The organism is Acidipropionibacterium jensenii (assembly GCF_005890135.1).
GTDB classification, from domain to species: Bacteria; Actinomycetota; Actinomycetes; order Propionibacteriales; family Propionibacteriaceae; genus Acidipropionibacterium; species Acidipropionibacterium jensenii.
Genome location: NZ_CP040635.1, coordinates 1552629 through 1667637 on the forward strand (window position 1 = coordinate 1552629; position 115009 = coordinate 1667637).

Sequence of the window (115009 nt, forward strand, 5' to 3'; positions counted from 1 at the left end):
CTGTCCATCAACAACGCTCCTACCCGTCAGCACCACGGTCGAGGCGACGTCCCGCCCCCGGACTCCCGGCCCGGACCAGGCGACCGGTTACAGCGAGTGGACGAACTCGACCAACCTGGTCAGGGTAGCGGGGTCGGTATTGGCCGGAACACCGTGCCCCAGGTTGACGATGTGACCGGGGGCCCGCCGGCCGGCCTCCACCACCGCCCTCGTCTCGGCCTCCAGGGCCTCGGTGCCGGCGAACAGCAGAGCCGGGTTGATGTTGCCCTGCAGGGGCATCGTCAACCCGCCGACCATCAGCGACGCCAGTACGTGGTCCAGGGTGGTGCGGTGGTCGACGCCGAGCACCGGGTGGTCGGAGGCGGCCGCCGCGACCCTGGCGAAGGGAACCGCCAGATGGGTGGCATTGACCCCGAAGTGGACCACCGGCAGGTCTCGGTCCAGACCCGACAGGGCCCGGGTCGAGTGGGGCGCGACATGGCGGACGTAGTCGGCCTCCGACAGCGACCCCGCCCAGGAGTCGAAGAGCTGAACCGCCCGGGCGCCTCCCGCGGTCTGGGCGGACAGGAAGTCAGCGTCCAGATCGGCCACCCAGTCCATCAGCCGGCCCCAGGCCACCGGGTCGGAGTGCATCATCGAGCGCGCCGCCAGATGGTCGCGGGAGGGGCCTCCCTCCACCAGGTAGGCCGCGATCGTGAAGGGAGCCCCGGCGAAACCGATAAGGGGGGTCCGCTCGCCGAGCTCCTGGACCACCATCTGCGCCTCACGGGCCACCGGCGAGGCGTCACCGGGGGATCGGGAGACCAGGGCGTCGACGTCGGCGGCGGTGCGGACCGGCTCGTCGAGAACCGGTCCGACCCCGGGTTCGATGCGCACCCCCACCCCGGCCAGCACCAGCGGCACCATGATGTCGGAGTACAGCACGGCGGCGTCGACCCCGTGGCGGCGCACCGGCTGGCAGGTGATCTCGGCGGCCAGCGCCGGGTCGAGGCAGGACTCCAGCATCGTGGTGCCCTCCCGGGCCTGCCGGTACTCCGGCAGCGAGCGGCCGGCCTGCCTCATGAACCAGATCGGCGGGTGCTCGGTGCGGTGCCCGGTCATCGCCGCCAGGATCGCCGGCTGCGCCACAGGGGATTCCCCGGCGGGCGCGGCGGGGCGGCCGGTGTCGGCGCCCCCCGACACGGCGCCGGGGGAATCGGCGCTGGCGGTATCGGCGCCACCCGACACGGCGCCGGGGGAATCGGCGCTGGCGGTATCGGCGCTGGGGGAATCAGGGCCCGCGGCGCTCGGTGGCGGGAACTCGGTGTCGGAAGTCTGCTCAGTCATCGCCACGATTCTGCCCCATGACCGGAAGTCAGCCCGGAGTCAGCCCGGTGTCGGCCTTCGCCACGGGCGGAGTCGGTCTCGGTGCACAGCTGTTCATCGGTGGGCGCCGAACAGGTTGCCATGCTTCAATGTGGAGTTGTGGGTTTGTGCATAGTCTGCGTTGATCATGCCGAGCAGGGGCTCGGTGCCGTCTCGACCGCCGCCGCACAGGTGGACGGTCTCGGACTGGCACTCACCGACTCCCCTCAGATTCGTGGCGCGGTGGTGCTGTCCACCTGCAACCGCGTGATGGTGCTCGCCGAGACCGCCACCGAGGTCTGTCGACCCGGCCCGACGCTGTGCGGTCTGCTGGCCGACCACGGCGCCACCGTGCTGGCCCAGGAGTCCTCGGTGCTGGAGGGCGGCGACGCCGTCTGGCGGCTGTTCCGGATCGCCTCCGGGCTGGAGTCGATGGTCACCGGTGAGCGTGAGATCGCCGGCCAGCTCAAGCGGGCGCTGCGCTTCGCCCGCACCCAGAGCACCGTCACCCCGCTCATCGGACACCTCGTCGAGGAGGCCCTGAGGACCTCCCGGAAGGTGGCCACCCAGACCCGTCTGTCGGCCCAGGGCCGCACCGTGGTCGCCGTCGGCTTCGACCTGGTGAGCCAGACCCTTGACTTCTCCGGGGCACGGGTGCTGGTGATGGGCACCGGCTCCTACGCCGGGGCCACCTGCGCCCAGCTGCGCGACCGCGGCGTCGCCGAGATCCTTGTCCACTCCACCTCCGGACGGGCGCAGGGATTCGCCCGCCGTCACGAGGTCACCGCCGTCGACGACGACCGGTTGGCCCCGGTGCTGGCCGGGGTCGACTTGGTCGTAACCTGCCGAGGTTCCGGCGTCCCGGCACTGACCCGGCAGGTCGCCGCCCGGGCCGTCGAGGACAGGGCTGCGGTGGCCGGGGTCGACCGCGATCTGGTGGTCCTCGACCTGGCCGTCTCCGGCGACGTCGAGCAGCCCGTCCCCGCCGGTCTGCGGGTCATCGACCTGGCGGCCATCCGCGACGCCGTGCCCGCCAGTGCCGCCGCCGAGCGCGGCGAGGCCGAGCGGATCGTCGCCGAGGGGGTCCACGACCTGGCGATGGATCTGGAGAGACGCCGTCTGGCCCCCGCCGTGGTGGCCCTGCGCGACACCCTCTCCGACCTCGTCCAGGCCGAACTCGACCGCCTTCCCGAGGACGGCTCGATCCCGGTGGACGCTGCCGCCCAGGCGCTGCGGCGACTGGCGGCGTCGATGGCCCACATCCCCTCGGTGCGCGCCCGGATCGCCTCGGAGCACGGCCTGGGGGACCGCTGGCTCAACTCGCTGAGCGATGTCCTGGGCATCGACGTGGAGGTCGACGAACACATCCTGGATCTCGGCGGCCTGGGTCTGGGCGCAATGGCATCCGGCGACACACTGACCTGCCCGGTGACCGGCCTGAGCGTCTCGGATCTGGCCCCCGCCGAGGACCGCGGACAGCACGGCGTCCACCCGATGGCGCACGACGATCCGCACCAGCTGCGAGCCGTCCAGGGACACCGACCCGAGGACGTCGCCCACCTGGTGACGATCGAGGAGACACGATGAGCGAGTACACCCCGGCCCGGGGACAGCGCGACCCGATGGATCCCTACGACGCCGTGCTGGTGGCCTCCTTCGGCGGCCCACGCAGCCGCGAGGAGGTGATGCCCTTCCTCCGGCGGGTCTCCAACGGGCGGGTTCCCGACTCCCGGCTCGCCGATGTGGCCGAGCACTACTACCGGTTCGACGGCGTCAGCCCCATCAACGAGGCCAATGAGGCACTCCTCGAGGCGCTGCGCCAGGAACTGCGCTCCCGCGGCTCCGACATCCCGGTCGAACTCGGCAACCGCAACAGCGCCCCCTGGTTCAACGAGGTGGTCTCCTCCCTCTACGACCAGGGAGCCCGACGGATCCTCATGCTGCCCACCGCGGCCTTCGACTCCTACTCCGGATGCCGCCAGTACCGGGAGGACGCCGACAAGGCCGTCGCGGCGCTGGGGCACCCCGATCTGGTGATCGACAAGATCGCCCCCTTCCACGGCATCGAGGGATACGCGGTGGCCAACGCCCAGGCGGTGATGGCCTCCTTCTCCCAGATCCCGCCGACACCGCTGGAGGCGACCCGGGTGGCCTTCGTCACCCACTCGATCCCACTGCCGATGGTCGAGGCGTCCGGGTCGGGGGAGCCCGGAACCGACTACGTGTCACAGCACCTGGCCGCCTGCACCCGGATCGCGGAGCTGGTGCGCCAGCACTTCGGCGCGATGCCGCAGTGGGATCTGGTCTACTGCTCGCGCTCGGGCCGGCCGACCGACCCGTGGCTGGAACCCGACGTCAACGACTACCTGGAGACCCTTCCGGGCCAGGGGGTGAGCTCGGTCGTGCTGGCGCCGATCGGATTCGTCTCCGACCACATGGAGGTCGTCAACGACCTGGACCACGAGGCCGCCGAGATGGCCCAGAAACTCGGTCTGGCCGTTGCCCGGGCCGCCACCCCCGACAGTCATCCGGCGCTGGTCGCCGGTCTGGTCGCACTGCTCACCGACCAGGCCGATGCGGTGCGCGAGGCCGACGGCGCTGTGCCGAAGGACCTGCTGTGCCCCTGCGAACAGGACGGATCGGCCCGTGGCGGCCGGTCGCTGAGTCCCGACACCCATCCCGGTGCCGGACACCCGGCGGGTCCGGCGCATCCGATCGCCGGTTCTGCCGGGACCCCGGCGAGCCCCGTCACCGGTCACGGTGCAACCGCGGCCTCTTCCTCCTCGCCGCAGCCTCCGGCCGAAGCGGCTGAACCGGTCGTACCGGCAGCACCGATCGTTCCCGCATCCCAGCCGACACCGGCACCGGCCGAGCCGGCAGCACCGGCAGCACCGGTCATTTCCGTATCCCAGCCGACACCGGCACCCCATCAGACAGGAGACTTCGCAGTGGCCCAGCAGGACACCGAGGACCAGACCCGGACAGCCCCCATCGCGGGGTCCCACCGGCCCGACGGCACGTACACCGTGCCCACCGATGCCCGGGACCAGCCGGTCGATCCCGACCAGGTGAACAAGGCGAGCCTGTGGGGGATGTACTCGGTCTTCAAGGTCACCACCGGACTGCCGGCCGATCCCGGGGCCCGTGCGGAGCTGGTCGACGGGTCGGTCGAGTGGGTCGCCCGGGCCGGCGCCGAGACCCGCGGCTGGTACGACCTGTCGGGGCTGCGAGCCGACGCGGACCTGCTGGTCTGGTGGACCTCCGATGACGCCGCGGTGCTTCAGGACAGCTACCACCGGTTCGTCGGGACAGGGCTGGGTCGACACCTCACCCCGGTGTGGTCGAACCTGGCGGTGCACCGTCCCGCCGAGTTCAACAAGAGCCACCTGCCGTCCTGCTTCGCCGGGGTGGCGCCGCGTCGCTGGGCCTGCTTCTACCCCTTCGTGCGCACCAAGGACTGGTACCTGCTGGACGCCAAGGACAGGTCCGCGATGCTGCGCGAGCACGGCATGGCCGGGGCCGCCAGCCCCGACGTCAAGGCCTCCACCCTGGCCGCCTTCGCGCTGGGCGACTACGAGTGGATCCTCACCCTCGAGGGTGACGATCTGGCCCGACTGGTCGACGTCATGAAGGACATGCGCTACGTGGAGGCCCGCCGCCACGTCGACATCGACACCCCCTTCTACACCGGTGAGAGGGTCGACCCCGACACCTGGGCCGGACGCCAGCTGACCGACTGACCAGGACCGGTCCCGCGGTTCCGGCCCCGTTCGGGACAGTCTGGGACGGCTCGGGACCGTCCAGGGACGGTGCCGAGACGGTCCGCGAACCGCTGAACGGGGCCGGTCGCGGCCAGCCCCGTTGGTGGATCACGGTCGAGACGGCAGGATGAACACCATGCGTGGAGTTCAGCACCCGGTGGGTCCCCAGTCAGAAGCCGTCTACTGGCGGCGACGTGCGGCCCTGGTGGCCGCCGTCGTGGTGGTCCTGGTGCTGCTGATCTGGGTGGTTGCACGCGCACTGGGCGGCGGGTCGGGAACCCCCGCGGCCCAGACCGCTGCCTCCCAGCCGTCCATCTCGATCAACCCGTCGTGGACCGACACCGTCTGGGACGAGCCCACCCCGACTCCCACGCCCACCCCGTCGAGCACCACGCCGGTGACCGCGACCCCGACAGCCGCCTCCGGTTCGCCCAGCGGATCCGCCTCGGCCGGTCCCTCGGCGTCCGCCTCCGCCACGCCCACCCCGACTCCCAGTGCGGCGGCCTGCCAGCTGGCCCGGCTCCGCTCGACTGTTCAGGCGCCCTCGCGGGTGGCCACCCGCGGATCGACGGTGACGTTCACCGTGACCGTGACGAATCAGGGCGCCGCCTGCGTCTGGAACCTCAAGACCCTGCCGGTCGAGGTCACCGTCGACTCGGGTTCCGACCGGATCTGGTCGACCGGTGACTGCGCCGCCTGGGCGCCCAAGGGCTCCCACGAGGTCGCCCCGGGCAAGAGCGCCTCGGTCACCGTGAAGTGGCCCACCAAGAGGTCGGCGAGTGGCTCGTGCAGCCTGTCGAAGGAGCAGCTGGGCACCGGCACCTACGTCGCCAGCGCCCAGGTCAAGGGCGGGGCCACCCGGCAGTACGTGATGCAGCTCACCGACTGAGTCTGCCAAGACTTCCCAGCGCAGGCCGGGGACTGACGCGCTCAGTCGTCCCGCACCTCGAGGAGGTCTCCCACCTCGCAGTCGAGGGCGGCGCAGATCGACGCCAGGGTACTGAACCTGATGGCGCGTCCGTGATCATTCTTGAGCACCGAGAGATTGGCGTAGCTGAGGCCGACGCGCTTCGACAGATCGGTGAGGGTCATGCCGCGCTCGGCCAGGAGTTCGTCCAGGCGACAGTGGACCGTGCCGGGCCGGATCCGTCCCGACATCTCAGATGGTCCCTTCCAGGTCCAGTCGCAGCTGTCGTGCCCGCAGCACCAACCAACCGCCCAGCGCGATGAGCAGTCCGAGCACGATCAGTGGCCAGTCCCAGTAGCCCCACCCCAGGGGATGGCGAGAGTTGAGGACGAGCCACATCTGGTGGCCCTGCCAGCTGGTGGGCAGTCCAAGGCCGGTGACGTAGAGCTGCTCGGCGCGGGCCTCCAGGGCTGGACGTGCGATGCCGGAGGCGACGCAGAGAGCAGCGATCGTCAGCATCGCGACCGCCACCCCCAGACCGAGTTCCCTGCGCCGCAGCATCTGGACCGCGAGGACGAGGACGACCAGGCAGGTGAGGCCGCCCACCAGGTAGGGAATGGCCGTGGCCACCGCCACCAGTGGGTCGGCCCGGGTGAGCCCCGGGAGCGAGTAGATCATCACCGATGAGTACTGCACGTCTGCCCTGGAACTCCCAAGACCCGGTCGGGGCAGTCCACCGGTGATGGCCACCTCCATGCTCATGGTGCGCCGGTTCGCATCCTGAGCCATGGCTCCGTACAGCAAGGACGCCAGCAACCCGAGGCCCGAGACGAGGGTGACGACTATCAGCACACTGCGCGGCACGATCCTGCTGGCGCGAAAGGTGGGTTGGGCCATGATGCCTCCCGAGGGCTCTCATATTGATCATCGATATATCGATGATCAATATAGTCCTGCTCATCAGTACAGCCATTGGGAGCCGTCTCGCCGCAGGCTCCCACCGAGCCCCCTCAGTGCAGTCCGGGGGTCTTGTCGTCCCCCTCGAAGATCCTCTCCAGAGCGGCCCGGATGCTGCGGGCGCGCTGCAGGCCGACCCCCGACAGCTCACTGAGCTCCGAGGTGCTGCTGGCGTAGAGGGCCTGCAGGGATCCGAAGTGGTCGACGATCGTCTGGGCGGCCCTGGGCGGCAGTTCGCCGATGGTCGACAACTGCCGGTGCCCCCTGGCGTGCAGGACCATCGTCGCGGGGTAGGTCCTCGGATCCAGCCCCATCGTCTGGGCGACCAGGGTGAGATTGCCCAGATCCTCCCAGCTGAGCCGGTGGAGGCCCGCCAGGCTGAACTTCCACGGGTCGATCCCCTCGGGGCGGTAGTCCTCGACGAGGAGCCGGCTCTGCTCGTCGACCCCGGCGAACAGTTCATCGCGCTGCAGGCCGACCAGTCTGCCCTCCACTCCCAGGGCCGATACATAGCCGCGCACCTCGGCATCGATCCGCCGGGTCATCTCGATCCGCTGGGCCAACGCGGCGACGTCGTCGACGGTCGCCACGTCGTGCACCTCGACAACCGTCAGCTGGGCGGCCCTGTCCACCAGGCGGGCCCGGTAGCTGTTGAGCGTGTTGAGAGCCTGATTGGCGCGGCTGAGAAGAGTCTCCGGCTCCTCGATGCGGTGCCGGTCGCCGTCCAGGAAGACCGCCAGGGTGCTCATCGACGCCGAGGCCACCACCACCGGAACCCCGGTCTGCTGGGAGACCCGGTCGGCGGTGCGGTGCCGGGTGCCGGTCTCCATGGTGGGCAGCGACCCGTCGGGGACGAAGTGCACCGCCGCCGCAAGGATCCGCTCGTGGTCGCTGGACAGGATGAGTCCGCCGTCCATCTTCGACAGCTCGCGCAGCGCCTGCGGGGTGAGCTGGACGTCGATGTCGAACCCGCCACTGGACACCTGGCGCACCGCGGGGGAGTCCCCCAGCACGATGAGGGCACCGTTGTGACCGTGCAGAATTCGTTCCAGGCCGTCCCGGATCGGTGTGCCGGGAGCCAGTAGGGCCATCAGATGTCGCACACGCTCCGGTGCGCCGTCCGCCTTGTCAGCTGCGTCCTCGGTCATGGTTCGACTCTAGAACCTCGTGGAATCATGCCCGCTGCCTGTCCTCCTCCGATGCCGTCGGACGCCGCCGTCTGGCCAGGTTGAGCACCCCCAGGGCCTCGGCCACCGTGGACACCTCCACCACGTGCAGGCCGTGCATGGTCGGGGCCTTGGAGTGGGCCTCCCGGGAGTTGCGCGGCACGACCGCCAGGTCGAAGCCCAGCCGGGCCGCCTCCCCGACCCGCCGCTCCAGACCGGGAACCCGGCGCAGGTCGCCGGCCAGACCCACCTCGCCCAGGGCGACCACCCGGGTCGGGAAGTTCCGGTCGATCGAGCCGGAGGCCACCGCCACCGCGATCGCCAGATCGGCCGACGGATCGGTCACCTTGGCGCCGCCGACCGTCGAGACGTAGACATCCCGGGAACTCAGCGGCAGCCCCGCCTTGCGCTCCAGGACCGCCAGAATCATCGCCACCCGGCCGTTCTCCACCCCGTGGGTGGTCCGGCGCGGATACTTCTCGGTGGCCGAGGGTGCGACCAGGGCCTGCACCTCCGAGAGAAGCGGTCGCCTGCCCTCCATGGTGACCGTCACACAGGTGCCCGGCTGCGGATCGGCATTGTCGGAGGTGAACAGACCCGACGGATCGGGAACCTCGATGATCCCGGCGTCGGTCATCTCGAAGCACCCCACCTCGTCGGCCGGGCCGTAACGGTTCTTGGTGGCCCGCACCATCCGGAATCCCGAGTGCCGGTCCCCCTCGAAGGCCAGCACGACGTCGACCAGATGCTCCATGGTGCGCGGACCGGCGATCGACCCGTCCTTGGTGACATGGCCCACGATGACCACCGCCATCCCGCGCTGCTTGGCGACCCTCACCAGAGCGCCGGTGACCTCGCGCACCTGGGAGACCCCGCCCGGCGATCCGTCGGTGGCCGTCGTCCCGATCGTCTGCACCGAGTCGAGCACCATCAGGGACGGATTGGTCTGCTCGATGTGACCCAGCACGGTGCCCAGATCGGTCTCGGCGGCCAGATAGAGCTCGTCGGCCAGGGCGCCGGTGCGCCCGGCCCGCAGCCGCACCTGGGCGGCCGACTCCTCGCCGGTCACGTAGAGCGTGCGCCGACCTGCCTGCGCCCACTTCGCGGCGACATCGAGAAGCAGGGTCGACTTGCCGACCCCCGGCTCTCCGGCCAGCAGGACGACGACGCCGGGTACCAGGCCGCCACCCAGAACCCTGTCCAGCTCGCCGATCCCGGTCAGGTGCCGGTCGGCGGCCTGCTCGGAGACATCCCCGATCCGCACCGCGCGGGCCGTCGGAACATGGGAGGGCACGTCGGTGAGCTTCGGGGCGCCCTTCTCCACCACCGAACCCCAGGTCTGGCACTCGCCGCACCGGCCCACCCACTTCGCGGTGGTCCAGCCGCACTCGGTGCACACCCAGCCGTCAGACGTCTTCTTCGCCATGGACCCAGCATGACAGGCGGGACTGACAACTTCTGTTGAGGCCGGGGGACGACCCCTGGCGACCCCCGAGCGGGGTGGGTCGGCGCAGGGGTCGCGGTCCGCCGGGGTCGGGTTCCGTGGTCGGGTCAGCGGTCGGCGCCGTGCGCGCCCGGGCGACCCCTGGCGGCCTCGCCTCAGATTCGGATGAGGCCCTTGTCCGGGGTGTCGAGGACCACAGCGTTGATCCCGGGGTGTCCGTTGGGGCTGGTGAAGTCGAAGTTGATCCCCTCCACCTGATCGGGAATCGACTCGCCGAGCCAGTCCTCGACGCGCTCGCGGGAACCCGAGAGCTCCACCGAGTCCAGTCGCACCACACCCTCGAGGGACGTGGGTCGCAGATCGGTGGGGGACTCCCAGTGGATGAAGTAGGGCAGCTGCGGGTCGGCGATCAGTCCCTTGATCCCGATCTGGTGCCACTGGAGTCGGCGTCCGTCGGGGAACTGGCGGGAACCGGGCACCGACTCGCGGTGCAGCCGCTCCTCATAGGGGGCCAGGTCGTCGACGGCGACCGACCAGCCCATCCAGCCCCCTCCCATTTCGGAACGGGCGCGTACGGCCTGGCCGTAGACGGCCTTGTCGGCGGCGGGATGGTCGAGGACCTCCACCACCTCGATGTAGCGCGGACCGGCCAGCGGAAGGATGTGGTTGCGCGTGCCGAAACGCGGGTGGAAGCCGCCGTCCTTGAGAGAGACACCGAGTTTCGCACCAAGGCGGGCGGCCTCGACCTTGAGTCCTTCTGGGCCTGCGACGAAAGTGAGATGGTCGACATGCATGCGGCCATTCTCCCCGGCCGCACCGCTATCTGGAAACCGGGGGCACGGGGGTTGATCGCCACGCGCTTGATCATGGCGGGAATGGTTGGTCCATGAACTAGATTTGTGGAGTGCCCAACCAGGATCAGGAACCGACCCGTACGGCGGCCGGAACACCCCGAGTGACCCTGTCCACGAGCTCGATGTATCCCGAGTCGACGGCCAGTACCTTCGAGTGCGCCTCCCAGCTCGGCTACGACGGCGTCGAGGTGATGGTGGGGATGGACGCGGTCTCCGCCGAGATCGACGACGTCGAGGCGCTGGCCGAGTACCACCAGATGCCCGTCACCTCGGTACACGCCCCCTGCCTCATCGTCACCCCCAACGTCTGGGGGACCGACCCCTGGGGCAAGCTCGTCACCAGCGGCGAGGCGGCACGCCGGCTCGGGGCCCATGTCATCGTCGTCCACCCTCCCTTCCGCTGGCAGCGCGACTACGCCGCCCGCTTCGAGGCCGGCATCGCCGAGCTCAACGCCGAACCGCAGAACCGCGCCGCCGGTCTCGTCTACGCCGTGGAGAACATGTACCCGTGGCGCACCCCGGCCGGACGCTTCCTGGCCTACGCCCCGGACTGGGATCCCACCCTGCGCTCCTACGACCACCTCACCCTCGACCTCTCGCACGCCTCCACCGCCCAGATGGACGCCCTGGAGTACGTCCGAAGCTGGGGCCCCCGGCTGGCCCACATCCACCTCACCGACGGGTCGGGAACCTTCAAGGACGAGCACCTGATGCCGGGGGAGGGCAGCCAGCGGTCCTGGGAGGTGGTCCGCGACGCCGTCGGACGCGGATTCGACGGGGACGTCGTCATCGAGGTCAACACTCATCGCTTCACCAGCCGGGCGCTGCGCCAGGACGCCCTCGGGAGAGTCCTGGAACAGACCCGGGCCGCCGTCGCCGAGGGCCTCCAGTCCAGGGTGCAGGCGTACTCCGAGCCCCGCGGGGACGCGGGGCGCAGCTGACATGTGGCTCCGAGCACGCGAGATCGCCATGCACGCCGCGACGAACGAGAGGATCGCGGCGGCCGTCACCCGACTGGGACCGGCCCGCGAGATCGCCGCCTCCTATGTCGCCGGCGAGACCCTCCCCGAGGCGGTGAGGGCCGCCCGGGACGCCGTCGACAAGGGTCTTGAGGTCTCCCTGCACCCCCTGGTGCCCACCGCCACCACCCCGGCGGAGGCCGACCGGGCCACCGACGGACTGCTGGCGGCCATCTCCGCGCTGGGATCCTCCGCCGAGATGACCGGCCACTCCGAGGTCTCGATCGCCCTGTCGACGCTGGGGGTCTGCCTGCCCGAGGCCGGACCCTCCACCGCCCTCGACCGCGCCCAGAAGATCTGCCGCGCCGCCGGCAACGCCGGCGTCCTGGTCACCGTCGACGACGAGGGGCCCGAGATCCATGAGGCCGTCCTGGACATCGTCCGATCCCTGCTCGCCGACTTCCCCGAGACCGGGGTGGTGGTGCAGGCCGCCCGCCACGACTCGCTGGACCAGATCCGCGAGCTGGCGACCACCGGGCGACGGATCCGGCTGTGCAAGGGCGACTACACCGGACCTCGCAGCGAGATGGTGGTCGCCCCCCACGACGTCGACCTGCGCATGTCGGCCTGCCTGCGGACCCTCCTCCAGGGTCCGGCGACCGCACTGATCGCCACCCACGACCCGGTGTTCATCGCGATCGCCGAGCGACTGATCGCCGATCTCAACCGCGGACCCCAGACCGTTGAGTTCCAGATGCTCCAGGGCATCCGCCCCCTGGAACAGCGCCGACTGGCCGATATCGGCCGCCGGGTGCGGGTCTACCTGCCATGGGGTCGCGACTGGTACTCCTACTGCACCCGCCGAATCATCGAGAGGCCCGCCAATCTCATGTTGTTCTCCCGGTCACTGGTCGCCCGCCGGTGAGTGCGCGACGCGGAATCCCCGACGAGCCCTACGGCACCGACTGGCGCGGCGGCTCCGTCGTCGTCCCCCGGCGCCATCCCGTGCCCGGCCCGCAGGACCCGACGGAGACACCGGGACCCGGTGATGCCAGCCCGATGGACGAGGCCACAGAGCTGAGATCATCCGACACCCCGTCGAGCACCGCTGCCCCTGCCCCGAGGGCTGCCAGCGCTGCACCGGGGTCCAGCGACCCTGCGCAGAGGGACAGCGACCACGCACCGAGGGACAGCGACTCTGCGCCGAGGGGCACCGGGGCGACCCCGCTGTCGGGTGGCGGCGTCCCGCTGGTGCCCGTCGACCCCGAGCGGGACCGCAGGATCGCCCGTCGGCGCCGGCTGCTGATCATCGAGACCGTCCTGGTGCTGGCGATCAGCCTGGGCCAGTCCGCCTGGTACTCGATCCTGCGGATCATCGAGCGGATGACCCGCGGCGTCCCGCTGGCCAAGCAGACCTCGACCCTCAACGCCTCGGTGACCCCGGGCCGGCCCTGGCTCGATCTGGGCTACCAGCTCTCCGACATCGCCTTCGGGGTGGTCCCGGCCCTGCTGGCGATCTATCTGCTGGCCACCGTCAACCCGCCCCGTGGAGGGGTGCGCCATCGGCTGGGTCTGGTCGGCCCCCGATGGGGCCACGACCTGGGCGCCGGGGTGGTCATCGCGGCCGCCATCGGGATCCCGGGGCTCGGTCTCTACGCGACCTCCAGGGCTCTGGGGATCAACACCACCGTCCAGGCCTCGGCCCTCCAGGGAGCCTGGTGGGTGATCCCGGTGCTGATCCTGGCGGCGGTGATGAACGCGGTTCTGGAGGAGACCGTGATGATCGGCTACCTCATCACCCGATGGCTGCAGGTCGGCTGGAGCACCCTCACCGTGGTGCTCGCCAGCGCCCTGATCCGCGGCACCTACCACCTCTACCAGGGGTGGGGAGGATTCCTCGGCAATGTCGTGATGGGGGCGGTCCTCGGGCTGATCTTCACCCGCACAAGACGGCTGCTGCCCCTGGTGGTGGCCCACACCGTCCTCGACGTCGTCTCCTTCGTGGGCTACGCCCTGCTGGCCCCCCATCTGTCCTGGCTGTGAGCCGGCGTCCAGGGACCCGGGCTCCCGGAGGGTCGGACCCTCCAAGCGTCGGTGCCTGAGCGGACCCGGCGCCCGAGGGGCTGTCCGAGGGCCGGTCCGCCCGCCCCGGGGCCGACAGTCCGGGACATAGAATCGCCCCCATGCGAGTTGGAGTCTTCGGAGCAACAGGCCAGGTCGGCGGGGTCATGCGCACCCTGCTGGCGCAGCGACACTTCCCCCTCGACGACGTGAGGTTCTTCTCCTCGTCCCGGTCGGCGGGAAAGAAGCTGACCTTCAAGGGCACCGAGATCACCGTCGAGGACACCGCCACCGCCGACTTCTCCGGGATCGACATCGCACTGTTCTCCGCCGGTGGCGGCACCTCCCGCCAGTACTCCCCGCAGGTCGCCGCGGCCGGCGCCGTGGTGGTCGACAACTCCTCGGCCTGGCGCAAGGACCCCGAGGTCCCGCTGGTGGTCTCCGAGGTGAACCCCGGGGACGTCGCGAACCGGCCGAAGGGGATCATCGCCAACCCGAACTGCACCACGATGGCGGCGATGCCCGTCCTCAAGCCGCTGCACGACGCCGCCGGACTCACCCGGCTGGTCGTGGCCACCTACCAGGCCGTCTCCGGCTCGGGACTGGCCGGGGTGCGCACCCTGGCCGAACAGAGCCTGGCCATCACCGACCCGGCGGCCTTGGCCCTGGACGGCCAGGTCGGTCCCGGCATCGACCTCGGCCCCTACGTGGCCCCGATCGCCTACAACGCCGTCCCGCTGGCGGGCAACCTCGTCGACGACGGCAGCGGGGAGACCGACGAGGAGCAGAAGCTGCGCCACGAGTCGCGCAAGATCCTCCACATCCCCGACCTGCTGGTCGCCGGCACCTGCGTGCGGATCCCGGTCTTCACCGGCCACGGCCTGGTGGTCCACGCCGAGTTCGCGCACCCGATCACCCCGCAGGACGCCACCCGGCTGCTCTCCGGGGCCCCCGGCGTGGCCCTCGCCGAGGTCCCCACCCCGCGCGACGCCGCCGGCACCGACCCCTCCCTGGTCGGACGGATCCGGGTCGACCAGTCGGCCCCCGAGGGTCACGGCCTGGTGCTCTTCTGCACCGCCGACAACCTGCGCAAGGGGGCCGCCCTCAACGCCATCCAGATCGCCGAGCTGGTCGCCGCCGAGGGGGCCACCCGATGAACCCGCAGATCGCGGTGCTGGGCTGCGGAACGATGGCCGGTGCGATCGTCTCCGGGCTGCTGGCCGCCGGTACCGATCCGTCGCGGATCGTCGCCACCGCCCGGTCCTCCGCGACCCGTCAGCGGGTCGCGGAGACCCTCGGGGTGGCCGCCCTCACCGACAACCGGAAGGCCGTCCGAGGGGCCGATATCGTGCTCATCGGCGTCAAGCCCGCGATGGCCGCCGCGGTGGCCTCCGAGATCGCCGAGGATCTCGACCCCCAGGTCGTCGTCATCTCGATCGCGGCGGGAGTGACCACCCAGACCCTCCAGGCGGCACTGGCCCCCTCGGGAGGCCGCCCGGTGGTCCGGGTGATGCCGAACACCCCGGTGAAGGTCGGCCGGGGCACCTTCATCGTCTCCCCGGCGGCGGGGGCCGAACAGGCCGGCGAACAGGTCATCGCGCTGCTCGACCCGCTAGGGACCGTCGTCGAGGTGCCCGAGAAGCTGCACGACGCCGCCACCGCCATCTCCGGATCGGGCCCGGCCTACGTCTTCCTGGTCGCCGAGGCGATGATCGACGCGGGCGTGGCGATGGGCGTCCCGCGCGCCCAGGCCACCGAGCTGACGGTCGCCACCCTCGCCGGGTCGGCCGAGCTGATGGCCTCCAGCGGGGAGCACCCCGCGGTGCTGCGCGGCGCCGTGACCTCCCCCGGGGGGACCACCGCCGCCGCCCTCGACCAGCTGGAGAGCCACGGGCTGCGCACCGCCTTCGCACGGGCCCTGGAGGCCTGTCGGGACAAGGCCGCCCGGCTGAGCTGAGGGCCGCCGCAGGTCCGGTGACCTGCGGGTCGGGCTCTTTGCCCCCCAGAAGCGCACCGACTAGAATGGCCATTTGTCTGCGCCACCGGGCGCGTCGACGAGTCCTGGCGGTCCAGTGGCTCGGAGATCTCCGGTGCGCATCGGGCAATCACCCTGCCGGGCCCCCGCGGCCCAGTGCAAGCCGGTCCGGGGTCGAACGACCAAGGCCGAAACGAGAAGAGGTCCACAGTGGGTTCCGTTATCAAGAAGCGTCGCAAGCGGATGGCGAAGAAGAAGCACCGCAAGCTGCTGAAGAAGACGCGCATTCAGCGTCGTCGCGCCGGCAAGTGACGCCTCGACGGCCGTGATCGGCAGACCCCGGCGGCACCGTCGGGAGCCTGCGGACCGGCCGTCCCCGGTTGAGGGCATCCCACATCCCCCCGACCCTCGGGTCGAGGGGCATGTTGTCGTTCTCCGAAGGGCCGGATGCCATCTGTGCGACGACGCCGAGGCGGTGATCGCACAGCTGCTCGCCGATCACCCCGCACTGATTCCCGGGGGACCGGTACGGGTCGACGTCGACGCCGACCCGCAGCTGAGGTCCAGATGGGGCGACCATGTCCCGGTGACCTTCGTCGACGGGGTCCTGATCGCCTACTGGCACCTGGACCGCGACACCCTCCTGAGGGCTCTCACCGAGGGTCCCCGACAGGTGGCCGTCGTACCCTGATGTCGGCCCGGCAGGGGTCCTGTCGGCCCTCTGCCCGCCCGGTTCCGACACCGATCGGGATCTGTCGCCTATCACGGACCGTTCACGCCGACCACACCGGGGTCGGGAGAATGCTCTCCCGACTTGACGCCGAGGGGTCCGGACTGAGAGAAAAGTGGGGCAGAAGTGCGGGAGCCAAGGGTATCGGCACCGGGTTGGGGTCTGGACGCCGACCCCACCGACAACGCTTCTCCCCGGCGTCCGGCACAGAACGGGCGACGGGCTCCCACGAAGGGATACAGAGGATGACTCAGACGCCATCGAGCCCTGCGGAGGTGCAGGACAGTGGCCTCCAGACGAGGGCCGTCGCACAGGCCAGGGTGCAGTTCGTCGGCACCGGCCCCGGCGACCCCGGCCTGCTGACCCTGTCCGCGGTGACGGCGATCAACCGTGCCTCCCGCATCATCATCGACTCCGAGCGACTGCGCGCCCTGCTCCAGACCCCCGAGATCCAGCTCAACGCCGAGGCCGAGATCATCGAGCCCGACACCCCCCAGGACATCATCGCCGCCCTGCTGGACGCCGCCGGGCACGGTCTGGACGTCGTCCGGCTGGTCGAGGGAGACCCCTTCCTGGACGGCGACATCGGCGCCGAGTGCAGTGCCCTGGCGATCGCCGACCATGACGTCGACGTCGTCCCGGGAGTGTCCCCGCTCACCGCGGTCCCCGAGTACGCCGGGGTCTCCCTGCACGGACACGACGTCCAGCTGATCGGCGTCGAGTCGGCCCGCCGGGACCTCAGCTCCGAGGGCTACCCGTGGGCCGCCGAGGGCCTCATCGTGGTCTCCACCATCGTCGATCTGGTGCGCGAGGTCGTCGCCCACGCGCTGGAGTCGGGCCGCGGGGAGTCCGAGCCCGCAGTGATCACCCTGCACGGCGGCACCACCGAGCAGGTCTCCACGACCACCACCCTCGGCGGACTGGCGGCCGCGGTCGCCAAGACCGATCCGGCCGAGCCCGCCTACATCGTCATCGGTCACGTGGTCGCCGAGTCCAGCCGGGCCCGGCTGGACTGGTACGAGTCCAAGCCGCTGTTCGGCTGGTCGATCCTCATCCCGCGCACCCGCGACCACTCGGCGACCCTGCCCTCCCGCCTCCAGGACTACGGCGCACGATGTCTGGACGTGCCCACCATCAGCATGGAGCTGCCGCGCACCCCCCAGCAGATGGACAAGGCGATCCGGGGAATGGTGGAGGGCCGCTACGAGTGGGTGGTCTTCACCTCGGCCAACGCCGTGCGGGCGGTCCGCGAGAAGCTGGAGAGCATCGGCCTGGACTCCCGGGCCTACTCCGGGCTGCGGATCGCGGCGATCTTCGACTCCACCGTCAAGGCCCTGGCCGAGTGGGGGGTGCGCCCCGACCTGGTGCCCGAGGGAACCCAGTCGACCGCCGCCCTGGCGGCCACCTTCCCGGCCTTCGACGACGCCCTGGACCCGATCAACCGGGTCTTCGTGCCGCGCGCCGACATCGCCACCGAGTCCCTGTCGGCCGAGCTGTCGGCCCTCGGCTGGGAGGTCGAGGACATCATCGGCTACCGCACCGTGCGGGCCGCCCCGCCGCCCGCCGAGACCCGCGAGGCGATCAAGGCCGGCCGCTTCGACGCCGTCGTCTTCACCTCCTCGACCACCGTGCGCAATCTGGTCGGGATCGCCGGCAAACCGCACCGTCACACCGTGGTCGCCGCCATCGGGCAGCGCACCGCGGAGACCTGCGAGGAGCACGGCCTGGCGGTCGACGTGGTCGCCCCCGAGCCCACCCCGACGGCGCTGGCCGACTCCCTGGCCGCCTTCGCCGCCGCCCGCCGCGATGATCTGATCGCCAAGGGCCGTCCGGTGATCCGTCCCTCCCAGCGCAAGCGCCGGGGTCGTCAGCCCGGGCACTGAGCCGTCAGTCGCCACTGGGCCGTCAGATCAGCACGGATTCCCCAGATCACCACTGAGCCGTCAATCACCACCGGTCCACGGCCGGTAGCCGTAGATTTGGTGGGGACCGCAACCAGATTGGAGCCGGAGATGAGTCGCACGACGACCGTGCACCTGCTGCGCCACGGCGAGGTGGACAACCCGACCGGCGTGCTCTACGGGCAGCTGCCGGGCTTCCACCTGTCCCCGAACGGACGCCGGATGGCCGCCCGGGCGGCCGAGTTCTTCGCCGGCGTCCCGCTGGCGGCCCTCATCAGCTCGCCGTTGGAGCGCGCCCAGGAGACGATCGCCCCGGTCGCCGCCCTGAACCCGGGTCTCGAGGTGCAGTTGGAGCCCGACGTCATCGAGGCCACCAGCGTCTTCGAGGGACAGGTCTTCGGGCCGGGCCACCACGCCCTGCGCGATCCGCACAACTGGAAGTACCTGCGCGATCCGCTGCGGCCCAGCTGGGGGGAGCCCTACACCCACATCGCCGCGCGGATGCAGCGCGCCATCCTGGCCGCCGCCCGGCAGGTCGGGGAGGGCGGACAGGCCCTCATCGTCTCCCACCAGTTGCCGATCTGGATCGCCCACCTGTCGGCCGAGGGACGCCGACTGGCCCACGACCCGCGCAACCGGGTCTGCACCCTCGGGTCGGTGACCAGTTTCGGGGTCCTGGACGGACGCATCGTCCGCGTCGACTACGCCGAGCCCTCCCTGGACCTCATCCCGAAGGGGGCCCGCCGGGCGAACATCTCCGCCGGGTCGGCCAACCCGGCAGGGTCCGACCCCGCGGCATCGGATCCGGGTTCCGGCGGGCCCGCCGGACGATGAACCGGCGCACCCTGCTGGCCGCCGCCGGCCTGCTGGTGTCGGTTCCGTTGGCGGGCTGCAGCTCGTCGTCGGCGGCCAGCGATGACAAGGGGTTCGCCGCCGGTGACGGCTCCTACACCACGATCGAGGCCGACGAGCGCCAGCCGGCACCGGTGCTCACCGGCACCTCCCTGGACGGCACCCGACTGAGCACCGCCGACTCCGCGGGCAAGGTGATCGTCATCAACGTGTGGGGATCCTGGTGCGCCCCGTGCCGTCACGAGGCCCCCGGGCTGTCGAAGGCGGCCTCCCAGACCTCCTCGATCGCCGCCTTCTACGGCATCAACACCCGCGACCTGGACCGGGCCCCGGCCCAGGCCTTCGTGCGCGCCTTCTCGGTCAGCTGGCCCAGTTTCTTCGACCCCGACGGGGACCTCCTGCTGAAGTTCAGCTCCCTTCCCCCCAAGGCCATCCCCTCCACCCTGGTCATCGACCGGAAGGGCAGGATCGCGGCCCGCTTCCTCGGTGAGGTCAGCACCATCAGCCTGGTCCAGATCATTCGACAGATCGCCGCGGAGAAGCCGTGACCGAACTGCTGACGACCCCCACCCCGGTGCCCCTGGAGATCGGGGCCTGGGCTGCCTCGGCGCTGCGCGGATCGATGCTGGGAGCGGTGCCGGTGGCCCTGCTGGCCGGCCTGGTCTCGTTCTTCTCGCCGTGCGTGCTGCCCCTGGTGCCCGGCTACCTGTCCTATGCGGCGGGTCAGAGCGCCGTCGAGCTCTCCGAGTCCTCGGGCTCCGGCGGGCAGCCCGCACGGCGGCTGCGCACCCTCGCCGGATCGGTGCTCTTCGTGCTCGGCTTCACGATCGTCTTCGTGGCCACCGGCAGCGTGATCGGCGGTCTGGGACGCTCCCTGATCGCCCATCAGCGCACCCTGGAGATCGTCATCGGGGCGCTCACCATCCTGCTCGGGGCGATGTTCGCCGGGCTGCTGCCGCTGGGACGCCGGGAACTGCGCCTCCACCGGCTGCCGCGGGCCGGGCTGGCCGCCGCCCCTGCTCTGGGGGTGGCCTTCGGACTGGGCTGGACGCCGTGCATCGGCCCGGCCCTCACCGTCGTCTACGGGCTGTCCCTCCAGGAGGGGTCGGCGCTGCGCGGCGCCGCACTGGCCTCCTGCTACGCCCTGGGGCTGGGGATCCCGTTCATCGCCGCCGGCGCCGCCCTGGGCTGGCTGGGACGCACCGTCGGATGGGTCAGACGTCACCAGCTCGGCGTCCAGCGGGCCGGCGGGGTGCTCATGATGGCCGTCGGGGTCGCCCTGGTGACCGGCTGGTGGGCCGCCCTGATGGCCATCCTGCGGAACTGGGCGGCCCGGTTCGGAGCAGTGATCTGAATGGGCCGGGATCGAATGGGCCGGGATCGAGTGGGCTGGGATCGAGCGCACGGTGTCGGGTGGCCGACACCCGACGGGACGACCGCCACAGCGATGGAGGGGTGAGATGACCGACAGCACGAAGGCCCTCGGGCTGCGCGCCACCGCGCGCTGGATCTGGGGTCAGCTCACCAGCATGCGCACCGCCCTGGTGCTGCTGTTCCTGCTGGCCGCCGCCGCGATTCCCGGATCACTGATCCCCCAGACCGCCTCCAGCGCCATCAAGGTCGCCGACTTCGCCGCCGCCCACCCCACCCTGGACGCCGTCTACCGGCGCCTGGGGCTGTACCACGTCTACACCTCCACGGTGTTCTCGGCGATCTACCTGCTGCTGTTCATCAGCCTCATCGGCTGCATCATCCCGCGCATCACCGCCCACCTGAGGGCGCTGCGGCGTCAACCCCCCAGGACCCCGGCCCGTCTCGACCGGCTGCCCGAACACGCCGAGCGGACCATCGACGCGACCCCCGCCGACGCCGAGCGGATCACCGCGGCCGCGCGCAGCTGGCTGCGCTCCCGGCACTACCGGGTGGCCCTCGACGAGGACGGCTCGGTGCGCGCCGAGCGGGGCATCCACCGCGAGACCGGCAACCTCGTCTTCCACGTCTTCCTGGTGGTGCTGCTGGTCGCGATCGGCTGGAACACCCTGTGGGGGTACAAGGGCAGCGCGGTGGTCGTCGAGGGCCAGGGGTTCTCCAACAACCTCACCCAGTTCGACGACTTCCACGCCGGGGCGATGGTCAACACCGACACCCTCACCCCCTTCTCGCTGGTCCTCAAGAAGTTCAACGTCAGATTCGAGACCGGTCCGGTCCAGCGGGGAGCCGCCCGCCAGTTCGCCGCCGACGTCTCCCTGACCCGAGACGGCCGCACCTCCGAGCACACCCTGGAGGTGAACCATCCGCTGACCCTCGGGTCGACCAATGTGCACCTGCTCGGGCACGGCTACGCGCCGGTGGTCAAGGTCACTGACGGCAACGGCCACGTCGCCTTCCAGGGGGCGGTGGCCTTCGTCCCCCAGGACGGCAACTTCAGCTCCACCGGGGTGATCAAGGTGCCCGACGCCCGGCCCGACAGGCTGGCCTTCCAGGGATTCTTCCTGCCCACCGCCTCGGTGGGGGCCACCGGGCCGGTCTCGATCTTCCCCGACACCTACAACCCGCAGCTCTTCCTCAACGCCTGGTACGGGAAGCCGATCCCCGAGACCGGCACCCCGCAGAACCTCTACGTGCTCAACACCACCGGCATGACCCAGGTCTCCGAGAAGGGTCAGAAGGTCAGCTTCGCGCTGAGACCGGGCCAGGGGTACCGGCTGCCGGGCGGCCAGGGCAGGATCGAGTTCACCGGCTATCAGCGCTGGACGAAGATCCAGGTGTCCCACTCCCCGGGTCTCCCGCTGCTGTTCGCCTCGGTGCTGATCTCGGTGGCAGGGCTGTGCGTCAGCCTGTTCACCCGGCCGCGGCGGCTGTGGCTGAGGGTCCGCCCCGACGGCGATCGGCTCACCATCCAGGTGGGCGGACTGGACCGGGCCGACGCCCGCGCCGGCCTCGACGAGGACGTGACGGACCTGCTGGGAGTCGCCGGGGGAGCTACAGTGTCCCCGATCGCAGCCGAGGAGGCCTCATGACACTGGCGAGCCTGTCCGCGCTGGGCATCGTCACCGCCGCCGTCGTCTACATCCTCGCCTTCCTGGCCCACGTGGCCGAGTGGGCCGGGTTGCGCGGCATCGGGGACGACCCCGCGGATGACGTGCCGGATGACGTGCCGAACAAGGTCCGCGAGGCCGAGGTGCGCGCCGAGACCTGGGGCCGGATGGGCCTGTACCTCACGGTGATCGGGGCGGCCAGCCAGGGCGTCGGGGTGGTCTGCCGCGGGCTGGCGGCCCACCGGCTGCCGTGGGGCAACATGTACGAGTTCGTCACCGCCGCGCTGTTCTTCGTGGTGGTCGCCTACCTGCTGCTCATGACCCGACGCAACGTCCGCTGGCTCGGGATCGGCGTCACCCTGCTGCTGGCGATCGGCAACGGACTGGCCGCCACCGTCCTCTACGTCGGGATCGCGCCCCTGGTCCCGGCCCTCCACTCGGTGTGGTTCGTGGTCCACATCGTCGCCGCCTGCCTGGCCGCCGCCGCCCTCAACGTCGGCGCCATCGCATCGGTGCTCTTCCTGGTCAAGCAGCGGGCCGAGCGCCGGGCCGCGCGCACCGGCACTCCGCTGCGCGGATTCCTGGCCCGGGTTCCCGACTCCCGGTCGATCGACAATCTGGCCTACCGGGCGCACGCCTTCGGATTCCCGATCTGGACCTTTACCATCGCCGCCGGATCGATCTGGGCCGAGTACGCCTGGGGACGGTTCTGGGGGTGGGACCCCAAGGAGACCTGGTCCCTGGTGACCTGGGTGGTCTACGCCGGCTACCTGCACGCCCGGGCCACCGCCGGCTGGCGGGGCACCCGCGCTGCCGTCATCGCGATCATCGGGATCGCCGCATTCTGGTTCAACTTCGTCGGGGTGAATCTGTTCATCTCCGGTCTGCACTCCTACGCGGGGATCTGAGACGGGACCCCTGAGTGACTGACGAACGCTATGACGACCGACAGGTGTGGCTGCCGGCTCTCTACCAGGAGCAGTGGGAGCCGCTGGTGCGGCTCGTCGCCCTGCTGGTGTCCCCGTCCCACCCCGACGGCGCCGTCGCCGAGACCCTGGTCCGCGACGCCATGCTGGGGATGTACCGGGACGATCCGACCTTCCACTCCTGGTCTCATGTGGTGGGCTCGCTGCGCGCCCGGGTCGCCACGGCGGCCCGGGTCGCCCAGCGCGGGGCCGGCGGCTCCGATCCGTCATCGCTGTCGCGCCGGGAGACCGGCGAGGAGGCGGACGGTCCCGAGGACGCCTCAGGCGACCCGGGCGCAGGAGACTCGGTCCCAGAGGAGGCCGGTGGCGGGGACGCCGACCTGCTCACCGGGTTGACCGGCCTGCCCCGCCGGCTGCGCGAGGTGATCGTCGTCAAGCTGTACGCCGGGGTCTCGATCGCCGAGACCGCCGACATCCTGGAGGTCACCCGCCGGGTGGCCCGCCGTCGTGTGGTGCGAGCCCTGGCCGAACTGGTCCGGATCTGCGACATCCCGCCCGACACCGACGTCCAGGAGCTGGTCGCCGACCGTCTGCGAGCGGCCGGCGAGAGGGTTGTGCCCTCCGACCGACGGGACGAGATCCTGCGACGGGCCCGCGAGATGCGCGAACCCCGGGGATCCTGGCGCAACCACGCGCTGGTCGCCGCGATCATGGTCGCCGCACTGGCTGCGGGCTACGGGCTGTCGACCCTGTGGGGAGGGTCCGGGGACCAGACCGATCCGACCGCCAGCGGTGTGGTGAGCGCCTCCGACCTGGGAACCTCCTCGGCCGACACCTCGGTGACCACCATGCAGGCCGGCGTCCAGGTGTTCTACCTGGGCCGCGACGACGGGCTGATCTACCGGGAGTTGCGCACCCTTCCGACCGTCGGCGACCGGCTCGGCACCGCGGTCGCCGCGGTGCTCAACGTGGCGCCGTTGGACCCGGAGTACATCTCCAGCTGGTCCGGCGGGCAGGTCAAGGAGGCCCGCGTCCGGGGCGATCGGATCACCCTGGACCTGTCCCAGTCGGCCTTCGCCCAGTTCCGCACCCGCGGCCAGGAGGAGGACGCCATCCAGCAGTTGGTGTTCGCCGCGACCGCCGCGGTCGACAACGGATCGCAGAAGTCGGTGCGGATCCTGGTGGACGGATCCCCCAACCTTCCTCTCATCGGCAAACCCCAGGCCGACTTCCAGCGCGCCCGGCTCAATGCGGTGGCGCCGCTGTGGATCGACACCCCGGAGGCCGGCACCACGGTCTCCTCGGGGCCGCTGATCATCTCCGGGGTGGTGAAGTCCGGGGTCGCCTCGCCGACCTGGCAGCTCTCCAGCACCGCCTCGAAGACGGTGGTGGCCCGGGGCGGCGTGGAGACTCTTCCCCCGTACGGCTCGTGGATGCGGTGGCACCAGGAGATCGTGGTGCCCGACGTCCCGGGGGAGTACCTGGTGAGGTTCACGGTCGGGCGCACGACCGTCCAGAGAACCATCTCGGTGAGCTGATCGTCCCGCCCGCTCAGTCGAAGAGGCGGCCCGCTCAGTCGAAGAGGCGGCCCGCCGCCGCGGTGGCCAGCCGGGCGGGCACCAGACCCACCGCCGTCGTCTGCACCTTGTTGGCCAGCCCGTCGACCGCGGCGGGCTCGTGGCGCGACAGCGCGCGGAAGGCGGTCTCCACCACCTGGTCGGGGTGACGTCGTCTGCCAGGGAATCCGTCGTCGCCGGCCGCGTCGAAGAAGCCGGTGTCGGTGGGACCGGGACAGATCGCGGTGACCCGGACGCCGGTGCCCCTCGTCTCGGACCACAGCGCCCGGCTGAAGGACAGCACGAAGGCCTTGGCCGCCGCGTAGGTGGCGAAACCGGGGATGGGCTGGAAGGCCGCGGTGGAGGAGACGTTGATGATCGTTCCGCGCCCCCGGGCGATCATCGCGGGAAGAAGGGTCGACGACAGCTGGACGACCGCCTGGCAGTCGACCGCCACCTCGGCCGCCAGCCTGGCCGGGTCGGCCTCGGCCACGGTGGTGAGGGTGCCGAACCCGGCGTTGTTGACCAGGGTGTCGACGCAGATCCCGCGATCTGCGAGGTCGGTGGTGAGTGCGGTGGTCCGGGCGGGGTCGGACAGGTCCACCGACTCGGTGATCACCTGGACCCCGTGGTCGACCCGGATCCGGTCGGCCAGTCGGTCCAGCACCTCGGTGCGCCGGCCGACCAGCACCAGATTGTGGTCGCGGCGGGCCAGATAGCCGGCGAAGGCCTGTCCCAGGCCTCCGGTGGCGCCGGTCACCAGCGCCCACGGCCGCTCGTCGGGGGTTGAGGGGCGGGGTGCGCGGTGATCGGCGGGGGTCTGGTCAGGATGGGTCATGACGAGATCTTAGGGCGGCCGCCGGAGACGCCGCCGGGACACGATCAGTCCAGCGAGGCCCCCCGGGTCTCCAGGGACAACTGGTCGGCGTCCAGGGTGTCCAGTGCGGCGCTGACCGCCTCGGGGCTGAACTGTCCCGAGTCGCTGGCGTCCAGCAGCGCCCGGCGCTGGGCGACGATCAGTCTGAGGGCGTAGTTGCGCGAGATCTCGGCGGCCCGACGCCGGTGCTCGGGGGAGGCGATGGAGTCTCCTGCCGGGGAGGTCGTCGGCTTCTCGCGGATCTCGGCGAACTGGCGCCAGGCCAGTGCCACCGCGGCCGCCTGGAGCCTGTTGTCCTCGGCCTGGCCGCCCTCCTGCCGGTTCATCCGGGCCAGCAGGGTGCGCATACCCGGGGACACCGGCACATCGCGGACCGCGCGGTGCAGCAGGGTGCGGATCTCGGCCTGCTCCTGGGGATCGATCCCCTCGGCGACCGCCGGGCGGGCCAGCTTCACCACCAGCCCCAGGGTGCTGCCCTGCAGCAGCAGGGAGGCGGCCGCCACCAGGAAGGCGACCACCACGAGGAAGGACCGGTGCGGAGTGTCCAGCGGCAGGGTCTGGGCGGCCGCCAGGGTGATCGCCCCGCGCATTCCCGCCCAGATCATCACGACACCCTCGCGGGGCCCCAGCGGGTGCTCGATGTAGTAGTCCAGATCGGAGATCATCCGGCGCAGCCGAGCGCCGAACCGCTCCACCCGGCCCGGGGACAGGGTGGTTCCGCGGAACTCCATCGTGCCGTCCTCGGAGGCCCGGGCCTGCCCGACCCTCTCGGTCGCGGCGACCAGCCGGGTGCGGTGCCGGGAGCGGCGTCTGGACCGTCGCGCCACCCACATCAGCAGGGGGGCGACGACGGCGGTCCGCACCACCAGGGTGAGCACCAGGGCAACGGCGGCGACCGAGACGGCCAGCCGCCAGCCGAAGGACTCGGCCTCCATGTCCTTGACGATCGCGGTGAGCTCCAGGCCCATCAGCAGGAAGACCGCCGACTCGAGGATGAGCATGACCGCCCCCCAGGTGTTGCGGCTGGACATCCGCTGGGTGGGGGTGAGGACCCGCGGCCCGTGGTGGCTGGCGACCAGTCCCGCCACCACCGCGGCCACCAGGCCCGACCCGTGGAGATGCTCGGCGGGCAGGTAGGCCAGGAAGGGGGTCGCCAGCGACAGCACGGTGTCGGCGGTGGGCTCGTGGACCCGCGATCGCAGCCAGATCATCAGCCGGCCGATCAACCAGCCGACCACCAGCGCCACCAGGACGGCCAGCAGGAAGTCGCCGATCACCTTGCCGGCGCTCACCTGACTGGCGATCGCCCCGACCGCCGAGGCGAGGATGACCAGGGCGGAGGCGTCATTGATGAGGCCCTCCCCGTCCAGCACGGTCACCACCCGGCGCGAGACACCGGCCCTGCGCACGATCGAGGTGGCCACCGCGTCCGAGGGGCTGACGATCGCTCCCAGCGCCAGGCAGGCGGCGATCCCGATGCCGGGGGCCATCCGATTGACGACGAAGCCGATCACCCCGGCGGAGATCGCCACCAGCAGAACGGCCAGCACCCCGATGGGTGCGATGTTGCGCCGGAAGTCGGAGACCGGCATGTTGACCGCCGCCGAGTAGAGCAGCGGCGGAAGGATGATCATCAGCACCAGTTCGGGCTCGACCTCGACCTCCGGCATCCCGGGGATCAGCGCCACCGCGGCGCCCAGCAGCAGGAGCAGGATGGGCGCCGCGATCCCGGTCCGGTCGGCGAGCAGCTCGGCGGCCGCGATGACGAACAGGGTGGCGATGATGATGACGAGGACGACAGTCACGGGGTCATTCTCACACCACCCCGCCGTCAGCGCGGGTCCGCCTGGAAGAACCGGTAGGCCGGCGAGTCGGAGGCGTCGCTCCACGGATAGCCGACGGCGTCCAGATGCCCGGTGAACCCCGGATCGGCACTGGCACCGGCGAATCCGGCGAGCACCCGGCCGGTGTCCATCCCGAAGCTTCGGTAGTGGAACAGGGAGATGTTCCACCGGCTGCCCAGCACCGACAGGAAGTGCACCAGGGCCCCGGGCGACTCCGGGAACTCGAAGCTGGCCAGCCTCTCGCCCAGATCCACCGGGGGACGTCCCCCGATCATGTAGCGCAGGTGGGTCTTGGCGTTCTCGTCGTCGGACAGATCGGCCACCCGGTAGCCGCCCCGCCTCAGGGCCGAGGCGATGTCGGCGCGCTCCTCGCGGCTGTGCAGCTCGACGCCGACGAAGACGGTGGCCCGGTCGGGGTCGCAGTAGCGGTAGTTGAACTCGGTGACCATCCGCCGGCCGAGCACCCGGCAGAAGTGCAGGAAGGAGCCGGCCCGCTCAGGAATCTCCACGGCGAAGAGCCCCTCCCGCTGCTCGCCGAGCTCGGCCCGTTCGGCGATGTAGCGCAGCGAGCCGAAGTTGAGATTGGCCCCCGACAGGATGTGGGCCAGCCTCTCCCCGGTGATGTCGTGGCCGCGGACGTACTTCTTGAGCCCGGCCAGGGAGACCGCCCCGGCGGGTTCGGCGACCGCCCGGGTGTCGTCGAAGAGGTCCTTCACCGCGGCGCTGATCTCATCGGAGCTGACGGTGACCACGTCGTCGATCGACGACTTGAGCAGCCGGAAGGTCTCCTCGCCGATCCGGGCCACCGCGACCCCCTCGGCGAACAGCGAGACGTGGTCGAGGGTCACCGGGTGGCCGGCGGCCAGCGCGGCCGCCAGGCAGGCGGACTCCTCGGGCTCGACGCCGATCACCTGGATCTCGGGCATCAGCTGTTTGATGAGGACGGCGATGCCGGCCGCCAGGCCTCCGCCGCCGACCGGCACGAAGACCCGGTCGAGGCGGGCGTCGTCCTGCAGCAGCTCCAGGCCGATGGTGCCCTGGCCCGCGATCACCAGCGGGTCGTCGAAGGGGGCCACATAGGTGAGCCCGTGGTCGGCGGCCAGCGCGACGGCGTGCTCCTTGGCCTCGTCGAAGGCGTTTCCGGCGAGCACCACCTCGCCGCCCAGCTGGCGGACCGCCTCGACCTTGATCGAGGGGGTGGTGACGGGCATCACGATCACCGCGCGCACTCCCAGCCGGGCCCCCGACAGGGCGACCCCCTGGGCGTGGTTGCCCGCCGAGGCGGTGACCACCCCGGCCGCCCTCTCCTGCTGGGAGAGGGCGCGCATCCGGGTGTAGGCGCCGCGCAGCTTGAAGGAGTGCACCGGCTGGCGGTCCTCCCGCTTGGCCAGCACGGTGTTGCCGATCCGGCGGGAGAGTCGCTCCATCGGCTCCAGAGGAGTCTTCATCGCGACCTCGTAGACCGGTGCGCGCAGCACGGCGCGCAGGTAGTCCTGGGCGCTCATCGGGGCGGATGGGACCGGCTGGCCGGCGGGGACGTCGGCCGGCCCGAGGGCGGATGCCTCCAGGCCGCTCTGGGTGACCATCCTCACACCCGGTGGGACAGGACGGGCCGGGAGGCCGAGCCGGCCTCCGCAGAGGCGGACGCCGAGGCCGTGGCGCTCGAGCCGGCGGCCGCCGCGGTGGCCGGAGCCGCCGTGCGGGAGACCGGGACCACCTGGGAGAGGTCGCGCACCCCGCCGCGGTCGGCGGAGGAGGCGAGCAGCCCGTAGGCCTTCAGAGCGGTGGAGACGGCGCGGGTCCGGGTCACGTGCGGGGTCCACGCGTCGGCCCCACGGGCCTCCTCCTCGGCCCGCCGACGGTCCAGCTCGGCGTCGGGGACGTCGAGGCTGATGGTGCGGTTCGGGATGTCGATGGAGATCGTGTCGCCGGTGCGGACCAGGCCGATGAGCCCGCCGGAGGCCGCCTCGGGGGAGACGTGGCCGATCGACAGTCCGGAGGTGCCACCGGAGAAGCGGCCGTCGGTGAGCAGGGCGCACTCCTTGCCCAGGTGCATCGACTTGAGATAGCTGGTCGGGTAGAGCATCTCCTGCATGCCCGGTCCGCCCTTGGGGCCCTCGTGACGGATCACCACGACGTCGCCGGCCTTGATCTTCTTGCCGAGGATGCCGGTGACGGCGTCCTCCTGGGCCTCGTAGACCACCGCCGGACCGGTGAAGGTGAGGATCGAGGCGTCCACCCCGGCGGTCTTGACGATCGACCCGTTCTCGGCGATGTTGCCGTAGAGCACGGCCAGCCCGCCGTCGGCGGAGTAGGCGTGCGCGATGTCGCGGATGCACCCCTGAGAGCGGTCGGTGTCCAGGCTCTCCCAGCGGCTCGCCTGGGAGAACATCCGGGTGGTGCGGACCCCGCCGGGGGCGGCCGCGTAGAGGGTGCGGACCTCCTCGTCGGGATCTCCCATCAGGTCGAAGTGGGCCAGCTCCTGGGCCATCGTGGCGGGCCTGCCGTCGGGGGACCAGACGGTCGAGGTGGAGGTGTCGATGAGGCCGCCGCGGTTCAGCTCCGAGACGATGCCCAGCACCCCGCCGGCGCGGTGGACGTCCTCCACGTGGAAGACGCTGGTGGAGGGGGCCACCTTGCACAGGTGCGGGACCCGGCGCGACAGGGCGTCGATGTCGGACATCGTGAAGTCGACCTCGCCCTCCTGGGCGGCGGCCAGCAGGTGCAGCACGGTGTTGGTGGATCCGCCCATCGCGATGTCCAGGCTCATGGCATTGGAGAAGGCGGCCCTGGTGGCGATCGAACGGGGCAGCACGGTCGCGTCGTCCTGGTCGTACCAGCGCTTGGCGATCGCGACGATCTGGCGGCCGGCCTGCTCGAACAGCGCCTTGCGGTCGGCGTGGGTGGCCAGCAGGGAGCCGTTTCCGGGCAGCGACAGGCCGAGCGCCTCGGTGAGGCAGTTCATCGAGTTGGCGGTGAACATCCCCGAGCAGGAGCCGCAGGTCGGACAGGCGTTCTCCTCCATCAGGGCCAGGTCGTCGTCGCTGGTGGACTCGTCGCCGGCGGCGACCATCGCGTCGATGAGGTCGAGCTTGCGGATGCCGTCGGAGAGAGTCACCTTGCCGGCCTCCATCGGGCCGCCGGAGACGAAGATGGTGGGGATGTTGAGCCGCATGCTGGCCATCAGCATGCCGGGGGTGATCTTGTCGCAGTTGGAGATGCACACCAGGGCGTCGGCGCAGTGGGCGTTGCACATGTACTCCACCGAGTCGGCGATCAGCTCGCGGCTGGGCAGCGAGTAGAGCATCCCGTCGTGTCCCATCGCGATGCCGTCGTCGACGGCGATGGTGTTGAACTCCTTGGCGACGCCGCCGGCCGCCTGGATCTGCTCGGCGACGATCTTGCCGACGTCGCGCAGGCCGACGTGGCCGGGGACGAACTGGGTGAATGAGTTCGCGATGGCGATGATCGGCTTGCCGAAGTCTCCGGCTCCCATGCCGGTGGCGCGCCAGAGGGCGCGGGCACCGGCCATTGCGCGGCCAGAGGTGCTGGTGGCGGATCGCAGGGTGGGCATGTCGTCTCCTAGGTGGCCGTGGTGCGGGTGGCGTCGGCCGGGTGAAACAGGGTGTCGGCGGATACAGGAACGCCCTCCGTCCGTGAGGAGGGAGGGCGCGCGGTCTCGTGTGCGAGGGCGGGGGTCTTCAGACCGCGCGCCGACGAATAAGAACTCGACCGGTATTCATGGCCTGCAGGCTACCAGCAGGGACAACCCGTCCCGAAGGCGATGTCCAGATCCTGGACGCCGGGTCACGGAGTGAGACTGCCCATGAAGGGCAGCAGGGGTGTCATCAGGCCGGCGCTCATCCACGCCATGCCCAGACCCATCGCGGCGTCCGCCAGGCCGCTGAGCCGGGCCGAGGCCGGGGTGGTGGGGGAGGTGTGGCAGCAGGCCGGCAGGCCGGGATGGGGCGGCCGGCCGGTGACTGCGCGCACCAGTCCGGACAGGCCCAGAACCACCAGGCAGACCATCAGGGGCAGCCCGATCCCGGTGATCAGGGTCAGCCCCGAGACGGTGGTGGCCCCCTCCGCCATTCCGGAGTGGGCCATGTCCCCCATCCCCGTCATGGTGGCGGAGTGCCCCATCCGGGAGTGGCTCGCCATCGAGGCCAGGTGCCAGACCATCGCGGCGAACATCGCGGTGTGGCCGGCCGCCAGCCAGGAGGTCTTCCAGGCGGCCATCGCGGCCATCCACAGGGTGCCCAGGGACATCACGGTGATGAACACCGGGCCGGTGAGCACCCCGGGAAGAGCGCCCCACCAGCTGTGCGGCACCATCAGCAGCATCACCACCGACATCGCCAGGTGGAAGCACTCCGAGACCGCGATCGGTGCGCCGTGCTCCAGCGGTTCGGCCGGGGCCCAGGAGGGCGGGATGTCGACGCCGAGGCTGGCGAGCAGGTCGCGGACCGACCAGAGGGTGCACCAGATGAACAGGATGAGCAGGCCGATGAAGGTGACCGGGGTGCTGGTGAGGGTGAACATGTGTCTCCTTTGAGCCTCGCAGGGGACGCTATCGGGGGCCGCGTCGCGGATCAACACGGACCGCCGGGAGCGGGCCCGACGGCGTGCGCCGGTGCGCGATTGCGGCGGGTCCCGGATGGAAGTCGGCTCCGGATGGAAGACTGTGCCCATGACCACCGGGGACTCTTTCGACATCGCCATCATCGGGTCGGGATCGGGCAACACCATCCTGGGCAAGGAGTACGCCGACAAGAAGGTCGCCATCATCGACTCGGGCACCTTCGGCGGCACCTGCCTCAACTACGGCTGCATTCCCTCCAAGATGTACGTCATCCCCGCCGACTTCGCCTCCTCGGTGGGAGACGCCGCCCGGGTCGATGTCGACCTGGAGCTGGCCGGCGCCGACTTCCGGGCCATCCGGGACCGGATCTTCAGCCGGATCGACCCCATCTCGCGGTCCGGCCTGGCCTTCCGCCAGGGGTTGGACAACACCACGGTGTTCACCGAGGAGGCCCACTTCGTCGACCCCCACACCCTCCAGGTCGGGTCCCGGCAGATCACCGCCGAGCAGATCGTGCTGGCCGCCGGGTCGCGGCCCCGGGTCCCCCACCTGTTCGGCATCGACGACCCGCGCTGGTCCGACCGGATCCACACCTCCGACACCATCATGCGGATCGACGAGCTGCCCGAACGGCTCGTGATCCTGGGCGGCGGGTTCATCGCCGCCGAGTTCGCCCACATCTTCTCGGCGCTGGGCTCGAAGGTCACCATCATCAACCGGTCCGGCAGGATGCTCCGCCGGGAGGATCTGGACATCTCCCGGCAGTTCACCGAGGAGCTCGCCTGGCGGGCCTCACTGCGGATGTCGGAGGAGACGGTGGCCATCGAGGAGGACGCCGGCGGCCACCTCACCGTCGTCACCGTCGACTCCTACGGGGTCGACTACATGTACCCCGGCGACATCGTCCTCAACGCCACCGGACGGATCCCCAACTCCGACCGGCTCAACCTGCCCGCCGCCGGGGTGGCGGTCGACGACGACGGTTTCGTCACGGTCGACCAGTACCAGCGCAGCTCCGTCGGGCACATCTGGGCGCTGGGCGACATCTGCTACCCCGGATTCCTCAAGCACGTCGCCAATGCCGAGGCGCGGGTGGTGCGCCACAACCTGCTCCACCCGGACTCCCTGGTCGCCGCCGACCACCGGTTCGTGCCCCATGCGGTGTTCTCCTCCCCGCAGGTCGCGGCGGTGGGGGCCACCGAGCAGGAGCTGCGACAGTCCGAGACCCACTACGTCTCCTTCACTCAGAAGTACTCCGACGTCGCCTACGGCTGGGCGATGGAGGACGACTCCCACTTCGTCAAACTGCTCGGCGATCCGGTCACCCGCACCCTGTTGGGAGCCCACATCATCGGGCCGCAGGCCTCCACCCTCATCCAGACCGCGATCCAGACGATGACCTTCGGCCAGCGGGTCGACGACGTCGCCCGTGGTCAGTACTGGATCCACCCGGCGCTGCCGGAGGTGATGGAGAACGCCCTGCTCGGCCTGGCGGGGGAGATGGACACAGCTGGGAAGGAGGCGTGACCCACCCCTCGCTCACCCTCCTGGTCTGCTGCCCGGGGGCCTAACCCTCCTGGCGGCCGGCCCGCCAGTAGCCCATGAAGGCGACCTGGCCGCGGTCGACACCGTGATCGGTGACCAGCAGCCGGCGCAGCGCCTTGACGGTGCCGGCCTCACCGGCCACCCAGGCGTAGAAGCGGCCCCCAGATGAGGCCTGGGGCGCCTCCCACAGGAGCTCCCGGTCGACGTCGACGTCCTCCAGGGCCGTGGCCGCCGGGTGGTCGGTGCCGATCACCTCGGGACGGTCCCGGCAGAACTGTTCCACCGCCGCGATGAGGGCGCGGCCGGGCTCGGCCTCCCGGGCCAGCCAGTGCAGCCGTGACCCGGACGGCACCTCCACCGGCAGGGCGTCGTCGGCCTGGGGGATCTCCAGGAAGGCGTGCACCCGGCGTCCCCGGGACGGGTCGGGTCCGGCCGTCGCGGCCATTCCCTCGAGGATGGCGCAGACCGCCGGGGCCGCCGTCTCGTCGCCGGCCAGCAGGATCTCCGGAGCAGCACCCGGATGGAAGTCGATGCCCAGCCCCGAGTGGGGTGAACGGGAGTCCGGGCCGACCACCACGAGCTCATCGCCGAGGGTGGCGTCCAGCGCGAACCGTGAGCCCGGACCGGCCGGTCCGTGAATCGCCACGTCGACGGTCAGCATCCGGCGTCCCGGGTCGATGGCGCGCACCGTGTAGGTGCGCATCGGATTGCGCGCGGAGTCCGGGGCGGCCAGCCACCGCTGGTACCAGTCGCCGGCCTCCAGCGCCCCGGCGTCGTCGAGTCCCAGGTCGCACCAGGACCCGTCCGGGTTGGGCAGCAGCAGCTTGATCCGCTGGTCGAGCCGGTCGGTGCCGAAGACGTCGAGATCCTCGCCGACCAGTTCGAGGCGGATGAAGTGGGGGCTCAGGCGCTGCCGGGCGGCGACCCTGACCCGGTAGGGCCGGAAGCCGCCGGTGGGCACCGGGCGCGGGTCGGGAGTGCTCATGCCGCGCCCCGGTTCCCGGTCTGCTGCGAGGGCCCGTCCTCCGGGGCCGGCTGTCCCGGCTGTCCCGGCTTCTCTGGTTGTTCCGGCTTCTCTGGTTGTTCCGGCTTCTCTGGCTGTTCCGGCTGTTCGGGTTGCTGCGGGGCCGGACGCGCCCTGCCGAGCGGGATCACGATCGGCGAGCCGTTGACCGGGTCGGCGATCACCCGGGTGTCCAGGTCGAAGACCCGGGTCATGGTGTCCTGGGTGACCACATCGGCGGGACGTCCCCGGGCCATCACCGTCCCCTCCCGCATCGCCACCAGCCAGTCGCAGTAGCGGGCGGCGAGGTTGATGTCGTGGAGCACCATGACCACCGTCGTGCCGGTGCTGCGGTTGAGCTCGGCGAGCAGTTCCAGCACGTCGATCTGGTAGGCCAGATCCAGATAGGTGGTCGGCTCGTCCAGCAGCAGCAGGTCGGTCTGCTGGGCCAGCGCCATCGCGATCCAGACCCGCTGGCGCTGGCCCCCCGACAGCTCGTCGACCGGACGGGTGGCCAGCTCGGCGGTGCCGGTAAGCGCCATCGCCGAGGCGATCGCCTCGTCATCGGCGGCCGTCCAGCGCGCGAAGGTGCCGCGGTGCGGGGCCCGGCCGCGGGAGACCAGGTCCTCGACCACGATCCCGTCGGGGCAGGTGGGCGACTGGGGCAGCAGACCGAGCACCGTGGCGACGGCCCGGGTCGGCATCTGGTGGATCATCCGACCGTCCAGCAGGACGGCCCCGGAGGAGGGCCTCAGCAGCCGGGCCATGGTGCGCAGCAGGGTGGACTTGCCGCATCCGTTGGGTCCGATGATGGCGCCCATCCGGTGGTCGGGGACGGTCAGGTCGAGGGCCTCGATGACGGTGCGCTCGCCGTACCCGACGGTGACCGCCTCGGCGGAGAAGTCGTGATCGGTCATGCCGTCTCCCTGCGTGTGAGTCTGATGATGAGAACGATGAGATAGCTGCCGCCGACGATCCCGGTGACCACTCCCACCGGGTAGCTGTGGACCAGCAGATGGGCCGCGATGAGGTCCGAACCCAGCACCATCGCCGACCCGACGAGGGCCGCCGGCAGCAGGCAGGACCGGCCGTGGCCGACCAGATGGGCGGCGATCGGCCCGCACAGCAGGGAGACGAAGGCGATCGGCCCGGTGGTCGCGGTGGCGGTGGCCAGGATGACGACGCCGACCAGCATGATCGCCTGCCGGGTGGCCCGGACCCGGACCCCCAGGCCGGCGGCGGCGTCCTCCCCGAGTCTCATGGTGTCCAGCGGACGGGCCAGCACCGCGATCCCCGGCAGGCCGACCACCAGCACCGCGACCAGCGGCGTCAGATCCGACAGCCGGATCCCGTTGAGGCTGCCGGTGAGCCAGCGGCTGGCCGCCTGGATGTCGTACTGGTTGCCGCCGATCATCACCCACATGGTGGCGGCGTCGAACATCGCACCGGCCGCGATACCGATGAGGATGAGCCGGGAGGTGGCCCCGCGGCCCTGCCAGGCCAGGGCGGCGATGGCCAGCGCGGTGAGCAGTCCGCCGGCCACCGCCATCCCGGTCAGAGACAGCCCCGAGGCGCCGACCAGGATGATCCCGGCCACCGCGGCGGTGTTGGCCCCGGCGGTGATGCCGATGATGTCGGGGCTGGCCAGGGTGTTGCGCAGCAGCACCTGGAAGCAGGCTCCGACCACTCCGAAGGCGGCTCCGGCCAGCAACCCGGCGAGGGCCCGGGGCAGCCGCAGGCGACCGACGGTGAAGGAGGCTCCCGGCACCTTCTGTCCGAGGACCACCCGGATCGCCTCGCTCGGCGAGTAGATGCGCTCCCCGACGCACAGGCAGGTCAGGAACAGGCCCGCCACCATCACGATCAGGACGACGACCACCAGAATCTGGCGCTGCTGCTGGCGGCGGCGTCGGGACCGCACCAGATCGGCCTGGGCCGCGGTGCTGCTCACAGCTCCCCCATCCGGCGGCTGCGCACCAGCGCGATGAACACCGGGGCGCCGATGATCGCCATCACGATGCCCACCTGGACATCGGTGGGCCGGGTGATGATCCGTCCCAGGACGTCGGCGAGAAGCAGCAGCAGGGGTCCCACCACGACGCTCCAGGCGAGCACCCAGCGATTGTCGGCGCCGACGATCGCGCGCACGGCGTGCGGGACGATGAGCCCCACGAAGCCGATCGGCCCGGCCAGGGCGGTGGAGGCGGCGGCCAGCAGCACCGATGCGGCGGCGACCAGGAGCCTGACCCGGCCGACCCGCACGCCCAGGCCGGCGGCCATCTCGTCCCCCAGGGCCAGTGAGTTCAGGGCCCGACCGGAGAAGGCGGCCAGCCCGGCTCCGACGACGAAGAAGGGCAGCACCTCGACGATCTGGTCGAACCGGGCACTGTCGATCCCGCCGGCCTGCCAGGACCGGAAGGTCTGCAGCAGCTCCGCGCGGGGAAGCAGCACAGCCTGGGTGACGCTGGTGAGCACGGCAGCCATCACGGCCCCCGCCAGGGCCAGCCGCAGCGGGCTGGGGCGGCCGCGTCCCCCCGAGCCGATCCCCCAGACCGCGGCGGCGGCGCCCGAGGCGCCCAGGATCGACGCCCAGATGTACTGGCCCGGGGTGTCCAGGCCGATGTAGGCCATCCCGATGACGATGAGTGCGGCGGCACCAGCGTTGACCCCGAGAATCCCGGGATCGGCCAGCGGATTGCGGGTGATGGCTTGCATGAGGGCCCCCGAGACCGCCAGCGCGGCGCCCACCAGCAGACCCAGGACGGTGCGCGGGACCCGGGTGCGGACCGCCTCGGCGGCGAAGGTGTGCACCGACGGGTCGGTCAGTGCCGACCAGACCTGGCCCAGTGGGACGGACCGGGAGCCCACCGCCACCGAGGCCGCGCAGGCCAGCACCAGGGCGACCAGCGCCACTGCCAGCCCCCACAGCCGGGCCCGCCGGCGTCCCACCGGGACGGTCGACCGGCGGTTCGCCCGGCTGGTCCGGACCGGGGCGGGTGGCGCTGTGGGGGCCACCGGGGTCAGCTCAGCTTCTCCGCGGCCCGTGCCAGGGCGGCGGCGTAGGGGCCGACCTGGCTGGGGATCGACAGCACCGAGGGGGAGACCGCCGAGGCGAGCTCGGAGTTGTCCTCGATGACGGCCACCGAGCCGCGCTTGACCGCCGGGATCCGCGAGATCAGCGGATCCTTCTGGAGGAGCGGGAGCAGGGTCTTCGGGTCGCCGTAGGAGACGATGATGTCGACGTCGGAGTAGACGTCGGCGTTCTCGGCCGAGATCTCCTTGTAGAAGGCCGCACCCTGGGACTGCTTGGCGACCGAGGCGGGGGTGGTGAACCCGAGATCGGTGAGGTAGGCCGGTCGGGCGTCACCGGTGGTGTAAATGGTGAGGGTGGACAGCTTCTTGGGGTCGAACCACATCACCGCCGCCGAGCGGCCTTTCAGCCCCTTGTACTTGGCGATCGCCGAGACCATCGTCCGCTCGCAGTCGGCGATCACCTTCTCGCCGGCGGAGGTGCGTCCCATCGCCTTCGCGGTGACGCGCATCACGTCGCGCCAGGTGGCTCCCCAGGGGATCTTCGAGGTGTAGGGGATGGTCGGGGCGATCTCGGAGAGGGTGGCGTACTGCTCCTTGGTGACCCCCGACGAGATGCCGAGGATGAGGTCGGGCTCGGTGTCGGAGATCGCCTCGGTGTTGATCGAGTCGGTCTCGTCGTAGACCTTCGGGAGCTTGTCTCCGGTGCCGCCGAGCTTCGTCACCGCGCGGGCGGTCCAGGCGAGCATGCCGTTCTTGTCGACCTGCCCGTAGTTGGCGCGGGGCATTCCGACCGGCAGGACGCCGAGGGCCAGCACGGCGTCCTCGCCGCTCCAGCCGGTGGTGGCGATCCGGGTCGGGGCCTTGGGGATGGTGGTGCTGCCCCAGGCGTGCGTGATGCTGACCGGGAAGGAGTCGGTGGGGGCCGTGCCGGATCCTGCAGGGTTCGATGCCGCGGAGCCCGAGGAGGCGGGAGAGCCCGACGAGGAGCCGGTGGCGCCGCAGGCCGACAGGGCCAGCAGGGCGGTGCCGCCCAGAGCGGTGGAGAGAACATGGCGCCGGCTGAGCGGCGTGGTGAGAGGGGAACGGTGGGACACGGGGTTCACGGGCTCCTTGAGAAGATGTCGACGGGTCGCTGTGCTGTCTGGCGGCGCGTGCCTCCGCAGGAACGGGCAGGACGTGCTGTCGGGCAGAGCTGAGTGCCAGGCTGGGCCGGGTGTCGGGCGGGGGAGAGACTCCTCATCACCTGACAATTAGGTGAGCCTAACCTCATCTAATTGGTTGAGCAACCGCTGACAAGCGCAGATGCACCCGCCGGGACCTGCTCCGATGCCGGCCGGAGGTGCCCCGAGTGGCACCAGGGGTGAGAATGGGGTCATGTCCACCGCCCGCAGCATCGCATGAGCACACCGATGAGACCCGGGGTCGCTGTCCCCGGAGACGGGCATGGATCCGGGCATCCGCAGGCTTCCGGATACCTGCAGGCTTCCGGACATCCGCACGGGGGTGGTGCTCATGTCGCCGGGGGCTCTCACCCTGCTGGGCATCCCGGCAGTGCGCCCTCTGCTGGGCATCCCGGCGGTCCGCCCGGTCCCCGGGGGCCGGGGAGGATCATCCGGGCCGCCACCCCCCGATGGGTGATCGCCTGCTCGATCGCACTGAGCTGGATCGCCGCTGCCGCGACCGCGATGCTGCTGGTGCTGCTGGGCGAGGGCGTCGACCGGATCGCGGCCGGCGGTCGGATGTCACAGCGCGGCGTGCTGGAGTGCGCCGTGCTGGCGGTGATCGCCGGTGCCGGGGTCGGCGTCGGCCAATGGCTGTCCCAGTGGGCGGCCTCCTCGACCGAGCGACGACTGCGCCAGGCCGTGATGTCGAGGGTCCTGCAGATGGGGCCGACCGGCACCCGCCGGCGCACCGGAGCACTGCTGTCCATGGCCACCACCTCCGTGGAGCGCACCGCCCACTACCGGGCCGGCTTCCTGGGGCCGATCGTCGGGTCGATCACCACCCCGCTGCTGGTCCTGACCGTGATGGCGGTCACCATCTCTCCCGGGATCGCGCTACGGCTTGCCGCGCTCATCGTGCTGGTGCCCCTGGCGATCGGCAGCTTCCGACGTCTGGTCCGTCCCGTCGGGGCCGCCTACCGGCGCTCCCAGGCCCGGCTCACCGCGGCCTTCCTGGAGGCCCTCCAGGGGCTGGACACCCTGGTCTACGCGCGGGCCGCCGGCCGGACCGCCGCCCAGCTCGCGCACCGGGGCGAGCAGCACCGCCGGTCCCTGATGCGACTGCTGGCCGGCAACCAGCTGCTGATCCTGGTGGTCGACGCCGCCTTCTCGCTCACCGTGGTGGTGGCCGGAGGAGTGCTCGCGGTGGCCCGGGTGTCCTCGGGGCGGCTGTCGGTCGGGCAGGGGATCGCCGTGGTCCTCATGACGATCCTGGTGATCGGGCCGGTCGACGTGGTCGGCCAGTTCTTCTACATCGGGGTCGTCGGACGCGCCCATCAGGCCATCCTGCGTCGTCACCTGGAGACCGGGCGTCCGGCCTCCCGAGCGGGGACGGCGACGGGTGCCTCGCCCCGGGTGCCCACCTCAGCCGGCACGTCACCCCGGGACTCCACCGCGGCCGGCAGGTCACCCCGGGACTCCACCGCGGCCGGCAGGTCACCCCGGGACTCCACCGCGGCCGGCGATCGGTCGCGCGAGGCTCCCGCAACGGGCGGTTCACTGCGGGCCCCCACCGCACAGGGCACGTCGCCGGACCCCCGGCGTCCGGCCCTCGAGCTCGACGATGTCAGCGCATCCTGGACCCCCGGTCGCCCGGTCCTGACCGGGGTGAGCATCCGGGTCGACCCCGGCGAGACCGTCGCTCTGGTGGGCCCCAGCGGGATCGGCAAGTCGACCCTCAGCGCCCTTGTCCAGGGCCATCTCACACCGACGGCGGGGACGGTCTGGGTCGACGGGATGGACACCCGCACAACCGACCCCCGGGAGCTGCGGTCCAGACTGGCCGTCGTGGAGCAGCGCCCCTTCCTGTTCCTCGGCACCATCGCCGACAACCTCCGGATGGCCGCCCCGAAGGCCTCCGAGGCCGACCTGTGGGCAGCCCTGGGGGTGGCCGGGCTCGCCGAGGAGGTGGGCGCCATGCCTCTTGGCCTCCAGACCCCGGTGGGAGAGCGCGGCCGCACCCTGTCGGGCGGTCAGGCCCAGCGGTTGGCGATCGCCCGGGTCGCGCTGCGCGACGCCCCGATCCTCATCCTCGACGAACCGACCTCCGAGGTCGACCTGGCCGCCGAGGCCCAGATCCTGGCGGCCCTGCGGCGACTGGCCGAGGGCCGCACGGTGCTGCTCATCGCCCACCGGCCGCAGGCGATCCTGTCCGCCGACCGGGTCATCAACCTCGCAGAGCTCCAGGAGGGCCGATGAGCACGTCCTCGAGAAGGTCACTGGTCGGCTGGCTGGTGGGACACACCCGACGACTGGTGCCCGTCCTGGGGATCGCCGCCGTGGCGAGGATCGCCTCCCAGCTGGCCGGCGTCGCGCTGCTGGTGATCGCCGCCCGGGCCGTCGTGTCGGTCGCACGCATCGGCGATGCGTCAACCGGGAGCCCGAGCCACCCGCAGCTGCTCGCCCTCGGCCTGACGATGGCCGGGGTGGCGCTGGCGAAGGCGGTGCTGCGCTACCTCGAGCAGTACTGCGGACACTGGGTGGCCTTCGGCTGCCTCCAGCGGCTGCGTGAGCTGTTCTTCTCGCGTCTGGTCCCCCAGGCCCCCGCGGCGACCACCGGGCGCGCCGGGGCCGAACTCACCGAGCGCGCCACCCGCGACATCGATCGGATCGAGGTGTTCTTCGCCCACACCCTGCCCCCGGCGGTATCCGCCGTCCTCGTGCCGGTTCTCGCGCTGGCCTGGCTGGCGGGGACCTCGGGGGTGCTCGCGTTGACGCTGGCGGCCTCGGTCCTGGTGGTGCTGGTGGTGCCGGTCATCGGCGCATCCCTCAGTTGGCGGGCCGCCCGACGGGTGGCTGCCGGACGCGGGGAGGTCGCCGCCCAGCTCGGTGACGACCTGCAGGGGGTCCGCGAGGTGCTGGCCCTCAACGCCGGACCGGCCCGGATGGGCTCCCTGGAGGCCGCCGACCGCCGGCTGGGTTCGCTGCGCGGCCGCTCGGGCGCCCTCGCCGGGGTGCGCGCCGGGATCATCGCCGCCGTCCAACCCGCGGGACTCGTGGCGGTCGTCGTGGTGACGCCACTCTGCGGGGCCGGCTGGGAGTCGATGCTGACGGCTCTGGCGGTCGGCATCGGCCTGTGGACCCCCGCCCGCGGGATCGACGACTTCGTCCAGGGTCTCGACGACTCTTTGGCCGCCGCCGAGAGGGTGCGCGAGGTGATCGACGCGACACCCCTCGTCGTCGATCCGGACTCCCTGGTGGGCGGCGGCCAGGACCCGCGGATCGTTCTCGATCGGGTGTCCTTCGGCTACCCCGGCGGGGGTCGCACGGCTCTGGACGACGTCTGCCTGACGGCGGAGCCGGGCTCCTGGACCCGGGTGGTCGGGGTGTCGGGATCGGGGAAGTCCACCCTCGCCGGACTCCTGCTGCGCGGCTGGGACGTCGACTCCGGGAGTGTGCGGCTGGGCGGCGTCGACGTCTCGGCGATGAGCCTGGACGAGCTGCGCTCCCGGGTGGCGATGGTGCCCCAGCATCCGGTGCTGTTCTCGGGGAGCCTGGCCGACAACCTGCGGCTGGCGCGTCCGGAGGCCGATGCGCGGCTGCTGGAGCGCGCCCTGGCCGCCGTCTGCCTGGAGGACTGGGCGGCCGGACTGCCCCAGGGGCTCGACACGCCGATGACCGGTCGGGGATCCGGGGTCTCCGGGGGCCAGTTGCAGCGGATCGCGATCGCCCGCGGACTGGTGGCCGGTCCCGAGGTGCTGGTGCTTGATGAGGCCCTCAGCCAGCTGGACGCCCCCACCGCCGAACGGGTCCGCGCCGGCGTCGCCCGATGGCGTCGGGGAATGACCGTGCTGGAGATCACCCACCGGGTCGATCTCGTCCCTGACGACTCCCCGGTGATCGTGCTGGACGCCGGCAGGATGGTGGAGCAGGGGATGGCCGGTCGGCTCCGCGCCGGGGACGGACCGCTGTCGCGGCTGGTGGCCAGGGGCTGAAGGTGCTCCTACCGGGTGGACGCGACTCGGCCCTGCGCAGTGGTCTGCGCAGGGCCGAGGGGAGTCCGGTTGATCAGTCGTCGGGGCTGATGAGGCCCCTCTGGTAGGCCCTCACCAGGTGGCGGGGGACCCGCAGCTGACGGCCCTCGACCACGATTGGGACCAGCTGGGGAGCCTCCGCCTTCCACTGGGAGCGGCGGTGGCGGGTGTTGGAACGCGACATCTTGCGCTTGGGAACGGCCATGGTGTCACCAGCTCGACTTCGTGATGCCGGGCAGTTCGCCGTTGTGGGCCATCTCGCGGAATCTCACGCGGCTGATCCCGGCCTTGCCGACGAATCCGCGCGGCCGGCCGTCAATGGCGTCGCGGTTGCGCAGTCGCACCGGGCTGGAGTCGCGGGGGAGCTTGGCCAGCTCTCGGGATGCGGCCAGCCGCTCCTCCATGGACAGGCTCTCGTCCTTGCGGGCCGCGCGCAGCTGGGCCCGGCGCTCCGCATGGCGGGCGACCAGCACCTCCCGCTTGTGCTGCTTGACGATCTTGGACTTCTTGGCCATCAGCGGGCCTCCTTGAACTCGACGTGGCGACCGACCATCGGGTCGAACTTGCGCAGCACGAGCCGGTCGGGGCAGTTCCGCCGGTTCTTGCGGGTGACGTAGGTGTACCCGGTGCCCGCGGTCGACCGCATCTTGATGATCGGCCTCAGATCCTTGCTCTTCTTGGCCATCGGGCCGTCTCCTCTCGCGGTGCCGGCGAGGCACCTCCCATAGACTCTGTTGAGAACTATTCTCATATACTGCCTCAGGGTCGGCCCTGGGGCAAGCCGGACCCTGGAAAACGGGGCAGGTTCCGGGGGCGCCGGCTGCGGCGGAACGGCATGTGGGGGTAGTCTCACCGGGTCCGCGCCGGGGCTTGCCCTGAACCGCAGTCGGCAGTTTTCGACAAGATCAGTACAATACGGCTGGAACCCACAGAACACAGTGCCCCACGGGGCCAGGAAGCAGAGCGTCATGAAGAACGGCATTCACCCCGACTACCGACCGGTGGTCTTCCGCGACATCTCTGCCGGGATGAGCTTCCTCACCCGGTCCACTGCGAACTCGCAGAAGTCGATCGAGTGGGAGGACGGCAACACCTACCCGGTCATCGACGTCGACATCTCCTCGGCCAGCCACCCCTTCTACACCGGCAAGGCCAAGGTCATCGACACCGCCGGCCGCGTGGAGAAGTTCAACCGCCGTTACGGGCGCCACTGACCTATTCGGTCGGCGGGCAGCGATGTCCGCCTATCCACGAGTTCTGCGATCTACAGGGTGAGCATCGGATTATCCATCCGGTGCCCCGTAGGTGGCAGAACTCGTCTCTGTGCCCGCGCTGCAGGGTTGGCTGTGGCTCGGGAGTGGGCGGTCGCGGGATGAGATCTGCCACTGTGCCTGCGGCGCGTGCACTATCCAGCGCCCCGCACTGCAGGTGGCAGAACTCACCGGCGCAGCTCCCTGGGGCGCCCCCGAAGGCATCCCGAAGTGGCTCAAAGCGGCCCTGAGCACGCTTGTTCATTGGGCCGGAGCGCCTCGGAGTGGCTCAAGTGGCCCTGAAGAGGATCGTTCGGCGGGTCGGGGTGCCCCTGAGTGGATCAAGCGGCCCTGGCCATGTTGTCCGGTGGGTCGGGGTGCCCCGAAGGGGCCTCGAGGGCTGCACTGCTGTGTGATCCGGGGCGAGACTGGACGGCCTTCCTGTCAGATCTTCTCGCCTCGGGCGAGCATCTCGGTGATCACGGCGTCGATCCCGCGGCAGTCGATGATCTTCATCCCCTTGGGGGTGAGCCGCAGCTTCACCCGGCGGCCCAGGGAGGGCACCCAGTAGCGCGTGGTCTGGAGGTTGGGCTCCCAGCGGCGACGGGTGTGGCGCTGGGAGTGGGACACCGAGTTTCCGTAGCCGGGGCGCGTGGCCCGGACCTGGCAGCGACGAGACGTGAGATCTCCAATCGAAACAGTAATGAGAATCGTTCGCATATAATGCGCGGTATCGATCCCCGGTCAACTCGAGTCGTTTGGGAGCCGGGCGTTGCGGTGGGCTTCGGGGGTCGGTCCCACGAGAGACTCGAACAGGCGATGGAGCTCGGGGCTTCACCGTCGCAGGTGCTTTCGGCCATGGGCACAGCGGGCTGGATCCCACGGATCCCAGTGAGATCTGCCACCGGAGAGTGCGGGCTCTGGACTATCCATCCGGTGCTCCGTATGTGGCAGATCTCAACTCTGCGATTGCCTGGCGGAGCTGGCTGTGGACCGCGTTCAGCAGGTCCGAGGTTGAGTTCTGCCATCTTGGTGGGTGGCGAGTGGATTATCCGACTGCCGGTGCCGTACATGGCAGATCTCATCCGTGTGCCGGGTCGGATCACCCGATCCGGTCCGGCTGCCGCCCCCCAGCGGGTCGGATCACCCGAAGCGGCCCGAGATGTAGTCCTCGGTGGACTTCTGGGTGGGGTTGGAGAAGATCCTCTCTGTGGAGTCGATCTCGACCAGCCGACCCGGTTCGCCCTGAGCCTTGAGGTTGAAGAACGCGGTCCGGTCGGAGACCCGCGCCGCCTGCTGCATGTTGTGGGTGACGATCACAACGGTGAAGCGTTCCTTCAGCTCATTGATGAGGTCCTCGATCGCCAGGGTCGAGATCGGGTCCAGGGCCGAGCAGGGCTCATCCATCAGCAGCACCTCGGGTTCCACAGCGGTCGCCCGGGCGATGCACAGCCTCTGCTGCTGGCCACCCGACAGGGAGGCTCCCGAGCGGTCCAGCCGGTCCTTCACCTCGTCCCACAGGTTCGCCCCGCGCAGCGCCCGCTCGGTCACCTCGTCGAGGGCCTTCTTGTTCTTCGCCCCGGTCAGGCGCAGCCCGGCCACCACGTTGTCGCGGATCGACATCGCGGGGAAGGGGTTCGCCCGCTGGAAGACCATCCCCACGGTCCGGCGCACCGCCACCGGGTCGACCCCCTTGCCGTACAGGTTCGCCCCGTCGAGCAGCACCTGTCCGGTGCAGTAGGCCCCCGGGATCACCTCGTGCATCCGGTTGAGGGTGCGCAGCACCGTCGACTTGCCGCAGCCCGAGGGCCCGATGAAGGCGGTCACCGTGCGCGGTTCGACGGTGAGCTCCACCGACTCCACGGCGTGGAAGTCTCCGTAGTAGATGTTGAGGTCCTTGACCTCGATCCTCTTGGCCATGTCAGTCCTTTTCTTCTGGTCGTCGCCGCATCCGCGAGGGAGGCGGTCACCGGCCCATTCGGCGCAGGTAGCGGCGGGAGATCGCCTTGGCGATGATGTTGAGCCCCATCACCAGGACGATGAGGGTCAGCGCGGCGCCCCACACGGTGGGGGTGTCGGCCGATCCCTGGGTGTACGCGTTGGAGATGATGGTGGGCAGGGTGGCGAAGGTCTGGGTGTTCGGATTCACCGTGAGGTACTGGTTGAACTGCAGCAGCACGATCAGCGGTGCGGTCTCTCCCATCACCCGGGCCAGCCCGAGCATGATGCCGGTCGCGATTCCCGAGATCGAGGTGGGCAGCACCACCGAGACGATGGTCCGCCACTTCGAGACGCCCAGTGCCAGGGAGGCCTCGCGCAGCGAGTCGGGCACCAGCTTGAGCATCTCCTCGGTGGACCGCAGCACGGTCGGCACCATGAGGATCACCAGGGCCAGGGACGCCGCCCAGGCCGACTGGTGGCTGCCGAAGGTGGTGACCACCAGGGCGAAGATGAACAGTGCCGCGACGATCGAGGGGACTCCGGTGAGCACGTCGACCGCGAAGCTGATCACCCTGGCGATCTTCGTGCCGCGGGCGTACTCGACCAGGTAGATGGCGGTCAGCAGGGCGATCGGAACCGAGATGACGGCGGTGATGAGGCCGATCTCCACGGTGCCGAGGATGGCGTGCAGGGCGCCCCACTTGGCCTGGTCCGCGGCGTCCATCGCATTGGTCCACCAGGACGCGCGCAGCAGGGATCCGATCCCCTTGCTGATCGCAGACCACAGCACCCACACCAGCGGTGCGACGGCCAGCAGGGTGGACAGGACCATGAAGGCCGAGGCGAATCCGTTGCGGGCGGTCCGCCATGCGGAGGGCCGGGAGAGGTCCAGACGCGGTGCGGGCGCTCCGGCGGTCGCGCCTGAACCGGCACCTGCGGTGGCGCTCACACCTGCGCTCACCCCTGCGTTCGCACCGGCACCGGCGGCGACGCCGTTCGGCGTCCCGGGGGCGGTCTTCGAGTCGTGGGGGGATGAGGAGCTCATCGCTTGACCCCTCTCTCGGCGATCATTCGGGCCGCGCCGTTGACGAAGAAGGTGATGACGAACAGGGCCAGGCCCGAGGCCACCAGGGCGCCCAGGGACTTGGGATCGTTGAGGGCCTCGGGGAAGTCGCGGGCGATCTTGGAGGCGAAGGTGTCGCCGCCGGTGAAGATCGACGGGTCGAAGGCCCGACGCAGCTGCATCTGGCTGACCTGCTGGAGGATCAGGGTGACGGCCAGGGTCTCGCCCAGGGCCCGTCCCAGACCGAGCATCGATCCGGAGATGATCCCGGACCGGGCGTGGGGCAGGACGGCCATCTTGATGACCTCCCAGCGGGTGGCCCCCAGGGCGAGGCTGGCCTCGATCTGGTCGGTGGGGGTCTGGGCCATCACGTCACGGCTGGTGGCGGTGATGATCGGCAGGATCATGATCGCCAGCACGGTGGAGGCCAGGAAGACGGTTCCGCTCACATCGGTCCAGCTGGGTGTCTCGCGGAAGATCGGGATCCAGCCCAGAAGGGTGGCCAGCACCGAACGGATCCACTCCAGGAAACCGGCCTGACTGAGCACGATGCTGCCCCACAGGCCGAAGATGATGGAGGGCACCGCGGCCAGCAGGTCGACCACGAAGGCCACCGGACCGGCCAGCCGAGGAGGCGCCATCTGGGTGATGAACAGGGCGATGCCGATGGCCAGTGGCACCGCCACCGCCAGCGCGATGATCGACGAGATGGCGGTGGTCCAGGCCATCGCTGCGATCCCGAAGTTGAGCGGGGAACTGTCGGTGGACCAGGTGCGGGTGGTGAAGAAGTTCGACTCGTTGTCCTGCAGCGCCGGGATCGCGGACCTCACGAGGAAGGCGAAGATCAGCACCACCAGGACGGCCAGCAGGATCGCCACGGTGGCCGAGGTGCCGGAGAAGATCCGGTCGCCGACCCTGGACGGCGGCTTGGTCTGCACCCTGGTCGGGTGCGGGTCGGGCTGGCCCGCGGCGTGCGGGGACGCCGGGCCGTGGGACTGCGCGACGGCGTTCGGTTCGGCCATGGATTTCCTTCCTCAAGCGGGATCCGACACGACGGGACCGTGCCCGGTGAGACCCGTCCGACGTCAACAGTGGCACATCGGCGGGTGGTTGAGACCGGGCACGGTCCTCATCGTGATGAATCGGGACGGACAGGTCAGGAGATGGCCGCCACCGAGGCGAGCACCTTGCCGGAGACCTCGGCCGGCAGCGGGGCGTAACCGGCCTTCTGGATGGCGGTCTGCTCGGTGGAGGAGGCGTAGAAGGACATGAAGTCCTTGAGGAGGGCGGTCTTCTGGGGGTCCAGGCCCTTCGAGCAGACGATCTGGTAGGTCACCAGAACGGCCGGGTAGACGCCCTGGGGGGTGTCCTTGTACTGCATCTCCAGGCGCAGGTCGTTGCCGTTGCCGGCGGCCTTGGCGGCCGAGACCGCCTTGCCGGCGGACTCGCCGGTCAGCTCGACAGGTCCGGCGCCGTTGTCGATCTTGGCCATCGACAGGCTGTTCTTGGTGGCGTAGCTCCACTCGGCGTAGGAGATCGAGTCCTTGGTCGACTTGACCGCCTGGGAGACGCCGGCAGACTTGTCGGCGCCCTTTCCGGTGCCCTTCCACTGCTTGGAGTGGGGCTCGGACCAGATGTCGCCGGCTGCCGTGTTGAGGTAGTTGGTGAAGTTGTCGGTGGTGCCCGACTCGTCGGAGCGGTAGAACACCGAGATGTTGGTGGAGGGGAGCTTGGCGCCAGGGTTCTCCTTCTTGATCGCCTCGTCGTCCCACTTGGTGATGTCGCCGGCGAAGATCTTGGCCATCGTCTGCGTGCTGAGGGTGAGATCGGAGACGCCGTCCACGTTGTAGACCACGGCGATCGGGCCGGCGACCATCGGCAGGTGCCAGGCGTCATTGGCCGAGCAGCGCTCCTTGGCCTTGGCGACCTCGCCCTTGTCGGCCGACAGGGCCGAGTCGGATCCGGCCCAGTCGATCTGCTTGCCGGTGAAGGCCGAGACGCCGGCGCCGGAGCCGGTGATCGAGTAGTTGACCTGGCCCTTGCCCTTGCAGGCGGTCTTGTAGTCGTTGATCACCTGGGTGATGGCATTGGCCTGGGCCGAGGAGCCGGCGCCGTTGATCGCGCCGCCGGGGCAGGTCGGGGTGTACTTGGTGTTGCCGACCGGTGCCGCGGGGGTGCTGGACGAGTCGGTGCCGGCCTGGCTGCTGGCCGCCGAGGAGGTCTCGGTGGCCGAGGGGGAGGAGCTGCTGCTCGAGCTGTTGGAGCCGCACGCGGCGAGCGAGACGCTGCCCAGGAGTGCCATGGTCGCGATCATGGCGAGGCGCTTGGTCTTCACAAGAACTTCCTTGAGTGCTGGGGACTGTGGTCCACGGGTCCGGGAGTCTTCCGGTGGTCCGCGAGGACGTCTCCCGGAGCACTTCTGGTGGCCCGTACAGCGCACACGCTAAGCGGCCGACATGACCTGAGGGCCGCCCCCCGGTGAACGCCGGGTGAACAGCTGCCGGCCGGCGGACAGGTCCGCGCAACCGGATCCCCCGAGCACCTCAGATGCTGGGCCTGTGCCATTCCTGGCGGATCGCCTTGCCCTTGGCGTTGAGGTGGACGACCAGGCACTCGGCGGTCGCCATCGGGTGGTTGCCGGAGTGCAGGACGTCGCCCATCGCCGGCAGCACCGGCCGGTGTCCGCAGATCGCCAGCGGCTGGTCCGGGTCGGCCAGCTGCTCGGCGACCAGCTCCTTCATGGCCTTGCGGGTGGGCTTGTGGTGGGCCTCGAAGGCCTCCTCGGTGAACTCCTCGCGCTGCTGGATCTCGACCCCCGCGGCCTGCGCGTAGGGGGTGAGGGTCTGCATGCATCGGGTCGCCGGGGAGCTCACCAGCCGCGAGACGCCGTAGGCCTCCAGCAGGGCGGCGAGGGCCTTGGCCTGGCGCTTGCCCCGCCGGTCCAGCGGGCGTTTCGGATCGGTCTTGTTCCGGTGCTTGCCCGAGGCCCACTCCTTGCGGCTGATCGCCTTGGCGTGGCGCACCAGGGCGATGGTGGTGGTGGCCGGGAGTTTCACGGCCTCCTCAAGAACCTGGACGTCGGTGGCGTAGCTGAGCCGGGTGCGGGCCTCGGCCAGGTCCAGCCACATCGCCTGGTCGACCTCCTCGTCGGGCTCGTGGGGGTGCTCGGAGCACACCGTGCCGACCCACCACTGGACGAGCTTGGCCATCTTGTTGGGCATCTCGTACTCGATGGGCTGCAGGTTCGCCGACAGCCGGATCCGCACCCCGGTCTCCTCGAGCACCTCGCGCACCGCGGTCACCGGGGAGTCCTCGCCGGGCTCCTGGTGTCCCTTGGGCAGGCTGATGTCGTCATAGCGGGGTCGGTGCACCGCCAGCACCTGCACCGTCCCCTCGGCGGTGCGGCGCAGGACCACTGCACCGGCCGCCAGGACCGGTCCCTTGCGGCGGCTCATCGGTGACGCCCCCTGGTCCGGGTCTCGGCGATGAGTCGTTCCTGCAGATCGGTGAGGATCTGGCCGTCGGCGTCGCGGGAGACCTGGGTCCACTCGCGGTCGCGCAGCTGCCAGGAGATGGTGTGCTCGTTGAAGGCCAGCGCGAAGAGGTTCTCGATCTCGGCGATGTGGTCCTTGTTCGACAGGCTTACCAGCACCTCGACGCGGCGGTCCAGGTTGCGGTGCATGAGGTCGGCCGAGCCGATCGCCACCGTCGGACGCCCGCCGTTGGCGAACCAGAAGACCCTCGAGTGCTCCAGGAACCGGCCCAGGATCGAGCGGACCCGGATGTTCTCGCTCAGCCCGGGGATGCCCGGCCGGATGCTGCACATCCCGCGCACCCACAGGTCCACCGGGACCCCGGCGCGCGAGGCGCGGTAGAGGGCGTCGATGATCGCCTCGTCGACGATCGCGTTGACCTTGATCTTGACCCCGGCCGTCCGGCCCTCCTTCTTGGCGGTGATCTCCCGGTCGATCGCCTCCAGGATGCCGCTGCGGATCCCCTCGGGGGCCACCAGCAGTCGGCGGTAGCGTTTCTCGGCGGTCATCCCGGACAGGTGGTTGAACAGCCGGGCGACGTCGTCGGTGATGATCGGGTTGCAGGTGAGCAGCCCCAGGTCCTCGTACTGTCGGGCGGTCTTCGGGTTGTAGTTGCCGGTGCCGATGTGGGCGTAGCGGCGCAGGCTGTCGCCCTCGTCGCGGATCGCCAGGGAGAGTTTGCAGTGGGTCTTGAGACCCACCATCCCGTAGACCACGTGCACCCCGGCCTTCTCCAGCACCCGGGCCCAGCCGATATTGGCCTGCTCGTCGAAGCGCGCCTTGATCTCCACCACGGCGAGCACCTGCTTGCCGGCCTGGGCGGCCTCCACCAGGGCGTCGACGATCGGGGAGTCGCCGGAGGTGCGGTAGAGGGTCTGCTTGATGGCCAGCACCTTGGGATCGGCGGCCGCCTGCTCGATGAACCGCTGGACGCTGGTGGCGAAGGAGTCATAGGGGTGGTGGACCAGGACGTCACGACGCCGGATGGCGGCCAGGATGTTGGCCGGCCGGGCGGTCTCGACCTCCGCCAGGTGGGGGTGGGTGATGGGCAGGAAGTTGGGGTACTTGAGGTCGTCGCGGTCGACGTCGCCCAGGGAGAACAGCCCGGTGAGGTCCAGCGGGGCGGGCAGCCGGAAGACCTCCCGCTCGGAGACGCCGAGCTCGCGGGTGAGCAGTTCGAGCATGTCGTCCTGGATGTCGTCCTGAACCTCCAGGCGGACCGGTGGCCGGCCCACCTCGCGGCGCAGCAGCTCCTTCTCGAGGGCGAAGAGGAGGTTCTCGGCGTCGTCCTCCTCGACCTCGACGTCCTCGTTGCGGGTCACCCGGAAAGTGGTGTGCTGAATGACGTGCATCCCGGTGAACAGCTGGTCGAGGTGGCGGCTGATGACCTCCTCCAGGGGGAGGAACCGGCCGTGTCCCAGGTCGATGAACCGGGGAAGCACCGAGGGCACCTTGACCCGGGCGAACTGATTGGTGCCGGTGACCAGGTTGCGCAGCATCACGCCGAGGTTGATGGACAGCCCGCGGATGTAGGGGAAGGGGTGGGAGGGGTCGACCGCCAGCGGGGTGAGGACCGGGAAGACCCGTTCGGAGAAGAGGGTGCGCATCCGGTCCTTCTCCTCGTCGTCCAGCTCCGACCAGGTGAGGATGTGGATGCCCTCCTGGGCCAGCGCCGGGCGGACGTCCTTGGAGAAGACTCTCGACTGGGCGCTCACCAGCTCGTGGGTGCGGTCCAGGATCGCCTCGTGGAGGTCGCGCGGCATCTGGCCGGTGAGGGTGGGCACCGCGACGCCGGCGTCGATGCGGCGCTTCAGCCCGGCCACCCGGACCATGTAGAACTCGTCGAGGTTGCTGGAGAAGATGGCCAGGAACTTCGCGCGCTCCAGCAGCGGGATGCGCTCGGCGTCACGGGCCAGGTCGAGGACCCGGTTGTTGAAGGCCAACCAGGACAGCTCGCGGTCGGAGTAGCGGTCGACCGGAAGGTCCTGGTCGGACGCGGGGGCCTTGCGCTTGGCCTTCTGGGCCGCCTGTCTGGCCGCTGAAGGGGTGACTGACTGCTTGGCCATCTGGCTGCTCCTTGTGGGAACCGGGACGGTGTCGTCGGTTGTGGCCGTCCGGTCTGTCGGCCACAAATCTATCGGACGGGACGTGGGTGAAGGGCCGGTCGGAATCCCGCCGCCGTGGCGGCCGGCCCTGCCGGCGGGTCAGCGCTGGGCCTGGAAGCGGTATCCCACCGACCGGACGGTCTGGATGTGACCCTCGTACTCCGGGCCGATCTTGGCGCGCAGCCGCCGGATGTGGACGTCGACGGTGCGGGTGCCGCCGTAGTAGTCGTAGCCCCAGACCTCTGAGAGCAGCACATCGCGGGTGAGCACCCGGCCGGGATGGCCGACGAGGAACTTCAGCAGTTCGAACTCGGTGTAGGTGAGGTCCAGGCTGGTGCCCCCGACCGAGGCCGTGTAGGCGTCCTCGTCGACGGTGAAGGGGCCGGCGACCAGCTCCTTGGTCTCGTGTCCCGAGGCGACGAACCGCAGTCGGGCGTCGGCCTCCAGGGAGGTAGCGGTGTCGGTGAGGAAGTCGTCGGCCCCCCAGTCCCGGGTCACCACCGAGAGGGTCTTGGCCGAGGCGAGAAGCATCACCGGGACCGTCGACTCCCGGGAGGACAGCTGCAGGCAGGTCTCGCGCGCTCTGGCCGGTTCGGTGCGGCAGTCCACCAGGACGACGTCGGTGGTGTCCAGATGATCCAGACAGTCCTCGATGTCGTCGTAGCGGATGGTGGTGTGAGGGAGCAGCTCGAGTGCCTCCGGCAGCGGCTCGTCTGCGGGCCCCACAAGAGCCAGTCTCGACACGATGCGCCTTATCCTTCCCACGGCCTGCCACAGGATTGTGAGCACGGTCACCATCCGGATGACGACGCCATCGTAGCGGGGTGGGAGTTCGGCACCCGACGGTGCCCGCCCCGATGACCCCTCATCGATGGAACTGCTTGTGGACCAGTGATCGACTCTGATGTGCATTCTGCCCCAGATGGGCCCGGAATGGCGCATTTTTCGTGCTGGTGTGCATCGGGCACATAAGATCGTTGGGTGGTCTCGGACCTTCCTGACAACTGGTTCAGACCCGCGCGCTCCCAGGAGGACGGCGACGCGGGGGAGTCTGACCCACGCGATCCCGGTGAGCGCAGCGGCGATGAGGACGCTGTCGAGACCACCGGATCCGGTGCCGGCGAGCCCGGCGAGAAGGCTCGTTCCGAGAAGGGCCGGTCAGAGAAGACTCGTTCCGAGGAGAGTCGCGGAGACGACACCCTCGACCCGACCACCGGTGGGCTGCTCAGCCTGGGCGATCCCGACGGGGAGGGGCCCAGCGTCGTGGTGGGTCATACCGCCGGCTACCACCGGGCCTCCGGGCACGGCTTCGACGGCCCGCACGGCATCCGGTGGTCCTGGGTGCTGCTGGCCGCGGTCCTGTGCATGGTGATCGGCCTGGTGGTGGGGATTCTCATCCCCGGACTTGACTCCCAGGACCAGCCGTTGCCGCGCATCTGCGCGGCAACGGGGTTCCAGTCGGTCGGCTAGCCGAGGTCGCGGCCGGTCGGGCGGAGCGCCCAACCGGCCCGACAGGGGAGTCCGGCCGGCTCGGCAGCGGCACTCAGTCGATCGGGTAGCCGGTGGTCGGCCCCTCGGTGTTGGGCTGCCAGCCCAGGGCCGGGGCGATGTGGGTGGCGAAGTTCTCCAGCAGTCTCAGGTTGACCTCGGGTCCCAGCTGCGAGGGGATGGTGAGCATCAGGGTGTCCGCCTCCTGGATGGCGACGTCGGCCTTCAGCTCGGCGATCAGGGTGTCCGGATCACCGGAGTAGGTCTTGCCGAAGGTTGAGACGAAGCCGTCGATCATGCCGATCTGATCGCGGGACTGGTCGCCCATCGGGGCGGCGAACCAGAGGTCCTCCTTGCTGAGCACCGGGAAGATCGAGCGGCTCACCGAGACCCGCGGGGTCCGGGTGTGGCCGGCCTCCTTCCAGGCCTGCCGGTAGGCGCGGATCTGAGCGGCCTGGATCTCGGCGAAGGATCCGCCGTTCGCCTCGGTGAGCAGTGTCGAGCTCATCAGGTTGACCCCGAGTCGCCCCACCCACTCGGCGGTCGCCGCGGTGCCCGATCCCCACCAGATGCGGTCGGTGAGGCCGGGGGAGTGCGGTTCGATCCTCAGTCGCTGGCCGGGGCCGAACTGCTCGGGGTCGGCCTCGGCGACCCGTTCTCCCCCGATCGCGCGCAGGAAGAGGTCGAACTTGTCGCGGGCGAGGTCGGCGCCGCGGGGGTCACTCGACCCGGTGTAGCCGAAGGCCTGGTATCCGCGCAGTGCGGGTTCTGGGGATCCCCGGCTGATGCCCAGGGCGATCCGGTTGTCGGCGATAAGATCGAGCGCCCCGGCCTCCTCGGCCAGGTACAGGGGGTTCTCGTAGCGCATGTCGATGACCCCGGTACCCACCTCGATGCGCTTCGTGGTGGCGGCGATCGCCGACAGCAGCGGCATCGGGGAGGCCGCCTGCCGGGCGAAGTGGTGGACCCGGAAGTAGGCCCCGTTGACGCCCAGTTCATCAGCTCCCTGGGCGATCTCGATCGCCTCGCGCAGGGCTCGGGCGGCGTCCGGGTCGTAGGGTCCGGTGCCCCGGCCGTAGTGGCCGAAGGAGAGGAATCCGAAACTCTTCATGTCCGCATCAATGTCCGTGACATGTCAATTATTCCCGCGGGCATCTATTCCCGCGGGCATCGTCACGCAGTGCCTCCTGCAGCCGGGAGCGACTGTCGGGTGCCCGCGTAGTGGGTCGACAGGCTCCGGTACTGCGGCGACATGAAGGCCAGCGCCACCGCGATCAGCATGACCAGACCCGCGAGCAGGAACATCAGGGCGATGCCACGGGTGTCCCCGCGCCCGAGCAGCCAGCCGAGGAGATGCTGCCCGGACCCCTCGCGCATCCAGGGGATGACCGCGAACTCCGCCACCGGCGCCACCAGGAAGGCCGAAACCGGGGCGGCGGCCGTCTCCAGACTCTGGGCGAACCCGAAGACCCGACCCTGTCTCTCGAACGGCACCACTCTCTGCAGGATCGTCTGCTCGGCGGCCTCCGCGGCCGGGATCATGCACATGTAGACGAAGATCCCCACCGCGAACAGCACCCAGGACTCCCGGATCGCGAAGACGGCGCCGACCACCGCCACCCCGATGTTGACCATCAGCAGGGTGCGCACCGGGTTGTGGCCCAGGCCGGTCCTGGCGATGATCCCGCCGCCCACGATGAACCCGATGCTGGTGACGCCCAGCACCAGACCCCAGGCCTGGGCGGACATCAGCTCCAGTCCGTAGGGGTCCATCAGCGCCATGTAGACCCCGCCCACCAGATTGTTGAAACAGGTGAACAGGATCAGGGCGATCAGCCCGGGCACCGAGCGGATGGCCGCGATCGAGCCGGACAGATCGATGCGCTGCCTCAGGGTCAGAGCGGGCTCCGGGGCCGGGGCGCCGTCGGGACTCGGGACCCCGGCGGGAGTCTCGGCGCTGTCGGTGGTGCCGGCGGGGATCCCGGTGCTGTCGGCGGTTCTGCCGGGCACCTCCTGGCCGCCCTCGGGAGAGGACTCCGCGGGGGTGCTCCGGGCCGCCGTCATGATCCTGTCCTCGGGGATCGAGATGGTCACCAGATGGGCCATGGCGGCCCCGGTGGCCACCAGGGCGATGAGCAGGGTGGGTCCCATCCCCAGATATCCGATGGACAGCCCGGAGAAGACCGAGGTCACCATGAAGGCGATCCCCTGCACCACCCCCACCAGGCCGTTGGCCCTGTCCCGCCGGTCGTCGGGGACCAGCAGTGTCACGGTGGTGGACAGCGCGATGTTGCGCATGTTCTCCACCACGCTGCCGGCGAGGATGACGCCGATGAAGGCCCAGAACGCGGGGGAGGAGATGCTGAGGAAGGACTCGTCGGGCAGCACGACCCACATGCCGCCGGCCAGCAGGTAGGTGCCCAGGGTGACCACCTGGGCGATCACCATGACCTTCTTCTTGCGGTTGTGGTCCACGATCACCCCGAAGGCCAGCGAGCACAGGGCCACCATGGCCATGTACCCGCCGCCGACGATACCGGTGGCGAGCACCGATCGGGTCTCGAGGTAGATCCAGAAGGTGAGCGCGAACCACAGGAAACTCGTCGTCACGTTCGCGAGCAGGGTGTTGACCAGGACGTGATGGAAGCTCTTCACGGCCCCTCCTCGGTTGGGTCCGGCCGGTGACCGGATCGGACTGACCGACACACAGTATGCAGGGCAGGTCCGACAACTTCGGGACAGCCGGTCGTCGCGCTCGATCCCGACGTCCAGTTCCGCGGTCCAGCGGCGGTCCCGCCGTCTCGAGCCGGTTACTGCCAGGTGTCGGAGTCGATGATGATCGTCACCGGGCCGTAGTTGACCAGGCTGACCTTCATGTCGGCGCCGAAGACGCCGGTCTCGACATGGGCGCCCAGGGTGCGCAGGTGCTCGACGAAGTGGTCGATGAGGGGTTCGGAGACCGGGCCGGGGGCCGCGGCGTTCCAGGTGGGACGACGTCCCTTGCGGGTCCCCGCGTAGAGGGTGAACTGGCTGACCACCAGCAGCGGCGCCCCGATGTCGGAGGCCGACCGCTCATCCTCGAGGATCCGCAGTCCCCACACCTTGGACGCCACCTTCTCCACCACGGCAGGGGTGTCGTCGTGGGTGATGCCGGCCAGGATCACCAGACCGGGCGAGGTCAACTGCCCGACGGTCCGGCCGTCGACGCTGACCCGGCCCTCCAGCGCGCGCTGGATGACCACTCTCACCGGGCGACCCGGATGTCGTGCTCCTGCTGGGTGGCGGGCTGGCAGTGGCAACGATCGGCCACCGCCACGCCCCACAGCGCCTGGTCGATGTGCTCACCGCATCCCTGCCAGGTGGGCTTCCCGCAGCGGGGGCAGGTGATCTGATGGCACATGTGGTTCTCCCTGATCGATTCGAGGTACGAGTCGTCGCGGGTCCGGGATCCGGCCGCGGCATCGCCGCCGCACATGCTACGACGCCTCGGCGGGGTCCCCGGGGATCCTTGCCCCGGACATAGAATCCCCCCATGGCCACACTTGATCTCGTCGTCCTGGTGGCCGCCTGCCTGTCGGTGACCGTGGGGTTGCTGGTGCTGGTGGTTCGGGAGCTGCTGCGCAGGGCCGGCCCCGGCGTCTGACCCGCACCCGACCACTCACCGCCCTCGCCGAGTCCCAGGAGAAACCGATGCCCTTCCAGATACCCGATGATCTCAACAACGCCCTGATGCCGCTGGCCTGGATGATCGGCCACTGGGAGGGGGAGGGCCACGGCACCACCCCCGAGGACGGCGACTTCGACTTCGGCGCCCAGGTGGACTTCGCCGACAACGGCGGCGACTACCTGCACTACGTCTGCCAGACCTTCACCAAGAATCCCGACGGCACCCCGAAGGCGCCGCTGCGGATGGAGGCCGGGTTCTGGCGTCCGGGCCCCGATCAGACGATCGACGTCGTGATGGCCGCACCGGAGGGCTGGGCCGAGGTCTGGACGGGCACGATCGACGGCGCCCGGATCGAGCTGGTCACCGATGCCGTGATGACCACCGAGAACGCCGATCTGCCCTACACCGGCGGTCAGCGGCTCTACGGGCAGGTTCAGGGGGATCTGCTGTGGACCTTCGACCGGGCCACCGCCGAGACCCCCCTCCAGCCCTACATGTGGGCCCGGATGGCGAGGTCCTGATGTCGGCGGTGATGCTGGCCGAGGGACCCGACGCCGGTCTGGTGTCCCATCTCGACAATCCCAATCTGGAGCAGCGGCGGATGGCCGACGGCTCGGGCTGGCTGCTGCTGGCCAACCGCGAGGTCTTCTCGGTGACCGGCCCCGACCGGCTGGGCTGGCTGCACTCGATCACCAGCCAGTTCCTCGAGGGCCTGGAACCGGGCCGGACGGTCACCGGTCTGGTGCTCTCGCCGACCGGCCACGTCGAGCACGTCTTCCACGGGGTCGACGACGGCACCACCTTCTGGGCCTGGACCGAGCCAGGACGCGGGCAGGGGCTGGTCGACTGGCTGGACTCGATGCGCTTCATGATGCGCGTGGAGGTGGCCCTGCGTCCCGACCTGCAGGTGCTGTGGCTCGCCTCCAGCACCGCCGCTCCCGGAGCTCTGACGGACTCGCTGGTGAGCCTGGACTCCGAGGTGGCCGAGGGCCGGGAGCTGCTGGTCCCGGCGGACCGCCTCGACGAGATCACCGGAAGTCTGGACGCCGTCCAGGTGGGGGTGCGGGCCTGGGAGGCGCTGCGGATCGCCGCCGGGCTGCCGAGGATCGGCCTGGACACCGATGAGCGCACCATCCCCAATGAGATCGGCCTGTACGGCACCCATCTGGAGAAGGGCTGCTACCGCGGTCAGGAGACGGTGGCCCGGGTGCACACCCTGGGTCGGCCGCCACGCCGGCTCACCCTGCTCTGTCTGGACGGCTCGGACGCCGACCTGCCCGCACCCGGCAGCGAGGTGACCCTGGCCGGACGCCGGGTCGGGACCCTGGGCACCGTGGCGATGCATCACGAGGCGGGCCCGATCGGGCTGGCCCTGCTGCGCCGGGCGACGCCCGGCGACGCCGTCGTGGAGGTGGACGGCCATCCCGCCAGCCAGGAGTTGCTGGTGGACCCGGAGGTCGGGCTGCACGTCCGGCCGATACTCTGAGGGGACATCTCCCCGGGACCGGGAGAACACGATGAGGAGAACACGAGTGCCGCAGAAGGTCGATTTCAACAAGACCCAGAAGCTGCTCACCGCAGTCATTGACGTCGCGGTGTTCGTCGGCTGCCTCTACCTGTCCTTCTACCTGCGTTTCTTCACCTCGTTGGGATTCATTCCGTCGCGCAATCTCAATGACGCCAAGGCTGCGATGCTGGTATCGGCGATCGGTTTCCTGGCCATCAACGTGTTGTCGGGTGTCTACGTCCTCTACAACAAGACGGTTCTCGATGTGTGGATCATCACCGTCGTCGACCAGATCCTCATCACAGTCTTCATCATGGCCCTCACCTTCGCCGGCCGGTGGTTCGCCTTCCCCCGGTCGGTGCTGCTCATCAACCTGGCCGTCAGCATCATCGTGCTGGTGCTGTGGAGAACCTTGGTCTTCCTCGCCTATCAGCGGATCCGCGGGGTGAAACGGGTGATGGTGCTCGGCCCCCCAGATCAGATCTCCGGGGCTGTGCTGAACTACATGTCCAACCGCAGTCGACGTCACCGCCTCACCCAGGTGGTCGACGGGCACTACCTGGAGCAGATCCGGGCACACATCGACGAGTTCGACACCGCCCACGTCTCGGATCTCATCCCCAACGCGGAGCGCACCGCGATCTATGATCTTCTTCTCGGCGAGGAGAAGGAGATATTCCTCACCACGAGTTTCGAGCACCTGCTGCTGGTCAATCCGACGATCATGAGTATCGAGGACGAGTCGATCATCGCCGCCAGCCCGTTCAAGATTCCGTCGGAATTCGACCTCATCAAGCGGTGCTTCGACTTCCTGGTGGCCCTGATCGGTCTCATCATCGCCTCCCCGGTGATGCTGGTCACCGCGATTCTGGTGAGGACGACCTCCCCGGGCCCGGTGTTCTACCGGCAGACCCGGATCACCAAGGGGGGCAAGGAGTTCCGGATCCTCAAGTTCCGGTCGATGGGGGTCACCGCCGAGAAGAACTCCGGCCCGATGCTCGCCACCACCAACGATCCTCGGGTGACCCCGGTCGGCAAGTATCTGCGCAGTCTCCGGATCGACGAGCTGCCGCAGCTGTTCAACGTGCTGGTCGGGGACATGTCGATGGTCGGACCCCGCCCGGAGCGGCCCTTCTTCGTCGACCAGTTCCAGCAGGGGAACGCCCACTACCGGCTGCGCCACAACGTCCGGGCCGGACTCACCGGCTACGCCCAGGTGTACGGGAAGTACGCCTCGGACTTCGCCAGCAAGCTCAACTTCGACCTCATCTACATCAAGGAGTACTCGCTGCTTCTCGATGTCAAGATCATGATCCAGACCATCAAGATCCTCTTCGACAAGGTCTCCTCGCGCGGGGTCGACGAGACCGAGGAGCGCGACACCACGGTCCGGCTGCCGGAAGGGGTCCAGGAGCTCCACTGAGTCCCTGCGGCCCTGGAGAAGGGTCACAGAGGCCTGAGACGCCTCAGACGAACTGCACCTGGGCGGCCGCAGTGGCCGTGCCCCGGGCATCGGGGTAGACGCTGCCCCAGGTCGCGTACATGTTGGTCTGGGCGATCGTGGCCCTGGCCGGCAGCTCGATCCCGTCGAACTCGCCGTCCTCGGTGGTGTGCGCATCGGAGACCAGCACCGAGTCGTAGCCGAGTATCAGGGCGCTGTGCCAGGTGCATCGAATGCACTGGTCGGTCTGCGCCCCGGCGATCACGAGTCGCCTCATCCCGAGGCGTTCCAGCAGCGCCGGGAGCTGCGGGTTCGAGAAGGAGTCGCCGTAGGTCTTGTCGAGGCGGGCGTCGCCGTCGGCGGGGACCAGTCGGTCGTCGAGCTGCCACTGGTCGCTGCCGAGCGGCATGGCCTCGTCGTTGTGCTGGACCCAGATCACCGGAACCTGCTCGGCGTGAGCGCGGTCGACGAGACCGACCACACGGGAGACGACGCCGTCGGAGTCATAGGCGTTCGCCAGTACGTCCTTCTGCAGATCGATGACGATCAGCGCTGTCCTGTTCTGTGTCATCGCCACACCCTAGGTGGTTGCGGTTCATGGGGCCGGTGGCTCGCCTGCCCTGGTGCGGCTCATACGGCCAGGAGCGTCCTGAGGTCCGACTGGGGGGGACAGACAGGAGTCCCGGGGCCGAACGCTCGGCCCCGGGACTCCTGTCGATCCTGGCCCGCCTTGAGGGCGGTCCGGTGGTGCGGGCTCAGCGGTAGACGACCACCTTGGTGTTCACCGGGGCGTGGTTCCACACGTACTGGATGCCGGACCAGGACCGGATGTTGACGCAGCCGTGGGAGTTGCCGACGTAGCCGCGGGCGGCGAAGTCGGAGGAGTAGTGGATGGCTTCGCCGCCGCTGAAGAACATGGCGAAGGGCATCCTGGACCCGTAGAGGGTGGAGACGTGGTTCTTGTTCTTCCAGAAGATCTTGAAGGAACCCTCACGGGTGGGCTCGCTGGGCCTGCCGAAGCGGGCATCCAGGGTGATGAGGATCTTGCCGTTGTTCACCAGACGGAGCTTCCGGTCGGTCTTGGAGATGCAGACCACCAGTCCCGAGAGGCATCGGTTGTCGAGTCGCTGGGGGTTGGGTGCGGGCTTGCTGCGCGACAGGTAGCTGGTCTGGACCCAGGCCGTCCTGCCCTTGTAGTTGACCGGGGTGAATCCTCGCTGGGCGATGCCGACGGCCGAGACGTGGTCGCCGCGACGCAGGCTGGCGATGGATCGGGCTGCCAGGCTGGGGCTGACCCGGACCGGCACCGTGGCGGTGGCGTAGACGATGTACTTGGTGAACGCCGGACGCGGCTTGGGCCGTGGCTTGGGGGCCGGGGCGGGCCGGGTGGTGGTGAGGTATCGGGATGCGATCCAGGCCTGGCGGCCCTTGTAGTTGACGGCGGTCCAGCTGCCCTGACGGGCGGTGCCGCTCCCGGCGTCGCGGGTGCCGACGTGCTGACCGCGCTGCAGGGTGCCGCGGGACTTGGACGAGGTGCTGGGGCTGACTCGGACGCTCACCGTCGTTGTCGCGTAGATGAGCTGAGCGGAGAACTTGGGCCTGGCCGGCGTCGGGGTCGGTCTGGGAGCCGGAGCTGGTTTCGTGGCGGAGAGGTACTGGGTGGAGATCCAGGCCTGGCGGCCCTGGTAGTTGACGGCGGTCCAGTCGCCCCGGCGGGCGGTGCCGTTCCCGGCGTCACGGGTGCCGACGTGCTGACCGCGCTGAAGGGTACCGAGGTTCGACCCTGCGGTGGAGGGGGTGCTGCGCACGGTGACGGTCCCGGTGGCATAGACCAGACTGGCCCTGAACGGTGCGGCACTGTGGCTGGGGGTCGACGGTGACGGGGTGCTCGATCCCGCCTGTGCTGGGGTCGGTGTGGCCGACTCCGACGGTGGGGCCGACGGCGGATCAGACGGGGCCGCGCTGGCGAACCCTGCTCCGCTGAAGGCCACGGCTGCGGTGGTGACGGCGACCGCCAACCATCGAGGAACTCTGGTGCCCATGGCACACCTCTCAGATCTCGGACCCTCCATGGCCCGGTTGTCGCCGGCCTGCAACCGGCAGCTGAAAGGTACCTCACGAAGGCCCAGAAATGGCAATTCCCGGGACGCTGCGGGCGATCTGGTGCTATCGGTACACCACCACCGTGGTGCCCACCGGGGCGTGGTTCCACACGTACTGGATGCCGCCCATCGAGCGGATGTTCACGCAGCCGTGGGAGTTGCCTGCGTAGCCGCGGGCGGCGAAGTCGGAGGAGTAGTGGATGGCCTGTCCGCCGCTGAAGAACATCGCATAGGGCATCTTCGAGCCGTAGATGGTCGAGACCCAGTCCTTGCTGCGCCACCCGATGGTGAAGGTGCCCTCCCGGGTGGGGCCCTCCTCGGAGCCGAACCGGGCATCTAGGCTGATGAGGATCTTGCCGTCCTGGACCAGCCGCAGCTGGCGGTCCGACTTGGAGATGCAGACCACCAGGCCGGTGGTGCAGCGCTTGTCGAGGGCGACCCCGGTGGTCGGGCTGGTGGGCGCCGGACGGTTGGTGGTGAGGTACTGGGAGCGCACCCACCCCGTCCCGCCCTGATAGGTGATCGAGGTCCAGGATCCGGCCACCGCACCGGCGGTGGTGATTCTGGCGCCCGACTCCAGGGTGCCGAGCAGCTGGCTGCCTGCCAGGGGGTGCACCCGGACGTTGAGGACGGTGGTGGTGTACATGGTGCGTACCGGAGCCTTGACGCTGGCCGGAAGGGGTTCGGGCCGGTTCCGGGAGAGGTAGCCGCTGGTGACCCAGTAGGCGTCCCCGTCATGGCGGATTGGGGTGAAACCGTTGACATCCCTGCCGGTCACCTGGACCCGGTCCCCGCGCGACAGGGCGCTGCTCACCGCGGCGTCGCTGCTGGCGGCGGCGCGCAGGTTCAGCGAGGAGACCGTGACATAGGCGGTGTAGGGGTCGAAGGGAGCCGGGCTGGGAGTGGTCGGGCTCGTGGTGGGGGTCGGGGTCCCGGTGGTGGGTGTCCGGCTCGGCGACGAGGGGGTCGAGGGGCTCGGCAGGGAGGGCTGCACCGAGGTGGAGCTCGAGGTGCTGGCAGGAGTCGAGGCCGGCGCGGAGGTCGCGGTGGAGGAGGTGTCCGGTCCCGGCGTCCCGGTGGTCGAGGAGGCGCATCCCCCGACGGTCCCGGTCAGTGCGACCATCAGGGCCACGACGGCCCCCCGACTCCCCACGCGGACTGCACTGGCTCGCATCGACTCTGCTCCCATCCGACGGCCTCCCCCGGGCTGGCAGGGCTGTCGCAGCGATCTGCGGCCCCCTGGGTGAACGCGCTGACCCGTCGGGCCAGCGCGTTCACACTATCCGTTCGGGCTTGCCGCACCGCCATTGGCGAGCGGGTGTCGCCGAATCTACCGGGCCGACCGGGCCGGCCCGGTCGGGATCAGGCGTGCTTGGCGCGGAGCCTGGCCTTGGCGCGGTCGTGGGCGTTCAGCGAGGTCTTGCGGATCCGCACGACCTCCGGGGTCACCTCGAGGCACTCGTCGGAACGGCAGAACTCCAGCTGCTGCTCCATCGACATCTTGGTGGCGGGGATGAGCCTCTCCAGCTCGTCACCGGTGGAGGATCGCACGTTGGTGAGGTGCTTCTCCTTGGTGGGGTTGACATCCATGTCGTCGGGCCGGGAGTTCTCGCCGACCACCATGCCCTCGTAGACCTCGTCGCCGGGGGAGACGAACATCGTGCCGCGCTCCTGCAGGTTGAACAACGCGAAGGAGGTCACGACTCCCTGACGGTCGGCGACCATCGATCCGGACTGGCGGGTGCGCAGCTCGCCGACCCAGGGCTGGTAGTTCTCGAAGACCTGGTTCATGATTCCCTGACCGCGGGTCTGGGTGAGGAACTCGGTGCGGAAGCCGATGAGACCGCGGGCCGGCACCACGAACTCCATCCGGACCCAGCCGGAACCGTGGTTGACCATGTGCATCATCTGCCCCTTGCGCAGCCCCATCATCTGGGTGACGGTGCCCATGAACTCCTCGGGGGCGTCCACCGTGACCCGCTCGAAGGGCTCGTTGAGCTTTCCGTCGATCTCCCGGGTGACGACCTGCGGCTTGCCGATGGTGAGCTCGAATCCCTCGCGGCGCATCATCTCGACCAGGACCGCCAGCTGCAGCTCGCCGCGTCCCTGGACCTCCCACATGTCGGGGCGGCCGGCCTCCAGGACGTTGATCGACACATTGCCGATCAGCTCCTGGTCCAGTCGGGCCTTCACCAGGCGGGCGGTGAGCTTGGTGCCGGAGTGACCCGACAGTGGGGAGGTGTTGATGCCGATGGTCATCGACATCGACGGCTCGTCGACGTGGATCAGCGGCAGCGGCTTCGGGTGCTCGGGGTCGGTGATCGTCTCGCCGATGGTGATGTCGGGGATTCCGGCCACGGCGACGATGTCGCCGGGTCCGGCGGTCTGGGTGGGGACCCGCTCGAGGGCCTTGGTGATGAGCACCTCGGTGAGCTTGACGTTCTCGATCGAGCCGTCCCTGCGGCACAGCGCGACCGGCTCGCCCTTGTGGAGCTCGCCCTCGACGATGCGGCACAGGGCCAGACGGCCGAGGTAGGGGGAGGCGTCCAGGTTGGTGACGTGGGCCTGGAGGGTGGCGCCCTCGGTGTACTCGGGCGCCGGAATGCTCTTGAGGATGGTGTCGAAGAGGGGCTGGAGGTCGGGGGAGTCCGGCAGCTGGCCGTCGGCGGGCTTGTCCAGGGAGGCGCGGCCGGCCTTGGCGGAGGCGTAGACCACGGGGACGTCCAGCAGGGAGGCGTCGTCGTCCTCGGAGAGGTCCATGAAGAGGTCGTAGGTCTCCTCGACCACCTCGTCGATGCGGGCGTCGGGCCGGTCGACCTTGTTGATCACCAGCACCAGCGGGAGCTTCTTGGCCAGTGCCTTGCGCAGCACGAAACGGGTCTGGGGGAGCGGGCCCTCGGAGGCGTCGACGAGCAGCAGGACGCCGTCGACCATCTCGAGACCGCGCTCGACCTCGCCGCCGAAGTCGGCGTGGCCGGGGGTGTCGATGATGTTGAGGGTGATCTCCTCGCCGTCGCTCATGGTGTGCTTGACGGCGGTGTTCTTGGCGAGAATGGTGATCCCCTTCTCGCGCTCCAGGTCCATCGAGTCCATCACGCGCTTCGCGACGTCGGCGCCCTCCCGGAAGGCTCCCGACTGCCACAGCATCGCGTCCACGAGGGTGGTTTTCCCGTGGTCGACGTGGGCCACGATGGCGATATTGCGCAGGTCTTTGCGAACGGGCATGCAGGAACTCCGGTCAGTCGAGGGAGATTTGGGGCGGACGCCGGTGGGCATCCCGAGCGATTGTAGTCGTTGCGCGTGTGTGCCGGAACAATGCCGTGCCGGACGGCGTAACGTGGCGGGTCGGTATGTGTACAGATCTGAGCATCGCCCCCAGTGGCCGGCAGTCCGAACCGCGATGGGCGAGGGCCGGCCTGTTCGGCGACAGAGGGAGTTCCCGATGAGCAAGGTGAACCCCGCGGTCTGGGCCGTCACCGTCGCGTGCGCCTTCTCCTACATGGGCATCGGTCTGGTCGATCCGATCCTCCCGTCGATCTCGCGCTCCCTCAACGCCTCCCCGGGGCAGACCGAGCTGCTGTTCACCACCTACCTCTTTGTTTCCGCGATCGTGATGTTCTTCGCCTCCTGGGTGTCCTCGAGGATCGGCCGCAAGACCACCCTGCTGCTCGGCCTGGGGATCGTGGTGGCCTTCTCCACGGCCTGCGCGCTGGCATCCGGTGTGAACCAGGTGATCGGCTTCCGCGGCGGCTGGGGAGTGGGCAATGCGCTCTTCGTCTCCACCGCCCTGGCCACCGTGCTGGGGGCGGCGGCCGACCCGCACAGCGCGATCAGGCTCTACGAGGGGGCGCTCGGGGCCGGCATGGCTCTGGGGCCCCTGGTGGGAGGGCTGCTCGGCGGCATCTCCTGGCGTGGGCCGTTCGCCGGCACCGCCGTGCTGATGGGCGTCGGACTGCTGCTGATCGCCCTCCTGGTTCCTCGCCCCGCGGCCTCCACCCGGCCCCCCAGCCCGGTATCGGCTCCCTTCAGGGCCTTGGGCGATCCTCGCCTGCGGGTGCTGATGATCGCAGCGGTGGTCTACAACTACGGCTACTTCACGCTGCTCGCCTACGCCCCCTTCCCGCTGGAGGCCGCTTCCGCGAAGGCCGGACGGACCTTCACCCCGCTGGATCTGGGCCTGGTGTTCTTCGGCTGGGGGCTGCTGCTGGCCCTCGGGTCGGTGTGGGGGGCGGGTCGGCTGTCCCAGCGGTACGGGACCAGGCACACCCTGGTGGTGATGCTCATCGGGCTGACCGTGGTGGAGGTCGCGCTGGCCGTCAGTCTCAACCTGGCGGTGCAGGTGGTCGGCGTCATCATCGGCGGCGGAATGATCGGCATCCTCAACACCCTGATGACCGAGCTCGCGATGTCTGCCAGTGACCTGCCGAGTGACGTCGTCTCCTCCAGCTACTCCGGTGCCCGCTTCATCGGTGGCGCGATCGCCCCGGCGATGACGGGCACCCTCTCGGCGATGTGGGGGGTGGGCGGTCCCTACTGGATCGGGGCGGTCTGCCTGCTGGCCACGGTGTGGCTGCTGTGGCTGGACCATCAGGCCGTCGTGAGCCGCGCACGGTGATCCCCGTGGACGAGGCGTCGGCGCATCTGCACCTTCATCGTCCGACAGAGGGTCTGGATGAAAGCGTTGCCCGCGGCTGCGTCGCAGGGTTCATTCCGTTGCCCTCACCGGACAGTGTGGCGCCGCTCATGCTGGCTGCCTATAAGGGAACCCCCGACGACGAGGGCGAGTCCTTGGCCGATACCGTCGCCATCCTGCGATCGACGATGGGGGGAGGATTTGGGCGATGGTTGCCGCAGGCGTCATTCCTCGCCCGAGATGACAGCGGTCGATCGGTGGGCGCGATTGTCACTGCTCTGGAGGACGACGGCACCCCGTTCATCGTGTTCGTGTTTGTCGCCCCTGATCGCGGTGGTCAGGGCATAGCCTCTGGGCTGATCGGCCGGTCATGCCGCACGCTGTGTGAGTCCGGGTACTCAACGGTGCGTTTGTGGGTCAACACTGCCAATGAGCGGGCGGTGAGCTTGTACCGGCGTCTCTCCTTCGTCGATGTCGTGGGCTGACTGATCCGCGTTCGGTCCCCGGCCCTTGAGAAGGTTATTCCCCAGCGATGGTGTCGGTCATTGCGTGGCCGCGGACTCGACTCATGCGCCGTGCGTTCCCGGATCGATCAGCGCCCGAAGAGTCGCGCGGAGGGGTTGGATGGAGGCCGCGAGACTCATGCCGTGGCTGTGGGCGCTGCCACAGCCACGGCGTCGTCGGCATTGAGACGTGGAGTGTTCCCGCTTTTGTGGACAGTGCTTTAGGGGCTCCTCAGGATTGAGGGTGTAGCTGTGTGTGGCCTGTAGGGCGGGGTCTGAGGGTGCATGCCACCACCTGAATAGTAAGCCATTCGTCAGGCGGGACTCCAGTAAGATGTGACTTCTGAAACTCCCCAGTATGATTCTAGAGTGGAATAAATCTCCAGGTAGACGGGGTCCTTCTCGTCCCACTTGAAGGGTTCCCGGTTGTGCAATCTCATTGAGTTTTCCGCTTCAGGAGGAATCCATACACCATAATGACGGACATATTCGGCAGAATCTCCCCGCCAATAAAACTCTCCATCAGACCTGACTTGTTGCATTGGCTTAGTGCCCCGCATCGGACTCGATCGCGTTGATGATGGCGCGGGCCTCGGGTGTGGTCTGGGGCTTGATGGTGTGAAGCGAGCCGTTGATCTCCAGGGTCGCTGAGCGTAGTGGGGCGAGGGTATGGACGATCCGTTTGACCGACAGGCCGGTGACCTGTCGTAGGTAACGCGAGACGGCCAGGGCGGCGAATGCCGTGGTCAGGTGGGCCTCGATGGAGTCAGAGAGCCGGTGGAAGATGGGCCGGGCCCGCAGGTCGGACTTGGCCATGCGGAAGGAGTCCTCGACGTGCCAGAGGTCGTGGTAGGCCCCGATCACCTGGACCGGAGTCATCACCGATACTGGAATATTGGTCACGTATCCCTTCAACCCGACCAGTTGGCGGGCCCGGTCGATCGCCTTGTGATCCAAGGACAAGCCGTTCGCCGATGCGCTGACGAACCGTGGCTTGCGGGCCGGTCTGTCACCGTCGACCACGGCTTTGGCGCGGTTCTCCTGAGCCGTCAATGTGGCCGAGTCCCGCACGGCCCGTTTGCGGGAGTACTGCCAGACCGCCCGCCAGCTATCGGTGGACCCGGCTGGATCCCAGACCGGCTCGGCCCGTCTGCTGCGAGGGTGGCAGGTCTTCCTCCTCGCTGTGCGGGGTGTGATCGTGTCGATGATCTGCCCGTCATCGAAGGCCGTGCCGTTCCAGTGGAAATGGCCGGCCAGGTCGCTGGGGGCCTTTACCGACCGGGATCCCACGATGAACCGCAGACCTGCACCGTCCAGGGCCTCCAGATTGGAGGCCGACAGCATGCCGGCGTCTGCGACCACCACCATGTCGGCGATCTCGTGGGCCGACCGGTAGGCCTCAACAATCGGGATCAGGGTCGTGGTCTCGGCCTTGTTGCCGGGAAAACAGCCAATCTGGAGGGGAAAGCCCCAGCGGTCCACGAGGAGCCCGACCACGATCTGGGGATCAACCCGGCGTTCCTTCGAATAGCCGACCTTGCGCAGACTGTCCTCGTTCTCAGCCTCGAAGTACAGGGTGGTCACGTCATAGAGCACCAGAGTCACCTCCCCGCCACCGGCCGAGTACCGGTGGCAGGCATCGGTGATCACGGCACGGTAGTCGCGGTCCTGGGCACGAGCCAGGTGCCGGTAGATCGTGGTGTGATGCGGCGGGTCCTGACCCACACCGGTCAGGACCCGCCCGACAGCCAGTTTCGAGGTGGGTTCGACGATCCGGGCCACAACGACCTGCTCGAACACCTGATCGGCAACCGCGTCGAGTCCCAGGCGGCGATAGGCCCTGTCCAGCACAGACCACAACAGGTCCGAGGCCGTCGAGACGACCTGCGCAGGCCTGGCAAGCGCTGAACTCTCATGGCGTCCAGAGTCCTCACCGGTCAACCTGTCCTGGACCACGGGCTCGGTGAACGACTCCTCGACCGCAACCGGGATCTCCACGCCCAGGTCCAAGGGCTCCTGGCCGCTCAACTGCTCGATCCTGGCCCGGGCAGTGGTCCTGAGTACCGCCAGTTCCTCGTCACTGTGAGCCGAGCCCACATGCTCCACGATGATGCGCCTGCCCCGTCGCTTCTCAGCGATCTGGACCGCCACCGCACCCGAACCCGTGCGGACCGTCCGGACATAGGTCATGACCCCCACAATACGGGTCCCCAGGACCGTCTTAGTGCCCCAAAACAGCCACGATCGAACACGAAACCCGTAGCCAGACCAACACACCCGACCGAACCCCGAAAAACTGCATCAAGTCAGGTCAGAGTAGATCGCACTACCTCCTGGGACTTCGAACTTTCCCCCTAATATCTCTGTCGTCTGCTCCATCCAGGCTAGAAACACCGAACAACCCTCTAGATATCGAGCAATAGGTTCCCTCAGATGGTCTGGAATCTTCCCGATACTTGATAGGAGTCCATCACCGGTCCACTCTTCGCCGGGTCTAGGAGAAAGAACACCAAGCGGTAGAATCCTATAGTCTTTACTATTCATCTTACGTCCTGAATTAAGCTTTCGGTTGTCAAACCGGCTCTTCAGGATCCAGGGTGTAGTCGGGGTCTGAACCCTCCGGTCTCCAGGAGGCTTCGGAGTCGGTAGTGGACCTCGTTGCGGAAGCCCAGGGCTGTGCCGCGGAGGTGTTCGAGTCTGCCGTTGATGGCCTCGGTGGGCCCGTTGGAGGAGCCGGGGTGGTCGAAGTAGGCCAGGATGTCGGTAGCACGTGTGGCCAGGGTGTGGCCCAGTGTGATGACCTCGGGTAGGGCCTTGGGAACCCTGGTGGCGATCGCGTTGATGAGGCGTTCCATGACCTGCCGGCCCTCGCTTGTGTTCTGGGCGCGGTAGGCGGTCACGACCTGCTGGTAGACCGCCCAGGTGACCTGGACCGGCGCGTGAGCGTCATCGGTGAACACAGTCTCCAGACGGGTGGCCTGGCGGTCGGTCAGCAGGTCACGGCCCGTGTGCAGAGTCAGGCGGACCCCGAACAGCGGGTCTCCTTTCCGGCCCCTGTGACCGCAGGTGTCCTGCTGGACGCGGGTACGAGTCCGATCCAGGGCGTCGCCGGCCAACTGGACCACGTGGAAGGGGTCCATCACCTCTGTCGCGTCGGGCACCTCTTCGGCCGCGGCGGTCTTGAAGCCGGTGAACCCGTCCATCGCCACACTATGGATCTGGTCGCGCCAGGCCTGGTCACGGCCGGCCAGCCACGCCTTGAACACTTTCTTGGAGCGTCCGGGAATCATGTCGAGCAGCCGGGCCGGCCCGCTGCCGTCTCGTGCCGGGGTGAGGTCGATGATCACGGTGACATACCGGTCACCGCGTTTGGTGTGGCGCCACACGTGCTCGTCGACCCCGATGATCTCCACACCGTCGAAACGGTGCCGATCATCGATCAACAGACGCCGGCCTTCGGCCAGGACCGCATCATTGGCGGTGGTCCAGTCCACTCCCAAAGATGCTGCGATCCGCGAGACCGGCAGATGATCCAGCACCAGAGCTTCCAGCCCCCAGGCCAGCCCGCCGCGGGACAGTGTAGCCCTCGGCTCGGCCGCAGCACTGGTGTCCTGGCGCCACACATGACCACACCCGGTGCACCGGTAACGCCGGACGCGGACCTGCAGGATCGTGGGCCGATGGCCCCACGGGGTGTGGGCCAGGCGCCGGATCACCGTGTCACGCGGAGCGCCCTGGCATCCGCACCGCCGGCACCAGTCGTCAGCCTCGACCACCCGGCAGGCCACCACGGCCCGCTCGGCGGTGATGTGCTGGCCGACCACCTCCAGGCCCAGCTCATCGAGACAGCAGAACGTGGTCAGGTCAGGGGCGGTGAAGGTAACGTGAGACATGAGGGCCTTGTGGTGCAGGAACGGGACTTGAACACTCCGATCCTTCCGCAGGGCCCTCCCCCACGCACCCCGTCCTCACAGCGAAGTGACAACCGATCCACACACAGTCAAGCCACAACTACACCCTGGATCCTGAAGAGCCGTCAAACCCAGTTGAACTCTACGAGTGCTCGCGCACATGTCAACTCCAAGCGATTGAGCTAATACCTGCGCAGTACTTCTCCCACCGTGACACATCACAAGCGTTATTGCCCCTCCATCATAGCCCAGGTTTTCTCTAACAGCTTCAGCGATCTGCTCAGGATGAGTGGCCATCCCATTCACTATTGGTTCTCCAATGTCATTTCCATGACCAATCACATCGTGCCTTCCGTCCACACCGCGCGACCTCGCGAAAACAGGGAGAGAATTCGCAGCATCACCAATAGCCGTCGCGGTGGCATTGTGCCGAACACTCGCACCGCTCACCACAAACCTTCAACGCGAGTACTCCGCTCCAGAGAGTCAACGCCGCGCGAGATGCAGAACTTCAGCGGTTGACAACAGTCGCGAGGAAAGAACGGCCAGCGACAGTCGTGGGTGCCTATTACATACGGACTAGCGAAGTGGCTGTCGGGCAGAGCTCAAAGGCACTTCAGGAGTGCGCAGAAGCATGCGCAGTACGCAACCTCGGCGGCAACGCTAGTGAGATCTGGTTTTCGCGAGCATATAGGCCAAATGGCGGTAATGCACCATCTAGAGAGATACCAGTATGTGCAACATGTTGTGAGCCTGCTTACGGCCGAGGTGCATTCCCTGATCCATTTACACGTTTTCAATCGGATGAGACTGGGCGGTAGGATGAATATCCATGAAATGGTTCGTCGTATGCAGACCGGATCCAGGAAAGAGGCTGATGTACGACGCTACCAGATCGAAACTCGGTACGTTCCTAATCAAGTTCTAAAGAATGGTTCAATCGGACTGGTATCTGAAATACTCGATGGAATGGACTTCGCTACGGAATGGGGACAAGATGAGTCATGGGAACTTCTCGGACAACTTGCGGCAGGCACGATTCCGCCAACTGCTGCCGACAGTGCCGTCGTCGGCGGAGTGCGGGCTGCTCTGACTGACGGAATTCTACCGCTTGCAGAGAAGCGAATCTCTGATTCGCTTGAGAAATCATATGATTATACGTGCTTAGAAGTGCTAGAAATGCTATATGAGTATTCTTCTGATAAAGAAAACGTGGAATAACTGAATCATTTCTTAAATTCACCAAGCGAGGAGCGGTTCAGAGTTCACAAGTCGCAGCTGTCATGGAGCGTCTTGGGATTAAAGGGGCTCTTCACGAACGAGGGTGTAGCGCGGGTCTGAATCCGCCGGCTTCGAGCAGCGACCGAGCGATGTAGTGGCTGAGGTTGCGGAAGCCGAGGGCTGTGCCGCGTAGGTGTTCGAGTCGGCCGTTGATCGCTTCGGTGGGGCCGTTGCTGGTGCCGGGGCGGTCGAAGTAGCCGAGCACGTCCGAAGCGCGCTGTGTGAGGGTGCGGGCGAGTTTGCGGATCTCGACGAGCTGCTCCGGGACGCTGGCGCTGATCTTGTCGATCGTGTGCGCGAGGAAGAATCTGCCCAGGCCGCGGTCCTTGTCCCGGTACGCGGTGATCATGTCTTGGTAGATGCCCCACGTCGCTTCGACCTCGACGTGCCTGTCGTCGGCGAACAGGGCATCTAGCCGCGCCTGCTGCTTGTCGGTGAGCAGACCGGCACCGGTGAGCAGGGTCCGTCTGGCCTGGTAGAGCGGATCGCCCTTCATGCCCCGCCGGCCGAAGACGTCGTGCTGTACCCGGCGTCGGCAGTTCTCCAGCGCGTCACCGGCGAGCCGGATCACGTGGAACGGATCCATGACCGGGGCCGCGTCGGGCAGTTCTTCGGCGGCGGCGGTCTTGAACCCGGTGAATCCGGCTCTTCCCAGATGAGGGTGTAGCGCACGTCGCGCGGCGGGCCGGCGCGTCGGTGGCCGGATAGAGGTCGAGGTCTCCCGAGGATGAGAGCTCCTACACACTCAGCCCGAAAGACCTCGACGTGCACGACGCTACCGTCGGCGGGCGCGCTGATGCGTTCGCCAGCCCCGACCTGACTGCCTTCTGCCGCCTCGACGAACTCGGCCTCGTTGTCACCGGGCAGCGACTCGAGCCGGATCGTGCCGTATTGGCCTGCCAGGTGGTCGAGCCCGACCAGTGGTGCCGGCGCTGCGGCTGCGAAGGGAGACCACGTGACACCGTGGTCCGACGGCTTGCCCACGAACCACTGGGCTGGCGGCCCACGACGCTGGAGGTCGTCGTGCGCCGTTACCGCTGCAGCGGCTGCGGGTATGTGTGGCGCCAGGACACCACCGCCGCGGCCGAGCCCCGGGCCAAGTTGTCTCGGCGCGCTCTGCGGTGGGCGCTGGAAGGGATCGTGGTGCGCCACCTGAGCGTGGCTCGGGTCGCCGAGGGGCTCGGGGTGGCCTGGGACACCGCCAACGACGCCGTTCTGGCCGAGGGCAAGCGGGTGCTGATCAACGACCCGCACCGGTTCGAAAAGGTGACCACGATCGGCGTGGATGAGCACGTGTGGCGCCACACCCGTCGCGGCGACAGGTACGTCACCGTGATCATCGACCTCACCCCAGTGCGAGATGGCACCGGCCCGGCACGGCTGCTGGACATGGTCGAAGGACGCTCCAAGCAGGCGTTCAAGACCTGGCTCCATCACTACAATCACCACAGACCCCACACCGGGATCGGCGGCCAGACTCCCTCAGCCCGCGTTCACAACGTCACGGGGAAGTACAGCTAGCGCGGCATCGAGGTCATCAAAGCGAAGCTGGGCAATTCGTGCGAACAGTACGTCGACGACAGCGAGCTGGGCCATGCGGGAGGCGAGCGCACCGATGCGCAGCTCATCTTCCCGCGCGGTGGTGGTCAGGACGTGACTGACCACCTGGCCGATGGGGGAATCGGGATTTCCGGTGATGGCAACGCTCAGAGCCCCGGCGTTGGCGGCCAACGCGAGGGCCTTGTGAGTCTCCACGGTCCGTCCGGAGAAAGAGATGCCGATGACAACGTCCTGCGGGGTCCGCATAGCCGCCTGCACCAGCTGGAGGTGTGTGTCCGAGGTGAACTGGCACTGTTGTCCGATGCGCTGCAGCTTCTGACAGAGGTCCTCGGCCACCAGTCCAGACGCCCCCACGCCTAGCACCGTGACAGGGCGCCGCGCGGCGATGGCGTGGGCAACCTCGTCGAGGCAGGTGAGGTCGAGTGGACTGAGTGAAGCTTCCCGGACTTCTGAGGAAAGTCATAGTTTCGAGAATCGGGTAGGATCACATCATGTCAGGATCGAAGTACAGTCCGGAGTTCAAGAACCAGGTCGTTCTTGAAGTCGTGGACAAGCATCGCACCATCAAAGCCGTAGCAGAATCATACAATCTTGTCGCTCAGACTGTCGGCGTATGGGTCAAGGAGTATCGCAAGAAGAATCCGGACCCGGAAACCGAGAACCTCACCAGTGCCGAGTCGGCCGAACTCGCACGGTTGAGGAAGGATCTCCGTGAGGCCCGGATGGAGAACGAGTTCCTAAAAAAAGCGGCAGCCTTCTTCGCGAAGGAATCACAGTAGCTGTCCGCTACACGTACATCTTCTCGCAAGAAGGCAACTACCCCGTTCGGCTCATGTTCCGATGCCTCACCGTGTCTCCCTCGGGATATTATGACTGGCGAGCCAGGCCCATTTCTGCGACCGCACGTCGACGCCGTGACCTCGCTTCCAAGATTCGTTTCTATTTTGCTGACTCGGACGGTACCTACGGCTACCGGCGGATCGCCGCCGAGCTCGCCCGGGCCGGTGAGGCGGTGCACCCGGACACGGTCCGCTCCATCATGCGGGCCGAGGGGCTGGTGGCCGCACAGCCCCGCCTGAGGGTCCGCACCACGATCCCGGCCGACGACGCCGACGGGCGCCCAGACCTGGTGGAACGAGACTTCACCGCGGCGCAGCCGGGATACAAATGGGTCGGTGACATCACCTATATTCGCACCCTGGAAGGATTCTGCTATCTGGCGACGGTACTGGACTGCTGCACGAAGAGGGCCGTGGGTTACGCGGTCGATGATCACATGAGGACCGGATTGATCTGCAGGGCCATCGACATGGCCGTCAGGAATTGTGAGTATGTGAGAGGGGCGACCATTTTCCATTCGGATCATGGGTCGCAGTACATGTCGAAGGAATTCACCGAGCTGCTCGAGTCCTATGATATCAGACTGTCCGTGGGGAGGACGGGACTGTGCTGGGATAATGCGTGGGCGGAGTCGTTCAATGCGACGTTGAAGAACGAGAGGGTGCACCGGGTAATCTATCGGACCAAGGATGAGGCGGTCCGGGATATTGTGCGGTGGATCGAGCTCAGGTATAATCAGAAACGTCTTCACTCGTCGTTGGGGTATCGGACCCCTAATGAGATTGAGGCGGAGTACAGGGAATCACCTCAGGTGGCCTGAACCCTGATCCACCGTGGGGTATGGCGGTGTGGGCGTGGCGTAGAACGAGAATGCCCTCTTGAGCAGGGAGGATGTCGATTGCGACGTCCACACCCAGCCACTCAAGAGGAGCACCTCGTAAGTGAAAGCCTCTCACACCATCCGGCCTGTCTTCGATGATCCGAATCTGGTGTCGGCCGCGGGCCTGGTCCCGGCGCTGGGACTGGCCGAATCTGCAGGCCTGTACGACCTGCTCGACACGTTGACGGTGGGTTCGCCTCACGCCACGGCGAAGGTGGCGTGTGTGGTCGGCGGGATGCTCGCCGGTGCCGACTCGATCGATGACATGGACCTGCTGCGCCACGGCGGGATGGGGCGGTTGTTCGGCGGGGTGCGGGCACCCTCGACGCTGGGCACGTTCCTGCGCTCGTTCACCCACGGACACGTGCAGCAGCTCGACAAGGTTAACGCGGGACTGTTGGCCGGGCTTGCCGCGCGGGTCCCCGATCTGCTCGCCGGCGCGGACTGCCAGGGGTTCGCGACCATCGATGTCGACGACACCATCGGTGAGGTCCACGGCCACGCCAAACAGGGCGCCGCGTTCGGCTACTCCGGGGTCCGTGGCCTGAACCTCCAGCTGGCCACGATCAGCACCCCGCTGGCGGCACCGGTGATCGCCCGCGCGCGACTCCGACGTGGGAACACCGCCTCGGCCACCGGTGCTGGACGTCTGCTGGCCCAGGCCCTTACCACCGCCCGGGCGGCAGGTGTTCGGGGCCAGATCATGTGCCGGGCGGACTCGGCCTACTACGGGTGGGCGTTCGTCGGCACCGCGATCCGTCACCAGGCCTGGTACTCGGTTACTGCCCGCATGACTGCCAGCGTGGTCAAGGCGATCACCACCATCGCCGAGGACGCCTGGATCCCGATCAAGTACCCCAACGCCGTCTTCGATGAGGACGAACAGCGCTGGGTCTCCGACGCCGAGGTCGCCGAGATCGCGTTCACCGCGTTCACCGGTCGCCGCAAGAGCGAGCGGGTCGCCTGCCGGCTCATCGTGCGCCGCGTGAAGCGACTGCAGCCCCTGGCATCTGACGGCAGTGAGCAGAAGGAGCTGTTCGCCAGCTACCGGCATCACGCGTTCATCACCAACAGCACCCTGAGCTTGGTCGAGGCCGACGAGCGCCACCGTGACCACGCGATCATCGAGCAGGTCATCGCCGAGCTCAAGGAAGGACCACTCGCGCACCTGCCCAGCGGGAAGTACGCGGCCAACGCCGCCTGGGTCGCCCACGCGGCCATCGCGTTCAACATCGCCCGAGCCAGCGCCGTGGCCACCAATCAGCACCGTGCACGGTGGGCCACCCTGCGGACCCGGATCATCAACGTCCCGGCCCGGATCGCCACCACCGGACGACGCCTCGTGATGCACCTGCCAACCCACTGGCCATGGACGGCGAACTGGGAGTCGCTGTGGGCGACCGCGACCGGGCCACCGACTCCGGCCACCACCTGACCACCCAGCCGGAACCGGCGCGACCGAGGACCCCACAGTGGAAGAGCCGGAACAGACCGGCGAGTCAGCCACGCCCACACCACAACCCGCCCACGACCACACCGGAATCACCGATCACGAATCAACGCCGGTGGATCAGGGCTGAAACCAAGTGTTTGGGCGTGTCCGAGAAACGGCAAGCAGTCCAGAGACCGCTGACGGTGTCCTCGATGGAGCGTGCTTCATGGAAACCAATCTGGCTCTTCACGAACGAGGGTGTAGCGGGTTGAGCGCGTCGGTGGCCGGGTAGGGGTCGAGGTCTCCCTGAGGATGGAAGTTCTCACACTCGCCATCTGCCGGAAGACCTCGACGTGTCACACCCTACTTTCACTACACCTTGCCTGACCACGTTCTGCGGTCTCGACGAGCTCGGCCTGGAGGCTGTCGGGCAGCGTCTGGACCCGGATCGGGCGGTGATCGAGTGCCGTGTCGTGGAGCCGGACCGGTGGTGCCGCGAGTGTGGATGCGAGGGCGCCCCGCGCGACACGGTGATCCGTCGGCTCACGCATGAGCCGTTCGGGCATCGGCCCACGACCCTGCTGATCCGGGTCCGGCGCTACAAATGCTGCGGGTGTGGGCGGGTCTGGCGGCAGGACACCACGGCCGCCGCGCCGGTACGGGCGAAGATCTCCCGCGGTGGGTTGGCGTGGGGGCTGGCGGGCTTGGTCCTCGATCATCTCTCGGTCACGCGTGTCGCGGCAGGGCTGGGGGTGTCCTGGTCCGCCGCGAACGACGCGATCCTCGCCGAGGGCCGCCGGCGGCTGATCGATGACCCGGCGCGGTTCGAGGGCGTGACCACGATCGGCGTCGACGAGCACGTGTGGCGACACACCCGCCACGGCGACACGTACGTGACCGTGATCATCGACCTGACCCCGGTGCGCGACAAGACCGGCCCGGCACGGCTGCTGGACATGGTCGCCGGACGCTCGAAAGCCGTGTTCAAGACCTGGTTCGCCGCCAGACCGAAGCCCTGGCGAGAGGGGATCGAGGTCGTCGCCATGGACGGATTCACCGGGTTCAAGACCGCCGCCGCCGAAGAACTGCCCGACGCGGCCCCGGTCATGGATCCGTTCCACGTGATCCGGCTCGCCGGTGACGCGCTGGAGAACTGCCGACGCCGGGTACAGCACGACGTCTTCGGCCGGCGGGGCATGAAGGGCGATCCGCTCTACCAGGCCAGACGGACCCTGCTCACCGGTGCCGGTCTGCTCACCGACAAGCAGCAGGCGCGGCTAGATGCCCTGTTCGCCGACGACAGGCACGTCGAGGTCGAAGCGACGTGGGGCATCTACCAAGACATGATCACCGCGTACCGGGACAAGGACCGCGGCCTGGGCAGATTCTTCCTCGCGCACACGATCGACAAGATCAGCGCCAGCGTCCCGGAGCAGCTCGTCGAGATCCGCAAACTCGCCCGCACCCTCACACAGCGCGCTTCGGACGTGCTCGGCTACTTCGACCGCCCCGGCACCAGCAACGGCCCCACCGAAGCGATCAACGGCCGACTCGAACACCTACGCGGCACAGCCCTCGGCTTCCGCAACCTCAGCCACTACATCGCTCGGTCGCTGCTCGAAGCCGGCGGATTCAGACCCGCGCTACACCCTCGTTCGTGAAGAGCCACCAATCTTGTGAGCCAGGTCATGCAAGGAGTCCGAGGCGTCGATACGACCCCTTGCGACACCGGAGAGCTCATGCTCCACGTCGAGGCGCGTGAGCTCTCGCGCCAGGGAAAGACGCAGGGCCGGAAGCCCCTCATACCCCAAGGAGCGCGCAAATCGCACGACGCTGGCCTGGCTCACACCGGCTGCCTTTGCGAGCTCGGCCGTCGTGGCGGAGACGACGGCAGACGGGTCGGACAGGAGATGGTCAGCAACCGCGGTCTCCATGGCCGAGAAGGAGGGACGAGCCCTCCGGATGCGCTCCACGAGGAGGGTCGAATTGGGCGAGGTGTCGCGGTCGGCAGGCTGGGACGAGACGTCATCGAGACGGGATGGGACGGTCTAATCGGGCGCGACCTCGCGGGGTGCGGTCATCTCGCTGAGCTCCTTGAACGGTAGCCAGCCCCTCATCAGGGCTCGTATTGAAATTCTATTCCATAGATGGCTATCTCGATGTAATGTCGTGTCACGATCGTGGCGACGAAGCCACTCGTGACGGAAGGGAACACCGGTGTCGCCTCAGGAGTCCACACACCAGGTCAGCACCACCGAGCAGCGCAATACCGCCTCCAGCGACCTCGACCGCATGTCCTCCCTCGAGGTGGTGCAGGTGATGAACGCCGAGGACCACAAAGTGGCCGATGCGGTCGCCACGGCACTCCCCCCAGATAGCCGAGGCGGTCGATGTCGTGGTGGCCGGGGACGGAACGGACAGGAGCAGCGGTGAGCATCCCGAAGCACCACCAGGGCCTGGAGGTCCTGCACGAGAACACGCTGGCCGCCCATGCCTACTTCGTGCCGGCCTCAGCGGCAGTGACCGATGTCGTCACCGCCCGTGAGTCGTCCGACCGGGTCCAACTGCTCAACGGTCAGTGGGACTTCCGCTACCACCACTCGGTCAACGACCTGGACGAGGCCTTCATGGACCCCGGGTGCACGGTCGAGGGTTTCGCTCCAATCACCGTTCCGGGTACTTTGCAGCATCAGGGCTACGACGCTCACCAGTACACCAACGTGCGCTACCCGATCCCGCTGGACCCGCCCCACGTCCCCGTGGACAACCCCTGCGGCGCCTACCGGACCACCTTCGATCACCACGCCGACGCGGCGGCGCCCGACACGACGCTGGTCTTCGAGGGCGTCGACTCCTGCTTCTACGTGTGGGTGAACGGGCACTACGTCGGTTACAGCCAGGTCAGCCACGCCACGAGCGAGTTCGATATCACCGAGGCGCTCGTGGAGGGCACCAACCACATGGCGGTGTTGGTGTTCAAGTGGTGTGACGGCACCTACCTCGAGGACCAGGACAAGTTCCGCACCAGCGGCATCTTCCGCGACGTTTACCTCGTCGACCGCCCTACCCGTCACCTGTTCGACTACTTCACCACTACCCAGATCCACGAGGCCGGCGCCACGGTGCGCCTGCGTGCCTCCTACGTGGGTGGCCCGGTCGAGACCCGGGCCACGCTGCTCGGCGCAGATGGCACGACGGTGGCCAGCGGTGTGCTGGCCGAGGCCAACGACGCCCGCGGGTACAGCCACGCCGTCGAACTCCACGTCAACCGGCCACGCCTGTGGAACCCCGAGCACCCGGAGCTGTACACCCTGTTGCTGGAGATGCCAGACGAGGTCGTCACCGACCAGGTGGGTCTGCGAGAGGTCTCGATCGACGACGTGGTCCTGCGCCTCAACGACTGCCCGGTGACGTTGAGGGGCGTCAACCGCCATGACTCCGCCCCCGCCACCGGACCCACCGTCGACGTCGCCCACATGCGCCGCGACCTGGAACTCATGGTGCGGCACAACATCAACGCCGTGCGCAGCTCCCATTACCCCAACGACCCCCGCTTCTACCAGTTGTGCGACCAGTACGGCCTGCTGGTCATGTCGGAGGCCGACAACGAGAGCCACGGAACGCAGGCCCAGTTCCTGGCCGACGAGTCCTGGGACAACGTCGTCGAGCACTGGAACGAGCTGATCGCCGACAGTCCCGACTGGACGGAGGCGACCCTGGACCGCGTGCAGCGTTGCGTCCAGCGCGAGAAGAACCGGCCGAGCATCTTCTCTTGGTCGGCCGGCAACGAGTGCGCCTATGGCTGCACCCTCGAGGTCTCCCTGGCCTGGATGAAGGAGTTCGACCCGGACCGGGTGACCCACTACGAGAGCGCCTTCTACCGCGATTCCAAGCGCAGCTATGACTACTCGAACATCGACCTGTACAGCCGCATGTACCCGTCACAGCAGGAGATGCTCGACTACCTCGCAGGCGATCCAGACAAGCCGCTGGTGCTGGTGGAGTACTGCCACGCAATGGGCAACGGGCCCGGTGACCTGGAGGACTACTGGCAGCTCATCCACACCGACCCTCGCCTGTGCGGCGGGTTCGTGTGGGAGTGGTGCGACCACGCCGTCCTAGCCGGCCACACCGACGACGGCCGCCCCTGCTACCTGTACGGCGGCGACTCCGGTGAAGTCATCCACGACGGGAACTTCTGCGTCGACGGCCTCGTGTGGCCCGACCGCCGACCCCACCCCGGCCTTTTGGAACTGAAGAACGTGCAGCGCCCAGCCCGAGTCGTCGCGCACGACCCCGGCGCGGGCATGCTGACGCTGCGCAACGACCTGGACTTCACAAATCTCGACGAGGTGGTCGACCTGTCCTGGGAGCTGGTCTGCGACGGGATCGTCCTAGATCGTGGCGACCTGTCCTTCACGCGTCCTGTTCCGCCCCACACCGAAACCCAAGTGACCTGCCGCCCCCAGCTGCCGCGGGTAGGGCGCTGTCACCTGCGTGTGACGCAACGCCTCCGCGTCGGCGACGCGGTGCGCGCCGCGGGCCAGGAGCTCGGCTTCGATGAGGTCGCCGTCCCTGTCGCCGACCCCCGCAACCAGCAGTCCGTGCAGTTGCTCGAGGCACCGCCCGGTGGCGTCTCCCCCGCCGTCGAGCAGGACCCCTCCGCGATCACGGTGCGTGGTGACGGCTTCCAGTACCGTTTCGACACCGGCACCGGGATGCCCACGTCGATGCTCGTGGGCGACCAGGAGATGTTCACGGCACCTGCGGAGGTCAACATCTGGCGCGCGCCCACCGACAACGACCGACGCATCCGCCTGGAGTGGGAACGGGCCCGCTACCCGTATGCCGCGGTCCGCGCACATGAGTGTTCCGCCCAGACCCTTGACGGGTCCGTGGTGGTGCGCGCCCGCATGACCCTGGACGCCGCGACGATCCAGCCCATCCTGCGCCTCGACGCCAGCTGGACCATCGACGTCGCGGGCCGATTGCGGTGCCAGATGGACGTCACCCGCACACCGGAGTTCCCAACCCTGCCCCGACTGGGTCTGCGCTTCTTCCTGGCACCGGAACTCGACCAGGCGTCGTGGGTCGGGCTCGGTCCGGGCGAGAACTACCCAGACAAGCGGCAGGCCAGCCGCCACGGCCACTTCACCAGCAGCATCGACGGACTGTTCGTCGACTACCTCCGCCCCCAGGAGAACGGCAGCCGCGGAGACTGCGACTGGGTCCGTGTGGAGCAAGCCGATGCGGCGCGTGGCCTGACCGTCACCTCACCGCGACCGTTCTCGTTCAACGCCTCCCGGATCACCCAAGAGCAGCTGTCGATTACGAGACACGACGTCGAGCTGGACCCCGACGACCAGGTGGTGCTGTGCATCGACCACGCCATGGCCGGGATCGGCTCCAACAGCTGCGGCCCCGAGCTGCTCGCCCGCTACCGGGTCGACGACGAGACGTACCACGTCGACCTCGTCCTCGCCCCCACCCGCCGCTGAACCCACCGGGAGACCCGAAACCATGCCCACACACGCTGCAAGTTCTGGCAAGACGTACCTGACCTGGGGCAACAAGATCGGCTACGGCTCCGGTGACGTCGCCGGCAACGTGGTCTACGCGTTCCTGTCGGCCTTCCTGATGATCTACCTGACCGACCAGATGGGCCTCAACGCCGGTGTCATCGGCACGCTCATGATGGTCGCCCAGCTGTTCAATGGTGTCACCGACATCGGTTTCGGGGCCTTGCTCGACCGCACCCATACCCGAATGGGCAAGGCTCGGCCGTGGATGCTGTGGCCCTACATCGGCTGCGCTGTCACCCTGGTCGCCAGCTTCGCCATCCCCGGCGGGCTCAGTGAGACGGGCAAGTACATCTGGTTCTTCCTCGCCTATATCCTGCTCAACTCGGTGTTCTTCACCGCGAACAACATCGCCTACTCGGCGCTGACGGCGCTGATCACCAGGAACTCCGCCGAACGAGTGCAGATGGGCTCCATCCGCTTCATGTTCGCGTTCACCACCAGCATGCTCATCCAGACCTTCACCGTCCAGGGCGTGCGCATGCTGGGTGGCGGCGCCGACGGGTGGCGGGCCATCGCGATCATCTATGCCGTCATCGGTCTGGCGGTTAACACGATCTCGGTGCTGTCGGTCAAGGAGCTGCCGCCCGAAGAGCTTGACGAGGGCCACGATCCGGCCGCCGCCGAGCGCTACTCGTTCAAGGAGGGCGCCCGGATCCTGCTCGCCAACAAGTTCTATCTGATCATCCTGGTCATCTACCTGGTCCAGCAGATCTTCACCGCCACCCTGAACATGGGCATCTACTTCATGACCTACGTCCTCGGTGACGCGACCCTTCTGGGCGCCTTCGCATGGGCGATCAACATTCCGCTGATCATCGGACTGCTGTTCACCCCCGTTCTGGTCAAGCGCTACGGACAGATGTACCGCCTCAACATCTGGGGTTACGTCGTCGCCGTCCTGGGCCGCTTGGGTGTCGTGGCCGGTGGCTACATGGGCAGCATCCCCCTCATGATCGCCTCCTCCGCGATCGCCTCTCTGGGCATGAGCCCCCTGCAAGGCACTCTCAATGCGCTGATCGCCGAGGCCTCCGAGTACACCTTCCTGCGCACCGGCAAGCACATCGACGGCATGATGTTCTCCTGCACCACCCTCGGTGTGAAGATCGGCGGCGGCGTCGGAACAGCCTTGGCCGGATGGCTCTTGGCCGCCAGCGGCTACGTCGGCAACGCCACCACCCAGAGCAGCTCCGCGATCCACATGCTCTACTTCATGTACCTGTGGATCCCCGCCATCGCCAACCTCATCATCCTCGCCTTCCTCACCCGGCTCGACGTCGAGAAGGCCAACCGGGCGCTGCGCACGTCGGCAGACCGCGTGACCGCGTGAGCACCAGCACCCTCTTCGAGCATCCCCAGAGACACAGGAGAAGACATGTCGTGGTTGGTCACCGGCGGAGCCGGCTACATCGGGTCGCACGTCGTGCGGGCCTTCATCGAGCAGGGCATCACCCCGATCGTGGTCGACGACCTGTCCAGCGGCCACCGGGAATTCGTGCCCGACGGCGTCGACTTCGTCGAAGGCCAGGTGCAGGACACCTCGCTGCTGGAGCGGACGATGCGTGAGCACGACGTCGAGGGCGTGATGCACATCGCTGGGTACAAGTACGCCGGCGTGTCGGTCGCCCGGCCGCTGCACACCTACAGCCAGAACGTGCAGGGCACCGCGGCGGTGCTGGAGGCGATGCAGCGCGTCGGCGTCAGCCGAATCGTGTTCTCCAGCTCGGCGGCCGTCTACGGCACCCCCGACGTCGACCTGGTCACCGAGGACCAGCCCACCGCCCCCGAGTCGCCCTACGGCCAGAGCAAGCTGATCGGCGAGTGGCTGCTGGCCGACCAGGCCCGCGCGCTGGAGCTCACCGACGGTGCCACGCCGCTGCAGCACGTCAGCCTGCGCTACTTCAACGTCGTCGGCTCCGGCACCGACGAGGTCTACGACACCAGCCCGCACAACCTGTTCCCGCTGGTCATCGAGGCGCTCATCGAGGGCCGCACGCCCCGCATCAACGGCACCGACTACCCGACGCCGGACGGCACCTGCGTGCGCGACTACGTCCACGTCGCCGACTTGGCCACCAGCCACGTCGCCGCCGCGACGGCGATGGCCGAGGGGCGCGAGCTGCGGCCGGTGTACAACCTGGGCAGCGGCGACGGGCTCTCGGTGCGCGAGATCATGGACGCGATGCAGCGTGGCACCGGCCACACCTTCGAGCCGGTGATCGGCGAGCGCCGCCCCGGCGACCCGGCGCGCATCGTCGCCAACGGGGACGCCGCCGCCCGCGACCTGGACTGGCGGATGCGCCACTCCATCGACGACATGGTCACCTCGGCGTGGCAGGCGCGCACCGCCCATCCCGACATAAGCGAGTGAGACCCGCTGACCACGGCACCTGCCTCATCAGGACACGACACGCCTCACCCCACCCGCGATGTCGACCACCCGAACCCGCACCCAGTTGACCAGGAGAAGTACTCAGTGGCAGACGTTTTCCAACCACCGGGTATCTTAATCGGCTCATCACAGATGAGGGTGTAGCTGGGGCGGTGGCCAGGTAGGGGCCGAGGTCTCCCGATGATGGGGGTTCCTACACCTTCCATCCAGAAGACCTCGACTTGTCTGACGCTACCTTCGCTTGCCCCGACCTGACCAAGTTCTGTCGGCTCGACGACCTCGGGCTCGTCGTCACCGGGCAACGGATCGAGCCCGACCGTGCCGTTCTCGCGTGCCGGGTCGTCGACGACGACCGCTGGTGCCGCGGCTGCGGCTGTGAAGGCAGCCCGCGCGACTCGGTCACGCGCGAGCTCGCCCACGCCCCGCAGGGCTGGCGGCCCACGACGCTGGAGGTCGTCGTGCGCCGTTACCGCTGCAGCGGCTGCGGGTATGTGTGGCGCCAGGACACCACGGCGGCGGCCGGGCCCCGGGCCAAGTTGTCTCGGCGCGCTCTGCGGTGGGCGCTGGAAGGGATCGTGGTCCAGCACCTGAGCGTGGCTCGGGTCGCCGAGGGGCTCGGGGTGGCCTGGGACACCGCCAACGACGCCGTTCTGGCCGAGGGCAAGCGGGTGCTGATCGACGAGGAGCACCGCTTCGAGGGGGTGAAGGTCGTCGGGGTCGATGAGCACGTGTGGCGCCACACCCGTCGCGGCGACAGGTACGTCACCGTGATCATCGACCTCACCCCAGTGCGAGATGGCACCGGCCCGGCACGGCTGCTGGACATGGTCGAAGGACGCTCCAAGCAGGCGTTCAAGACCTGGCTGGCCGACCGCCCGCAGGAGTGGCGCGACGGCGTGGAGGTGGTCGCGATGGACGGCTTCACCGGGTTCAAGACCGCCGCCGTCGAGGAACTGCCCGACGTGGTCACCGTGCTAGATCCCTTCCACGTCACCAGGCTCGCTGGCGAGGCGCTCGATGAGTGCCGACGGCGAGTTCAGCAGGCCATCTGTGGGCACCGCGGCCGCAAGGGCGACCCGCTCTACTCGGCGCGACGCACGCTGTCCACCGGCGCCGACCTGCTCAACGACAAGCAGAAGGACCGACTGGACACCCTGTTCGCCGACGACGCCCACGTCGAGGTCGAGGTCACCTGGAGCGTCTACCAGCGCATGATCGCCGCCTACCGCCACGAGAACCGGCGCCACGGCCGCGAGCTGATGGCCCGGCTCATCGACTCGATCAGCACCGGCGTCCCCAAGGCCCTGGTCGAGATCACCAAGCTCGGCAGGACGCTGAAGAAGCGCGCCGCCGACGTCCTGGCCTACTTCGACCGGCCCAGCACCTCCAACGGGCCCACCGAGGCGATCAACGGCAGGCTCGAGCACCTGCGCGGCTCGGCGCTGGGGTTCCGCAACCTGACCAACTACATCGCCAGATCCCTGCTCGAGACCGGCGGGTTCAGACCCCGACTACACCCTGGATTCGGATGAGCCGTGAATCCGTCCATGGCGACGACCTCGATCCCCTCTCGCCATGGCTTCGGTCTGGCGGCGAGCCAGGTCTTGAACACGGCTTTCGAGCGTCCGGCGACCATGTCCAGCAGCCGTGCCGGGCCGGTCTTGTCGCGCACCGGGGTCAGGTCGATGATCACGGTCACGTACGTGTCGCCGTGGCGGGTGTGTCGCCACACGTGCTCGTCGACGCCGATCGTGGTCACGCCCTCGAACCGCGCCGGGTCATCGATCAGCCGCCGGCGGCCCTCGGCGAGGATCGCGTCGTTCGCGGCGGACCAGGACACCCCCAGCCCTGCCGCGACACGCGTGACCGAGAGATGATCGAGGACCAAGCCCGCCAGCCCCCACGCCAACCCACCGCGGGAGATCTTCGCCCGTACCGGCGCGGCGGCCGTGGTGTCTTGCCGCCAGACCCGCCCACACCCGCAGCATTTGTAGCGCCGGACCCGGATCAGCAGGGTCGTGGGCCGATGCCCGAACGGCTCATGCGTGAGCCGACGGATCACCGTGTCGCGCGGGGCGCCCTCGCATCCACACTCGCGGCACCACCGGTCCGGCTCCACGACACGGCACTCGATCACCGCCCGATCCGGGTCCAGACGCTGCCCGACAGCCTCCAGGCCGAGCTCGTCGAGACCGCAGAACGTGGTCAGGCAAGGTGTAGTGAAAGTAGGGTGTGACACGTCGAGGTCTTCCGGCAGATGGCGAGTTGGACTGAGTGAAGCTTCCCGGACTTCTGAGGAAAGTCATAGTTTCGAGAATCGGGTAGGATCACATCATGTCAGGATCGAAGTACAGTCCGGAGTTCAAGAACCAGGTCGTTCTTGAAGTCGTGGACAAGCATCGCACCATCAAAGCCGTAGCAGAATCATACAATCTTGTCGCTCAGACTGTCGGCGTATGGGTCAAGGAGTATCGCAAGAAGAATCCGGACCCGGAAACCGAGAACCTCACCAGTGCCGAGTCGGCCGAACTCGCACGGTTGAGGAAGGATCTCCGTGAGGCCCGGATGGAGAACGAGTTCCTAAAAAAAGCGGCAGCCTTCTTCGCGAAGGAATCACAGTAGCTGTCCGCTACACGTACATCTTCTCGCAAGAAGGCAACTACCCCGTTCGGCTCATGTGCCGATGCCTCACCGTGTCTCCCTCGGGATATTATGACTGGCGAGCCAGGCCCATTTCTGCGACCGCACGTCGACGCCGTGACCTCGCTTCCAAGATTCGTTTCTATTTTGCTGACTCGGACGGTACCTACGGCTACCGGCGGATCGCCGCCGAGCTCGCCCGGGCCGGTGAGGCGGTGCACCCGGACACGGTCCGCTCCATCATGCGGGCCGAGGGGCTGGTGGCCGCACAGCCCCGCCTGAGGGTCCGCACCACGATCCCGGCCGACGACGCCGACGGGCGCCCAGACCTGGTGGAACGAGACTTCACCGCGGCGCAGCCGGGATACAAATGGGTCGGTGACATCACCTATATTCGCACCCTGGAAGGATTCTGCTATCTGGCGACGGTACTGGACTGCTGCACGAAGAGGGCCGTGGGTTACGCGATCGATGATCACATGAGGACCGGATTGATCTGCAGGGCCATCGACATGGCCGTCAGGAATTGTGAGTATGTGAGAGGGGCGACCATTTTCCATTCGGATCATGGGTCGCAGTACATGTCGAAGGAATTCACCGAGCTGCTCGAGTCCTATGATATCAGACTGTCCGTGGGGAGGACGGGACTGTGCTGGGATAATGCGTGGGCGGAGTCGTTCAATGCGACGTTGAAGAACGAGAGGGTGCACCGGGTGATCTATCGGACCAGGGATGAGGCGGTCCGGGATATTGTGCGGTGGATCGAGCTCAGGTATAATCAGAAACGTCTTCACTCGTCGTTGGGGTATCGGACCCCTAATGAGATTGAGGCGGAGTACAGGGAATCACGTCAGGTGGCCTGAAACCAAGTGTTTGGGCGTGTCCGAGAAACGGCAAGCAGTCCAAGTGTGAGAACTTCCATCCTCAGGGAGACCTCGACCCCTACCCGGCCACCGACGCGCTCAACCCGCTACACCCTCGTTCGTGAAGAGCCATTAAAGGATAGACGCAGTGCGCCTGACTTGTTGCATTGGCTTAGTGCCCCGCATCGGACTCGATCGCGTTGATGATGGCGCGGGCCTCGGGTGTGGTCTGGGGCTTGATGGTGTGAAGCGAGCCGTTGATCTCCAGGGTCGCTGAGCGTAGTGGGGCGAGGGTATGGACGATCCGTTTGACCGACAGGCCGGTGACCTGTCGTAGGTAACGCGAGACGGCCAGGGCGGCGAATGCCGTGGTCAGGTGGGCCTCGATGGAGTCAGAGAGCCGGTGGAAGATGGGCCGGGCCCGCAGGTCGGACTTGGCCATGCGGAAGGAGTCCTCGACGTGCCAGAGGTCGTGGTAGGCCCCGATCACCTGGACCGGAGTCATCACCGATACTGGAATATTGGTCACGTATCCCTTCAACCCGACCAGTTGGCGGGCCCGGTCGATCGCCTTGTGATCCAAGGACAAGCCGTTCGCCGATGCGCTGACGAACCGTGGCTTGCGGGCCGGTCTGTCACCGTCGACCACGGCTTTGGCGCGGTTCTCCTGAGCCGTCAATGTGGCCGAGTCCCGCACGGCCCGTTTGCGGGAGTACTGCCAGACCGCCCGCCAGCTATCGGTGGACCCGGCTGGATCCCAGACCGGCTCGGCCCGTCTGCTGCGAGGGTGGCAGGTCTTCCTCCTCGGGGTGCGGGGTGTGATCGTGTCGATGATCTGCCCGTCATCGAAGGCCGTGCCGTTCCAGTGGAAATGGCCGGCCAGGTCGCTGGGGGCCTTTACCGACCGGGATCCCACGATGAACCGCAGACCTGCACCGTCCAGGGCCTCCAGATTGGAGGCCGACAGCATGCCGGCGTCTGCGACCACCACCATGTCGGCGATCTCGTGGGCCGACCGGTAGGCCTCAACAATCGGGATCAGGGTCGTGGTCTCGGCCTTGTTGCCGGGAAAACAGCCAATCTGGAGGGGAAAGCCCCAGCGGTCCACGAGGAGCCCGACCACGATCTGGGGATCAACCCGGCGTTCCTTCGAATAGCCGACCTTGCGCAGACTGTCCTCGTTCTCAGCCTCGAAGTACAGGGTGGTCACGTCATAGAGCACCAGAGTCACCTCCCCGCCACCGGCCGAGTACCGGTGGCAGGCATCGGTGATCACGGCACGGTAGTCGCGGTCCTGGGCACGAGCCAGGTGCCGGTAGATCGTGGTGTGATGCGGCGGGTCCTGACCCACACCGGTCAGGACCCGCCCGACAGCCAGTTTCGAGGTGGGTTCGACGATCCGGGCCACAACGACCTGCTCGAACACCTGATCGGCAACCGCGTCGAGTCCCAGGCGGCGATAGGCCCTGTCCAGCACAGACCACAACAGGTCCGAGGCCGTCGAGACGACCTGCGCAGGCCTGGCAAGCGCTGAACTCTCATGGCGTCCAGAGTCCTCACCGGTCAACCTGTCCTGGACCACGGGCTCGGTGAACGACTCCTCGACCGCAACCGGGATCTCCACGCCCAGGTCCAAGGGCTCCTGGCCGCTCAACTGCTCGATCCTGGCCCGGGCAGTGGTCCTGAGTACCGCCAGTTCCTCGTCACTGTGAGCCGAGCCCACATGCTCCACGATGATGCGCCTGCCCCGTCGCTTCTCAGCGATCTGGACCGCCACCGCACCCGAACCCGTGCGGACCGTCCGGACATAGGTCATGACCCCCACAATACGGGTCCCCAGGACCGTCTTAGTGCCCCAAAACAGCCACGATCGAACACGAAACCCGTAGCCAGACCAACACACCCGACCGAACCCCGAAAAACTGCATCAAGTCAGGTTAAAGGATAGACGCAGTGCGTATGTCAATAGATTTGTAGATGTGTCAGGAGTCTCTTCCGGAGGGGGCGGGATGCAAGCATATAGTACGGGCCCTTGTCCAATTTCACGCACCTTCAGTCGAGTCGTTGACAAGCGTGTATGTGAGCCAAATCAGGGTCACCAGGTCTAGGCTTTAGTCTTCGATGTAGCCGCGAATAATCAGAATCGAAAGATCCCGGAGTATCCGAAATAGTTGCTCGCACCTGTGGACAGCACGGTGCAATCTACCGTATCATTGTTCCATGATCGAAGTCACCGCCGACGAGATGACCTTTCTGATGAACTGGAAGAAGCAGCCCGACACGTTCATCCTCCCACGAATGAAATCCGAAGCGATCCTCTACGTCTTCGAAGACGCCGATATCACCATCGTCGCGAAACTCATCGACCGCTCGGTCAAAATCGTCAAAGGCTGGATCGCCGACACCGCCTACATCGGCACCGGTGCGATCACACCGATCGAGAAGACCCCAGGAAGCGACCGACTGGACTGGGAGAAGAAGTTCAACCACGACGTGTCCGGCTTCCGCTCCAGGATCGAATACATCGTCGGACACCTGAAGAACTGGAAGATCCTCACGAAAGGATACCGAGGCCGCCTGGCAGAATTCCCCACAATCATCAGAATTGTCACGAGACCTGAACTCTGCAGAATCGGCTGGTAGCCACTGATGAATAACTTCCTCAGTTCTGTGCTCGCGCTCTCTGGGGGTTGATGTGTACGCCACGATCCGCGAAGCTGGGCTGCATCCCATCACGGTGGGGCTGCTGTGGCTCTCGACCGTCGGGCCGCGACGAGCCGGGCCGGCTCACGGGGGGTATGACCGCGGGTATCCTCGTGGTATGACACTCACCACGATCAAGGTCAGTCCCGAGGTTCGCGACCTGCTCAAGGAGCAGGCCGCCGCGGAGCACCGCACCTTGGGTGAGCATCTCCGGTATCTCGCCTCACTGGCCGACAAGCAGAAGCGGTTCGAGCGGCTGAGGGCCGAGATCGACGCGACGCCGGCCAAGGATCTCGCCTCATACCGGCAGGAGACTGCCTGGTGGGAGTCGGCCCAGGATGCCTGACCTCAGCCCCGGTGACATCGTCTGGGTCTTCCTCGATCCGGTCGTCGGGCGGGAGCAGAGCGGACGGCGCCCCGCGGTGGTCGTCTCCTCGCGCGGACATCTCCTGATCGCCGACACGCTCGTGATCGTGGTGCCGGTCACATCCGTGGACCGCGGATGGTCGAATCACATCCCGCTGCGGCCCGATGCCCTGCAATGCCGGTCATGGGCCATGACTGAGCAGCTGCGCACCATCTCGCGGGAGCACGTGGTCGGCCGTGCGGGCCGGGTCGATCCGGCGACGCTGGCCGAGATCCGCAGGTGGATCACTGATTTCGTCGACGAGTAGACGCTCATCATCCAGAGGGCCGGTCCGCGTGATCCAGCATGAGTTCAGTCGATCAACTGTGGTGGTCTGTCGTGTGAACTCGCACCGCAATTGGTCAGACTCTGTCCGCACCCCCAGCGACCTCGATCCCGGGATCAGCGCCCGAAGAGTCGCGCGAAGGGGTTTGAGGGCCGGGCCCTGCGCGCCGCCCGGATCTCGGCCTCGGTGTGCTTCCCGCCGCACCACTGCGAAGCGGGAACGCCCGCCTTCACCTGATCGATGTGTTGGCCGCATCCGGCCCAGGTGGTCTTTCCGCAGACCTTGCAGGTGACTGCTCTACACATGATGTCGCTCCTCGTGCTCGTGGCCCTGGTGCTCAGTGGCTCTCGTACTCCCGTTCCGGGGAGCCGTTGACGATGGACAGCATATACCCCTGGGGGTATCATTTCTCGTCATGAGGATCGTCATCATCGGCGGAGTCGCCGCCGGAATGTCCGCCGCCACCCGTCTGCGCCGTCTCCAGGAGGACGCCGAGATCATCGTCGTCGAGCGCGGCGAGCACGTCTCCTTCGCCAACTGCGGGCTGCCCTATCACCTGGGTGGAGTCATTGAGAACCGCTCGGCACTCCTGCTCCAGACTCCGGAGTCCCTCGCCGCCAGATTCCGTATCGATGTGCGCGTTCGCACCGAAGCTCGCGCCATCCACCCCGCCGAGCGCACCGTCGAGCTGCGACTGCCTGACGGCACAGTTGAATCTTTGGGATACGACGAGCTCGTCCTCACCCCTGGTGCCGCGCCCGTCCGCCCGCCCATCCCCGGCATCGAGCATGCCCTGACGCTGCGCGACGTCACCGACCTCGACCAGATCATCGACGCCGCAGAGGACGCCGCGGAGGCCGTCGTCATCGGAGCCGGGTTCATCGGTGTCGAGGTGGCCGAGAATCTGGTCGCCCGCGGCATCTCGGTCCATCTGGTCGAGGCCGCCGGCCATGTCATCGCACCCCTGGATCCCGAGATGGCCGAGCCCGTCCACTCCCGGTTGCGCGCCAACGGCGTGGACCTGAGGCTGCGCTCGACGGTGGTCGAGATCGGTGACGACGGCGTCACCCTCGATACCGGCGAGAAGCTGCCCGGCGCCCTCGTGCTCGCGGCCATCGGGGTGCGGCCGGAGTCGCGTCTGGCTGCCGGGGCGGGCCTGGAGATCACCGGATCCGGTGCCATTGCGGTCGACGATCGCTGGGCGACCTCCGACCCGCACATCCACGCCGCAGGAGACGCTGTGGCCAAGATCGATGCCATCACCGGCGACGACGTTCTCGTGCCCCTGGCCAACACCGCCAACCGTGACGGACGGCTGGTCGCCGATGTCATCTCCGGGCGCCCCGGGGTCGTGCGCCCGACCCTCGGTAGCGCCATCGTCGGGGTGTTCGGGCTCCAGGTCACGGTCACCGGCTGGAGCGAGACCCGGCTTCGGGCCGCCGGGCGGCCCGTGCGCGTCATCCACACCCATCCGGTGCACCACGCCGGCTACTACCCCGGCGCCGTCGGAATGCGTCTCAAACTCCTTGTCGACCCCGGGACCGACCGCATCCTCGGCGCCCAGGCGGTCGCCGATCAGGGGGCGGACAAACGGATCGACGTCATCGCCACGGCCATGGCAGGCGGGCTGAAGGCGTCGCAGCTCGCCGATCTGGAGCTGTGCTACGCGCCGCAGTTCGGCTCGGCCAAGGATCCGGTGAACTTCCTCGGCTGGGCCGACCAGAACCTCGCCGACGGCCTGGTCGACACCATCCAGTGGCACGAACTGGCCAGTGCGATGGCAGGCGGCGCCCGTGTGATCGACGTGAGAACCCCCGCAGAGCACGAGAAGGGGGCCATCCCCGGTTCGACGCTCATCCCTCTCGACGAGCTGCGCGAGCGCCTCGGCGACCTGCCTGACGGCGACCTCATCGTCCACTGCGCGGCCGGGTTGCGCAGCTACGTCGCCGCCCGGATCCTCACCCAGCACGGACGGCGGGCCCGCAGCCTGGACGGCGGCTTCGCCACCTGGGCCGACGGGACGGCGGGACGGTAGCCGTCGGGTGCTCGTCGCAGACTGGGTGCGCTCACGCCAGGGACAGGAAGAGTTTCTCCAGCCCGGCGAGGTCCTCCTCGCAGCCCTCGCCGCCGTTCGCGATGCAGCTGCGCACACCGGTGGACACCAGGGTGAAGCCGGCCCGGTTCACCGCCTTGCCGATCGCGGCGAGCTGGGTGACGATGTCGCGGCACTCCCGGCCGTCCTCGATCATCGCGATCACCCCGCCGATCTGGCCCTGGGCGCGGCGCAGCCGGGTGATCACGGGCTTGAGTTCCTCGGGGTCGAGTTTCATCGGATCTCCTCGTCAGCTGCGATGGCCGGGCGCCCTCGTCATCAATGGGGCCGGCCGGAATCGGGATGATGATACCCCGGGGGGTGTTTTGATGACTCCGGCCAGAGGTCGGGCCCGCGGACCAGCACGACGGCGGGCGGGCCGGAGCCCTAGGGTTGCACCATGGCAGAAGACCAGACGCATCAGAGTCTGTCGGCCGAGACGGAGCCGGCGACGCGGCTCCCCCCGGATCCGGCGATCGCCGAACTGGCAGACCACGGCCGCAACGACTTCCTCTCCGTGGTGCGGGACTACCCCACCTCGGCGCTGTGCTGGGCGCTGCTCGCCGAGGGCGCCCTGATGGCCGGCACCGAGGAGGCCGACATCGCCGGATACGCGTATGCGCTGACCGGTTGCCACCACGGCATGGCGGCACTGCGCGCCGAGGGGTGGCAGGACGAGGGCACGGTCCCCTGGGACCACCTCACCAACCAGGGTCTCCTCCGGTGCGTGTGGGCGAGGTCCGTGGCCGCAGACCGGATCGGCCAGACCGAGGAGGCCCATCGCTGCGTGGAGTTCCTCCGTCGGTTCAGCGAGTCGGCATGGGAGGTTCTCCACACCACACTCGTGGTGGCAGACACCTCCGACACCGCCGATGCCCCCGACCATGCTGATACCCCGGACACTGCCGACGGCTCCGACAATGCCGATACCTCTGACAAGGCGCGCGAGTCGCGGGATGATGGGGGTCAGCCCGCCGCTGAACAGACGGTCGGCAGCACGGCTCAGGGCTGAGCCGGTGCCACAGGCCTCAGGAGGAGCCATGGTCGAGCACGTGGGGTTCCGGGATCTTAAGATCGACGACATCACCGGGATCGAGTTCGGGGAGCCCGGCAGCCTGGCCGGATGGCTCGACGATCCGAGCGCCAACGTCATGGTGGCCACCTGGCGCGGCCGCGTCGTCGGATACGCCGTCAGCTGGCTGGCGGCCGTTCACCGCACCCGCCGGTTCATCGACGTCGAGGTGGCTCCGGAGTCCCGCGGACGACGGATCGGGAGCCGGCTGGTCGAGAGGGTCAAGGAGAGGTCCGACCGTCCACTGGCCACCAAGACAGTCGAGGGATCGGACGCCGAGGGATTCATCCGCAGTCTCGGCGGCGTCCCCTACGCCATCTGCCCGCCGCTGGAGCTTCCCCGGCGTCAGTTCGGACGGGTTGTCGCGATGCTCGGCGGCCATCGCGACGTCGTGCCCGTATCGACCCTGTCCCCCGGGGAGGCCGAGCACCTGTGGGCGCAGATCTACCGGTGGGTCCACCAGGACTGGTCACCGGTCGACGACTCCGAGAAGGCGCGCGAAGTGCTTCGCTCGGAGGCCTCCGAGCTGGACCTGGACCACACCGCGATCGCGCTGGTGGACGGCCAGCCCGCCGCGGTGGCCTTCGTCTTCGACGACGAGGGGGCGCCGACGGTGTGCGCCGAGACCGTTACCCCGGACGCGCCCGACGGGGATCAGGCACTGGCCGCAGCGGTGGGTCGGGTGGTGGCCGACGCCCGAGACCGCGGCTGCCGAAGGCTGCAGTTCGACGGCCACGAGGCCGATCCGCACTTCGGCCCACTGGCCCATCGCCTGCCGCTGGAGGGCTCCCGGCTGCTTCTGCTGGAGATCTGAACCGAGGTTGTGGGGAGCCGCTCCGCGGCACCGGGCAGAGCTGCCGGGGGCCTGCGGTCGAAGCCGTCCATCGCGGGAATGTGGGGTGGACGATCCCCTACAATGCCCATGTTGTGCCGTTGGCCGGTCGTCGGCCACGGACCGCAGGGATCGGCCTCCACCGCTCTGGACGGCCGAGGAAGCGAGTGAACATGCCTGGAATCGTCGTTGTCGGATCCCAGTGGGGGGACGAGGGGAAGGGCAAGGCCACCGACCAGCTCTCCGAGAGGGTGGACTACTGCGTCCGCTACTCCGGCGGCAACAATGCGGGCCACACCGTGGTCGTCAATGGTGACAAGTTCACCATGCACCTGCTGCCCTCCGGCATTCTCAACCCCAACTCCACCGCCGTGATCGGCAACGGCGTCGTCATCGACCTCGAGGTGCTGCACCAGGAGCTCGACGAGCTCGCCGCCCGCGGCGTGACGATCCCGCACCCGCTGATCAGCGCCAACGCCCACATCATCACCCCGTACCACCAGGTGATGGACAGGGTCACCGAGCGCTTCCTCGGCAAGCGCAAGATCGGCACCACCGGCCGGGGAATCGGGCCGGCCTACTCCGACAAGATCAACCGGATCGGGATCAGGATCCAGGATCTCTTCGACGAGTCGATCCTGCGCCAGAAGGTCGAGGCGGCCCTGGAGCGCAAGAACCAGCAGCTGGTCAAGATCTACAACCACCGCGAGATCGACCCCGAGCAGGTCTCCGACATGCTGCTCGCCCACGCCGACCGGATCCGTCCGCACGTCGTCGACACCGCGCGGCTGCTCAACAAGGCCCTCGACGAGAAGAAGGTGGTCCTCTTCGAGGGGGCCCAGGCCCACCACCTGGACGTCGACTTCGGCACCTACCCCTACGTCACCTCCTCCAACCCGATCGCGGCGGGAGCCTGCACCGGATCGGGGGTCGGCCCCTCCCGGATCGACCGGGTGATCGGCATCGCCAAGGCCTACACCACCCGTGTCGGCGAGGGCCCCTTCCCCACCGAGCTGCTCGACGAGACCGGTGAGCGGCTGCGGACCGAGGGCGGCGAGTACGGCGTCACCACCGGGCGGCCGCGCCGCTGCGGCTGGTTCGACGCGCTGGTCGTCGAGCAGGCGGTGGTCGTCAACGCGATGACCGACATCTTCCTCACCAAGCTCGACGTCCTCACCGGCTGGGACAAGATCCCGGTCTGCGTGGCCTACGAGATCGACGGCGAGCGGTTCGAGACGATGCCCATGACCCAGTCCCAGCTGCACCACGCCAAGCCGGTCTACGAGTACCTGCCCGGCTGGACCGAGGACATCACCGGGGTGCGGGACTTCAGCGACCTGCCGGCCACCTGCCAGGCCTACGTCAAGCGCCTCGAGGAGCTCATCGGCTGCCGAATCTCGGGCATCGGGGTGGGCGCGGACCGCGACCAGTCGGTGATGATCAACGACCTGATCGACTGAGGTCCCGGATCCGCCGCCGGCCCGACGCGGACCGGCGGCGGGCCACCGACCTGCCCTGGGAGATCGCGCTCAGCACGATCCCGGCACCGACCAGGGACAGACCGATCCAGCCGGTCCCGGTGAGCTTCTCACCCAGGATCGAGGTCGCCAGCAGGGTCGCCGTCAGCGGCTCGGTGAGGGCGAGGGTGGTGGCGGCCGAGGCCGGCACGCGCCGCAGCCCGAAACCGAACAGCGTGTACCCCAGCGCCATCGGCACCACCGCCAGGTATGCCAGCACGGGCAGCCCGCCCGCCCCGATCAACGGCCCCGGACCGGCCAGCAGGAACCAGGGCACCAGGACCACCGAGGCCAGCGTGAACATCGCCGCCATCACGGTGCCGGAGTCGCGGCCGCCGGTGCCATTTCCCCCAGCTCCAGGATCGACGATCAGTCGCGACCCCGCCCAGGAGTAGAGCGCCCAGCCGAATCCCGCTGCCAGACCCAGAACGGCACCGGCCACCGGCCGGCTGGCCGGCGCCGAGCCGCCCGAGGACACCAGCAGACAGATCCCCGCCACCGGAACCGAGACGACACCCAGCCAGACCCACCCGGGCGGACGCCGGTCCACCACCATCTCGAGGACTCCGGCCCACACCGGTCCCGAGGCCAGCGCCAGGGCGTCCCCGGCCGCGACCCCGATGAGGTCCAAGGACCAGTAGTAGAAGCAGGCGTACCCCAGCACCCCGACGGCACCGACCGCCAGTAGCGGCAGTGCCCGGCGTTCGCGCAGCAGGGCGAGGGTGCGACGCGGTCGGGTCGACATCAGGATCAGACCGCCGAACCCGAAGGTCGACAGTCCGATCAGCATCGGGTCGGATCCCGGCGGGGCGTGGTGGGCCACGGTTCCGGTGGTGCCCCACAGCATGCCCGCCACCAGGACCGCCGCGACGTGGCTCAGGGAGCTCTGCACCCGGGCAGCGTACGGTACCCGGGCCGGCTGCCGGGCTGCCGGACATCAGCCGGGACGCCGGCCGCCCGACCCGTCAGGTCTGGTGCCGGGAGCGCCGTCCTCTAGTCTTGACCCGTGACCGAGATGACTGTCCTCGTCCTCGGCCAGGGTGGACGCGAGCACGCGATCGCCCTGGCCATCTCCCGCGATCCCGCGGTTGCGGCGGTGCACGTGGCCCCGGGCAATCCCGGGACGGCGTCCTTCGCCACCAATCATCCGGTCGACATCAACGATGCCGAGGCGGTCGTGGAGCTGAGCCGCCGGATCGGCGCGGACCTGGTCGTCATCGGACCGGAGGTGCCGCTGGTCGCCGGGGTGGCGGACGCCGTGCGCCAGGCCGGCATCGACTGCTTCGGCCCCGGCCTCGAGGCGGCACGCCTGGAGGGATCCAAGGCCTTCGCCAAGGAGGTGATGGCGGCCGCCAGGGTACCGACCGCCACCGCCGTCAGCTGCGTCAACCTCGACGAGGTGGCCGCCGCCCTGGACCGGTTCGGTGCCCCGCACGTGGTCAAGGACGACGGGCTGGCCGCCGGCAAGGGGGTCGTGGTGACCAGCGACCAGCAGGCCGCGCTGGACCATGCGGCGCACTGCCTGGACGCCGGTCACCGGGTCGTTGTCGAGGAGTTCCTCAAGGGGCCCGAGGTGAGCCTCTTCGCGATCTGCGACGGCCAGCTGGCACTGCCCCTCCAACCGGCCCAGGACTTCAAACGGGTCGGCAACGGCGGCACCGGGCCCAACACCGGTGGGATGGGCGCCTACACCCCGCTGCCATGGGCTCCCGACGACCTGGTCGAGCAGGTCGGCCGCGAGGTGATCCGCCCGACGCTGGCCGAGATGAGGCGTCGCGGGACGCCCTTCCAGGGGCTGCTCTACGTCGGCCTGGCACTGACCGCCGAGGGTCCCAAGGTGGTCGAGTTCAACGTCCGATTCGGTGACCCGGAGACCGAGCCGCTGCTGTCCCTGCTGACCTCCCCGCTGGCCCAGGTGATGCGGGCCGCCGCCAGGGGAGACCTGTCGGGGTTCGGAGGCCTGGAGTTCCGTCGCGGATTCGCCGTCGGCGTCGTCCTGGCCTCTCAGGGATACCCGGGCACCCCGACCACCGGGGGGCCGATCACCGGGGCCCAGGCCCCCGACGGAGGCCCCGACCCCGACGTCATCCATGCCGGGACGGCACTGGCCGCCGATGGCCGGCTGGTCTCGGCCGGCGGCCGGGTGCTGGTCGCCCTGGGCCACGGCGAGACGCTGACCGGGGCCCGCCAGGCCGCCTACGCACGTCTCGCGCGGATCGACCTGCCCGGAGGGTTCCACCGCGACGACATCGCCCTGACCGCCGCCGAGGAGGAGGCCTTCAACGCGATGTCGGAGCCCAACGGTCCCTCCGCCAAGGACTCCCGGGAGTCCCCGGAGGACGGCGGGAACCAGGGCTGACGGCCGTCCGCCGAGCCCTGCTCCCGCCGCCGTCGGCAGCCGTCCCTCGAATCTGTCCCTCAACCCTGTCAGGAGAGCGTCCGTGAGTGTGCCCAATGTCCTCGCCAACCGTTACGCCTCGGTCCAGATGCGCGAGATCTGGTCGCCGGAGAACAAGATCAAGGCCGAGCGCCGGCTGTGGATCGCGGTGCTGGCCGAGCAGATCGCACTGGGCGTCCCGCTCGGGGGAGAGGATCCCGAGCAGGTGCTCGCCGACTACCGGCGGGTCGTCGACGTCATCGATCTGGACTCCATCGCGGCCCGTGAGCGGATCACCCGCCACGACGTCAAGGCCCGTATCGAGGAGTTCAACGCGCTGGCCGGCCACGAGCAGATCCACAAGGGGATGACCAGTCGGGACCTCACCGAGAACATCGAGCAGCACCAGGTGCTGGTCTCTCTCACCCTCATCCGCGACCGGATGGTCGCCGCGCTGTCCCAGCTGGCCCGGCTCGCCGCGCAGTACTCCGACCAGCCGATCGCCGGCCGCTCCCACAACGTCGCGGCCCAGGTCACCACCCTCGGCAAGCGGTTCGCCAACATCATCGACGAGATGCTGGTGGCCTACCGGCGCGTCGAGGAGCTCATCGAACGCTACCCGGCCCGCGGCATCAAGGGGCCGATGGGCACCGCTCAGGACATGCTCGACCTGCTCGGAGGCGACGCCGCCAAGCTGGCCACCCTGGAGCGCACCATCGTCGAGCACCTCGGCTTCCACCACGTGCTCACCTCCACCGGCCAGATCTACCCGCGCTCGCTGGACTTCGAGGTGGTCTCGGCCCTGGTCCAGGTGGCCTGCGGGCCCTCCGATCTGGCCACCGCGATCCGCCTGATGGCCGGCAACGAGCTGGTCACCGAGGGATTCAAGCCCGGCCAGGTGGGCTCCTCGGCGATGCCGCACAAGATGAACGCGCGCTCCTGCGAGCGGGTCAACGGCTTCCTCATGGTGCTGCGCGGCTACCTCACGATGACCACCGGGCTGGCCGGGGTGCAGTGGAACGAGGGGGACGTCTCCTGCTCGGTGGTGCGCCGGGTCGCGCTGCCGGACGCCTTCTACGCCGTCGACGGGATGTTCGAGACCTTCCTCACCATTCTCACCGACTTCGGCGCCTTCCCCGCCGTCATCGAGGCCGAGCTCCAGCGCTACCTGCCCTTCCTCACCACCACCAAGGTGCTGATGGCGTGCGTGCGCGCCGGGGTGGGGCGGGAGGATGCCCACGAGGCGATCAAGGAGAACGCCGTCTCGCTGGCCCTCCAGATGCGAGAGACCGGCAGCACCCACAACGATCTGTTCGACCGGCTGGCCGCCGACGACCGGATCCCGCTGAGTTCCTCCGAGCTGGCCGACCTGGTGACCTCCCCGATCGAGCTGACCGGGGCCGCCCGCTCCCAGGTCGCCGCCCTGGTGGGGCAGGTGGAGGCGATTGTCGCCGATCATCCCGAGGCGGCCCGGTATCTGCCCGGTCAGGTGCTGTAGCAGAGGCTCTCGAGGGGTTCGACCAGGCCGCCGGGCAGGTCGCGCAGCACCGCGACCAGCGCCCGCACGGCGCGCCGCTCCAGCACGGCGGCCCGCCCGCACACCACCACGTCGCGATGGGGCCGGGGCTTGGTGAACTCGCGCAGTGCGATCCGGGGATCGGGGGCCATCGGGGGGCTCACCGCCATCCGGGGCATCAGGGTCCGCCCGGAACCGGCCGCCACCAGCTGGGACAGGGTCGCCACCGACCCGGGTTGGATATCCTTGCGGACCCCGGAACCCGAGTCCGCGCACACCTCGAGGACCTGGTCGCGCAGGCAGTGACCCTCCGACATGAGGATCAGATCGGTGCCGCGCAGAGCAGCCGGGTCCACCGGGCCCGGGTCGGTTCCCAGCGGGTCATCGGCCGGGGTGGCCAGCAGGAACTCCTCGCGGAAGACAGGCACCGAACTCAACTTGGCGGGTACCGCGGAGGCCAGCAGAGCGACGTCGATCTCGCCGGAGTCCAGCAGTCCCAGCAGGGTGGCCGACTTCTCCTCGACCACCGACAGGTCCACCCCCGGCGCATCATGGTCCAACCCGGCCAACAGGTGCGGCAGCAGGTAGGCCGCCAGGGTCGGGAAGATCCCGATCCGCACGGTTCCGGTGACCGGTCCCTCCTGGTCACGACCCGCCCAGGAGATGTCCTCGGCCAGGGAGAGCATCTGGCGGGCCGGACCGATCACCCGGCGCCCCAGCTCGGTGAGCTCGATCCGCGGTTCACGCACCACCAGGGGCCCGCCGAGCTCCTCCTCGAAACGGCGCAGCTGGGCCGACAGGGTCGGCTGGCTCACCCCGCACCTGGCCGCGGCCCGGCCGAAATGACGCTCATCGGCCAGCGCGACCAGGTACTCCACCCACCGCAGATTCATGACTCCTGGAACCGCCCTCAGGACGCCTTGGCCAAGGTCTTGGCGGCTCCGGCGGAGCGGATGATGTGATCGAAGGCGCCCAGTGCCGCGGTGGCACCCGATCCCATCGAGATGATGATCTGCTTGAAGGGCTGGGTGGTGCAGTCACCGGCGGCGAAGACACCGGGCACCGAGGTGGCGCCGCGGGTGTTGACGACGATCTCGCCGCGCTTGGTGAGGTTGACCGCACCCTCGAGCCACTCGGTGTTGGGCAGCAGTCCGATCTGGACGAAGATTCCGCGCACCGGCACGGTGTGCAGCTCGCCGGTGCCGCGGTCGCGGTACTCCAGACCGGTGACGTGCGAGCCGTCGCCGACCACCTGGGTCGACTGGGCCGAGGTGATGACGTCGACATTGGGCAGCGACTCCAGGGTCGACAGCAGCACGGCGTCGGCCTTGAGAGAGTCCATGAACTCGAGGACGGTGACATGACCGGTGACACCGGCCAGGTCGATGGCCGCCTCGATACCGGAGTTGCCGCCGCCGACCACCGCGACGTCCTGACCCTTGAACAGCGGGCCGTCGCAGTGCGGGCAGTAGGTGACACCCTTGGTCTTGTACTCCTGCTCGCCGGGCACCCCCAGCTGACGCCAGCGGGCGCCGGTGGCCAGCACCACGGCCTTGGCGCGCAGCACCCCGTCGGAGAACCGGACGCCGGTCAGGCCGTCCTCCCCGGCCGGGATGAGCTCGGTGGCGTGCTGACGCTCGATGGCGTCGATCTGGTAGTCGCTGATGTGGGCGCTGAGCGAGGCGGCCAGCTTCGGGCCGGTGGTGTGCGGCACCGAGATGAGGTTCTCGATGGCGTCGGTGTCGAGCACCTGTCCGCCGATCCGCTCACCGGCCATCGCGGTGCGGATCCCCTTGCGGGCGGCGTAGACGGCGGCGGAGGCTCCGGCCGGGCCGGCACCCACCACCAGGACGTCGTAGGGCTCGCGCTGCGAGAGGTCCTCGGCGGCCTGCTCGGCAGCCGCGGAGTCCAGCTTGGCCAGGATGTCGGCCATCGTCATCCGGCCCGAACCCCACTCCTGACCGTCCAGGTAGATGGCCGGCACCGACTGGATGCCCTTGGCCTTGACCTCGGCGGCGAAGGCCCCGCCCTCCACCGCGGTGTGCCGGATGTTCGGGTTGGTGATGCTCATCGCGTTGAGGGCCTGGACCACCGTCGGGCAGTTCTGGCAGGTCAGCGACATGTAGGTGGTGAACTCGTGGTGGCCGGACAGGCCGCGGACGGCGTCCAGCAGGGCCGCGTCGGCCTTGACCGGAACCCCTCCGACCTGGAGCAGGGCCAGCACCAGGGAGTTGAACTCGTGGCCCATCGGCAGGCCCGCGAAGCGCACCGAGATGTCGGTGCCGGGGCGGGTGATGGCGAAGGAGGGGGTGCGGTCGCCGGCGATTGGGTCGGCGACGGTGACCCGCTCGCCGGCGGCCTCGATCTCACCGAGGAGCTCCATCATCTGCTCGGACCTCTTGTCGGTGCCGGGGGAGGGCACCAGGACGACCGGTTCGGTGGTCATCGCCAGGTAGGTCTTGAGCTGTTGGGTGAGGGCGGGATCGAGCATGGTGTTTCTCCTTCGAGGCTGTGACGGGCGGCCTTGCAAAGCTGTCTGAGAAGGGTGACGAGATATCGCGAGCCCCCGGCGGGTCGGGTCCCCGCCGGGGGCTCGCGATGGTTCGGGGATGAGGATCAGATCATGCCGACGAGGTCGATGGACGGGGCGAGGGTGTCATCGCCCTCCTCCCACTTGGCGGGGCAGACCTCGCCGGGATGGGCGGCGATGTACTGGGCCGCCTTGACCTTGCGGACCAGCTCCTCGGCGTTGCGGCCGATTCCCTCGGCGGTGAGCTCGTAGAACTGGATGACTCCCTGCGGGTCGACCAGGAAGGTGGCCCGGTCGGCCTGTCCGGCGCCCAGGCGCTCGACGTCGAAGTTGCGGGTGAGCTGGAGGCTCGGGTCGCCGATCATCGCGTACTGGACCTTGGCGACGGTCTCCGACTCGGAGTGCCATGCCTTGTGGACGAAGTGCGAGTCGGTGGAGACCGAGAAGACCTCGACGCCCATCTTCTGCAGTTCGGTGTAGTGGTCGGCCAGGTCGCCGAGCTCGGTGGGGCAGACGAAGGTGAAGTCGCCCGGGTAGAAGAAGAAGATGGCCCACTTGCCGGCCACGTCGGCATCGGAGACGTCGACGAACTCGCCCTGGTGGTAGGCGTGCGCCTGGAAAGGAAGGATCTTCGTGTTGATCAGACTCATCAGTGACCTTCTTGGTTGTCTCGCTTGCTGATAGAGACAAGCTATCACGTTTGGTCCGACCAATAGATTCCAGTGATCACGCTGTGATCGGGAGACGCCGTCGGGAGGCAGCTCGGTCGTGCTGAGCACGCACGGCCCGGACGTGCTGAGCATGAGGGGCGGAGTGCGTGAGATGATGCCTGCATGGCCAGCTCCACCGATGATCTCGGGCTTCCACTGCTCAGCGAGGGCAAGGTTCGGCGCATGTACCGACTGCCCGATCAGCCGGGTCGACTGCTGATGGTCGCCACCGACCGGATCAGCGCCTACGACCACATCCTGTCCCCGGACATCCCAGACAAGGGGAAGGTGCTCACCGGCATCTCCCTGTGGTGGTTCGACCAGTTGCGCGACGTGGTCGCCAACCATCTCGTCTCCACCGACGTCCCCGAGGCCGTGCAGGGCCGGGCGATGGTGGTCGAGGAGCTCCAGATGTACCCGGTCGAGTGCGTGGTGCGCGGCTACCTCACCGGATCGGGCTGGGCCGAGTACCAGCAGAGCGGCAAGGTCTGCGGCATCGCCCTTCCCGAGGGGCTCCAGGACGGCTCACGACTGCCCGAGCCGATCTTCACCCCGGCCACCAAGGCCGACTACGGCGAGCACGACGAGAACATCGACTTCGACACCCTGGTCTCCATCGTGGGGGCCCCGGTCGCCGAGGAGCTGCGCCGACTGTCCCTGGCCATCTACGCCCGCGCCGAGCAGATCGCCCGCGACCGCGGCATCATCCTGGCCGACACCAAGGTCGAGTTCGGCCACCGCGCCGACGGCACCATCGTGCTGGGCGACGAGGTGCTCACCCCCGACTCCTCGCGCTTCTGGGACGCCTCCCAGTGGGCCCCGGGAGGGTCCAACCCCTCCTTCGACAAGCAGTTCGTCCGCGACTGGCTGACCTTCGGATCGGGGTGGGACCGACACTCGGACGAGGAACCCCCGACCCTGCCCGACAACATCGTCAGCGCCACCCGCGACCGGTACCTCGAGGCATGGACGATGCTCACCGGGGTGAGCGACCCGCTGGGGTCCGCCGATGCCGGGACGGTCCGCCCCGGGACCGACGACCAGACGTCGGCCGGTACCGATAGGATCGGCGCCATGGCACGTGTTGTGGTGGACGTCATGCCCAAGCCCGAGATCCTCGACCCGCAGGGCAAGGCCATCACCGGCGTCCTCGGGAGGCGGGCCCACGAGGGCCTGACGGTCCGACAGGGCAAGCGGTTCGAGATCACCGGCGAGGGGGTCGAGGACCGGCTCGACGAGATCCGCGAGATCGCCGAGACGATGCTGGCCAACACCGTCATCGAGTCCTACGACATTCACGTGGAGCGCTGAGATGGCCCCTCGGATCGGTGTGGTCACCTTCCCGGGAACCCTCGACGACCAGGACGCCGCCCGAGCGGTGCGCCTGGGCGGCGCCGAGCCGGTGCACCTGTGGCACGCCTCCGCCGACCTCAAGGGTGTTGACGGGGTCATCCTGCCCGGTGGCTTCTCCTACGGCGACTACCTGAGGGCCGGTGCCCTCGCGGCGCTGTCGCCGGTGATGACCGCGGTGCGCGAGGCGGCCGACAGGGGCCTGCCCGTGCTGGGAATCTGCAACGGCTTCCAGGTGCTGTGCGAGGCTCACCTGCTGCCCGGAACCCTGATGCGCAACGAGCAGCGGCGGTTCCACTGCTCGGTCCAGGAACTCGTCGTGGAGAGCATCGACACGGTGTGGACCTGCGACTTCAAGCCCGATCAGCGGATCCTGATCCCGGCCAAGCACGGCGAGGGCAACTACGTCGCCTCCACCGATGAGCTGGCGGCCCTGGAGGCCAACAACCAGGTGGTCTTCCGGTACGTGCGCAATCCCAACGGGTCCGAGCACGACATCGCCGGGGTGACCAACGAGACCGGCAATGTGGTGGGCCTGATGCCCCATCCCGAGCACGCCGTCGAGGACCTCACCAGCGGTGGGACCGACGGACTGGGATTCATCTCGTCGGTGCGTCGATTCCTCAGCGTCCACGTCTGAGCGGTTGGACGGACGCCCGACTCGCCGGGTCCATACTTACCCGGTGAGTTCGGACGCAGACACCCGGGTCGTTGACAAGGCCGACGAGGGCTACCAGAAGGGTCTGAAGACCCGACACATCAGAATGATCGCGATCGGCGGATCGATCGGCACCGGGCTGTTCCTGGGTGCCGGCGGCCGGCTGGCGAAGGGCGGCCCGGCACTGGCCATCGCCTACGCGATCTGCGGACTGTTCGCCTTCATCATGGTTCGAGCTCTGGGCGAGCTGTCCATCCACCGGCCCTCCTCGGGAGCCTTCGTCTCCTACGCCCGTGAGTTCATGGGGGAGAAGGGCGCCTACATCACCGGATGGCTGTTCTTCCTCGACTGGGCGACCTCGGTGATGGCCGACATCACGGCCGTCGCGCTCTACCTGCACTTCTGGACCTTCTTCCAGCCGGTCCCCCAGTGGGTGCTGGCGATGATCGCCCTGGCGGTGGTCTTCACCCTGAACATGTTCTCGGTGAAGTACTTCGGCGAGGCGGAGTTCTGGTTCGCCGCGATCAAGGTGACGGCCATCGTGGCCTTCATGGCGGTCGCGATCTGGGCCATCGTCACCGGCCACGCGGTCGGCAAGGACCATGCCGGACTGGCCAACCTCACTCAGCACGGCGGGTTCTTCCCGCTGGGAGTGGCCCCGCTGCTCACCCTGTCGCTCGGCGTCATCTTCGCCTTCGGCGGCACCGAGATGGTCGGCGTGGCCGCCGGAGAGGCCGCCGAGGCCAAGAAGATCCTGCCCAAGGCGGTGAACTCGATGATTCTGCGAATCTTCGTGTTCTACGTCGGCTCGGTGATCCTCATGACCCTGGTGCTGCCGTGGACCGCGTACTCCGGGGACGAGTCCCCGTTCGTCACCTTCTTCGCCCGGATCGGGGTGCCCTACGCCGGAGACATCATGCAGGTGGTGGTGCTCACCGCGGCACTGTCCTCCCTCAATGCCGGTCTCTACGCCACCGGTCGCACCCTGCGGTCGATGGCGGTGGCCGGGGAGGCCCCGCGGATGGCCTCCAAGCTGAACAGGCACCAGGTGCCGGCCGGCGGCATCACCATCACCGCCTCGCTGGGCCTGATCGGCGTGCTCATCAACTACATCTACCCCAGTGGCGCCTTCGACATCGTGATGAACCTGGCCGGTATCGGCATCGCCGGCACCTGGATCTCGATCCTCGCCTCCCATGTGATCTTCGTCCGCCGCGCCAGGAGGGGAGACGTCGAGCGTCCCGACTTCCGGCTGCGCGGGGCGCCGGTGACCAATATCGTGGCCATCGTCTTCCTGGTCGTGGTGATCGTGTCGATGTGGTTCGACCCGGGTGTCGGGCGTCCCACCATCTACATGTTCCTGGGGGTCGTCGTGCTGCTGGTGATCGGCTGGTTCGCGGTGCGCAACCGCATCAAGGGGGACCTGCTCGACAACATCCTGGACGCCGACTCGGCCGAGTCGGCCGACACCACGTCCCAGACGTCACAGAAGTAGAACCGAGGAGGAGAGCCGCATGAGGGTCGAGATCCTGTACACCGGTGGAACCCTGGGTATGGTCGACACCCCTCAGGGGCTGGCCCCCGGGGCCGACCTGGAGGGTTGGCTGCACAGACTGCTCAGCGGCACCGAGCTGGATCGGGGGGTCGGTCTGGTCACCTTCGACCACCTGATCGACTCGGCCAACGCTACCCCCGAGGACTGGCAGCACATCGTCGACGAGCTGTGGGCGCGGCACGATGACGCCGACGCCTTCGTCGTCCTGCACGGGACCGACACGATGGCCTACGCCGCCGCCGCACTGTCCTACGCGCTCACCGGCTTCGACAAGCCCGTGGTGCTCACCGGGGCCCAGTACCCGCTGGGGGTGGTGGGCACCGACGCCGCCCCGAATGTCACCGGGGCGCTGCGTGCGGCGATGGCCGGGCAGTCCTTCGGGGTGGCGATCTTCTTCGGCCACAAGCTGCTGCGCGGCACCCGGGTGACCAAGACCTCGTCGTGGGCCTTCCAGGGATTCGGTTCGCCCAGCGTCCCCGAGCTGGCGCGGACCGGGGCGCCCTGGCAGTGGACCGCTCCCGGTCCGCGCGGGTGCGGCTGGGACAGCCCCCGGCCCTACCGGCGCTGCGACATCGCGGTGCTGGACCTGGCGCCCGGAATCACCGCCGACCGGCTGGCCGCGATGATCGATCCGCGTCCCGAGGCCGTGGTGCTGAGGGCCTTCGGGGTGGGAAACGCTCCCAGCGACGAACCCGGACTGGTCGACGTCATCGCCGCGACGATCGCCGACGGGGTGCCGGTGGTGGTCACCTCCCAGTGCCACCAGGCCGATGTCCTGCTGGGCCACTACGAGGCCGGCTGGGAGCTGGCCCGGGCGGGGGCGATCGGATCGGAGGACATGACTCTGGAGGCCGTCTACGCCAAGCTGGTCTTCCTGCTCTCCCAGGGTCTGGGGGCAGAGGAGGTGGCCCACTGGATGGGCACCAGCATCGCCGGGGAGCTCACCGTCCGCAGCTGAGCGGCGGCCGAGCTCCACGGCTCAGCCGTCACCGCCTGCACCGCTCAGCCGTCACGGCCTCCTCGGTGTCGGGCGATCGCCTCGCGCCAGGGCGGGACGACTGTCCCGGAGGCCGCCATCATCGCCCGCATCCGGCGTCCCGAGTCGAGGAGCCCCCAGACTCCCACGGCGAAGAAGATCAACTGGATGCTCATCGCCCACCGGAACGCCGACAGGGTGTAGGCGCCACCGGGGCACAGCCGGTCCAGGACCAGCCCGATGACCTGGATGAGGATCAGGGAGGCCGTGAACCCGCCCATGATGGCGATCCCGGTCGCGGTGCCCAGCCGCCGGGCCGGATGGCTGGTGCGCAGCACGTCGAAACCGATCGCCCCGCCCGGCAGGCACAGTCCAAGACCTGCCGACAGGGTCGCCAGCAGCCACAGCGGGGCCCTGCCCGGCCATCCCAGGACCGCGATCCACGGGACCACGGCCAGCCCCACCATGCCGACCACCAGGGTGGTGCGGCGCAACGGGTGGCGCTGGGTGAGTCGGGCCGCGACCGGCCCCGACACGGCCGAGGCGATGATGTAGAAGGTCATCAGCCCCGAGGCCGTGGCGGTGGATCTCCCCTCGGCCCGGGTGAGATAGGGCATTCCCCACATCATCGAGTAGACGACCCCGCCCAGATTCGTCGACCAGTGGGCCCAGAACCCCACCCCGGTGGCCGGGTTGCGGATCACCGCCAGGACCTCCCGGGGCAGCTGGCGCACCGATGCGGAGGCGCGCTGATCCCTGGACCCGGCGGGCGCGTCCCCTCAGCAGCAGGGCACTGGTGAGGATCCCGACGACGCCGGCCGCGGCCGCCACCAGGTAGGTGGTGCGCCATCCTCGGGTGCCGACCAGGGTCACCAGCCCCACCGTCGAGCCGATCTGGCCGATCTGGCCGATGAGCCCGGTGAGCTGGGTGAGCATCGGGACCTGTCGGGCCGGGAACCAGGCCGGGATGACCCGGATCGCCGAGCTGAAGGTGCAGGCGTCCCCGGCGCCGACCAGGATGCGGGCCAGGATCGCCAGACCGGGATCGCTGGTGAGGGCGATGATCAGCTGGCCCGCGGTCATCAGCACCGCGCCGAGGGTGATGACGACCCGAGGTCCCAACCGGTCGAGGAGCAGCCCGGCGGGAAGCTGTGCGAGCGCGTAGACCGCCAGCTGAAGCATCATGAAGGTGGCGACGATGCCTGCGGTGGCGTGGAAGTGCGCGGCGGCGGTCAGACCCATCACACCGAGTGAGCTGCGCTGGAGCACCGCCAGTGTGTAGGCCAGTACGGCGGCCCCCCAGACGATCCAGGCTCTGGCCTGCGGTCGCCCCGTCATCCGCACTCCTGCTGGCACGACCGGTCATGCTATGCCCGGCCCGGTCCGGCAATCCAGGCGGGGGATGTGCCCGGGCCGTCACACAGGTGATCGGGTGCGGAAACGACCCGGAAACACGGGAGCCGGACAGTGGGGCCACCGGCGGTGGGCCCGGTCAGGGTCGGCACCGCGAACACCCCAAGCAGGTCCGAGTCGGAAGAAGGCACCGATGTCCACCTCCTCGCACAGCAGCACCGGGAATCAACGTGAGGCCGGGATCCGCCCCGTCGTCGGGTGGGAGGAGGACTGCGGAGCGGCGGGGGTCGGGCACGACCTGACCGGCGCCGATCTCGACGCCGCCGTCATCGAGGCCGACCACTCCCGGGTCCTCCACTCCTGGAGCGCCCAGGCCCATCTGCCCTCCTCGTCGATCGCCGGCGGGTCCGGAGCCAGTCTGTGGGACTACGCCGGCAACACCTGGATCGACTTCTCCAGCCAGCTGATCAACGTCAACATCGGCTACCAGCACCCGCGAGTCGTCGCCGCGATCCGCAGGCAGGCGGAGGTGATGACGATGGTCGCCCCGTCAACCTCCAACAAGCAGCGGGCCGAGGCGGCCGGCAAGATTCTGGAGCACGCACCGGCCGGTTTCGAGAAGGTCTTCTTCACCAACGCCGGGGCCGATGCCAACGAGAACGCGATGCGGATGGCGCGGTTGGTCACCGGCCGGGACAAGATCATCTCCCGGTACCGCTCCTACCACGGCAACACCGGTGCGTCGATCGTGGCGACCGGTGACTGGCGACGCATCCCCAACGAGTACGCCAGGGGACACGTTCACGTCTTCGGCCCCTACCTGTACCGGTCCGAGTTCTGGGCCACCACAGCCGAGCAGGAGTGCGCCAGGGCTCTTGAGCACCTCGAGCACACCATCCTCGCCGAGGGACCCGAGACGATAGCCGGGATCCTGCTCGAGTCGGTTCCCGGCACCGCCGGGATCATGGTTCCCCCGCCCGGATACCTGGCAGGGGTTCGCAGGATCGCCGACCGGTACGGCATCGTGATGATCTGCGACGAGGTGATGGCCGGGTTCGGGCGCACCGGTGCCTGGTTCGCCTTCCAGCGGCAGGACGTCGTCCCCGACCTCATCACCTTCGCCAAGGGGGTGAACTCCGGCTATGTCCCGGCCGGCGGTGTGGTCATCAGCTCCGAGATCGCGCACTTCTTCGACGAACGGGTGTTCCCCGGCGGCCTGACCTACTCCGGCCACCCGCTGGCGATGGCGGCGATCGTGGCGGCCATCACCGCGATGGAGGACGAGGGGATCGTCGAGAACGCCGACCAGATCGGCGAGACGGTCCTTGGCCCCGGGCTGCGTGCTCTCGGCGACAACCCGCTGGTCGGGGAGGTGCGCGGCCAGGGTGTCTTCTGGGCCGTCGAACTGGTCGCTGACAAGGCGACGAGGGAGAGGCTGGAGGGGTCACGGTTGGCAGCCGTCTCGAGGCGCTGCCACCAGCGGGGCCTGATCCTTCCGGTCCACGACAACCGCATTCACGTCGTCCCGCCCTGCGTCATCACCGCCGAGCAGGCCACCCGTGGCATCGAGATCCTCGCCGACGCGCTGGCGGAGGAGGCCCGCCACTGAGCTGGGGCACGGGGCGCTCGCCCTGTTGCTCACCCGCCCTGCTCACCCCGCTGCCCGGTTCGCGCAGACCCCGGCCCGGAGCCGGCCGCTCCCGGTTGCGTCCGCCCCGGTGCGAGGATGTCGGAGCGACATCATAGGCTCGACGAACGGGCGGCTGGCCGGGCCAGGACCGGTCTCGAGACGGAGGAGCAGAACAGTGGGACCAGTGGACGTCAACGATCTCGTCGAGCATGTGGTGGCGGGCAGCAGGCCGCACATCGCCAGGGCCCTGACCCTGGTGGAGTCCAGCCGACCGGTGGACCGTGAGCGGACCCGCACGATGCTGAGGCTGCTCGCCCCGCACACCGGAAAGGCGGTCAGGGTCGGCATCTCGGGGGTTCCCGGCGCCGGCAAGTCGACCTTCATCGACGCGATGGGCTGCCGGCTGGTCGACGAGTACCACCACAAGGTGGCCGTGCTGGCCATCGATCCCTCCTCGGCCAACACCGGCGGCTCGATCCTGGGCGACCGCACCCGGATGGGGGCCCTCGCCGAACGCGAGGACGCCTTCGTCCGCCCCTCTCCCTCGGGCGGCTCCCTGGGCGGTGTGGCGCGAGCCACTCGCGAGGCCATCGTCGTGATGGAGGCGGCCGGCTACGACGTCGTGCTGGTGGAGACGGTCGGCGTCGGACAGTCCGAGGTGGCGGTGGCCGGGATGGTCGACACCTTCCTGCTGCTGTCGGTGGCCGGTACCGGAGACCAGCTCCAGGGGATCAAGAAGGGCGTCCTGGAACTCGCCGACATCGTCGCGGTGAACAAGGCCGACGGGGACAACGCCCCCAACGCCCGGGAGGCCGCCCGCAACCTGCGTCAGGCGATGCGGATGATGTCCTCCTCGACGGAGGAGGACAGCCGCAAGATTCCGGTGCTCACCTGCTCGGCGGTGAGCGGGGAGGGGCTGGACGACGTCTGGAAGGCCGTCCAGGACCATCGCTCCTGGCTGGTGGACAACGGATCCCTGGAGTCCCGCCGAACCCTTCAGCAGCACGAGTGGATGTGGAGCATCGTGCGCAACCGGATCATGGACTCCCTAGATGTACTTCCCCGGGACGTTGTGAACAGTTGAGCTGAGGGGGGAGGCCTCCGGCAGGATGTGGGTTACCACACACGCATCCAGGAACCGGAGGCCTCCGTGACCCACGCTAACGCACCCCTGACCCCCGCTGGAAGGCTCCGGCTGGCCGCCTGCATCGTCGACGACGGCTGGCCCCTGAGACGGGCTGCTGAGCGCTTCCAGGTGAGTCCGGCCACCGCGAAACGCTGGGCCGATCGCTATCGTGCCGGCCAGCCGCTGATCGATCACTCCTCCCGGCCGGCTCACAGCCCCAACCGGTTGTCGCGGCGCACCGAGCACCGGATCGTCGGGCTGCGGTTCACCCGGCGGTGGGGGCCTCATCGGATCGCCTACCACCTGCACATTCCCCGCTCCACCGTGGGGCGTGTCCTGGAGCGCTACCACATGCCTGTGCTGGCCAACACCGATCAGGCCACGGGCCTGCCCGTGCGCCGCCCCGACCCTGTCCGCTACGAGAAACAGGCCCCCGGGGACCTGATCCACGTCGACATCAAGAAGCAGGGCCGTATCCCCGACGGGGGCGGCTGGCGGGCCTTCGGGCGCGGATCGGTCCAGGACCGAACGGCACGGGCCGCAGGAGACCGCGCCGCGCGGGCGGGCGCGCCCGCATCTCGGGGCTACCGGTATCTTCATCACGCCGTCGACGATCACTCCAGAGTCGCCTACTCCGAGATCTGTGACGACGAGAAGAAGGAGACCGCTGCGGGGTTCATGACCCGGGCTCTGACCTTCTTCGAATCCATCGGGGTCGCCGTAAAGGCCGTGATGACCGACAACGGGGCCTGCTACCGGTCCCGGGTCTTCAGCCAGGTCCTCGACGACGCCAAGATCGGTCACAAGTGGACCCGGCCTTACCGGCCTCAGACCAATGGGAAGGTCGAACGGTTCAACCGGTCCCTGGCCGCCGAGTGGGCCTACGCCCGCGACTACACCAGTGAAACTGAACGCGAAGCGGCCTACACGGAATGGTTGCATCACTACAATCACCACAGACCCCACACCGGTATCGGCGGCCAGACCCCCTCAGAACGTGTTCACAACCTCACGGGGAAGTACACCTAGACGGCGATCCCGAGGTCCAGCAGCGCGCTCAGCAGGCCTGCGCCGCCCTGGACGCCGGCGAGTCCGACGCCCTGGACGCCTCCGAGCAGGTGCTGAGGACCTTCGCCTCGCGGGTCCCGGAGTTCGGCTGGTCCGAGCCCGCCGACCCCCGGAAGTAGCCGCCCAGCAGTG

99 protein-coding genes and 8 pseudogenes (1 of these 107 running past the window's edge) are annotated in these 115009 nt (G+C 68.7%); 56 read left to right on the forward strand and 51 right to left on the reverse strand.

What is annotated here, in order from left to right; translation table 11 throughout:
* Both FEZ32_RS06780 and hemE read right to left on the reverse strand, forming a co-directional pair.
* Positions 1 to 8, reverse strand: the 5' portion of a protein-coding gene (locus FEZ32_RS06780; RefSeq protein WP_097798318.1) for a protoporphyrinogen/coproporphyrinogen oxidase. 1393 nt of this gene lie to the left of the window's left edge; the window shows 8 of its 1401 coding nt (coding positions 1-8); its start codon is at positions 6 to 8; the stop codon falls past the left edge of the window.
* A gap of 79 nt (positions 9 to 87) precedes the next feature.
* On the reverse strand, positions 88 to 1101 hold the full coding sequence (hemE, locus tag FEZ32_RS06785) for a uroporphyrinogen decarboxylase (RefSeq protein WP_217496643.1): 1014 nt from the start codon (positions 1099 to 1101) through the stop codon (positions 88 to 90).
* 363 nt (positions 1102 to 1464) lie between these two features.
* Between hemE and FEZ32_RS06790 the strand changes: the two are divergent.
* The 3 genes and pseudogenes from FEZ32_RS06790 to FEZ32_RS13535 all read left to right on the forward strand — a co-directional run.
* Positions 1465 to 2802, forward strand: a pseudogene (locus FEZ32_RS06790) (NAD(P)-dependent oxidoreductase); the annotation flags it as partial.
* A gap of 227 nt (positions 2803 to 3029) precedes the next feature.
* Entirely contained in the window at positions 3030 to 5084 is a 2055-nt protein-coding gene (hemQ, locus tag FEZ32_RS06795; protein WP_244937968.1) for a hydrogen peroxide-dependent heme synthase, read from the forward strand.
* A gap of 157 nt (positions 5085 to 5241) precedes the next feature.
* Positions 5242 to 5994, forward strand: coding sequence for a hypothetical protein (locus tag FEZ32_RS13535; protein ID WP_154101195.1), 753 nt, complete (start codon positions 5242 to 5244; stop codon positions 5992 to 5994).
* A gap of 41 nt (positions 5995 to 6035) precedes the next feature.
* On the opposite strand, the gene FEZ32_RS06810 is transcribed toward FEZ32_RS13535, so the two are convergent.
* From FEZ32_RS06810 to FEZ32_RS06830, 5 genes are all read right to left on the reverse strand, one after another.
* Positions 6036 to 6263, reverse strand: a complete 228-nt coding sequence (locus FEZ32_RS06810) for a helix-turn-helix domain-containing protein (RefSeq protein ID WP_028702153.1) — start codon at positions 6261 to 6263, stop codon at positions 6036 to 6038.
* Between the two features lies 1 nt (position 6264).
* On the reverse strand, positions 6265 to 6909 hold the full coding sequence (locus FEZ32_RS06815; RefSeq protein ID WP_138680285.1) for a hypothetical protein: 645 nt from the start codon (positions 6907 to 6909) through the stop codon (positions 6265 to 6267).
* A 113-nt stretch (positions 6910 to 7022) separates the two neighbouring features.
* Positions 7023 to 8117 carry a DNA integrity scanning diadenylate cyclase DisA gene (gene disA / locus FEZ32_RS06820; protein WP_138680286.1) on the reverse strand — a complete coding sequence of 365 codons (1095 nt, stop codon included), beginning with the start codon at positions 8115 to 8117 and terminating at the stop codon, positions 7023 to 7025.
* A gap of 25 nt (positions 8118 to 8142) precedes the next feature.
* Positions 8143 to 9561, reverse strand: coding sequence for a DNA repair protein RadA (radA, locus tag FEZ32_RS06825; RefSeq protein WP_036980516.1), 1419 nt, complete (start codon positions 9559 to 9561; stop codon positions 8143 to 8145).
* Positions 9562 to 9734: 173 nt separating this feature from the next.
* On the reverse strand, positions 9735 to 10373 hold the full coding sequence (locus FEZ32_RS06830; RefSeq protein ID WP_028702150.1) for a VOC family protein: 639 nt from the start codon (positions 10371 to 10373) through the stop codon (positions 9735 to 9737).
* 161 nt (positions 10374 to 10534) lie between these two features.
* Between FEZ32_RS06830 and FEZ32_RS06835 the strand changes: the two genes are divergently transcribed.
* From FEZ32_RS06835 to FEZ32_RS06900, 14 genes are all read left to right on the forward strand, one after another.
* Positions 10535 to 11374 (forward strand): sugar phosphate isomerase/epimerase family protein, encoded by an 840-nt coding sequence (locus FEZ32_RS06835; RefSeq protein WP_028702149.1) that lies wholly within the window; start codon positions 10535 to 10537, stop codon positions 11372 to 11374.
* A gap of 28 nt (positions 11375 to 11402) precedes the next feature.
* Positions 11403 to 12317 carry a proline dehydrogenase family protein gene (locus FEZ32_RS06840; protein ID WP_028702148.1) on the forward strand — a complete coding sequence of 305 codons (915 nt, stop codon included), beginning with the start codon at positions 11403 to 11405 and terminating at the stop codon, positions 12315 to 12317.
* Positions 12318 to 12643: 326 nt separating this feature from the next.
* Positions 12644 to 13435, forward strand: a complete 792-nt coding sequence (locus FEZ32_RS06845) for a CPBP family intramembrane glutamic endopeptidase (RefSeq protein ID WP_420809264.1) — start codon at positions 12644 to 12646, stop codon at positions 13433 to 13435.
* A 140-nt stretch (positions 13436 to 13575) separates the two neighbouring features.
* A complete protein-coding gene (locus FEZ32_RS06850) occupies positions 13576 to 14610 on the forward strand; it encodes an aspartate-semialdehyde dehydrogenase (RefSeq protein ID WP_028702146.1) in 1035 nt (344 codons plus the stop codon).
* On the forward strand, positions 14607 to 15410 hold the full coding sequence (gene proC, locus FEZ32_RS06855; protein WP_028702145.1) for a pyrroline-5-carboxylate reductase: 804 nt from the start codon (positions 14607 to 14609) through the stop codon (positions 15408 to 15410). Before FEZ32_RS06850 ends, proC begins: the two co-directional genes overlap by 4 nt.
* 228 nt (positions 15411 to 15638) lie before the next feature.
* The gene (locus FEZ32_RS06860) at positions 15639 to 15740 is read left to right on the forward strand and encodes a 30S ribosomal protein bS22 (RefSeq protein ID WP_002550589.1); all 102 of its coding nucleotides are present in this window, start codon (positions 15639 to 15641) and stop codon (positions 15738 to 15740) included.
* A 166-nt stretch (positions 15741 to 15906) separates the two neighbouring features.
* Positions 15907 to 16119, forward strand: coding sequence for a thioredoxin domain-containing protein (locus tag FEZ32_RS06865; protein ID WP_338028457.1), 213 nt, complete (start codon positions 15907 to 15909; stop codon positions 16117 to 16119).
* Between the two features lie 284 nt (positions 16120 to 16403).
* Positions 16404 to 18041, forward strand: coding sequence for a bifunctional uroporphyrinogen-III C-methyltransferase/uroporphyrinogen-III synthase (locus tag FEZ32_RS06870; RefSeq protein ID WP_097798327.1), 1638 nt, complete (start codon positions 16404 to 16406; stop codon positions 18039 to 18041).
* A gap of 129 nt (positions 18042 to 18170) precedes the next feature.
* Positions 18171 to 18893, forward strand: a complete 723-nt coding sequence (locus FEZ32_RS06875; RefSeq protein WP_097798328.1) for a histidine phosphatase family protein — start codon at positions 18171 to 18173, stop codon at positions 18891 to 18893.
* Positions 18890 to 19459 (forward strand): TlpA family protein disulfide reductase, encoded by a 570-nt coding sequence (locus FEZ32_RS06880; protein WP_138680287.1) that lies wholly within the window; start codon positions 18890 to 18892, stop codon positions 19457 to 19459. The genes FEZ32_RS06875 and FEZ32_RS06880 overlap by 4 nt, the downstream gene beginning before the upstream one ends.
* Before the next feature lie 74 nt (positions 19460 to 19533).
* Positions 19534 to 20265, forward strand: a complete 732-nt coding sequence (locus tag FEZ32_RS06885) for a cytochrome c biogenesis CcdA family protein (RefSeq protein ID WP_138680889.1) — start codon at positions 19534 to 19536, stop codon at positions 20263 to 20265.
* A gap of 106 nt (positions 20266 to 20371) precedes the next feature.
* Positions 20372 to 21931, forward strand: a complete 1560-nt coding sequence (gene resB, locus FEZ32_RS06890; protein WP_138680288.1) for a cytochrome c biogenesis protein ResB — start codon at positions 20372 to 20374, stop codon at positions 21929 to 21931.
* Entirely contained in the window at positions 21928 to 22857 is a 930-nt protein-coding gene (gene ccsB, locus FEZ32_RS06895) for a c-type cytochrome biogenesis protein CcsB (protein WP_097798331.1), read from the forward strand. Before resB ends, ccsB begins: the two co-directional genes overlap by 4 nt.
* A gap of 14 nt (positions 22858 to 22871) precedes the next feature.
* Positions 22872 to 24413, forward strand: a complete 1542-nt coding sequence (locus FEZ32_RS06900) for a GerMN domain-containing protein (protein WP_138680289.1) — start codon at positions 22872 to 22874, stop codon at positions 24411 to 24413.
* 34 nt (positions 24414 to 24447) lie between these two features.
* On the opposite strand, the gene FEZ32_RS06905 is transcribed toward FEZ32_RS06900, so the two are convergent.
* The 5 genes from FEZ32_RS06905 to FEZ32_RS06925 all read right to left on the reverse strand — a co-directional run bounded on the left by FEZ32_RS06905 (position 24448) and on the right by FEZ32_RS06925 (position 31694).
* On the reverse strand, positions 24448 to 25269 hold the full coding sequence (locus FEZ32_RS06905) for an SDR family NAD(P)-dependent oxidoreductase (protein ID WP_097798333.1): 822 nt from the start codon (positions 25267 to 25269) through the stop codon (positions 24448 to 24450).
* Positions 25270 to 25313: 44 nt separating this feature from the next.
* Entirely contained in the window at positions 25314 to 27113 is a 1800-nt protein-coding gene (locus tag FEZ32_RS06910) for a cation:proton antiporter (RefSeq protein ID WP_175415751.1), read from the reverse strand.
* Positions 27114 to 27139: 26 nt separating this feature from the next.
* On the reverse strand, positions 27140 to 28738 hold the full coding sequence (gene ilvA / locus FEZ32_RS06915) for a threonine ammonia-lyase, biosynthetic (RefSeq protein ID WP_338028411.1): 1599 nt from the start codon (positions 28736 to 28738) through the stop codon (positions 27140 to 27142).
* Between the two features lie 2 nt (positions 28739 to 28740).
* Positions 28741 to 30726, reverse strand: a complete 1986-nt coding sequence (gene ilvD, locus FEZ32_RS06920) for a dihydroxy-acid dehydratase (RefSeq protein WP_338028412.1) — start codon at positions 30724 to 30726, stop codon at positions 28741 to 28743.
* Positions 30727 to 30959: 233 nt separating this feature from the next.
* Positions 30960 to 31694, reverse strand: coding sequence for a DUF5134 domain-containing protein (locus tag FEZ32_RS06925; RefSeq protein WP_036980512.1), 735 nt, complete (start codon positions 31692 to 31694; stop codon positions 30960 to 30962).
* Between the two features lie 148 nt (positions 31695 to 31842).
* Between FEZ32_RS06925 and FEZ32_RS06930 the strand changes: the two genes are divergently transcribed.
* Complete coding sequence (locus FEZ32_RS06930) at positions 31843 to 33261, forward strand: mycothione reductase (RefSeq protein ID WP_036980509.1); 1419 nt, start codon at positions 31843 to 31845, stop codon at positions 33259 to 33261.
* A gap of 40 nt (positions 33262 to 33301) precedes the next feature.
* Here the strand turns inward: FEZ32_RS06930 and FEZ32_RS06935 are convergent, their stop codons facing one another.
* The 5 genes from FEZ32_RS06935 to FEZ32_RS06955 are packed head-to-tail and all read right to left on the reverse strand — an operon-like array spanning position 33302 to position 38409.
* Entirely contained in the window at positions 33302 to 34264 is a 963-nt protein-coding gene (locus FEZ32_RS06935; RefSeq protein WP_138680291.1) for a siderophore-interacting protein, read from the reverse strand.
* Positions 34261 to 35199 (reverse strand): ABC transporter ATP-binding protein, encoded by a 939-nt coding sequence (locus FEZ32_RS06940; protein WP_138680292.1) that lies wholly within the window; start codon positions 35197 to 35199, stop codon positions 34261 to 34263. The genes FEZ32_RS06935 and FEZ32_RS06940 overlap by 4 nt, the downstream gene beginning before the upstream one ends.
* Positions 35196 to 36233, reverse strand: coding sequence for a FecCD family ABC transporter permease (locus FEZ32_RS06945; protein ID WP_244937823.1), 1038 nt, complete (start codon positions 36231 to 36233; stop codon positions 35196 to 35198). Before FEZ32_RS06945 ends, FEZ32_RS06940 begins: the two co-directional genes overlap by 4 nt.
* Positions 36230 to 37297 (reverse strand): FecCD family ABC transporter permease, encoded by a 1068-nt coding sequence (locus FEZ32_RS06950; RefSeq protein WP_232020919.1) that lies wholly within the window; start codon positions 37295 to 37297, stop codon positions 36230 to 36232. The genes FEZ32_RS06945 and FEZ32_RS06950 overlap by 4 nt, the downstream gene beginning before the upstream one ends.
* A 5-nt stretch (positions 37298 to 37302) precedes the next feature.
* Complete coding sequence (locus FEZ32_RS06955) at positions 37303 to 38409, reverse strand: iron-siderophore ABC transporter substrate-binding protein (protein WP_175415752.1); 1107 nt, start codon at positions 38407 to 38409, stop codon at positions 37303 to 37305.
* Positions 38410 to 38949: 540 nt separating this feature from the next.
* Here FEZ32_RS06955 and FEZ32_RS14055 point away from each other — a divergent pair.
* Both FEZ32_RS14055 and FEZ32_RS06965 read left to right on the forward strand, forming a co-directional pair.
* The gene (locus FEZ32_RS14055; RefSeq protein WP_175415753.1) at positions 38950 to 40734 is read left to right on the forward strand and encodes an ATP-binding cassette domain-containing protein; all 1785 of its coding nucleotides are present in this window, start codon (positions 38950 to 38952) and stop codon (positions 40732 to 40734) included.
* Entirely contained in the window at positions 40731 to 42470 is a 1740-nt protein-coding gene (locus tag FEZ32_RS06965; protein ID WP_138680295.1) for an ABC transporter ATP-binding protein, read from the forward strand. Before FEZ32_RS14055 ends, FEZ32_RS06965 begins: the two co-directional genes overlap by 4 nt.
* Positions 42471 to 42543: 73 nt before the next feature.
* Here the strand turns inward: FEZ32_RS06965 and rpmF are convergent, their stop codons facing one another.
* The 3 genes from rpmF to rpmG are packed head-to-tail and all read right to left on the reverse strand — an operon-like array spanning position 42544 to position 43194.
* Positions 42544 to 42714 (reverse strand): 50S ribosomal protein L32, encoded by a 171-nt coding sequence (rpmF, locus tag FEZ32_RS06970; RefSeq protein WP_028702130.1) that lies wholly within the window; start codon positions 42712 to 42714, stop codon positions 42544 to 42546.
* A 4-nt stretch (positions 42715 to 42718) separates the two neighbouring features.
* Complete coding sequence (gene rpsN / locus FEZ32_RS06975; protein ID WP_028702129.1) at positions 42719 to 43024, reverse strand: 30S ribosomal protein S14; 306 nt, start codon at positions 43022 to 43024, stop codon at positions 42719 to 42721.
* Positions 43024 to 43194: a 50S ribosomal protein L33 gene (gene rpmG, locus FEZ32_RS06980; protein ID WP_028702128.1), complete on the reverse strand. Its 171-nt coding sequence runs from the start codon at positions 43192 to 43194 to the stop codon at positions 43024 to 43026. The genes rpsN and rpmG overlap by 1 nt, the downstream gene beginning before the upstream one ends.
* 283 nt (positions 43195 to 43477) lie before the next feature.
* On the opposite strand from rpmG, the gene FEZ32_RS06985 reads away from it, so the two are divergent.
* Positions 43478 to 43723 carry a type B 50S ribosomal protein L31 gene (locus FEZ32_RS06985; RefSeq protein WP_028702127.1) on the forward strand — a complete coding sequence of 82 codons (246 nt, stop codon included), beginning with the start codon at positions 43478 to 43480 and terminating at the stop codon, positions 43721 to 43723.
* Between the two features lie 480 nt (positions 43724 to 44203).
* Here FEZ32_RS06985 and rpmB read toward each other — a convergent pair whose 3' ends face one another.
* From rpmB to FEZ32_RS07025, 8 genes are all read right to left on the reverse strand, one after another.
* Positions 44204 to 44479 carry a 50S ribosomal protein L28 gene (gene rpmB, locus FEZ32_RS06990; RefSeq protein ID WP_138680296.1) on the reverse strand — a complete coding sequence of 92 codons (276 nt, stop codon included), beginning with the start codon at positions 44477 to 44479 and terminating at the stop codon, positions 44204 to 44206.
* A 423-nt stretch (positions 44480 to 44902) separates the two neighbouring features.
* A complete protein-coding gene (pstB, locus tag FEZ32_RS06995) occupies positions 44903 to 45679 on the reverse strand; it encodes a phosphate ABC transporter ATP-binding protein PstB (protein ID WP_138680297.1) in 777 nt (258 codons plus the stop codon).
* 46 nt (positions 45680 to 45725) lie between these two features.
* Positions 45726 to 46745: a phosphate ABC transporter permease PstA gene (gene pstA / locus FEZ32_RS07000; RefSeq protein ID WP_097798342.1), complete on the reverse strand. Its 1020-nt coding sequence runs from the start codon at positions 46743 to 46745 to the stop codon at positions 45726 to 45728.
* On the reverse strand, positions 46742 to 47785 hold the full coding sequence (pstC, locus tag FEZ32_RS07005; RefSeq protein ID WP_097798343.1) for a phosphate ABC transporter permease subunit PstC: 1044 nt from the start codon (positions 47783 to 47785) through the stop codon (positions 46742 to 46744). The genes pstA and pstC overlap by 4 nt, the downstream gene beginning before the upstream one ends.
* Before the next feature lie 134 nt (positions 47786 to 47919).
* On the reverse strand, positions 47920 to 49077 hold the full coding sequence (pstS, locus tag FEZ32_RS07010; RefSeq protein ID WP_138680891.1) for a phosphate ABC transporter substrate-binding protein PstS: 1158 nt from the start codon (positions 49075 to 49077) through the stop codon (positions 47920 to 47922).
* A gap of 229 nt (positions 49078 to 49306) precedes the next feature.
* Entirely contained in the window at positions 49307 to 50218 is a 912-nt protein-coding gene (locus FEZ32_RS07015) for an NUDIX hydrolase (RefSeq protein WP_028702121.1), read from the reverse strand.
* Positions 50215 to 52362 carry an RNA degradosome polyphosphate kinase gene (locus tag FEZ32_RS07020; protein ID WP_097798344.1) on the reverse strand — a complete coding sequence of 716 codons (2148 nt, stop codon included), beginning with the start codon at positions 52360 to 52362 and terminating at the stop codon, positions 50215 to 50217. Before FEZ32_RS07020 ends, FEZ32_RS07015 begins: the two co-directional genes overlap by 4 nt.
* 138 nt (positions 52363 to 52500) lie before the next feature.
* Positions 52501 to 53199: a winged helix-turn-helix transcriptional regulator gene (locus FEZ32_RS07025; RefSeq protein ID WP_051238075.1), complete on the reverse strand. Its 699-nt coding sequence runs from the start codon at positions 53197 to 53199 to the stop codon at positions 52501 to 52503.
* A 183-nt stretch (positions 53200 to 53382) separates the two neighbouring features.
* Between FEZ32_RS07025 and FEZ32_RS07030 the strand changes: the two genes are divergently transcribed.
* On the forward strand, positions 53383 to 53871 hold the full coding sequence (locus tag FEZ32_RS07030; RefSeq protein WP_138680298.1) for a hypothetical protein: 489 nt from the start codon (positions 53383 to 53385) through the stop codon (positions 53869 to 53871).
* A gap of 73 nt (positions 53872 to 53944) precedes the next feature.
* Here the strand turns inward: FEZ32_RS07030 and FEZ32_RS07035 are convergent, their stop codons facing one another.
* The 4 genes from FEZ32_RS07035 to FEZ32_RS07050 all read right to left on the reverse strand — a co-directional run bounded on the left by FEZ32_RS07035 (position 53945) and on the right by FEZ32_RS07050 (position 57364).
* On the reverse strand, positions 53945 to 55000 hold the full coding sequence (locus FEZ32_RS07035; RefSeq protein ID WP_028702118.1) for an LLM class flavin-dependent oxidoreductase: 1056 nt from the start codon (positions 54998 to 55000) through the stop codon (positions 53945 to 53947).
* Between the two features lie 62 nt (positions 55001 to 55062).
* Positions 55063 to 56544 carry an MFS transporter gene (locus FEZ32_RS07040; protein WP_028702117.1) on the reverse strand — a complete coding sequence of 494 codons (1482 nt, stop codon included), beginning with the start codon at positions 56542 to 56544 and terminating at the stop codon, positions 55063 to 55065.
* A gap of 155 nt (positions 56545 to 56699) precedes the next feature.
* Positions 56700 to 57137 (reverse strand): D-aminoacyl-tRNA deacylase, encoded by a 438-nt coding sequence (gene dtd / locus FEZ32_RS07045; protein ID WP_138680299.1) that lies wholly within the window; start codon positions 57135 to 57137, stop codon positions 56700 to 56702.
* Entirely contained in the window at positions 57134 to 57364 is a 231-nt protein-coding gene (locus FEZ32_RS07050; RefSeq protein WP_097827291.1) for a hypothetical protein, read from the reverse strand. Before FEZ32_RS07050 ends, dtd begins: the two co-directional genes overlap by 4 nt.
* Positions 57365 to 57579: 215 nt before the next feature.
* Between FEZ32_RS07050 and FEZ32_RS07055 the strand changes: the two genes are divergently transcribed.
* From FEZ32_RS07055 to FEZ32_RS07065, 3 genes are read left to right on the forward strand one after another with little or no spacing between them, the layout of a single operon-like run.
* Positions 57580 to 58077, forward strand: coding sequence for a nitrobindin family protein (locus FEZ32_RS07055; RefSeq protein WP_028702115.1), 498 nt, complete (start codon positions 57580 to 57582; stop codon positions 58075 to 58077).
* Positions 58074 to 59042: a CAF17-like 4Fe-4S cluster assembly/insertion protein YgfZ gene (gene ygfZ / locus FEZ32_RS07060; RefSeq protein WP_028702114.1), complete on the forward strand. Its 969-nt coding sequence runs from the start codon at positions 58074 to 58076 to the stop codon at positions 59040 to 59042. The genes FEZ32_RS07055 and ygfZ overlap by 4 nt, the downstream gene beginning before the upstream one ends.
* 31 nt (positions 59043 to 59073) lie before the next feature.
* A complete protein-coding gene (locus tag FEZ32_RS07065) occupies positions 59074 to 60486 on the forward strand; it encodes a sugar transferase (RefSeq protein WP_138680300.1) in 1413 nt (470 codons plus the stop codon).
* A 43-nt stretch (positions 60487 to 60529) separates the two neighbouring features.
* On the opposite strand, the gene FEZ32_RS07070 is transcribed toward FEZ32_RS07065, so the two are convergent.
* The 5 genes and pseudogenes from FEZ32_RS07070 to typA all read right to left on the reverse strand — a co-directional run bounded on the left by FEZ32_RS07070 (position 60530) and on the right by typA (position 65831).
* Positions 60530 to 61075 (reverse strand): isochorismatase family protein, encoded by a 546-nt coding sequence (locus tag FEZ32_RS07070; RefSeq protein ID WP_138680301.1) that lies wholly within the window; start codon positions 61073 to 61075, stop codon positions 60530 to 60532.
* Between the two features lie 184 nt (positions 61076 to 61259).
* Positions 61260 to 61664 carry a L,D-transpeptidase gene (locus tag FEZ32_RS14205; protein ID WP_051238074.1) on the reverse strand — a complete coding sequence of 135 codons (405 nt, stop codon included), beginning with the start codon at positions 61662 to 61664 and terminating at the stop codon, positions 61260 to 61262.
* 546 nt (positions 61665 to 62210) lie between these two features.
* Positions 62211 to 62576 (reverse strand): annotated as a pseudogene (locus tag FEZ32_RS14210) (hypothetical protein); the annotation flags it as partial.
* Positions 62577 to 62670: 94 nt separating this feature from the next.
* Positions 62671 to 63780 carry an SH3 domain-containing protein gene (locus tag FEZ32_RS07080; protein ID WP_126412762.1) on the reverse strand — a complete coding sequence of 370 codons (1110 nt, stop codon included), beginning with the start codon at positions 63778 to 63780 and terminating at the stop codon, positions 62671 to 62673.
* A 188-nt stretch (positions 63781 to 63968) separates the two neighbouring features.
* Complete coding sequence (gene typA, locus FEZ32_RS07085; RefSeq protein WP_028702111.1) at positions 63969 to 65831, reverse strand: translational GTPase TypA; 1863 nt, start codon at positions 65829 to 65831, stop codon at positions 63969 to 63971.
* A gap of 217 nt (positions 65832 to 66048) precedes the next feature.
* On the opposite strand from typA, the gene FEZ32_RS07090 reads away from it, so the two are divergent.
* On the forward strand, positions 66049 to 67221 hold the full coding sequence (locus FEZ32_RS07090) for an MFS transporter (protein WP_138680303.1): 1173 nt from the start codon (positions 66049 to 66051) through the stop codon (positions 67219 to 67221).
* A 5-nt stretch (positions 67222 to 67226) separates the two neighbouring features.
* Positions 67227 to 67724: a GNAT family N-acetyltransferase gene (locus FEZ32_RS07095; RefSeq protein WP_126412763.1), complete on the forward strand. Its 498-nt coding sequence runs from the start codon at positions 67227 to 67229 to the stop codon at positions 67722 to 67724.
* 564 nt (positions 67725 to 68288) lie between these two features.
* Here the strand turns inward: FEZ32_RS07095 and FEZ32_RS07100 are convergent.
* Both FEZ32_RS07100 and FEZ32_RS07105 read right to left on the reverse strand, forming a co-directional pair.
* On the reverse strand, positions 68289 to 69932 hold the full coding sequence (locus FEZ32_RS07100; RefSeq protein ID WP_138680304.1) for an IS1634 family transposase: 1644 nt from the start codon (positions 69930 to 69932) through the stop codon (positions 68289 to 68291).
* A 395-nt stretch (positions 69933 to 70327) separates the two neighbouring features.
* A complete protein-coding gene (locus tag FEZ32_RS07105) occupies positions 70328 to 71635 on the reverse strand; it encodes an ISL3 family transposase (RefSeq protein ID WP_138680305.1) in 1308 nt (435 codons plus the stop codon).
* An 840-nt stretch (positions 71636 to 72475) separates the two neighbouring features.
* Between FEZ32_RS07105 and FEZ32_RS07110 the strand changes: the two genes are divergently transcribed.
* Positions 72476 to 72874, forward strand: coding sequence for a hypothetical protein (locus tag FEZ32_RS07110; protein WP_138680306.1), 399 nt, complete (start codon positions 72476 to 72478; stop codon positions 72872 to 72874).
* Positions 72875 to 72965: 91 nt separating this feature from the next.
* On the opposite strand, the pseudogene FEZ32_RS07115 reads toward FEZ32_RS07110, so the two are convergent.
* Positions 72966 to 73577: pseudogene (locus FEZ32_RS07115) on the reverse strand (ISL3-like element ISPfr1 family transposase); the annotation flags it as partial.
* A 122-nt stretch (positions 73578 to 73699) separates the two neighbouring features.
* Here FEZ32_RS07115 and FEZ32_RS07120 point away from each other — a divergent pair.
* Together FEZ32_RS07120 and FEZ32_RS13540 are read left to right on the forward strand one after the other, a co-directional pair.
* Positions 73700 to 74365 (forward strand): annotated as a pseudogene (locus FEZ32_RS07120) (transposase); the annotation flags it as partial.
* Positions 74351 to 74455: pseudogene (locus FEZ32_RS13540) on the forward strand (integrase core domain-containing protein); the annotation flags it as partial. The pseudogenes FEZ32_RS07120 and FEZ32_RS13540, both read left to right, overlap by 15 nt.
* Here the strand turns inward: FEZ32_RS13540 and FEZ32_RS07125 are convergent.
* On the reverse strand, positions 74417 to 74830 hold the full coding sequence (locus tag FEZ32_RS07125) for a MurR/RpiR family transcriptional regulator (RefSeq protein WP_172599489.1): 414 nt from the start codon (positions 74828 to 74830) through the stop codon (positions 74417 to 74419). The pseudogene FEZ32_RS13540 and the gene FEZ32_RS07125 sit on opposite strands and share 39 nt — an antisense overlap.
* 155 nt (positions 74831 to 74985) lie before the next feature.
* Between FEZ32_RS07125 and FEZ32_RS07130 the strand changes: the two genes are divergently transcribed.
* The 4 genes from FEZ32_RS07130 to FEZ32_RS07145 all read left to right on the forward strand — a co-directional run bounded on the left by FEZ32_RS07130 (position 74986) and on the right by FEZ32_RS07145 (position 79307).
* Complete coding sequence (locus FEZ32_RS07130) at positions 74986 to 75273, forward strand: transposase (RefSeq protein WP_138679867.1); 288 nt, start codon at positions 74986 to 74988, stop codon at positions 75271 to 75273.
* Between the two features lie 17 nt (positions 75274 to 75290).
* Positions 75291 to 76154 (forward strand): IS3 family transposase, encoded by an 864-nt coding sequence (locus FEZ32_RS07135; RefSeq protein WP_244937971.1) that lies wholly within the window; start codon positions 75291 to 75293, stop codon positions 76152 to 76154.
* Positions 76155 to 76275: 121 nt separating this feature from the next.
* Complete coding sequence (locus tag FEZ32_RS07140; RefSeq protein ID WP_097827575.1) at positions 76276 to 77649, forward strand: IS1380 family transposase; 1374 nt, start codon at positions 76276 to 76278, stop codon at positions 77647 to 77649.
* 350 nt (positions 77650 to 77999) lie between these two features.
* Positions 78000 to 79307, forward strand: a complete 1308-nt coding sequence (locus FEZ32_RS07145) for an ISL3-like element ISPfr1 family transposase (protein ID WP_138680310.1) — start codon at positions 78000 to 78002, stop codon at positions 79305 to 79307.
* Here the strand turns inward: FEZ32_RS07145 and FEZ32_RS14215 are convergent.
* Positions 79290 to 79580 carry a MurR/RpiR family transcriptional regulator gene (locus tag FEZ32_RS14215; RefSeq protein ID WP_138680311.1) on the reverse strand — a complete coding sequence of 97 codons (291 nt, stop codon included), beginning with the start codon at positions 79578 to 79580 and terminating at the stop codon, positions 79290 to 79292. The two genes, FEZ32_RS07145 and FEZ32_RS14215, sit on opposite strands and share 18 nt — an antisense overlap.
* 495 nt (positions 79581 to 80075) lie before the next feature.
* Between FEZ32_RS14215 and FEZ32_RS07155 the strand changes: the two genes are divergently transcribed.
* The 4 genes from FEZ32_RS07155 (at position 80076) to FEZ32_RS07170 (ending at position 87149) form a co-directional block, all read left to right on the forward strand.
* Entirely contained in the window at positions 80076 to 83144 is a 3069-nt protein-coding gene (locus tag FEZ32_RS07155; RefSeq protein WP_138680312.1) for a glycoside hydrolase family 2 TIM barrel-domain containing protein, read from the forward strand.
* Positions 83145 to 83166: 22 nt separating this feature from the next.
* A complete protein-coding gene (locus FEZ32_RS07160) occupies positions 83167 to 84555 on the forward strand; it encodes an MFS transporter (protein ID WP_138680313.1) in 1389 nt (462 codons plus the stop codon).
* Positions 84556 to 84600: 45 nt separating this feature from the next.
* Complete coding sequence (gene galE, locus FEZ32_RS07165) at positions 84601 to 85596, forward strand: UDP-glucose 4-epimerase GalE (protein ID WP_013160161.1); 996 nt, start codon at positions 84601 to 84603, stop codon at positions 85594 to 85596.
* A gap of 242 nt (positions 85597 to 85838) precedes the next feature.
* On the forward strand, positions 85839 to 87149 hold the full coding sequence (locus FEZ32_RS07170) for an ISL3 family transposase (RefSeq protein WP_138680314.1): 1311 nt from the start codon (positions 85839 to 85841) through the stop codon (positions 87147 to 87149).
* 2 nt (positions 87150 to 87151) lie between these two features.
* Here FEZ32_RS07170 and FEZ32_RS07175 read toward each other — a convergent pair.
* A pseudogene (locus FEZ32_RS07175) lies at positions 87152 to 87856 on the reverse strand (ISL3-like element ISPfr1 family transposase); the annotation flags it as partial.
* A 95-nt stretch (positions 87857 to 87951) separates the two neighbouring features.
* On the opposite strand from FEZ32_RS07175, the gene FEZ32_RS07180 reads away from it, so the two are divergent.
* Positions 87952 to 88239, forward strand: a complete 288-nt coding sequence (locus FEZ32_RS07180) for a transposase (RefSeq protein WP_138679867.1) — start codon at positions 87952 to 87954, stop codon at positions 88237 to 88239.
* A 17-nt stretch (positions 88240 to 88256) separates the two neighbouring features.
* Positions 88257 to 89120 carry an IS3 family transposase gene (locus FEZ32_RS07185; protein WP_244937950.1) on the forward strand — a complete coding sequence of 288 codons (864 nt, stop codon included), beginning with the start codon at positions 88257 to 88259 and terminating at the stop codon, positions 89118 to 89120.
* Between the two features lie 172 nt (positions 89121 to 89292).
* Here the strand turns inward: FEZ32_RS07185 and FEZ32_RS07190 are convergent, their stop codons facing one another.
* Entirely contained in the window at positions 89293 to 90936 is a 1644-nt protein-coding gene (locus FEZ32_RS07190) for an IS1634 family transposase (protein WP_138680315.1), read from the reverse strand.
* Between the two features lie 404 nt (positions 90937 to 91340).
* Here FEZ32_RS07190 and FEZ32_RS13945 point away from each other — a divergent pair, with 404 nt between their 5' ends.
* The 3 genes from FEZ32_RS13945 to FEZ32_RS07205 all read left to right on the forward strand — a co-directional run bounded on the left by FEZ32_RS13945 (position 91341) and on the right by FEZ32_RS07205 (position 92497).
* Complete coding sequence (locus FEZ32_RS13945; protein WP_244937824.1) at positions 91341 to 91763, forward strand: hypothetical protein; 423 nt, start codon at positions 91341 to 91343, stop codon at positions 91761 to 91763.
* Positions 91764 to 91941: 178 nt separating this feature from the next.
* Positions 91942 to 92169 carry a hypothetical protein gene (locus FEZ32_RS07200; protein WP_028703985.1) on the forward strand — a complete coding sequence of 76 codons (228 nt, stop codon included), beginning with the start codon at positions 91942 to 91944 and terminating at the stop codon, positions 92167 to 92169.
* Positions 92162 to 92497, forward strand: a complete 336-nt coding sequence (locus FEZ32_RS07205) for a type II toxin-antitoxin system PemK/MazF family toxin (protein WP_097828426.1) — start codon at positions 92162 to 92164, stop codon at positions 92495 to 92497. The genes FEZ32_RS07200 and FEZ32_RS07205 overlap by 8 nt, the downstream gene beginning before the upstream one ends.
* A gap of 134 nt (positions 92498 to 92631) precedes the next feature.
* Here FEZ32_RS07205 and FEZ32_RS07210 read toward each other — a convergent pair whose 3' ends face one another.
* Entirely contained in the window at positions 92632 to 92820 is a 189-nt protein-coding gene (locus tag FEZ32_RS07210) for a hypothetical protein (RefSeq protein WP_084149559.1), read from the reverse strand.
* 110 nt (positions 92821 to 92930) lie between these two features.
* On the opposite strand from FEZ32_RS07210, the gene FEZ32_RS07215 reads away from it, so the two are divergent.
* Positions 92931 to 94550 carry an FAD-dependent oxidoreductase gene (locus FEZ32_RS07215; protein WP_138680316.1) on the forward strand — a complete coding sequence of 540 codons (1620 nt, stop codon included), beginning with the start codon at positions 92931 to 92933 and terminating at the stop codon, positions 94548 to 94550.
* Between the two features lie 31 nt (positions 94551 to 94581).
* Here FEZ32_RS07215 and FEZ32_RS07220 read toward each other — a convergent pair whose 3' ends face one another.
* Entirely contained in the window at positions 94582 to 94845 is a 264-nt protein-coding gene (locus FEZ32_RS07220; protein ID WP_028703982.1) for a metal-sensitive transcriptional regulator, read from the reverse strand.
* Between the two features lie 162 nt (positions 94846 to 95007).
* On the opposite strand from FEZ32_RS07220, the gene FEZ32_RS07225 reads away from it, so the two are divergent.
* From FEZ32_RS07225 to FEZ32_RS07235, 3 genes are all read left to right on the forward strand, one after another.
* Complete coding sequence (locus FEZ32_RS07225; protein ID WP_097798355.1) at positions 95008 to 95619, forward strand: DUF3151 domain-containing protein; 612 nt, start codon at positions 95008 to 95010, stop codon at positions 95617 to 95619.
* Between the two features lie 28 nt (positions 95620 to 95647).
* Complete coding sequence (locus tag FEZ32_RS07230; RefSeq protein WP_036982728.1) at positions 95648 to 96493, forward strand: GNAT family N-acetyltransferase; 846 nt, start codon at positions 95648 to 95650, stop codon at positions 96491 to 96493.
* A gap of 191 nt (positions 96494 to 96684) precedes the next feature.
* Entirely contained in the window at positions 96685 to 97971 is a 1287-nt protein-coding gene (locus FEZ32_RS07235) for an adenylosuccinate synthase (protein WP_028703981.1), read from the forward strand.
* On the opposite strand, the gene FEZ32_RS07240 is transcribed toward FEZ32_RS07235, so the two are convergent.
* On the reverse strand, positions 97952 to 98920 hold the full coding sequence (locus tag FEZ32_RS07240; RefSeq protein ID WP_138680317.1) for a DMT family transporter: 969 nt from the start codon (positions 98918 to 98920) through the stop codon (positions 97952 to 97954). The genes FEZ32_RS07235 and FEZ32_RS07240 overlap by 20 nt on opposite strands.
* Before the next feature lie 123 nt (positions 98921 to 99043).
* Between FEZ32_RS07240 and purD the strand changes: the two genes are divergently transcribed.
* On the forward strand, positions 99044 to 100387 hold the full coding sequence (purD, locus tag FEZ32_RS07245; RefSeq protein ID WP_138680892.1) for a phosphoribosylamine--glycine ligase: 1344 nt from the start codon (positions 99044 to 99046) through the stop codon (positions 100385 to 100387).
* Positions 100388 to 100469: 82 nt separating this feature from the next.
* Complete coding sequence (purB, locus tag FEZ32_RS07250; RefSeq protein ID WP_138680318.1) at positions 100470 to 101903, forward strand: adenylosuccinate lyase; 1434 nt, start codon at positions 100470 to 100472, stop codon at positions 101901 to 101903.
* On the opposite strand, the gene FEZ32_RS07255 is transcribed toward purB, so the two are convergent.
* The 3 genes from FEZ32_RS07255 to ahpC all read right to left on the reverse strand — a co-directional run bounded on the left by FEZ32_RS07255 (position 101891) and on the right by ahpC (position 105101).
* Positions 101891 to 102814 (reverse strand): hydrogen peroxide-inducible genes activator, encoded by a 924-nt coding sequence (locus tag FEZ32_RS07255; RefSeq protein WP_097798359.1) that lies wholly within the window; start codon positions 102812 to 102814, stop codon positions 101891 to 101893. The two genes, purB and FEZ32_RS07255, sit on opposite strands and share 13 nt — an antisense overlap.
* 17 nt (positions 102815 to 102831) lie before the next feature.
* On the reverse strand, positions 102832 to 104412 hold the full coding sequence (ahpF, locus tag FEZ32_RS07260; RefSeq protein WP_138680319.1) for an alkyl hydroperoxide reductase subunit F: 1581 nt from the start codon (positions 104410 to 104412) through the stop codon (positions 102832 to 102834).
* Positions 104413 to 104537: 125 nt separating this feature from the next.
* Positions 104538 to 105101: an alkyl hydroperoxide reductase subunit C gene (gene ahpC / locus FEZ32_RS07265; RefSeq protein ID WP_028703977.1), complete on the reverse strand. Its 564-nt coding sequence runs from the start codon at positions 105099 to 105101 to the stop codon at positions 104538 to 104540.
* 183 nt (positions 105102 to 105284) lie between these two features.
* Here ahpC and FEZ32_RS07270 point away from each other — a divergent pair, with 183 nt between their 5' ends.
* The 4 genes from FEZ32_RS07270 to FEZ32_RS07285 are packed head-to-tail and all read left to right on the forward strand — an operon-like array spanning position 105285 to position 109682.
* On the forward strand, positions 105285 to 106472 hold the full coding sequence (locus FEZ32_RS07270) for a phosphoribosylaminoimidazolesuccinocarboxamide synthase (protein WP_028703976.1): 1188 nt from the start codon (positions 105285 to 105287) through the stop codon (positions 106470 to 106472).
* 1 nt (position 106473) lies between these two features.
* Entirely contained in the window at positions 106474 to 107151 is a 678-nt protein-coding gene (gene purQ / locus FEZ32_RS07275) for a phosphoribosylformylglycinamidine synthase subunit PurQ (RefSeq protein WP_097828417.1), read from the forward strand.
* A 43-nt stretch (positions 107152 to 107194) separates the two neighbouring features.
* Complete coding sequence (locus FEZ32_RS07280) at positions 107195 to 108664, forward strand: amino acid permease (protein ID WP_036982721.1); 1470 nt, start codon at positions 107195 to 107197, stop codon at positions 108662 to 108664.
* Positions 108665 to 108683: 19 nt separating this feature from the next.
* Complete coding sequence (locus FEZ32_RS07285) at positions 108684 to 109682, forward strand: asparaginase (RefSeq protein ID WP_097798362.1); 999 nt, start codon at positions 108684 to 108686, stop codon at positions 109680 to 109682.
* A 44-nt stretch (positions 109683 to 109726) separates the two neighbouring features.
* On the opposite strand, the pseudogene FEZ32_RS07290 reads toward FEZ32_RS07285, so the two are convergent.
* Positions 109727 to 111038: pseudogene (locus FEZ32_RS07290) on the reverse strand (MFS transporter).
* Positions 111039 to 111246: 208 nt separating this feature from the next.
* Here FEZ32_RS07290 and FEZ32_RS07295 point away from each other — a divergent pair.
* The 3 genes and pseudogenes from FEZ32_RS07295 to FEZ32_RS07305 all read left to right on the forward strand — a co-directional run bounded on the left by FEZ32_RS07295 (position 111247) and on the right by FEZ32_RS07305 (position 114838).
* A complete protein-coding gene (locus tag FEZ32_RS07295) occupies positions 111247 to 112662 on the forward strand; it encodes an aspartate aminotransferase family protein (protein WP_084149558.1) in 1416 nt (471 codons plus the stop codon).
* A gap of 154 nt (positions 112663 to 112816) precedes the next feature.
* Positions 112817 to 113746 (forward strand): annotated as a pseudogene (meaB, locus tag FEZ32_RS07300) (methylmalonyl Co-A mutase-associated GTPase MeaB); the annotation flags it as partial.
* Positions 113747 to 113833: 87 nt separating this feature from the next.
* The gene (locus FEZ32_RS07305) at positions 113834 to 114838 is read left to right on the forward strand and encodes an IS481-like element ISPfr15 family transposase (RefSeq protein WP_127822681.1); all 1005 of its coding nucleotides are present in this window, start codon (positions 113834 to 113836) and stop codon (positions 114836 to 114838) included.
* The last annotated feature ends 171 nt before the right edge of the window (positions 114839 to 115009 follow it).

Bases quoted from the DNA above. Each gene is read 5' to 3' on its own strand.
- hemE (WP_217496643.1), bottom strand. From the start codon at position 1,101: ATGACCGGGCACCGCACCGAGCACCCGCCGATCTGGTTCATGAGGCAG.
- hemQ (WP_244937968.1), top strand. From the start codon at position 3,030: ATGCCCTTCCTCCGGCGGGTCTCCAACGGGCGGGTTCCCGACTCCCGG.
- FEZ32_RS13535 (WP_154101195.1), top strand. From the start codon at position 5,242: ATGCGTGGAGTTCAGCACCCGGTGGGTCCCCAGTCAGAAGCCGTCTAC.
- FEZ32_RS06810 (WP_028702153.1), bottom strand. From the start codon at position 6,263: ATGTCGGGACGGATCCGGCCCGGCACGGTCCACTGTCGCCTGGACGAA.
- FEZ32_RS06815 (WP_138680285.1), bottom strand. From the start codon at position 6,909: ATGGCCCAACCCACCTTTCGCGCCAGCAGGATCGTGCCGCGCAGTGTG.
- disA (WP_138680286.1), bottom strand. From the start codon at position 8,117: ATGACCGAGGACGCAGCTGACAAGGCGGACGGCGCACCGGAGCGTGTG.
- radA (WP_036980516.1), bottom strand. From the start codon at position 9,561: ATGGCGAAGAAGACGTCTGACGGCTGGGTGTGCACCGAGTGCGGCTGG.
- FEZ32_RS06830 (WP_028702150.1), bottom strand. From the start codon at position 10,373: ATGCATGTCGACCATCTCACTTTCGTCGCAGGCCCAGAAGGACTCAAG.
- FEZ32_RS06840 (WP_028702148.1), top strand. From the start codon at position 11,403: ATGCACGCCGCGACGAACGAGAGGATCGCGGCGGCCGTCACCCGACTG.
- FEZ32_RS06850 (WP_028702146.1), top strand. From the start codon at position 13,576: ATGCGAGTTGGAGTCTTCGGAGCAACAGGCCAGGTCGGCGGGGTCATG.
- proC (WP_028702145.1), top strand. From the start codon at position 14,607: ATGAACCCGCAGATCGCGGTGCTGGGCTGCGGAACGATGGCCGGTGCG.
- FEZ32_RS06870 (WP_097798327.1), top strand. From the start codon at position 16,404: ATGACTCAGACGCCATCGAGCCCTGCGGAGGTGCAGGACAGTGGCCTC.
- FEZ32_RS06875 (WP_097798328.1), top strand. From the start codon at position 18,171: ATGAGTCGCACGACGACCGTGCACCTGCTGCGCCACGGCGAGGTGGAC.
- FEZ32_RS06880 (WP_138680287.1), top strand. From the start codon at position 18,890: ATGAACCGGCGCACCCTGCTGGCCGCCGCCGGCCTGCTGGTGTCGGTT.
- FEZ32_RS06885 (WP_138680889.1), top strand. From the start codon at position 19,534: ATGCTGGGAGCGGTGCCGGTGGCCCTGCTGGCCGGCCTGGTCTCGTTC.
- resB (WP_138680288.1), top strand. From the start codon at position 20,372: ATGACCGACAGCACGAAGGCCCTCGGGCTGCGCGCCACCGCGCGCTGG.
- ccsB (WP_097798331.1), top strand. From the start codon at position 21,928: ATGACACTGGCGAGCCTGTCCGCGCTGGGCATCGTCACCGCCGCCGTC.
- FEZ32_RS06905 (WP_097798333.1), bottom strand. From the start codon at position 25,269: ATGACCCATCCTGACCAGACCCCCGCCGATCACCGCGCACCCCGCCCC.
- ilvA (WP_338028411.1), bottom strand. From the start codon at position 28,738: ATGGTCACCCAGAGCGGCCTGGAGGCATCCGCCCTCGGGCCGGCCGAC.
- ilvD (WP_338028412.1), bottom strand. From the start codon at position 30,726: ATGCCCACCCTGCGATCCGCCACCAGCACCTCTGGCCGCGCAATGGCC.
- FEZ32_RS06925 (WP_036980512.1), bottom strand. From the start codon at position 31,694: ATGTTCACCCTCACCAGCACCCCGGTCACCTTCATCGGCCTGCTCATC.
- FEZ32_RS06930 (WP_036980509.1), top strand. From the start codon at position 31,843: ATGACCACCGGGGACTCTTTCGACATCGCCATCATCGGGTCGGGATCG.
- FEZ32_RS06935 (WP_138680291.1), bottom strand. From the start codon at position 34,264: ATGAGCACTCCCGACCCGCGCCCGGTGCCCACCGGCGGCTTCCGGCCC.
- FEZ32_RS06940 (WP_138680292.1), bottom strand. From the start codon at position 35,199: ATGACCGATCACGACTTCTCCGCCGAGGCGGTCACCGTCGGGTACGGC.
- FEZ32_RS06965 (WP_138680295.1), top strand. From the start codon at position 40,731: ATGAGCACGTCCTCGAGAAGGTCACTGGTCGGCTGGCTGGTGGGACAC.
- rpmF (WP_028702130.1), bottom strand. From the start codon at position 42,714: ATGGCCGTTCCCAAGCGCAAGATGTCGCGTTCCAACACCCGCCACCGC.
- rpsN (WP_028702129.1), bottom strand. From the start codon at position 43,024: ATGGCCAAGAAGTCCAAGATCGTCAAGCAGCACAAGCGGGAGGTGCTG.
- rpmG (WP_028702128.1), bottom strand. From the start codon at position 43,194: ATGGCCAAGAAGAGCAAGGATCTGAGGCCGATCATCAAGATGCGGTCG.
- FEZ32_RS06985 (WP_028702127.1), top strand. From the start codon at position 43,478: ATGAAGAACGGCATTCACCCCGACTACCGACCGGTGGTCTTCCGCGAC.
- rpmB (WP_138680296.1), bottom strand. From the start codon at position 44,479: ATGCGAACGATTCTCATTACTGTTTCGATTGGAGATCTCACGTCTCGT.
- pstB (WP_138680297.1), bottom strand. From the start codon at position 45,679: ATGGCCAAGAGGATCGAGGTCAAGGACCTCAACATCTACTACGGAGAC.
- pstA (WP_097798342.1), bottom strand. From the start codon at position 46,745: ATGAGCTCCTCATCCCCCCACGACTCGAAGACCGCCCCCGGGACGCCG.
- pstC (WP_097798343.1), bottom strand. From the start codon at position 47,785: ATGGCCGAACCGAACGCCGTCGCGCAGTCCCACGGCCCGGCGTCCCCG.
- pstS (WP_138680891.1), bottom strand. From the start codon at position 49,077: ATGATCGCGACCATGGCACTCCTGGGCAGCGTCTCGCTCGCCGCGTGC.
- FEZ32_RS07015 (WP_028702121.1), bottom strand. From the start codon at position 50,218: ATGAGCCGCCGCAAGGGACCGGTCCTGGCGGCCGGTGCAGTGGTCCTG.
- FEZ32_RS07020 (WP_097798344.1), bottom strand. From the start codon at position 52,362: ATGGCCAAGCAGTCAGTCACCCCTTCAGCGGCCAGACAGGCGGCCCAG.
- FEZ32_RS07025 (WP_051238075.1), bottom strand. From the start codon at position 53,199: ATGGTGACCGTGCTCACAATCCTGTGGCAGGCCGTGGGAAGGATAAGG.
- FEZ32_RS07035 (WP_028702118.1), bottom strand. From the start codon at position 55,000: ATGAAGAGTTTCGGATTCCTCTCCTTCGGCCACTACGGCCGGGGCACC.
- FEZ32_RS07050 (WP_097827291.1), bottom strand. From the start codon at position 57,364: ATGTGCGGCGGCGATGCCGCGGCCGGATCCCGGACCCGCGACGACTCG.
- FEZ32_RS07055 (WP_028702115.1), top strand. From the start codon at position 57,580: ATGCCCTTCCAGATACCCGATGATCTCAACAACGCCCTGATGCCGCTG.
- FEZ32_RS07065 (WP_138680300.1), top strand. From the start codon at position 59,074: ATGAGGAGAACACGAGTGCCGCAGAAGGTCGATTTCAACAAGACCCAG.
- FEZ32_RS07070 (WP_138680301.1), bottom strand. From the start codon at position 61,075: ATGACACAGAACAGGACAGCGCTGATCGTCATCGATCTGCAGAAGGAC.
- FEZ32_RS07080 (WP_126412762.1), bottom strand. From the start codon at position 63,780: ATGCGAGCCAGTGCAGTCCGCGTGGGGAGTCGGGGGGCCGTCGTGGCC.
- typA (WP_028702111.1), bottom strand. From the start codon at position 65,831: ATGCCCGTTCGCAAAGACCTGCGCAATATCGCCATCGTGGCCCACGTC.
- FEZ32_RS07090 (WP_138680303.1), top strand. From the start codon at position 66,049: ATGAGCAAGGTGAACCCCGCGGTCTGGGCCGTCACCGTCGCGTGCGCC.
- FEZ32_RS07100 (WP_138680304.1), bottom strand. From the start codon at position 69,932: ATGACCTATGTCCGGACGGTCCGCACGGGTTCGGGTGCGGTGGCGGTC.
- FEZ32_RS07105 (WP_138680305.1), bottom strand. From the start codon at position 71,635: ATGTCTCACGTTACCTTCACCGCCCCTGACCTGACCACGTTCTGCTGT.
- FEZ32_RS07110 (WP_138680306.1), top strand. From the start codon at position 72,476: ATGAATATCCATGAAATGGTTCGTCGTATGCAGACCGGATCCAGGAAA.
- FEZ32_RS07130 (WP_138679867.1), top strand. From the start codon at position 74,986: ATGTCAGGATCGAAGTACAGTCCGGAGTTCAAGAACCAGGTCGTTCTT.
- FEZ32_RS14215 (WP_138680311.1), bottom strand. From the start codon at position 79,580: ATGGAGACCGCGGTTGCTGACCATCTCCTGTCCGACCCGTCTGCCGTC.
- FEZ32_RS07160 (WP_138680313.1), top strand. From the start codon at position 83,167: ATGCCCACACACGCTGCAAGTTCTGGCAAGACGTACCTGACCTGGGGC.
- galE (WP_013160161.1), top strand. From the start codon at position 84,601: ATGTCGTGGTTGGTCACCGGCGGAGCCGGCTACATCGGGTCGCACGTC.
- FEZ32_RS07180 (WP_138679867.1), top strand. From the start codon at position 87,952: ATGTCAGGATCGAAGTACAGTCCGGAGTTCAAGAACCAGGTCGTTCTT.
- FEZ32_RS07190 (WP_138680315.1), bottom strand. From the start codon at position 90,936: ATGACCTATGTCCGGACGGTCCGCACGGGTTCGGGTGCGGTGGCGGTC.
- FEZ32_RS13945 (WP_244937824.1), top strand. From the start codon at position 91,341: ATGATCGAAGTCACCGCCGACGAGATGACCTTTCTGATGAACTGGAAG.
- FEZ32_RS07200 (WP_028703985.1), top strand. From the start codon at position 91,942: ATGACACTCACCACGATCAAGGTCAGTCCCGAGGTTCGCGACCTGCTC.
- FEZ32_RS07205 (WP_097828426.1), top strand. From the start codon at position 92,162: ATGCCTGACCTCAGCCCCGGTGACATCGTCTGGGTCTTCCTCGATCCG.
- FEZ32_RS07210 (WP_084149559.1), bottom strand. From the start codon at position 92,820: ATGTGTAGAGCAGTCACCTGCAAGGTCTGCGGAAAGACCACCTGGGCC.
- FEZ32_RS07215 (WP_138680316.1), top strand. From the start codon at position 92,931: ATGAGGATCGTCATCATCGGCGGAGTCGCCGCCGGAATGTCCGCCGCC.
- FEZ32_RS07220 (WP_028703982.1), bottom strand. From the start codon at position 94,845: ATGAAACTCGACCCCGAGGAACTCAAGCCCGTGATCACCCGGCTGCGC.
- FEZ32_RS07225 (WP_097798355.1), top strand. From the start codon at position 95,008: ATGGCAGAAGACCAGACGCATCAGAGTCTGTCGGCCGAGACGGAGCCG.
- FEZ32_RS07230 (WP_036982728.1), top strand. From the start codon at position 95,648: ATGGTCGAGCACGTGGGGTTCCGGGATCTTAAGATCGACGACATCACC.
- FEZ32_RS07235 (WP_028703981.1), top strand. From the start codon at position 96,685: ATGCCTGGAATCGTCGTTGTCGGATCCCAGTGGGGGGACGAGGGGAAG.
- purD (WP_138680892.1), top strand. From the start codon at position 99,044: ATGACTGTCCTCGTCCTCGGCCAGGGTGGACGCGAGCACGCGATCGCC.
- FEZ32_RS07255 (WP_097798359.1), bottom strand. From the start codon at position 102,814: ATGAATCTGCGGTGGGTGGAGTACCTGGTCGCGCTGGCCGATGAGCGT.
- ahpF (WP_138680319.1), bottom strand. From the start codon at position 104,412: ATGCTCGATCCCGCCCTCACCCAACAGCTCAAGACCTACCTGGCGATG.
- ahpC (WP_028703977.1), bottom strand. From the start codon at position 105,101: ATGAGTCTGATCAACACGAAGATCCTTCCTTTCCAGGCGCACGCCTAC.
- FEZ32_RS07270 (WP_028703976.1), top strand. From the start codon at position 105,285: ATGGCCAGCTCCACCGATGATCTCGGGCTTCCACTGCTCAGCGAGGGC.
- purQ (WP_097828417.1), top strand. From the start codon at position 106,474: ATGGCCCCTCGGATCGGTGTGGTCACCTTCCCGGGAACCCTCGACGAC.
- FEZ32_RS07285 (WP_097798362.1), top strand. From the start codon at position 108,684: ATGAGGGTCGAGATCCTGTACACCGGTGGAACCCTGGGTATGGTCGAC.
- FEZ32_RS07295 (WP_084149558.1), top strand. From the start codon at position 111,247: ATGTCCACCTCCTCGCACAGCAGCACCGGGAATCAACGTGAGGCCGGG.